Here is an 81,969-nt window from a genome sequence, read left to right on the forward strand (position 1 = left end):
TTTATTCGGTATATACGTCTTTCCGCAAATTGATAGTATAATCCATTTGCAAAAATCCCCATTCCAAACAGAATAAAAATGAGTAATAAAAACGTAAGAGGCACCATATTAATGATTGGCAGTGCTACATTGAAACCCATATAATAAGAAAACGCATCACACGCTACTAATAACAATACAAATAATGCTGCCGGTAAATAGTACTTACGATATCCAAGCCAACCTATATTGAAAATAGTTGCCCAACCATTCCAGCTCCACCTAGCAATCCGCTTATTCTCAAGCTCCCATTTCCTTTTGTAATACGGATATTGTCTCCCTACATATACTTCTAGTTCTTTATCTATTAACGAGCTACTTTCACCTTGTTCATTATCCAACTTTCGCTGACAACTTGCACAATTTAACTGTTCCTCCTCGCAAGGTTGCCCACAATTTATACATTTCAAAACAATCCCTCTTCCCATCCATACGTCATTTCATAATACCTTCGTGTTTTAATAACCACTCTTTCCTCCATAAACCACCAGCATATCCAACAAGCTTTCCACTCTTTCCTATTACACGGTGACATGGAACGATTATTGAAATTGGATTCCGACTATTTGCCCCTCCTATCGCCCGTACAGCTTTCGTATTTCCAACCTTCTCTGCAATATCTAAATATGAAGCACTTACGCCATAAGGGATAGTATAAAGCGCATCCCATACATTTTTTTGAAATACTGTTCCCTCAGCAGATAGCGGGACTGTGAACTCTTTTCTTTTCCCCTTAAAATATTCATCTAGCTCATTTATACATTGATCTATTATTTCATTTTTATGTTCTTCTTGTCTCTCATCAACAAATATAACAGACGTAATTCCTTTATCGTTCGCTGTAATTTCCAGCAAGCCTAATTCACTTTCATAATAAGCCTGGTACATATGTCATCCTCCAATTCAATTCATATTAATTATTGTAACACGAATAGACAAAATTTTTCGTATAAGCGTTTTATTAGGGAAACAAAAACAAGAATGATACAATGTAAGAAAATTCAATCTAGGAGGCTATTGGATGAATTCTGAACTTTTTTCACCTTATACAATTAAGGACGTTACATTAAAAAACCGTATCGTTATGTCACCTATGTGCATGTATTCATCAGAAAACGAGGATGGCCAAGTAACTAATTTCCATCACGTTCATTACGGAACAAGAGCTGCTGGTCAAGTTGGTTTAGTTATGATCGAAGCAACAGCCGTGTTACCTGAAGGAAGAATTTCTAATAAAGACCTAGGTATATGGGATGATAGCCTAATTGAAGGCTTACATAAAACGACAACTTTTATACATGATAACGGCGCAAAAGCCGCCATTCAACTTGCTCACGCCGGAAGAAAAGCTGAATTAGAAACGGATGCTCTCGCTCCATCCGCAATTCCGTTTAATGAAACTATGAAAATCCCAGTAGAAATGAGTATACAGCAAATAAAAAAGACCATATTAGCTTTTCAAGAGGCTGCAATACGATCCAAACAAGCTGGATTTGACGTTATTGAAATACACGGCGCTCACGGTTATCTTATTAATGAATTTCTTTCTCCACTTTCTAATAAACGGACCGATGAATATGGAGGTTCACCTGAAAATCGCTATCGTTTCTTACGTGAAATCATTGACTCAATAAATGAAGTTTGGAACGGACCGTTATTTGTTCGTATTTCAGCAAACGATTATCATCCTGACGGTTTAACGGTTCAAGATTACGTTCCATATACAAACTGGATGAAAGAACAAGGAGTAGATTTAATTGATTGTAGTTCTGGAGCTGTTGTTCCGGCACACATCGATGTATATCCCGGGTATCAAGTGCAATATGCTAAACATATTAAAGAACATGCTAACATTGCAACTGGGGCTGTTGGTTTGATTACGAATGGAGTACAGGCAGAACAAATTTTAAATAATAACGAAGCAGATTTAATTTTTATCGGACGTGAGTTACTTCGCAATCCTTACTTTCCAAGAATAGCCGCCAATGAACTTAGTTTTGAGTTAGAAGAACCGTATCAATACAAACGAGCACCGGGGAAACTCCATACAAATAAATAAAACCGAGAATAATATGTACTACTGAATCTAGAGGAATAAAAAGTATACTATAAGATAACGTATGTTATTTCATAATATCGTTTTAAGGTGGATCAACATTTTGCTTGATACACCTATTTTTTTATGTATTTATCTCCCTTTCTGAATATGTGACAGGGTTAAAAATCGAATTCCACAATCATGATTACGAAAAAAAACAATTCCTCAGATTAAGTGAGAAATTGTTTTTTCATATAGTAGTATTCTACATATTAATTCGTTTGTTTCGTTTATAACTCCAACAATTTTAAGTATCATTTACAAATAAGAACGATGCGCTGGCCATGAACCTTGAAGCTTGCGAAGTTGCACAATTTGCCCGGTATGATAAGCATCGTGCAAAAGGATGTTCATATATTGTTGCCAAATTGGTAGAGAAGGAGTTAATTGATTTAGTTCTGCTTCTTGAAGGGATATTAATGCAGATTGTAAGGCATCATGCACTTGAATTGTTCGCAACACTGTTTGTTGCCAAGCATCCTCATCATTACGTCCACCTTGGACAAACGTTTCATCATTATTTTGTGGCGCCACAAATGTTTCATCTTGATGCAAGCGGGCAAGTAAGCGTTCTTTAAAGATAAGTAAATGGTTTACATTTTCCCAAATCGTATTACTAGCCTCTCCTTCTGGTTGCCAACATGCTTGTGCAGCAGTAAGGTGCTTTAACGCGTCTGATAAAGGTGGATACCATTCTTCTTCGTAAAACACTTGCTTAATTCCATTTTGCAACATTTCTTTTTTACTCATTCTTATATCCTCCTTTTGCAAATCTCCCAAAAATACGGAGTAGTACATATAGGACTTTTATATCTTCGGAACCCAATTCCCTTCAGATTTTACTCAAACAGATTATTTCCAAATAGAAAGTATATTCTATTTGATTTATTGGCATTACAAACAATGGATATATGATAGTAGTATATTTTCAAATGAAGTGAAACATTCTTATAAGACGAAATCATCCGTTAGTATAATACGACTCTAAAAATAGCATTGCAATAAACGAGGTCACTTGTCGTACTAGAGTTGGAGACGTATAAAGTGAAACTTTAATCCGCGGGGGTTTTGCTGTCCACAAATAGCGGGATAAGAATGCGATTTGCATAATAAATTATCGTAAAAAAGGAGTGGGATTCCCACTCCTTTTTTACTTTCTTATAATTGCTAAACTACATGTATTTACTATTCATTCAAGATTCAAACTTGATTTTTAATACATGCCATTTTTCACGTTTTTTATTCTATCGTTGTAATTTCATTTGAGTTATAAATATAAATACCCGTTTCTTCTCTCAATGCAGTTATATACATCCCTTTCGCCACATCTTTCGCTGAAATTGGTTTATACTTTTTGAAAGCCCCTTTAAATATAAAAGGAATGATACGAGATAACTTTTCAGCCATTCGTTCACCGAAACGAAATTCTTGTCGATTTCCTACTAATAAAGATGGCCTAAAAATGTGAATACCACCAATGACTAACTTTTGTAATTCCTCTTCCATTCTCCCTTTAACTTGCGAATAAAAGAAAAACGATTTAGGTTTTGCTCCCATTGAAGACACAACAAGGAAATTTTGTACCCCTTGTTTTTCAGCTAAACAAGCAGCTCGTAACGTATATTCATAATCTACCTTTTTGAAATTTGCCTTTGTTTTTGCTTTTTTGATTGTTGTTCCTAGACAACTAAATACGTCATCTACAGCAAAAAACTCTTTATATTCCTCTAACATCGAAAAATCTATTTGCTTTTGCTGTAATTTTTCATGTTGCCATTGCATTGGTTCCCTTACAAAAATAGTAACCGAATCGTAGTAATCTGATTCAAGTAATAGACGCGTTATCTCTTGTCCAACTAAACCACTTGCACCAAGTACTAACGCTGTTCGCTTATTCATATATGCATATACCTCTTATTTTACTTTTCTCTCCTTCAGTAAAATACAACTTTTAGGAGTTTCCTGCTCTCATTTTACCACAAGTAAAGCACTATGCGTACGCATAGTGCTTTACTCACTCTTTTTTCTCATCTTTCTCTCGCAATTTTGTTACTGTTGATGCACCTCCTAAATTACTTATTAATCTTCTTAAAAAAATTAAGACTAATGCTAATGGTAATACTACCGCTAATATCAATAAAATAGCTTCCATTAAGTAACCCAAACACTCATCCCCCTCTACACCCTCCTTTCAAATATATGAACGTAGCGTTGTCACATATGCATGCATTCCTAAAAATAATACATCCAAATTTGACAACTTTATAACAAAAACAAATCGGAATGATTATTATTTATTGCAACTTTATAAAAGATGTATTATACTAAGTTCGCAAACTAAAACGTAATTATTCCGTTTTGTATTAAAATGATATTTTTCTTCTATAATTGGGGAAAATATATCCGTAAAAAAAGAAAAGAGGAGAACTTCATGCCTAAAAGATTGACTATATTTTCATTCTTACTTATTTTCACTTTAATTTTTACTGGCTGCTCAAATAAAAAAGAAGGTAATGCCAAGAAAGACGGAAAGCTAACTGTTTATACTACTATTTTTCCTCTTGCAGATTTTGCAAAAAAAATTGGTGGCGACTATGTAACTGTTGAAGCGATTTACCCACCTGGTGCAGATTCACATACATTTGAACCAAGTCAAAAACAAACAGTACAAGTTGCAAAAGCCGATTTATTCGTTTATAACGGCGCTGAATTAGAACCATTTGCTGAAAAAATGGAAAAAGCATTACAAAAAGAAAATGTTAAAATTGTAAATGCATCAAAAGGTATTGAACTGCGTACTTCTACTGAAGAAGAGCATCATGATCACGGAGACGGCCATAAAGAGGATGAACATCATCACGATAAAGACCCACACATTTGGTTAGACCCTACTCTAGCAATGAAACAGGCAGAAAAAATTAAAACTGCACTTGTAGAATTACAGCCTGATCATAAACAAGAGTTCGAAAAAAATTTCGCAGCACTGCAAACAAAATTTACTGATTTAGATGATCAATTTAAAGCAGCTGTTGCGAATGCAAAAACGAAAGACATTTTAGTTTCTCATGCGGCTTATGGATACTGGGAACAACGCTATGGCCTGAAACAAATTGCTATCGCTGGTATTTCAGCTTCTAATGAACCATCTCAAAAACAGCTTGCTGACATTACAAAAACAGTAAAAGAACATAATCTACAATATATTTTATTTGAAACATTCTCTACACCAAAGGTAGCGTCCGTAATTCAAAAAGAGACGGGTACAAAAATTTTACGCTTAAATCATCTTGCTACTATTTCTGAAGATGATGCGAAGAGCAATAAAGATTACTTCACTTTAATGGAAGAAAACGTAAATACATTAAAAGAAGCTACTAACTAATCAAATTTTTAAAAGAAGCTGAATATGTCATTCAGCTTCTTTTTTATTTGTTCTTACTTGACTTGACCAAAATAACAAGTAAAATTATCCATATTAGCTTTTAAGCTATATTAATTTAGAAGGTGAGTTGGAATTATGACTCTTCACATTTGTGAAGTTACAGCAAAAAATTGGCGTTCGGTAGCTGCTTTAAACGTCGCAAAAGACCAGCAGCAATTTATTGAAAGCAATGCGTTTTCTCTAGCAGAATCATTATATGAGGGAAACGGAACGTCAGTAGGTTTATATGATGGAGAAACACTTGTAGGATACGCAATGTATGGATGGTATTGGGAAAAACGTAAAAGTGTGTGGTTAGATCGCTTTATGATTGACGAGCAATATCAAGGAAAAGGATACGCAAAACGTTTCCTTCGCATACTCATTCAATTCTTACAAGATAAATTTGAATGTAAAATAATTTATTTAAGTTTACATCCAGACAACAAACTCGCAATGGGATTATACGAGTCATTTGGTTTCCGTTTAAATGGTGATATTGATGACGAAGGTCCAGTTGTAGGTGTTGTAATGGAGTTACTATTAGATGAACATACAAGCCTGTGAAAACAGGCTTTTTATTATCCTTCGTTTTTTGCAATCTAGCATTTTTCTACAAAATACTTAGTTAAGTTAAAAAATAAGCCTGCAATATATGCAGACTTATTTCACACACTCCCCGAAATGTTCTTGGAACCATTCTTTATTAATATCTTTTCCGATAAACACAACTTCACTTACTCGTTCTTCGCCCTCTTGCCACTCTCTATCATATGATGCAGCAAACAGTGTATGCACACCTTGGAAAACGATACGTTTATCTACTCCATCAATCGATAAAATTCCTTTGTAGCGATATAAATACTCCCCTAGCTCTTGAACGACAGCTGACATCCACTCATTTAGTTTTTGTAAATCTAATGGTCGCTCTTCGCGTAGTACAAACGACTTTACCCCTTCTAGATGATTATGCTCTTTATGAGGATAAATTTGTAACGTATCTTTCGTTTTAAACGTTTGAATTTGTAGTAACGATGGAATATCTACATCACAGTTAGTCGCCTCGATTAACTTTGCAGTTGGGTTAATACCTTGCAGTTCCTGCAATAGATTTTCCTTTTCACTTTCATCCACTAAATCTAATTTATTTACTAAAACGACATCAGCAAATGCAATTTGTTCCTTTGCTTCTAGTCCTTTTTCAAAATGTTTATGTATATGATAACTATCTACTACTGTTACAACGCCGTTAATTTGGTATGCAGATTGAATCACAGGATCTAAAAAGAATGTTTGAATAATCGGACCTGGATTTGCAAGACCAGTCGTTTCAATTACTAATCCATCAAATTCCATTTTACCTTCTGCTTTTACGTCCAGTAATTGTTTTAAAGCGACTAGTAAATCTTCACGTACAGTACAACATAAACATCCATTCGTCATCTCCATAATCTCTTCTTCGACATTCATAATCAGCTGATTATCAATACCAATTTGTCCTATTTCATTTACAATCACTGCTAATTTATGACCGTGATTTTCTGATAAAATGCGATTTAATAATGTCGTTTTCCCTGATCCAAGAAAACCAGTTAATATTGTTACTGGAATCATTTCGTACATCTCCTTATAGCTATATGTTTTTACATTATAGCATATAGAGAAAATCGTTTTTGTAGCAAAACATATTTATTGTATGTACGACACTGTAACTATATAATAATATGTAGCAAGAAAGCCTTTTCAAAAAATGATTCATTCATCAAGGAGGTACTTATAATGGAACGAGTTCAAATGGCCGAAACACTAGAATTTTCTCGTATTATTCAAGGTTTTTGGCGTTTAGCAGAATGGAATATGCCAAAGCAAGAGTTACTTTCTTTTATGGAAGCTTGTATGGATATGGGAATTACTACTTTCGATCATGCTGATATTTATGGCGGATATACGTGTGAAGGATTATTTGGAGAAGCGTTACAACTCAAGCCTTCCTTACGCGAAGACATGCAAATTATCACAAAATGTGGAATCGCTCCCCCATCACCAAAATTTCCAGAGAGATATGTTGCGCACTACAATACGAGTGCTGAACATATAATAAAAAGCGCGGAAGACTCACTACAAAACTTACATACAGATTATATTGATGTACTGCTCATTCATCGCCCTGATCCATTTATGGATCCAAATGAAGTAGCAGAAGCGTTCTCACGCTTAAAGCAAGAAGGAAAAGTCCGTCACTTCGGTGTATCTAACTTTTTACCTTCACAGTTTAATATGTTAAGTTCTTATTTAGATTTCCCGCTCATTACAAATCAAATTGAAGTATCTGCGATGCAGCTTGAACATTTCGAAAAAGGGACAATTGATTTATGCCAAGAAAAGCGAATCAATCCTATGATTTGGTCGCCTCTTGCTGGCGGAGAAATCTTTACTGGTCAATCAGAACGTGCTGTACGTTTACGTGAAACTTTACAGAAGGTTGCTACTGAACTAGATGTTACTAGCATCGATACAGTTATGTATGCATGGCTGCTTGCTCATCCAGCTAACATGATGCCAATCGTTGGATCTGGTAAATTAGATCGTGTTAAAACAGCCGCCCTTGCTACAAAAGTTAATTTAGATCGTCAACAATGGTTTACAATTTTCGAAAGCTCTAATGGACATCCTGTACCATAATACACAAAAAGAAGAGCTGTTTCTTTACAGCTCTTCTTTTTCATATGTATTTCTAGTCATGGCAAATACACACATATCCCTTAATCCATTTCCATCTACCGCTACACTCGCACTTTCCAATGTACCTTCTAACTTAAATCCTAATTTCTCAGGTATCGCTCTACTCTTCTTATTTAAAGAATCACATCGAATTTCTACGCGATTTGCTTTCAGCTCAGAAAAAGCATAATCTGTTATACCCTTTGCAGCCTCTACCATATAACCCTTTCCACTAAACCTTGAATCAATCCAATACCCAATTTCAAATTGAGGTATATCCCAATTAATACGATGCAATCCAGCTGATGCAATAAATTCACCTGTTTCTTTCGAAAAAACTAGTAATCTTAAATCCTCACGCTGTAAAAATTGAATATGCGATTTTCTAATGCTCACTTCTACTTCTTCCTCTGTTTGCTCTTTTTGTGCAAAAACCATCCAAGGTTTTAATTCTTTCATAGAAGCTTGAATTGCATCGTATACAGATTTACCGTCACCCGGTTTCGGCATTCGAATAAATAGCCTATCAGTATAAAATTCAGAAGGAAAATCAAATAATAACGGATTCACTTTCAACACTCCTTTTAATTCTTTTATATATAATAATATCCATCTCAAACTATACAGTAAAGAAATTTCTGAATTTTATACATTTTAATTATTTACCTCTACCGCTACACGAACTCCAGATTCAATTGCACCTTGTATCCATCCGTGATATAACGTTGTATGATCACCTGCAAAGTATAATCTCCCCTCTGGTTTTATAATCGCTGGTTGTAGCTCAGATTCTTGACCTGCCTGAAATAGCGCAAATCCTCCAAGTGCATATGGATCCAATGTCCAACTTTTTGATATGCCAGACATGAACTCATCATATACTTGACCGCCTAATATGGTCGCTAAATTTTGTAGTGTGTAATAAATACGATCACCTTTTGATAACCCATCCCATAACAACGCATCATAAGACCATGTATAGCTTCCTAACATCATAGCAGGTCCTTTTTCTCCAATTCCGTGACTTGGATAATAGGCGTAACGAATTGGTAAATCCGTTATAATTCTGCCACCTAATTGTCCTTGTTCTTCCCAAAATCGACTTTTAAATTGAATTCCTATTTTCGTCGCTGGCATATAATGCAATTCACGAATCGCTTTCCATTTTTCATGAGATATAGAATTAAATGGATCTACTTCCACAAAGCGCATTGTCGAAAATGGAATTGTAATAATAACTAAATCCCCTGTAATACTACTATACTCAAAAGTTTCCTCGTTTCGATAGAAAGCTGTCACACCATTATCATGTTGTTGTAGCTTCATTAATTTTTGATTATATATAATATTTTCTTCTAATTGTGGTAAAAAGGACTTCGGTAATCTATCATTCCCGCCTACTATTTCACAAAATCCACTCTCCACTTGCATAATATATAAAAAGCGTAACGTCTCAACAAATGACCTTTCCAAAAAACCTTCTAAATCTAATAAAACACCAATCATCTCGATTGTTACTGGTGAAAAGTAAGTATTATATTGATAAGGGTAATACTTTAAAAATTGTCCTGTAGAGTATCTCCCAAAATCCTTTACTACAATATCCCAATTTTTCTCTGGGCTCTTTTTTATAAAATTTATAATGGGCTGCACCGCTAACATTAATAGCTCCTCAGACGTTTTCCCAACTTCATTCATTTCCACAGGATACTTTAATATACTTGGATCTTTTTCATATTGTTTTAATGTCGTTTTTCGGCCATTTACGTAAACGATATCTGTCTCATTCCTATTAATAAAAGGGCTTACCTGTAGCCCGAATTTTCTTATATATGCCATCGTTAATGTGTGCGAATACGGAATTCTCATTGCCCCAACATCTAAATATAATCCGGTATCTTCCATTCTAACCGTCTCTATGCGGCCACCTACCCGGTTGTTTGCTTCAAAAATCTTCACATCATGTCCTGCAGCTTTTAATAAAGATGCCGAAACCAACCCAGCCATACCGGCCCCTACTACTATAATTCGCTTCGGACGAGTCGTCTTCTTTAACCCTTTATTTATAACTTTTAACGTTTCATCCATCTCAGTGTTATACATTATATCTTTCTGCACAATTCCACCCCTTACTTCATAAAGTGAAACTATAATCAGTGGGGGGTCTTCCCCTACTGATTATTAGTTGAACCAATCGGGCTTTTATGGGCATTAGTGGTTTAGTGCATTTTATTCATAAATTCCTATAAACATAACAACATAGAAAGAGGAATATTCACTAAAAGTACATAAGAGTTAGCTTTCACACCTCTTCACGCTTCGTATAATATAGCAACAGCAAAGAAGGAGTGGTTAAAAATGAAACAAACTTACGACTACCACGCTACAAAGAAGTATTTAGAAGAAAAGAAACAACAACTATGCAACAAACTTAGTTGTAAGCATCTATCTAAAAAAGAGCGTGAACAACTAAAACTTGAGATTGATAACTACGAATATATATTAAATTTAGCCGAAATGAATCATTATGAACGAGGATTTTCTCGTTAAAAGTAAATATAGAATTTATCCACTTTTTATTTTGAGCATTTTATTACGCATTTTTCGTAAGTAAATATATAATAGGATGTACATTAAGATTGAGAGGTATATTCTATGATCAAATTAAGCGTATTAGACCAATCACCTATTTCAGATGGTAGTACAGCAGCCCAAGCTTTTTCACATACAGTTACACTTGCGCAAGAAGTTGAAAAACTCGGATATACACGCTTTTGGGTATCGGAGCATCACAACTCTGTCAGCCTTGCTGGTTCAAGTCCTGAAATACTTATTTCACATATTGCAGCAAAAACAGATCGTATGAGAGTGGGTTCAGGTGGTGTTATGTTGCCGCACTATAGCCCATATAAAGTTGCTGAGAATTTCCGTGTTTTAGAAGCGCTTTATCCAAATCGTATTGATCTTGGTGTCGGCAGAGCACCTGGTGGTATGCCAATTGCAACTCGCGCACTTCAAGAAGGCAAAATGGTCTCACTTGATCAATACCCAGAACAAATTGCAGATGTTGCAATGTACTTACATGATCAAGTACCAGAAAACCATCATTATGCAAATTTAAAGGCTACTCCTGTCATTCCAACATCTCCCGAGATGTGGATGCTTGGTTCTAGCGGAGAGAGTGCAATGATTGCCGCAAAACAAGGTGCTTCTTTTGCATTCGCACAGTTCATTAACGGATACGGTGGCCCTGAAGTAATGAATGCTTATCAAGAACAGTTCCAACCTTCTTATTTAGGAGATAAACCAAAATCAATCGTCTCTATTTTTGTTATTTGCGGAGAAACGAATGAAGAGGCGGAAAAAATTGCTTCTAGTTTAGATTTATCAATCTTATTACTAGAACAAGGAAAGCGTACAACTGGTACTCCTTCTATCGAAACTGCACAAAATTATTCATACAGCGCTTATGATTTATTCCGTATAAAAGAAAATCGTCAACGTATGATCGTCGGTGATCCATCTTCTGTGAAAGAACAAATCGTAAACTTAAGCAAAGCGTACAATACTGATGAATTTATGATTGTCACAATTACTCATCGATTTGAAGATAAATTGAATTCTTATCGCTTACTAGCAAATGCTTTTCATTTATAATGACAAAAGGGAGATACATCAATTATGATGCATCTCCCTTTTTTACTACTTATTATTTTTGTCGTCTATATATTCAATAGCTTCTTTTAATAGTTCATCAAAATCCTTAGGATAATCATGATTTAAATTGGGTATAACTTTAAACTCATGTTCTATATTCTTATCTCTTAATAATTGTACAAATTGCTGCGTACATTCGAAACAATCTTCATCTTGATCCCCACACACTATATATCCCTTTATATTTTTATTCTGTAACACTTCCAACAACTCATTCCATTCTTCAATCTCTGGAAGCCACGGCGCCACAAAAATAAATCCATCTACATCTATATCTTTTTGTAAAATTGTATACAAAGCTACTCTTGCGCCAGCAGAAAAACCACCAATTATTACACTTTCTACTGTATGATTTTCTATAAACATAACGTAATGCTCTTTTAATTCCTCTTTCCCTCTATGTTTATCATCCCAAACAAATCCATCTGAAAACTGAATTTGCGAAGATTGTGGTAAAGCTAACGTATAATCTTGTGTCAAAACAGATTTCCAATATGGTTCTATTATTTCTATATTTTCTTGATCCCCGTGCATTGCAATAAATAGTTTTCCTTCTTTATTGCTGTCTAAATATTTCACGTCTGCTCGTTCTGTTTTCTTTGCTAATTCTTCTCTTTCTTTACATAATTGAACCATTTTATGAAACTCTTCAAATTTATGTAGTGGTGTTAAATCATCGTCCGAAATTAAATACTCATTTCCGTACCAAAATCCATTGTCTATAATAGCTTCCTTCATTATCTGTAACGCTTCTTCTTCAAGCCCCGCTGCACTCGCTAGCGCATATTTAAAATTATATATTTGCGCTTTATTCCCCACTACACCTTTAGCATGCTCCATTATATAAGTGTACGCTTCCAAACTCCCTTTATTTGCGTAACAATGTAACGTTTCATTTAATAATTGAATGTAAGTCATACTATTTTTCATACATCCATTCCCCCGTAATCTTTTATAATGTTTATTTCTCAAACCTTTATACCATTCTGTAATCACTGTATATAACTCACGCTAACAATACTTAATCATTACTTCTCTTCGTCCAATAAGTTTAGTATAAAATTTAATAAACTGAAAAATCAATATTTTACTAAACAAAAAAAGACAACAATATATTTATTGTTGTTTTCAATACATCTACCCACTCTTTTGTTTTTTTCTGTCTGGTTTACTTGAAACTAAATAGTGTTTTTCTGAAATATATAAGTCTCTTTTTAATATACGATTTAAATACGGCCCTAATTTCATCCCGCATATAAGGCGATCTTCACTACCTTCAACAATTGGAAACATTTCTTTTTCTGTTACGTATTGATCTACTGCTTTTTGTACGATATCAATTTCTTTAACTAGGTTTAGATTTTCTTCTGTATGTTCAAATACCTCAAGCGTTTCCTTCGTAATAAGAAAACTATTTGTTGGAAATGCAAGTAAATACGGCTTTAACAAATCATAATTTACTGTATAATCATCATTTACTAATACTGTATAAACAATATTAGCATTCGTTTCTAGAAACTTAGCCATCGCTTGTTCTAATTCATCTTTCGTAATTTCACGCTCTTCTTTTCCAGTTCTGAAAAAGCGAAACATTGCATCGCCTCCTTTTTACTATATTATAGCATAAAAGAAAACTGAAAAATGACAAAAAAAGCCATTGAAAGAATTTTTCAATGACTTTTTTCTTTATATACTTATATTTATTTTAAGAACGCACTTAGCATCCATACATGTTGTTCTAATGTTGTATGAATCGCTAACAACATGTCTGCTGATGTTTCATCGCCAGCTTCGCCAGCAACTTCCATACCTTCTTTTAATTCTTGAATAAGTGCAGAGTAATCATTCACTAATGTTTGCACCATTTCTTCTGCAGATTCCTTGCTTGTCCCTTCACTCACACTAGATGTTGCAAGATATTCTTTCATTGTCGCTAGCGGTTTACCTTCCAACGCTAAAATACGTTCTGCTAATTCATCAATATTTGTTCCAGCTTCATTGTAAAACTCTTCAAATTTCTCATGTAACGTAAAGAAGTGTGGTCCTGTCACATACCAGTGATAATTATGTAGTTTCACATATAACACATTCCAGTTTGCCACCTGCTTGTTTAATACTTCAACAACATTTGTTTTCGTACTCATACAATCCACTCCTCTTATCATTTCATAATGTTTATCTTTTAATAACCTAGTTACATGTTACCATACATTTCCTATCCATTCGAACGATTGGCTCATATGTAACAAAGTTTTAACACCTTTAATACTTCCCTAATATCTTTTAATTCATGTATGTTTTCAAACACTTCATACGTCTAATTGTCCAAGCTCATACATATGCATAATAGTAAATCAAGCTCATCGTAGTAGAAAGAGGGATAACATGGACAATCAACAATGGCAAGTAGCAAAGAAGGTCGCTGCTACTTATATTGGAACAGTCGTTGGAGCTGGATTTGCTACTGGACGAGAAATCGTTGAATTTTTTACAGTGAACGGATTATATGGAACAATTGGCATATGTGTAAGTGGATTTTTTTTTATTTGGCTTGGCACAAAGATGATGTTACTTTCATCACAAATCGGTGCATTTTCAGCGCAAGAATTTAACAAATATTTATTTGGGGATGTAGTTGGCAATGTTGTAAACACACTATTATTAATCGTATTATTTGGTGTAACGAGCGTTATGTTATCAGGAGCTGGGGCGGTATTTGAAGAGCAACTTCGTTTACCAAGACAACTTGGTATTTTCATTATATTGATCGCCTGTCTCATTATAGGTAGTCGCGGATTACAAGGGGTTTTTGAAGTTAATACACTTGTCGTACCTATTATGATGATTTTTATTATCGGACTTGCTATTACAACTTTTTTTCACGGTACAACTCCTATTAGTGACACTATTCCTGCAGAAAGCTGGAATATGAAGTGGATTACTAGTCCTATTACATATGTCGCCTTAAATCTTTCTCTCGCCCAAAGCGTTCTCGTCCCGTTAGCCAGTGAAGTAAAAGATCGAAAGGCCATTTTATGGGGCGGAATTTTAGGCGGTGCAGGACTTTCTTTAATTTTATTATGTAGCCATTTAGCTATTTTATCAGTCGATCAATTTTATCAATATAATATCCCAATGGCTGAAGTCATAAGAAAATTCAATGCAACTTTTCACTTTTTCTTTGTTCTTATCATTTTCGGTGAAGTGTTCACAACTTTAGTTGGTAATGTGTTCGGAATGACAAAACAAATTCAATCCATCACCAGATGGAAAAGTAACAATATTATTTTCTTCATTTTACTAATTAGTTATTGCTTTAGTTACATTGGTTACAGTGAATTACTCCACATTCTATATCCTATAATTGGATGGGTCAGCATCATTTTACTGCCAATTATTGCTTTTAAACAACTTCAAAAAACATAAAAGAAGCATCCATGTTATTGGATGCTTCTTTTATGTTCATTCACAATCATCGCATACTTCCCAGTACGGCCCCATTTCGAGTGCTAAATATGGCTTTAATTGCAACCGAATCATCCGACTAGGCATACGTTCTAAAACGAATTGAATTCCTTCTTCCTCTTCGTCTAATTCAACTTTTGAAATCGCAATTCTTTGCATAGTAGAAATAGGCATTCCATCTTTATATAAAGTGATTTTCACCTCATCATATTCATTAAAATACAATTCAACACTCATTTGATTTTTCAACAGTTCATCAACAATTTCATATTTATCATTTCGTTCCTGGATTATATATTTCCAGCCGCCTCTACCTTCTTCTTTCGGAGCTGCTTGAAATAATGTCATCAAATCCTCGTATAGCATAAGATAACCCCTCTCTTACTAAAAAACGATGAGTATTTTATATACCCTTTATCTCTATCACTATCCATATGTATTGTACCATATATCGTCGTTTTTACCGTATTCATTTGCTTCATAATTGCATGTAAAACACCTGATTCTCTTCATTATTATATGAATTGTCTCTCATTATATTTCTTAATATGCTTCTAACGCTTTCCAATCATATCAAACATAAGTAAATGCACTCTTTGTCCATCCTCCGCTTAGTATTTCCTTACAATCACAAAAAAGAAGAGTGACTTTTATCACTCCCCTTAAAAGAATTTCCCCGTAGCTACTAACGCTAATACTAGTATTAAAATTGTAAATAATAATGATACGATGAAACTAAAAATAGGTAATGCTTTCTTTTCATTCTTCTTAAAGAGTAACTTTAAACTAAGAAAGATGTTTACTGGTACAAGTATAAAATAAAAATATTTAACAATTTGCACCGAACTATTCGAAAGTGTTTTTAAAATAAACACTTCAATTAGAAAGACAATAAAAAATGAAATACTTAACCAAAATGAGACATAACTAAGCCAAGAATGTCTTTTGGTACCCCAATAAACTCCCATAGTAATCTCCTTTATTTGCATTTTATACGATTATAATTATACACAAAGCAAACAAATACCTCTATTTTTCGACAAATATCATACAAAATATACCTTTAAATATTATAAAGATACTCTCAATCTCATTTCATTTTACATAATAAAAACAGACTACTCCAATAGCATACTGCTATTTTGGAGATAGTCTGTCCTCTGTTAAACTTTAAATCTTTCAATTAACCCTTGTAACTCTTCAGCCATTTGAGATAATGTACCAGCCGCCGAACTAATCTCCTCAATGGACGCTAGTTGTTCTTCTGCTGATGCTGCAACGTTTTGAGTACTCGTCGCATTGTTCTGTGCTGTCATTGCAATTTGACCTACTGAAATAGACACTTCATTTGCACCTTTTGACATCCCGTTAGCCGTTTCAACCATCGTTTTAATTTGATCTGCAATTTCATTTGTAGATAGTAAAATCTCAGTAAAGTTTTGCTTCGTTTCATTCGCAATAACAAGTCCAGATTGAACTTCTTCATTTACATGCCCCATTGATTTTACCGTCTTACTCATGTCATCTTGTATTTCACATATTAATTTACTAATTTCACTAGAAGATACACTAGACTTCTCCGCCAATTTACGTACTTCATCTGCAACAATCGCAAATCCTCTTCCGTGCTCTCCTGCTCTTGCAGCTTCAATTGCCGCATTCAAAGCTAGAAGATTCGTTTGATCTGCAATATTTTGAATGACTTCTAGTATGTCACCAATTTGTTTTGATTTATTATTTAGCAACTGTATAACTTCATCTGATTGTGAAACAGATTCTGCAATAGACTGCATTTGATTTACTGTTTTTCCTACTAGTTTCCCGCCATCTTCTGCTTTTTCACGAGTATGAGCAGAAGCCGTACTAATTGATGATGAACTATTTGCTACATGCTGAATTCCTTCTGTTACATCAAATAATAACATTGCACCATTTTCTACGCTCGTTGTTTGCGTTGTTGCCCCGCTCGATATTTCATCCATTGCCATTGTAATTTGCTCAGTTGCTTCACTCGCTTGTCTTACACTTGCCGTTAGCTCTTCTGATGCTGCTGCAACATGTCCAGCCGACGTATTAATTCTTCCAATTAACGTTCGCAATGCATCTGTCATCTCATTGAATCCTTTTGCAAGTTGGCCAATTTCATCATTAGAATGAATCTCGATTGTTTGCGTTAAATCTCCCTCACTTATTTCTTTAGAAGTAGCAACTAATCTTTTTAATGGCTTCGTTATAGAAAGTGTCACAAAATAAATAAGTGCTCCGCCTATAACTAATGAAATGAACATAACAATTAACATATTATAAAATACAGGCTGCGCAGCTTCAATTATTTCATTTGAGTACATCGTTCCACCGATTTTCCAACCTGTTTTTACATTTGTAGCAAATACCATTTGTTTTTCGCTGCCATCATACATATATGAAAAAGCACCATGGTTATCTTCATAAATTTTCTTCGCCCAAGAATCAGCTGCTTTTTCTCCTGATTTTTCTTGAGGATGTGCAATTATTTTTTGTTTTCCATCTAAAATGAAAGCATATCCCTTTTTACCGATATTGATTAACTTTGTTGTTTTTAATAAATTATCTAAACTTAAATCTATTGCTACAACACCGTTTTTATCTTCTGCTTGTTTTGCAATCGTTACGACAATATGTCCATTTCCTTGCGCCTTATATGGCTCAGTAACGACAATACCCCCTTGTTTTGCCACTGCATCTTTATACCAAGAACGTTCTGTTGGATCATAGTCTGCTGCCATTTGTATATTTGGTTCTTGCACAAATTTCTTATCATTCCCAGCAAAGTATACTTGTTCAACATCTTTATTCAAATTAATATATTGAGATAACATTTTTCTTAATTCATCTTGATTATCCCCTTGATACATATTACCTTGAATCACCCGTGCAAAATTATTTACATCATTAAATTTCGCCTCAATCATTTGATTGATTAAATTATCTAATATTTTTATATTGTCGTGAGCACTGCTCGTAATTTGTGATTCAAAGTTCTTTTTAGCTGTTTGATAAGACATGCCTCCAATAATAGAGACAGCCGCAATTAAAATGACAAAAAACGAAATTAGTAGTTTTTTTGCTACTTTCATATCACGAAACCAATTTAATAGTCTACCCATTACAAACCTCCTGCTTTTCAATTTCAATAGTTAAATCTAGCGAGTTGTAAACATTTCCCATCCCTAAATTATTATTTTCATAATCTATTACGATGAATACTTTGTAAAGTTTAAACAATTAAATTCCCTTTGTCTATATATTTGAATAATATTATTATAAAATTTACAAATACAAAAAAAGCCAAAGGGAACCACCCTTTGGCTTTTCATATTTTTTTATGCTGTTTAGAAATCTTTTTCCACTTATCACGCTCTGCTCTCGCAAGAATAGCATCTTGTTTTCTCATAAAATACGCCAGTTCTCTTTGTAATTTTTTATAGCTTTGCAAACGATTTATCGTAATAATTCCGTTATCAATTGCACTATGCACTGCGCACCCTGGCTCATTTTCATGTTTACAATCCCTAAAACGGCACGTTTTTGCTAATTCTTCAATATCAGAAAATGTTGTTTGAATTGCATCGCTTCCTTCCCAAAGCTGTAGCTCCCTCATGCCCGGAGTATCAATAACTAAACCACCACTCGGTAATCGGAACAATTCACGATGAGTTGTCGTATGCCTTCCTTTACTATCTTCCTCACGAATATCTCCCGTTTTTGCTACTTCAAGTCCTATGAGTGCATTTAACAAAGTGGATTTTCCAACCCCCGATGACCCGACTAAAGCAATTGTTTTTCCTGAAGAAACAAATTGCTGCAGCGATTCAATACCAGTATGCTTTAAACTATCAACGACGAAGATCGGAACACCAATTGCCACAGCTTCCGTTTCAACAATTTTCTGTTCCACGTCTTCACATAAGCTACTCTTTGTTAAAACAATAACAGGCATTGCACCACTTTCATACGCTAATAGTAAATAACGTTCTATTCTTCTTACGTTAAAATCATGGTTAAGTGCATTTACTAAAAATAGATAATCTACATTTGCTGCTATTACTTGTTCTTCCGTTCGATTACCAGCCTCTTGTCTAGAAAAAGAGCTTCTTCTTTGAAAAATACGATGAATAATTGCTTTCTTTTCATTCTCTATTTTCTTTATATACACCCAATCACCAACCGCTGGATAATCTCCCTTCGTTACTGCTTCATGCCGAAACTTTCCAGACAGCTCTGCCATATATTCACCATCATTACAAATAATTCGATATATATGTTTATGCTCTAGTAAAATACGCCCTACTTCAAAGTTCTCTACAGCTTGTTCTTCAAAAAAAGAATCCCAGCCGAATGATTCTAAAATATTTTGATTCAAATTGATATCCTCCCTAGTTTAAGCTAAGCGGAAGGATCGTGCGCTCACTTATACAGTCTCGCCCTTTCCATCCACCTTTGTATTTGGTTTATGATTCATATACGTTATTTTCACCATAATACATCACCCCGTTCTCATTTTAATTACTCTCATTATATGGAATATTTATTTAAAAAGCTACCTTATTTAACGCAATTTTCAAATATTTTATTTTTCATCATTCTAATTTGTCCACGATGACTAATCTCATCTTCTAGCACATGAAACCACAGATAGTGCTGGTTATACGCTACACCGTTAGGCCACTTTCTTTCTGACATAAGCCATTCATCATCTTGTTCATTCAAATACTTCAGAGATTCTTCTCGAACACTTTGTAGAATTTGTATATAATACTGTATTTCATTACCACGGATTGTTCTCCCCGCTTTCCCTAAATACAGTGCGTCTTCCCATATTTCTAATTCTTCTTTTGTAAAGTCGCGCTCTTGAAATGAAATAAGTTGATGGGCTTTTTCTATAGCTGCTATATGCTTTAGTAACGCTCCGATGGAATTCCCTCCACTCGTCATAATGAAATCTACTTGCTCAACTGATAGATCGTTTATTTCCTGTAATGTTACAGCCCTCGTATGCTCCAGCATGCTTACTAATTCCACTATATTTTTTGTATAACCATCCATACTTCTTATTCGATAATCTATATTCATCTCACGCACCCCTTTCTACATTCATATTAAGGAATAACCGCTTCATATAATAGACTGAAATATGTCAGATCTTTCTGTTATAATTAAATTGAATACGTAATAAACCCAAACAAACTTTCTCAATATGCTTCTATGAAATATTAAAAGGAATCAATATAAAAGAATCGAATCTTATTCACTAAAAGGAGTGGATTCGATGGAAATGTATCAATGGCTAACCGCTATACTCGTTGGTGGCATTACCGGTTTCGTTTCCCATCTAATCAATAACCAAGGTAAGTTATTGCTTCCACGCCGTTTGAAAACTTTTTTTCACTTTGGGTTTTTGACTGATATTTTCACTGGTAGTCTAGCTGCACTTCTTGGACTCGTTTTATTCGATGTTACCTTAATAAAAGAAATTATTAAAGTATCCATTGTGACTGCTATTTCCGGTCAGACTTTCTTACTGCACCAAGCGCTTGGTGGTGAGCAGGCTAAAAATAAACAAATTGGGAAAGCTGATGAGAAGATTCAAGAAATTGACAAATTATTACGACGTTAGTCTATACTTTCTTTAAAAATTATTGCTATAATAAACAATAAATATTTTCTATTGCGTCGTTTGTCAGAAGAAAGGGTGTTTCGTATGACAAAAAAGAAAATAGAAGATTTCTTAACAAACACTGAAAAAGAGGAACTGCTAGAAAACTATAAATGTTTACGAGAAGCCCGCACAAAAAGCGAAGCTAATTATTTTGGTGAAGCAGTAGACCATCTATTAAATAAAGCAAAACAACGAATTATTAAAGATGCAGGCATACATGATGAAAATGCAGCAACAGTTCAATCAAAGAGAAAAGCACTGTTTTAGTTACATTAGCTAAAACAGTGCTTTTTATTTAGAATTTTTTCACATCTATTTCACAAATATAAGTAGTCCTATATGCTAAACTAAGTATATCCTTTTCCAAGGAACTATATGCCGATATATGAATCCCTATCTCTGTAGGGATTTTTTATTTTTGGATTCCTCATAACTTTATTACGATACCTTTATACTATTTGTCTATTTTCTTTAATCTCTGCACTCAAAGATCCCTTTGTATTATTACTCTTCTAATATTGATTTCATATGTGGTTTCTAACTGCTATTTTCATTGATAGACTAACTGCACTTCTTGCACTCGCTTTATTTGATGTCACCTCAAAAGAGGAGATATAGCTCTTTTTTATTTGTACAGGCTTTATGATACAATTCCTGTTTCACTATCTTCATTAAGCTTTTCACTTTTTCTAAACAAAAATAAAGCTCCTATATATAGTAACGCAGTAAAACTACCTATAAGTATAAAATTGTGAGATGCTGCAAATAGCAGTCCTGCTATTGCCGCTCCAATCATTTGACCAATATACATAGAAGCATTAGCAAGCGCGGCTCCTGTTCCTCTTGCTACACTAGATATGTTTTGTAAGTGCCTCATCATTAATACAAACAAAATTCCTGTCACAAAAAACAAAACAAAGAACAATAACTCCACCAATATAATGTTCTTTACATGAGGAAGTAATACATATAGCACTGCTGTAAATATAATTCCACCATAGAAAGAAAGGTTATAACCAATTTTATTTGTGATTCTAGGGCCAAAAATATTACCAGCTAAATTCCCTAATCCTAATATAAGCATAGTTGTACCTACTTCATGAACTTGTAAGCCAAATTGAATGGACAGCCATACACCAAAAAATGAAAATGCAGCAAAATTACCAGTTTGAAAAACAAAATATGCAAAATAAGAAATCGAAACCTTTGAATCTGTAAGTAATTGTTTATAGCGCTTTAAGATGTTTGTTTTACTTCCACCTATATGAACCGGTTGTATTTCTGGTAATACTATATAGATAAGAATTACAAGTAGTGTTGATAATATACCAATGACGAAGAATGGTGTTGTATAGTGTATCATTGCCAAATACGATCCAACTGGCAACCCTAAAATTTGAGAGATTGCTAACCCTGCTGTTACAATTCCAATTGCCTTTACAATTTGCTCCTTCTCTATAAGGAGCGGAATAGATGCCCACACTTGTGGAGATACAAAGGCTGCACTTACACCTGCTAAAAATCTAAATGCTAGCATCCATAGAAAACTCGGTGCCATTCCACATAAAAACGTACTTAACGCAAAAAAACTCATTCCTATTACCATCACTTTTTTTCTGTTTAAGCCATCTGATATAGGACCAGCAATAAGCGCAAATCCAGCGTATCCTAAAGCATATGAACTCACCATCCACCCTGACAGCTCAGTTGAAACATGATACACCTTCTGTAATGTCGGTAAAAGTGGTGAAATTAAGAAAGTATCTGTACCTATCATAAACATGATCGTAAAGAATACAGCTAGTACTCTTTTCATTTAAACCTTCTCCTTTTATATAAAAAGAGGGAAGTCCCCCTCTTCTCAACTAATCTTCTAAAATAGATTTAATTTCTTCCATAACCTTTTCATTCAATGAAACTTCCACCGCTCTTACACTTTCTCTTATTTGCTCCGCTCGTTTCCCACCAGGAATAACAGTATCAATGCCTTTTTTATTTAATAGCCATGCTAAAGCTAAATGTGATACTTCAAGATTCATTTCTTTAGCTAAACCTTTTAACTTCTCAACTTTTTTAAAGTTACTCTTATATGTATTTTCTTCAAATAGATTTACACTTTGACGCCAATCGCCTTCGTTTAATTTAAAATCTTCTGTATATTTTCCACCTAGTATCCCAAAAGCAAGAGGCCCGTATGGTATAAATGAAATACCTGATTCTATACAATACGGCAAAAGTTCTTCTCCAGCAGTACGATCCAACATATTATACGGTGATTGTACAACATCTATTTGTTCGTGCTGATTCGCTGCTTTTAATTGCTCTACGTTTACGTTAGATATTCCAATTGCACGAATTTTACCTTCTTCTTTTAGACGAGCAAGCTCTCCAATTGAATCTATGTAACTTGTTTCTGGATTTGTAAAATGTAAATAATATAAATCAATATAATCAGTTTGTAATCTTCTTAAGCTATTTTCCACAGCATTTCTTAAATAGCTTCGTTCATTATTAATATAAACTTCTCCATTTAATAACGGCTGTATTCCACCTTTTGTAGCAAGTACAACTTCTTGACGTTTTCCTTTCAATACTTCTCCTACCAATTCCTCTGATCTACCGAGACCGTATGAATCCGCTGTATCAAAAAATGTAACCCCTCTTCTTCTATTAATCGTTTTCCTTCTTCTTCGTTCACATTAGCATATAAATTATGCCCCCCTACAGCATTTGTTCCTAGCCCTAACTTCGAAATATGTAGTCCTGCCTTTTGCAATTTGGTATATTTCATTTTTTCTCCCCCTATATTTCTATTGTTCGAACATATTCGAACAATAGAAATATACCACTTTATATGTTATAGTGCAAACTATATTAACTTATACAAGCAGGTGAAAAAATGCGTACTCTCTATCATCCAAATCGAGAAGAAATTCAATTCTCTTCTGTCTTATACGCACTTAGCGATCAAATTCGTTTACAAATTGTAACGATGCTATTAGAGAAAAATGAACAATCTTGTGGTGCGTTAAACATTCCAATTGCGAAATCAACTTTATCTCACCATTTCAAGGTTTTACGTGAATCCGGTGTTATGTATACACGCATTGAAGGAACACAACGTTTCATTTCAATTCGTGAAGATGACTTACATGCTAGATTCCCTGGTTTATTAGACGTCGTATTACATGCGACAGAACCATACTAAAAAACATCTCATATTCATATGAGATGTTTTTTAGTATGGTTCTATTCTTTTAATAAAATGCAACTTTAATCAGAAGGAACTTTGTTCATCACACACTAGAAATATATACGCTTCATTCTTTTTCACTTTATTTTTGTACTGGATCCTTTGGACACTTTAATTATTTGATTACATTTTATACACATCATTAATATAGGGCCGCCTATCTGTTTCAATTCCTGTAGTTGCTTATGCTCACACTCCTCCATATTATTACCTCCCTTATCATATAATTAGGTCATTTTGTAATCACCATCACTACTAAGTTCATTCCTTATTTAACCTCTGAATAAAACGTTTAAATGCCGATATCCCTTCGTCATCTCGTTTAAAAACGCCAGCATCTTCAAGCGCCTGTATAAATTTCTGTCCTAATTCTGCTCTTACTATCTCCTGTACATTTTGTTCATGTATCCGATGGTAATATTTGATTTTTAATTGTTCAGCCCATCGTATATGAAGCGTTGGAATATCACTTGGAATGTTAAGTAAGAATTTTTCCACTTCCTGAAGTTCTGTTTTTAAACGCGCCGGAAGTACTGCTAACCCCATTACTTCAATTAGACCGATATTTTCCTTTTTAATATGCTGTATTTCCGCATGAGGGTGGAAAATACCTAGCGAATGTTCTTCACTTGTACGATTGTTCCGCAAAACAAGATCCAATTCGTACATACTATTCCGGTAACGAGCAATCGGAGTTATCGTATTATGTGGAATATCATTCGTAAATGCAAATATATTAACAGATGGATCACTATATCCCTTCCACCTCTCTAATATGTACTCCCCTGCATTTACTATTTGTTCTATGTCTTTACTTCTTAAGCGAATAACTGACATAGGCCATTTAATAATAGAACATTGCATTTCTGGAAAGTTAGTTAGTTCAAAAATTAGGTCGTTTGATGCATTTGCCATAGCAAATTCATAGTTTCCACCTTGATAGTGGTCATGTGTTAGAATAGATCCTCCTACAATTGGCAAATCTGCATTGGACCCAAGGAAATAATGTGGGAATTTTTCTACAAATTTTAACAAACGTAAAAATGTTTGACGGTCAATTTTCATATCTCGATGTTCTGAGGACAATACAATGCAGTGTTCATTGAAGTATATATACGGAGAATACTGTAGAAACCAGCTTTCATCTGTAAGATTCATCCGGATCATACGATGATTCGAGCGTGCTGGATGTCCAGTTCTGCCTCTATATCCTTCATTCTCAATACAAAGTAAACATTTTGGATAATTTGTACTTTCCAATACTCTCTCTCTAGCAATTTGTTTCGGGTCTTTTTCCGGTTTTGATAAATTAACTGTTATATCAATGGCACCATATTCCGTATTTACTTTATAATTTATATTTTTGGCAATTTGCTTCATTTGTATATAGTTGCTGTTTTTACTTAATTCATAGAAGTAATTTGTCGCAGCCCTCGGATTTTGTTCGAATTTTTTATAAAATAGAGTATTAATAACAGACGGTTTGGACATAAAAACATCCATAATTGCACTTGCTAAGATTTCTCTCTCGTCCATTACTGACTCAATGACTTTATGCATACAAGCATATTCAATTAACTCTTCCAATAACTCTGAAATTGCTTTCTTTGCAGATGCAGACGCTTCCACTACAAAGTCCTCTAAACGAAGTAAAGAAAGAATTTTATTCCTTGTATATATTTCATCTTCTTGTTCAATTAATTGAATTTCAATAGCTCGATCAATTAACTGCTGAATAGCTTGATATATCATCAGTATATACCTCCTCTAACCTTATAGCGGTTTTCGTTGTTACGATGCAAGTTCTATGTACCTTTTATAATTTTATGAACAGACGTATGGGATAACCACCGTTCTAATATACCTTTTGCTTTCTCCAAAGAAGCTATTAGCATACTTGAATCGCCCGTTTAGTAAGCTATTTTGTTACATTATACGTACGTAAAAACACTTCTACAATCAACATCTTGTCGTATTTTTTAGACATCTTGCTTTTCACTTTTAACATCTCACTAAAAACATAAAAAGGTACATTTTTTGAAGAACGATTTCTGACGATTTAATAAACACAATAATACACAGAATATAAAACTACCTTTATCTTAAACCCTAATCTTTATCTCTGTGCCCCTCCCCTGAAGGTAGCTTTTCAATAATAAACACATCTGCTCCAGTATCGCCGCCGTTTAATTTTTAATGAGCTTCTCAAATAAAATAATCCTAGATTTATAAGCCAGAATTATTTTTTATTTATCTTATTTTCAACATTACAAAAAACAATATTTCTAAAAAACAGAGCAACATCTCTCTTGTGTAAGCTTTTCACAAAAAGTAATCTATACCTGTAAAGAACCATCAATGTCAAAAGTACCAAAATGAAAACGAGGGGGTACACATGAAAAAATCAAAAAAGAAATTCAGGAGGACGATCGCAACACTTGTATCGGGTTGTGTCGTAGGTTCTACTTGTTTTACAAATGCTTCCCTAATCCAAGCTGAGGGAACCACGGATACTATACAAGCTGAAAATCAAATCATTTCTCAAAGTCCAAATGCGGTTATTTCATCTAATCAAATGAACGTTCTTGTTGATGTAAATTTTCCAAGAGTCATTCAATACGATTTAAAATCTGGAAATGATGCAGGAAAGACTTTTTACGGACAGACTGAGGCATTAGATACAATCCTTATTAATGACGTAGCAGTAAAACCAAAAGTCAAAGCAAAAGTTTTATCAGATAAAGTAGTATATGAAATGACGGTAATAGACACTAATAACAATATTTCTGCGGTTATTACTGCTGAGTTCGTTGTTAAAGAGAATATATTAGAATTCAATATTACAAAGATCGTCGACAACAAAATTGTAAAAACTATTGAAATTCCAAATCATCATTTAATTTCTGTAAATAACAGTCAAAAAGATGCAGTGCTAGACGGCGTACAGATGTCAACAAATACACGTATTAATGGTGACAGACAGGTAAAGGTTGATGAAAATTTAAATACGAAAGATGAAGAGCAAAAAGGATATATGTATGCTTTTCTTTCTACTGATGAATTAAGTGCAAGTATATGGTCTAATACGGAGAATAGTTTAGTAAAAAAATTGGCTCCAGATTCTTATGCTGCAAAGACTGATGCTCAAAGAATTACGGCAAATGCTACGACTAATAGTGCAGGAAAAAAAACAATTGGTCTAAGTAGTACCTTCTGGACGTATCAAAAGTCAGAAGAACATCGTAAAGAAGATGGCACTCTAGAGCTAAAGGACGGGACAGTTAATAAGGTAGATGAAATGCCGTCTGTGAAGGTTATCATTACTGCTGACGCTAATGATGATAAAAAAATAAACTGGCAAGACGGAGCAATTGCTTATAGGAAAATTATGAACGAACCTCTAGGAGCAGAAAAAGTTCCAGACTTAGTTGGTTACCGTGTTAACATGAACTTTGGCAGTCAAGCCCAAAACCCTTTCTTAATGGCTTTAGACGGAGTGAAAAAATTTCACCTAAATACTGATGGACTAGGGCAATCTATTCTACTGAAAGGTTATGGTAGTGAAGGACATGATTCTGGTCATTTAAATTATGCTGACATTGGAACCCGAATTGGCGGTGCAAAGGACATGAAAACATTGCTAACGAGGGGTAAAGAATATGGGGCAACTTTTGGTGTTCATGTGAATGCAAGTGAAACGTATCCAGAGTCAAAATATTTCCAAGAAGATCGTTTATTAAAAAATCCAGATGGAACTTATAAGTATGGTTGGAACTGGATCGATCAAGGAATAAACATTAATGCTGATTATGATTTAAGAAATGGCAGAGCACAACGATTCAAAGATTTATATGATGCTCTTGGTGGCAAGAAGAATGAATTAGATTTTATTTATGTAGACGTTTGGGGTAATGGACAGTCAGGTGATAATAGTACATGGCCGAGCCGTCAATTAAGTAAAGAAATAAATAGTTTAGGTTGGCGCTTAGGCAGTGAGTGGGGATATGCGAACGAGTACGATTCCACATTCCAACACTGGGCAGCCGATTTGACTTACGGCGGGTATACCTTAAAAGGTATTAATAGTACCATCACTCGTTTCATTAAAAACCATCAAAAAGATGCATGGATTGGTAACTATCCTAAGTATGGAGGCGACGCAGATGCTCCATTATTAGGTGGATACAGTATGAAAGACTTTGAAGGTTGGCAAGGTAGAAGTGACTACAAAGCGTATATTGATAACTTATTTGCGGTGAATGTTCCAAGCAAATTCATTCAACATTATAAAGTAACACAGTGGGAAAATGGAAAAGCAGTTGAAATGATAGATGATAAACAACAAACTTACAACTGGGTACCAGGTATGAAGACAGTATTAAAGGACGAATCTAGTGAAAATACACTTACAATTGAAAGAAAATCAAATGATTTTGCAAATGATAAAGATGGCTATCGAACGAGAACTATGACATTAAATGGCAAGCAAATATTTGAAGGTAAACCTGGTGACGAAAAGTATTTATTCCCATGGTCTTGGGATCAAAATGGTAAAAAATTATCAGCAGATAATGAAAAATTATATCACTGGAACACAAACGGTGGAAAAACAACGTGGACTGTCCCTACTGGTTGGCAAGGTACCGTTAAAGTGTATGAGTTAACAGAATTAGGTAAAGAGAAAATGAAAAATGTTAAAATTGAAAATGGAAAAATCACATTAGATGCAAAAAAATCTACTGCATATGTAATTTATAAAGGGCCAAAATCCAATAAAGATGTTAAATGGAGTGAAGGAATGCATCTTATAGATACTGGATTTAACAGCAATTCCCTAAAAGATTGGAAAATCAAAGGAGACTCACAAGCAGTTAAGATTACGAAGAGTGAAGGTAATAATAATATGCTAACAATCTCCAATAATAAAAAGAAAGTAAATGTTACTCAAAAATTAACAGACCTAAAACCTAATACAAAGTATGCTGCATATGTTGGTATAGACAACCGAAGTGAAGCACAAGCAAGCATCACAATTACTTCTAACGACAAACAGTATACGAATAGTACTGGTAAATCTATCGCTAAAAACTATGTAAGAGCATACGCACATAATACACTAGGCTCTGAGCAAGCAAAAGCTGATGGTCAAATGACTTCAACTGTGGATGGAACAAGTTACTTCCAAAACATGTATGTATTTTTTGAAACTGGTAAAAAAACATCCGATGTAACAATTGATTTATCTAGAGATGCTGGAAATGGTGCAAGTTACTTTGATGATATTCGCATCGTGGAAAGTAATTCCGAAAACCAAGTAAGCAATAATAAATTCGTACAAGACTTTGAAAATGTTGTACAAGGCATCTATCCGTTTGTAATTGGTAATATTGAAGGCGTAGAAGATAATAGAACACACCTGTCTGAATTACATGCACCATATACACAAAGAGGTTGGAACCAAAAAATAGTAAATGATGTTATCGCAGGTAAATGGTCACTTAAAACAAATGGATTAACGGAAGGTGATGCTCTTGTTTACCAAACTATCCCTCAAAACTTCACATTTAAACCAGGAGTAACGTATAAAATTACTTTTGATTATGAAGCAGGTAGTGATGGAACGTATGCAGTAGTGACAGGTAATGCTCCATTTGAAGAAAAAGGAGTATTGACTAAGGAGGCATTAAAATCAACCGCAAGCAGTGATAAGAATACAAAAGCTGGCACATATTCCTTTACTTTAACAGGAGATGGATCGGGGCAAAGCTGGTTTGGGATTTATTCCACTAATAAAGCAGCTAATACTAACGGTGTGAAAGGCTCACAAGCTAACTTTAACGGTTATAAAGATATTATGCTTGATAATCTAGTTATTGAAGTAGTGTCAAATAAATAGAATCAGTTGTTATAATTTGAAAGAGGTTGTCTCAAAAGGTCATTACAAATGATCTTTTGGAGACACCTTCTTTTTTTATAATCTATAAAGTAAAACTTTAATCAGTGGGGGTTTTGTTCATCCCCCACTGATTATTAGTTGAACCAATCGGGCTTTTACGGGCAGCCTGACCCCCACCTAACTTCTTTGCTTTCGCTGAATTTTGAGGTGGGGGTCTTACTGCCCGTTAAATGCGGGATAAACATAAGAGTATCGTTCCTTTCTTTCCATCATTTAGTTATGATGACATACTTAAATCAAAAAGAGGTTAACCCATATAGCTACTCAGCTACTTTTAGGTCACCCTCTTTTCATTCGCAATATTACTCGAACGATAAAACTACTTTTATCTTAATAGAGATTTTTACCTCTCTGTCCCTCCCCTTGAAGTCACCTTTTCAATACGTAAATTATCTAAAATAAACGTACCTGCTCCGGTATCCCCGTTTAAATTCGTTCCATCACTGAAAATTCCAACATAAGTTTGACCGTTCTCAGAACCTGTCACAGTAAACTGTGCTGTTTTTGTATCAGTAGATGCAGTAAGAGTGTTATTCACACTCAATCCCTTTGCACTCGCAATGTCTCGAACATCAATTTCTTGATCCCCTGAAATAAAGCGGAATGCATTTGCTGTTGTTTGGTAGTCAAATGATACTTTATAAGTTACGCCTGGTTCGAAACGATAATTTTGAGGAATAGTACGGTACAGCAAACCTTTGTTTCCAGTGTTCACTTTAACGGACCAATTCCCACCTAATACATCATCGACTAATTTTTTGCCTGCCCATCCTTTTTGCGTATATGGAGCATGCAATTCAGACAAATGAATTCTGTTGTCTTCTACCCCTTCTGTGTTCCCAATAACAAATGGATAAATTCCTTGTACTACCATTTCAAAATCTTGTTTAAATTCCGTCGGTGAGACATGATTTTTTAAGGACTTTTGAACGATCCGAATATCATCAAATTTTGTGTTTCCTTTTCCAGAATCACGGCTGAGAGTTAATTTAGCTTTATTCGTTACAACTGTAAAGCTTACTTGCATGATTTGCATTTTGCTATTGTATCCATCATTTGAGGCATGTGAATCTGCCTTAACATATTTCTTTTGCAGGCTTCGAAGTGTGTAATTGTTAACGTCTTCTTTCCCACCTGTTACTGTAATTCCGGCCTTTACATCACTATTGTTTTCAACATATACCTCTGCTACATATTCTTTACCTGGTTCCAAACCAGTAAGAACACGGGAAACAGTTGTGTCTTTCGATGGACTATCAATATTCAAGTAGTAATCTCCACTACTTACATTACGGTTGCTTCCAGTTTGATTTGTTCTGACGACGCTTACAGCTTTGTTATCCCCCTCAATAGTTGTATATGCACTTACTTTTCCTGTATTAAATCCCGCGTCATATATATGAGCACCCTTGCTCCAATCATAATCAAGAATTTCCAAACCTTTATCTCTTTTTGGTACAACAACATAAGGTGTTGCCGCACTAGCTGTCAAAGTTACCTTATTATTTACGACCTTGACTTCTTTCATATCTGCTCTACCACGATCTGTCAGTTTGTATACATATACACTAGATGCATCTTTATATTCATCTGGAAGTGTCCAAGTAGTTGTACCACCTTCCAAATTCCAATGATATAGTTTTTCAGAATTAGAAGTTGGATTTTTAAAGTCTTGTTTCACCCAAGGAATTAAATAAGTGTGTCCATCAAGTACAACGTTTCCATTCAGTGTAATCACACGTTCCCTAGAATTGTCTTTTCTAGTTACATCGACAACATCCCCATTACTTGGGTCTTTCAATTTTATTTCCTTTTCTAAGTTTGTCTTGCTTTTATCCCCTTCTACAGCTGTCCAATTCGTTACATAATATTTTTGTAAGAATTTAGTAGGTAGATTCGTATCAAATGTCATGCGAATAAAATTATCAAAATTCTTATCAGATTGCCACCCTTCGAAACCAGCTAATTCAAATCCACCAAGCAATGGATGATCAGCAGTTCCTCCTACTTCAGGCCAATTCAACACCCAAGAATCTCTTTGGTGATTGCTAATAAAGCGTAGTACTTCTGAGTTGATACCTTTGCTTTCCGGTCCACCATAGTTTTTATCGGTAGCCCAGTGTTGCCACGTTGAATAATTGGCCATAGAACCACCAAATTCCGTTGTTAGTCTCCAGCCCCTATCTTTAAATTGATCTGCTATTCTATTTGATTCCCATTGATTTTGATACCATACATCTAAATAAATAAAGTCAAGATCTGAAACAGCAGCTTTCAATTCATCTAGTCTTTTCGCACGCGCTCCAGTATACAAATCTTTTAATTTATTAATTGTATAAGATTGATCTAGCCATCCCCATCCTAAAGAATTTGGACGATCAATAAAATCATTGTTGAAAGCTTTCGCTTCAGGATAAACTTCCTGCGCATTGATATGGACACCAAATTGGGTATTATACTTATGCCCCTCTTTAATAAGCGTATCCAAATCTTTCACGCCACCCATACGCTCACCTACATTACCGTAATCCGGATGACCACTGTCATGCCCTTCGTTTGCATATCCTTTTAATAAAACAGCTTGCCCCAATTCATCTGTAGCAAGAGCAACCTTTTTAATATTATCTGCTGTTTTTAAGAATGGTTGTTGTGCTTGTGATCCGAAATTCATTGCAATACGCATTCCAACATTATTGTTTACATCTTGATATCCTTTAATGTCTTGCATAATATCACGGTATGCAATCGCCGCATCTTGCCAATCTGTCTTATTATCAGTATTCAAATCTTTAGCTATAGCTATTTTAATAGTTGGTTTATTTTTTTGTGGTTCTGACATAAAATCTCTTTGGTAATAGAGTGCACTAGAACCTATCCCCATTGCCTTAGAACCATTTTTATTTACATATCGATTTGCAACTACGTTTTTATAGCCATCCACTTCTGAACTGGACCATACACCCGCACTCAATTCGTCAGTTGACAAAAATGCAGTATAATTTTTAGTAGATGTACCTATTTCTCCCATGGAAGAATCTATGCTTACATCCACATCTCCTGATTTCCTAACATCAGTACTAATATTCGTTAATTTAGCTTTTGCACCTTTTTGCTCCGAATTTACTGAGATAACGTTCATATCAGCAAACTCAACTGTTTCAATTTTTGCACTACCATTATTTTTAATTTCATCGAAACTATAAATAACTTTATTATCATTTACTTTCAAAGATACCTTAAATACAGCATCAAGATTTTTCATTTCATCCACAACTTTTAATGTATATAGCACTTCACTATCGCTTAACTTTTCAAAGCTTACTTTAGGATAGTATAAGGAACCATTTACTTTCAATCCGTACACAGGTGATTCTTGCCCATTCATTACTTTATTGCCAACTTTGTATTTCACAACCCGTGGGAACACTTGATCAATTGTGACATCCATATATTTTGACTTTAATACATCTTCTACTGGTGGAGTATCTGGAGGTTTTGGCGCACTGTATTCTTTGATTTTGATATTAGAAATCGTAATATCAGCAGCACCTCGGCTTTTTTCAAACCCTAGCCCCCCCGCTTGATCTACACCACCAGTTAAAGTCCAAGAGTCTACCTTTTTATCATCAATGTATAACGTCGCAACATCGTCCATAAATACTAAACGTAAATGGTATGTTTGTTTTGCTTTTAACGGCACGTTTGAAGTCATCGACGTCCAATTGTTTATAGGTCCAAATGTTTCACCAAAATACTGATCGTTCGTATCCCCTGTTCCTACATATGTGTATGCAGATGCATTTTGAACACGATAAATGAATCCAAAGCGATTCATCTTATCAGTATTAGTAGTAACATCCGCTTCAAAAACACCATTTTTAATTCCTTTCATTTGGTTGTAGACAATTCGATTTTTTTGGGTAGATGTAACACCAAAAGTTGCTGAACCATCTTCATTATAGGTAACTTTTCCGTCGCCAGAGATAATTTTCAAGTCGCCTTCTTCTAGTTTATTATCCGTAATGTCGACAAGTTTTTCATCTCCTGGATTCGTGCCTCCATCCTCAGGTGCATCTCCTAATTCAATGAGAACTTGACTTTTTTTATCTCCAAAAGCACCAAGTTTAACTGCTTCCTTACCTGTAAGGAGGTTCTTTACATCATTAGGCAACGTAACCGGTCCAAATAAATCTTTTCCATCTAATGTAATATTCATAGTGGTTCCGTTATAATCGATTTTTATGGAATGTGAGGTCCCAGCCTCTGGCAGTGAAACATTTGGTCTCGTTTTTAACCAATCACCTTTTCCTTGATATTTGTATTCATAGAACCATCCAAGTGAGTCGTAGCCTACAAAAACGAAGTTATTATTGTCAATATAATGAGGATAGAAACCAAATCTAGTATCTTCTCCATTGGTTTCTGGAGTAAAGGTATACGCCATCGTTCCTGCTTCTTTAGCGACTTTATTTTGCTCTTGAAAAATTGCAGCTTTAGCCCCGTTATCATTTCCAGCACCTGCTCCAAGCCTTGCATAGGACTTCCCATTTTGTTCTATTAATGCATTAATTTCGTTTCCTCCAGATGAAATTGTGACCCATGGACTAGACACATTTGCTCCTACATGTAATGGTACAATCATGCTCACTAAAAATGTCGGCACAATTAGCACAAGTGCAAGAAGGATATTAAAAACTCTCTTGAAATGCTTACTCTCCAATTCTTCTCCCCCTTTGAAATTTAAATTTCAGTTAAAAACAATACCTGCACATTCATTTTTAAAAATATACCAAAACCTGAAAGGTACCGCTTTCACTTATGTTTAGAATAGTTTTTTTCAAGCGCCCACTCAATAAAGATATTGTTTCTTTTTTTAGTTATATTGTCTTTTTAAAACGCTTACAAAATAAGGATATTATCACCTTTTCAAGGGTGTTTTTATTAAATTTCATACGATAATTAACAATCTTTGGTTTATTCACATGTAAAGGGTGCTCCCCCTTTTTTAGTCATGATCACAACTCACTTAACTGTTCTGCGCTTTCATCCTAGCATTTGTGGCCATACTGGACGCAACTAAAAAATGAGCAGACGAATGTCTACTCATTTTTCTTCATTCCATTTAAACATGGAAGAAAAGATATTGTACTAACTTTGCAGCTCAGCTGTTACTTTCACTTTAGCAAACCATGAATTAGCCGTCTCTTTCAACACGAGATTCAATTCTTCAATATTCCTTTTACCAATATCTTTTAACCAATGACGACCTGCTTGTTCACCGCCTATAGCAAACGGCATGACACCGTCTTTCCAAGTTGCCCGACCACATAATACTCCATTAAAGGTAGAACCGGATTCTTTAGCAAATTTTAATGTTTCTTGAAATAATTTTGCGCTTACTCCTGCACTAAGGAAAATAAATGGAAGCTTCGTTGCTTCACTTTGTTCTTTGAAATAAGAAGCTGCTTTTTCTTTACTGTAAACAAATTCACCTTCTGTATATCCTTCCACATAGTTCATATCTACTGGAACTTCTACTTTTAATACATCTACTTTATATTGCGGCTTTGAGAACTCCTTCATGGACTCAATCACTTTATAAGGTTTTATTTTTGCGTATGCTTTATTTTTCACATTATCACTTTCAGCATCATAAGTAACAATCTCTAAGAAAAATGGTATGTCTTCAGCTGCACATTCAGATCCGATACGTTCCATATAAACATGTTTATAGTTATTAATTTTTTCATCTTCATCGATATCATAGTAGAGTAAGAATTTAATTGCATCGGCACCTGCATCCTTTAATCGTTTCACTGACCATTCTGGTAATAAATCTGGTAGCCGTCCTACTTCTGACGCATCGTATCCAGTTTTTTCATACGCTACGATTAAGCCTGATTCTTTATCTCGGACTTTAGCCGCTGGCAAACCGTATTCCGGGTCCAAAAGAATCGCTGTTGTAAATGGTGTTAATTCCTCAGAAACTACTTCTTTAAAACGGGTAATGCCCTCATCTCCAACTTGACTCACACCGCCAGACGCAATCATTTTTTTCAATGATCCACGCTGGTCAATAGCCAATGCACCAATTATTCCATTTTCTGCAGATAAACGTTTTAGAGCTTCCAATTTATTTTTGGTTAGTTCTAACATCAACATTCTCCTCTATCAATCTATTTGTTCAACTTTAACGAGATCAAAATATTGTTTAAACTTATTCACATTAATATAACCAGTTTCAGCTTCCATCGTATTTAACATTCCTGTAGTCATCGCCGTTTTAAGAACAGTCTCGACCGTTTGATGTTGATATAGTGCCACAGCTAATCCTGCAACTGTTGCATCACCAGCCCCTACAGGATTGACCACTTCTATTTTTGGGACCATAACTCTATAATAGTCCTCGCTATGTTTAACAAATGCACCTTCACTACCCATCGATACGATAATCCACTCAATTCCAGTAAATAATTCATTGTTTAATGCTTGCTTTAGTTCTATGATTCCCGCCTCCATGTCAATGCCCAACAGCTGTGATAATTCCGCTTTATTCGGTTTGATGGCGAATGGTTTTTCTTTATGAAGCATCGCTTGTTTCAAAGATTCCCCTGACGAATCCATAATTACTGGAATTCCATTTTCATGACAGATTTCTAACATTTGATAGTAGTAGTTAGTCGGTAATCCTTTCGGTAAACTGCCCGAAATTGTCACAAGTGAAGCTGTTGTAAGTAGAAATTCAAATTTCTCTAAAAATTCAACCCCTTCTTCTTTAGATAATGTTGGCCCCGATTCTAAAATCTCTGTTTGCATCCCTTCATGAAGAATGGCGATACAATTTCTTGATTCTTTTTTGATTTTCAAAAAGTCATTTGGAATATTGACTTTATTTAATTCTTGAATAATGTATTCCCCAATCGTACCACCAAGCACACCTGTCGCTAGGACAACTTCTTCCATTTGAGTAATTACTCGCGCAACATTCAAGCCTTTTCAACCAGCAGTTTTATGAACGGCTTCCACACGGTTAACAGCATCTAACTTTAATTCATGAATCGGATAGGAAATGTCGACCGATGGATTCATGGTGGCAGATAGTATCATTGGTAATCCCTCTTTCAGAAATTTGTTTAAGCTTGAAAACGGCATACACCGTCAAGATAGGTAGCGGTTACATCCATCTCCGGTGTCATCACAATAAAGTCAGCATCATACCCCTCAGCAATCTTCCCGCATTCGCCATCAAGCTGCATACTTTTAGCTGGTGCCGTGCTCGCCATGTAAATTGCTTCCTCAGGTGTGGCAATTCCCCAATCGACGACATTTTTGACAGCATCTTTTAATTGCAAAATACTCCCTGCTAAACTTCCGTTTTTCAAACGAGCCATCCCATCTTTTACTTTCACAGGAAATTCTCCCAGCTGATACATTCCTTCCGGCATACCTCCAGCCATCATACAATCAGACACCATAACAACCTTTTCTCTACCGCGGATATTCATTAAAATATTTGAGGCAACGGGATGTACATGATGTCCATCACATATGATTTCGGCAAAAACATCTTTTAGATTCATGGCCGCTCCGACCATCCCCGGCTCACGATGATGCAATGGACTCATTCCATTGAAAGTATGAATAAAAATGGAAGCTCCTTTTTCAACCGCTTGCTTTGCTTCTTCATAAGTTGCGTCACTGTGAGCCAACGCCACTGCAATCCCTTCTCCTACAGCATATTCAATACATTCCGCCGCCCCTTTCCTTTCAGGTGCAATCGCAATTTTTTTAATAGCATTATTTGATAATTCCTGCCAAACTTTCAACATTTCAACTGATGGGTCACAAAAATATTTCGTGTTCTGTGCTCCTTTATGCTTTTCAGTAAAAAATGGTCCTTCTAAAAAGATACCTTTAATTTTTGCACCTTGTACTCTCTTGTAATTGGCACCAATCATTTCAACGACGTTATTTAACGATTCTTTTGAGGATGTTAAAGTTGTCGGTAAAAAAGATGTAACGCCGCATGACAGGAGTCCTATCGAAATTTGGTTCAATCCTTCAAAACTATTGTCCATAATGTCGTGATTTCTAAATCCATGAATATGTGTATCTACTAGGCCAGGAGCGATCCAATGTCCTCTATACTCAATAATTTTTGCCGTTTCCTTCGGCCTATTCTCTAAGAAAACACCGAATTTTCCGTCTTTTATTTCTAAAAATCCAGGCCCTATGACCATCTCTTCAAGAAAAAACTTATCTGCAAAAATAAAAATAGTCATGTATATTTCCCCAATCCTAGTTACTCATATTCGTAGATAGTAACACCTTTAACGACTCGGTTCACTGTTCCTGTCGGTGAAGGGGTATCTGGTGTATTGCCTACTTTTACTGAAGCTAACAGAGAGACTGTTTGCCCGATAATGACAAAAGGTAACGCTAAGTAAGCATCTGGTATAGACTGAGCCTCTCTGCCGAATACAAACCTACTGCCAGTATAATTAGTTTCTCCATCAACCTCGATGGCACAAATATAACTGGCAATGTTGTCCTGCTGCATTTCTTTTAACATATCTAAATCATATTGACGTGTATACGGATGGTTAGAAACAAACACAAAAACCAATGATTTTTCGTTTAGAAATGATTTTGGACCGTGTCGGAAGCCAAGCGGTGAATCAAATGCGGTTACAATTTTCCCAGCTGTCAGTTCTAATATTTTTAATTGCGATTCTTTTGCTAAACCTTCTAAACTACCAGAACCTAAGTAAATAATTCGGTCAAAATCAAAATCTACTATCTTTTGGATAATGTCTTCTCTTTGAATAACACTTTCACCCATTTGATGGATTTTTTTCACTATCTTCGATTTTTCTTCTGTCGATATAGAATCAAAAACAAGTAATGCCGTTAACGCCATACAAGTATAACTTCCTGTCATTGCAAAACCTTGATCATTTGATTTTTCAGGCATCAATAGCAATAAATTTTTTTCATTATTCATGGCCCTTTCGGCTAATTTTCCATCTTTCGCACAAGTAATCGTTATTTGATACAAATCGGTTACTATTTGCTCAGCTAATTGTACAGCAGCAACACTTTCCGGACTATTTCCGCTTCTAGCAAATGAAACGAGTAAGGTCGGAAAATCCTTTTTGAAAAATTGATAAGGATTTGAAACTAACGTAGTTGTCGGAATGCTTAGTACTTCCCACTGTTGTTCATCGACTTTTTCTATTAAATAAGGGGTGACTGTATCACCGACATAGGCAGACGTTCCAGCGCCTGTAAAAATAACTCGAACCCGGTTGTGTTTCGTTACAATTTTTTGCAAAAACTCTTCAATTTCCTCGCTTTTCTTCATATACAGAGCAAAGGTTTCAGTCCATAAATCAGGCTGTCGTCTTATTTCCGCCGTTGTTATCGCTGCGCCTAACGAAACTAATTTGTCTTGACTTAATGTAAACATATTTGTCCACTCCTCTACCTATTTGCCATCATTCTCTCCATAAAAGAAGACCAGCACGCCCCATTACATACCTTCAAATACTCTTAATCCTGCACCAGTAACTCCATTATTTTGTGTCAACGTACTGATGCTCATCTGTTCCAAAAGATGTTGTTGCTCTGGAAGCTGATATCTTTTCAGGTTCTCTTTAATCAACTCCAGTAGAAATGGATTTTTCACAATGACACTGCCACCAAAAACCATTTTGTGCGGGTCTAATAAGGAGGAAATCGTATAAAGTCCTTGAGTTAAGTAGTCGGTTACTTCGTTGATGATGAACTGATATTCCGGTACCTCGTTTATATAACCAGCAAAAACATCCTTTGTTGAAATAGTATCTACCTGTAAGTCCCTTTCGGCTCTTCTCTGAATCCCTGGTCCAGAAGCAATTTTTTCTAATCGTTCATTGCCCCCCTTCGTGAGAACAGGAATCAAACCGAGTTCTCCAGCAAATCCTGCCCCCCTAAAAAATGAACCTTTATGAATGATAGAACAAGATATTCCCGTACTTATAGTCACATAGACAAAGGTTTCATTACTTTTTACATGCGCTGCTCTCCATTCGGCATAAGCCGCCATATAGACATCATTGTCAATCGTAATCCGCTGAATACCAAATTGCTCTTGCAAACGAACTGAAATAGGAAACTGTCTCCAAGGTAAATTGTTTTGAAAAACGGCAATTCCCTTCTCGCAATCTACTTTTCCCGGTACCCCAACGCCAATCCCCTCAATATCAGTGATGGAAATCGATGATTTTTTGAGAACTTGTTCCACAGCTTCTACAACTCTACCAAACATTTTTTCTCGGTCTGAAGGATCACTTTTTATTTCCACGCGTTCAAGCAGTTCGCCTGTATCCGAAATGACTCCTGCTGCAACCTTCGTTCCCCCAATATCAATGCCGACTGCCTTTTTCATTTGTCCGCACCCCTAGGTTTATATTTGATGTTTTGAATATTTTTCTATAATTGTTATCGTCGAACATATATGTGCGATTCCTTGATCAATTCACTTGCCCTAGTTAATTTATACGTATTTCCGATTGTAGTCATAAAGTAACCCTAAGAGACCGGCTAACCCAATCAACATCATACCTAGTTCAAATTTACCAGCTGTCTTTTGATAGATGATAATTAAAGACAGGCATATGATAAACACAACAATTTTAATAATGAATAAAATGTTAGCCTTCATTTGAAAAATCCTCCCATCTAATTTCACTAGGTGCCAATGTCACTTCTTTCCTCTTTCCTTGTCCGTCGTAGACAGCCGTTGTTTGTTCGATCATTGAATTGTTAACGATCGCCATTTTTTGAATAGATGGATATGCATGGACTTCACAATAAATGTTGCTCGCATGATACTTTTGAAACTCTTCTTCTTTATTGGCAGCATAGTATAACGCGCGCATGAGCAGGCGTGTATTTTCTTCGCTGTATGGCAGCCCTGCTATATACACAGCTCTGCCTTCTCCAAACGGATGACTAGAAAGATGAACTTCACCGTTTGAATATTCGATTATTTCGGTTTTGTCTGATAACGCATAAATGTTTTTCATCCCTTCACCAAAATCAAATTCGGTGCTGTCAGTAGAAATAAAGTGATTTTCGACAGGATTAATAAAATATTTATCTGTCGATAAGCTAAATCCTAATTCTTTGTCAACACCTAAGACGTTCGCCAATTGAAAATAATGTCCTTCATGCTGATAGGCTGTCGGTTCGCCAATACCTATGAAACCTCCGCCATTATACATCCAGGCCCTGATTGTAGTGACTAACTTTTCATTAATCCAATTAGCACCTCCTGAAAAAGCTGTGCCTACATCGCCGGCATTAATGATAACGTCAATATCCTCATGTATCCCCTCGTTAATGACATCATCAAAACTAATGAACGAAACTTCCACAGCAGCCCCGCTTAAGGATTCCAAAACACCTAAATAAGAATAAATTTGTTTATACCATAGGGCGTGCGCAACCATATGTGTTTGCCAAGTTCTCAACTTGCCCCATGAATTCAAAATTGCAACTTTAAGACCGCTGTATGGTTGAACGCCTTTAATCGTGTCATGAATTTCACGAAATTCCTCAGTAACTTTTTCAATGTAGGAGATAAATTCCGGGAATTGATAAGCTAAACTTAAATAACCACCATAGCCGATACGATCAACAGGGTTCCGCAGTAAAGCTCTTCGCGCCGTTAACCAGTTTTCATTCGCTTCAATCGTCGGATTGTTACCTTCGTAAAACGTGTCCGGGAAGAAATACGGTAAGAAACGCCCTTCTGTGTAACGAACATGTGGTATATCGGCAATCATACGTAATGTAGCTCCGCCGCCCACACTGCCTACAACTGCGTCCAATCCGATATTTTCGAAGTATTTTCCATATGGTTCTGTACCAATCCAGTTATCACCAAGGAACATCATTGCTTCTTTTCCACTTTCATGGACGATATCCACAAGTTTCTTGGCTTCTTCAACAACGAACTTATGAACAAAATCTATATAATCTAAAAAAGCAGGAGTTGGAATTCGAAATGCAGTATTATAATAGCCTTGATCAACAATGTCCTCTGGTCTTAAGCGATATCCCTTTTCTTGTTCAAAAGCATCCAAAGCAGCAACTGAAACGCTTGCACCATATCCGAACCAATCGACAAATTTCTCTTTGCCAAGATTATTAAACACAAGGGTAAAATGATAGAAAAACGTTGTAAACCTGACCACATCTGTATCCGGATTTTCTGTCAGCCATTGTTTTAAATAAGTTTTCATAAATTCATTGGAATGTGGCTGCCTGACATCAAAAGGAATATCATGCGGCTTATCGCCCCAATTATTCGTTATATGATTGTACATTTGGGTTGGATCCCAAATCGCATAGACTAGGAATGAAACTGTATATTCATGCCAGGGAATCGCATTCGTAATCAAGACACGATTTTGCGCTTCATTTACTTCCCAATCATTCACATCAACAACTTCTCCGGTTGTCCGGTCAATAACCTCCCAGTATTTTTTAGGACTGTGAACGTAATCCGGCTTTAATTGTTTCTCAAAATAGCCTTTCATAAACTCAATTTCAAGGGTGTCAGTAAGGGCAGTATTGAACAAGCTCATTAAATAAAGTTGCTGGCATTCATCCATGTACTTCTCTGCGAACTCATTGTGAGCTCGAGCAACAAAATAGGTCGTATAAATTTTTGCATCCAATTGTTTAATATCGTCATCTAGTTTCGTTCCATCACTATCGCGAATCGCATCCGCACCCCATCGTTCCATCAATTCTTTTGTTTCCTTAAGAAAATTTTCTTCACTCGGTAAAGTAACACGGCCTTTTTTCTTTTTCATGTAAATCCTCCTTTAATCCTTTAAACCACCATGGGACATTCCTTGTGTTAATTTTTTTTGAACAATGATGTATAAAATCAAAGTTGGCAGCATGACAAGAACCATTCCTGCATACATTTGACCATAGTTCGCAGCAGATTTCTGAGCTGCCATCAAGTTCATTAACCCGACAGGTAACGTTTTATTCGGTCCTGGGATTAATGTTAAGGCAATAATGTATTCGTTCCAAAAGGCAAGAAAATTAAATAAAATGACGGCAATAATACTTGGACGAGCTATCGGAATCATGACTGAAATCATTGTTTTGAAATATCCTGCACCATCGACCAACGCCGCTTCCTCATATGTAGATGGAAGTGATTGAAAAAAACTAGACAGCAAGTAAATGGTAAATGGTAACGCCGTCGCCGCATATACCACAGCTAAAACAAATAAATTGTCTAGTAAAAATCCATCACCAAGTTGGCCTCGTAAAAAGGTATCTCCGTCCAATAACATCAAGAAAATTGGAACAACAATGTAGTTCACATTGATGAATAATCCAGCTTTAAAAAAAGTATTTATTAACTTGCTTCCTCTAAAGGTATACCTTGCCAACACATAGGCTGCTGGTAAGGCTACAATCAATAAAATGAGCAGAGCCAACGCGGTTACCATGACTGAATTCAACATGTAGGTACCCATGTTTGCTTTTTGGAAAGCATCGATAAAGTTTTGAAAATACAAGCTTTTCGGCATGGCCCAAGGACTTCCATAAAACTCCGAGTTTTTCTTCACTGAGGCTAAGAAAACCCATGCAACAGGAATAATAATAGAAATTGCTAACGTAATCAGTGCTACATATATAAAACAACGATATATCGCTTCTGTAGTCATACCTTTTTGGGGCTTCACTGTTTTTGGGGCTTTATAAGCTGTTTCTACAATCATTTCTTTTTCGGCTTCCATCATTTTTGGATCTCGATAAGCTGTTTCTGTAGTCATTCTTTTTTGTGTTTCCATCGTTTTGGACCTCCTTAATACTCCAACACTTCCCTTTTAGTGACACCGCTTATAATTGCAGATAATGCGAATGAGAATAGGAAAATGACCACCCCAATAGCCATACCGTAACCGTAAGAAGAATTCGTGTAAGCCTGCTTATACATGTAGCTTAAAAACACTTCCGTCGATCCGTCAGGTCCGCCGCCAGTCATCGCTTGAACGAGTAGAAAACTTAAATTAATCGTACTAATAACGAAGAAAGTTAACGTCGTCCGAATGTTATTCCAAATTAACGGTAACGTAATACTGAAAAATTGTCTGACCCGTCCAGCACCTTCCAAAGCAGACGCTTCATAAAAACTTTCCGGAATACTTGCCATTGCCGCCATATACATGACCATATAGTAACCAATCGCTTGCCAAATAAGTGCCCCGCCAATGCTGTAAATAGCAATTTTTTGATTGCCGAGCCACATCTTTTGAAGGTTTTCAAGGTTAAATAGAGCAAGTATATTATTTAACAATCCTGTAGTCGGGTCATAAACTGCAGAAAAAATTCCTGCGATAACTACAACGGATAAAATATTAGGAATATAAAAAATAATTCGAAAGAAACCTTTTCCTTTTATTTTTTCTCTCGTTAACAACGAGGCAAACAAGATCGCCATCACCATCGTGATAAGTGTAACAATAACAATCAATACGATACTGTTTTGGAGAGACCGAAAGAAATTCATATCATTCCATAAAATCTTGAAGTTTTCTAATCCAACAAATACCTTATTATTAGAAAATCCTCCCCACTTATATAAGGACATCCTGAATACCTCGATCGTAGGAACAATCATAAAAGTGGCTAACAGGAGTAGTGCGGGTGCAGTACAAACAAAAATAAAAATTCTTTTTTCTGTTGTCTTATTCATGCCATCACCTCAGTTAATAAGTACAATGGTGAGACTAGCTGCTCACCATTGTACGTAGTGAAAACGAATTTATTTTAATGCAGACCGTAATTGGTCACTCACTTTTTCAACAGAGTTTTGCCAATCTTTCACCTTTTTATCACCAGAAATAACACTGTCAATCGTTCTAAATAATGTATCTGGCATACTTACACCTTCAACGGCTTTCGTTGCAGCAAATCCACCTATTCCCACTTTCACTCCATTATCATAGATACTATAGAATGATTTATTTTCACCTGTCAGTTTATTAGAAAGGCCTTTGATAGGCTGAATCGCACTCGATTCAGCAAAAATTTCAGCTGCCTTATCCGAATAAACAAATGTCATGAAATCTTTAGCAAGTTGTTTATTTTTAGCTGCCGAAGGAATCCACATTTGTTCAAAGAAAGTAAATGCATAACGGTCGCTATTAGCATCAATTGTTGGTAAAGCCATCATGCCCCATTCAAACCCTTTAGATCGTGGAGCTTCTTTCATCTCACCAACTACCCATGTACCATTTGGCATAAACAAAGCTTTGTTATCGAGAACCAATTGTTGATTTTTCTTGTAGTCTTTATCATTTGCATTCGCAACAGTAGTTGGCTCTGTATATTTTCCTAATTTTCCGATAATTTCAAAAGATTTTGTTGCTTCAGAAGTTTCCCAAACACCATCTGTATATTTCATAGCTTTATTAAATAACTCAGGTCCGCCCACTCCTAGTAGTAAAGAGTAGAATAATGTATCAAAGTATCCTGTAGTAGGATAAGTAAATAATGAAATCCCTTCTGCTTTCGCTTTATCTCCCAAAGCCCACATTTCGTCCCAAGTTTTTGGTACTTCCCAACCTTTTTCTTTTAATAAACTAGCATTATAAAATAATCCAGTTGGACTATAGAACATCGGTGCCATGTAAATTTTACCGTCATTATAAGGATTAGTCGCAGGTGTACCAGTAAGCCCTGGTACTAACTTATCTTTCACTTTCACATCTTCACCATAAACATTTTTATCAAAAACATCGGTAATGTCTTCTAATGCTTTATCTTTAATCAAAGTTTCTGTTAGTGCCTGTTTTCTCCCGGTTGCCAACAACACAACATCCGGATACTTTCCTGCTTTCATATTTGAGCCTATGACATCCTCAAGATTTTTGTCCACTGTCAATTTAACATCAACTTTTGGATTAGCAGCTTCATATGCGTCAATCACTTTGCTCCACATCTCTTTACCATAAGCCGATTCAAGTGTTGCCACATGAAGGGTTTGTTTTTCACTGGAGCCTTTACCATCCTTAGAGTTATCAACTTTTGTAGTATTACCTTGGCAAGCTATTAAACTAAAAGATAACAAAGCTGTCATTCCAGACAACAATAACTTTTTTTTCATCTCTATTTACCCCCATCTCCTAATCTTCCTTTCATAATTAAAGAATACAAAATAGATAACGCTTTCACAATAAACATCTTGTTCTGTTTTTTAGATATCTTGCTTTTTACTGAATATCCCACTAAAATCTTTATAAAATAGATAAAAAGTTTACGACGGAGGGATCCATTTGTCCAATGAAGTATATGAGATTCCACAATTTCAACGCAACCATCTTCCAGTAAAACTTCTTTATATAACAAAATCAAAATACGATAAAGATTGGCATAGTACCATTCATGCGCATCACTTTACAGAGCTATTGTATATTACCAAGGGCAAAGGAACTTTTATCTTTTACAAAGAAGAAATCCCTGTCCAAGAGCACAATTTGATTATCATCAATCCAAATATTGAGCACACAGAAAAATCTGATACGAATCACCCACTCGAATACATCGCACTTGGTATTCAAGGTTTGTCCTTTTCATCCATAGAAAATCCTAGTCAAGTCACTATTCACAACTATAAACAGGATCAAAAGAGCTTCCTCTTCTACCTTCAGCAATTAATTGAGGAAGTGGAAAATCAACAAGAAGATTACGATTTAATTATACAAAATATTCTGGAAATTTTACTACTTAAAATGATGAGAAAAAAATCTTTTAATGTAGAAAAAACATCTACTCAAAAAATCAATAAAGATATTGAATTTATTAAAAACTATATTAAGCAGCATTTTCACGAAAATATAAGTCTGGATACATTAGCAAGAATCAGTCATATTAATAAATATTATTTATCTCATTCCTTCAGGAAATTCGTTGGTGTTTCGCCTATTGAATACTTAATTCAAACTCGTATTAGAGAAAGCAAAATATTATTAGAAACTACCAACTATTCAATTTCTAATATTTCAACCATTACCGGTTTTTCTTCCCAATCATTCTTTGCACAATCATTTAAACGAGAAACGAATCTATCTCCTTCACAATACAGAAACACTATCAATTCTAGCAAAAACAAACCAGATTCTAGCGCGAAATTTTAAAGATAATCGCAATGAATCTATACTTCTTTACTATATTGATACTATTATTTTAGAAAGGAGAGTGTTCCTATGATTCAACAATTAAAAACATACTATGGTGAGGATATCAAAATCAATGCAGCTGTGTTATCTGAAGATTATAGCTGGTTTTTAGTTGAAGGAAACAAAGTCGGGATTCGAAAAATCCGATTACATCAAAGGGAGCATCAATTGCTTTCATCCATCTTAACGCCCATTCATACTGATACATTTTATAAAACAGAAAAAGAAATATCATGGTATGAAGCATTATACAAAAATAATAACATTTCTATACTATCAGTTCGTTTTTTACACTTTTTCACAACACAACCCATAATAGAGAGAGAAGAATTTCAAGATGCTTTACAGTCTATGTTTTCTTTTACTACTACAATGATATGGGAAACTTCGCAAGCTGGTGTCCTCATATTAGAAGAAAATGTGCCTGAGTCTATATTGCGAGCAGCCCTTGATACACTAGAAACAGATTTTTTTATATCCCTATCCTTCTTTATTGGCAGACGCTATACGCAAACAACTGAATTTGCTTATCTGTATGAATGGGAGCGAAAATTATTTTCTGTTCTTTCTCCCTATTTATCCCAAAAAATTACACACATTGAACAACTGCTCCCTTATCAATTAATGATCTCATTATCAAAAGAAGAAAGAAAAAAGTACACGAATCAATTATTGGCACACATTTCGAATGACAAAGAACTTATAGATAGCGTTAAAGTATTCTTCCAATGTAACTTAAATGTATCTCTTGCAGCGAAACAATTATATTTACATCGTAATACTTTGCAGTATCGAATTGATAAATTCATTGAAAAAACAGGAATTAATATAAAAACTTTTGAAGGTGCAGTAGCAGTTTATATGGCGTTTCTTTCTTTAGATATCTCGTGAAGCTCCCATGAAAGACGATAAAATATTCATTTTCTCATACCATCATTGTTTTATGACTTGGAAACTCTTTTTACATATTTTTCTACGAAAAAGTAATACTTTCATCCCATATCTATAGATGAAAGTACATCCTACAGGTGCTTTCGCGTTTCTTAAATCTGTAAACTTGTATAAAACCCTCTCATTCTTTTGTGCACAATGCCGATTTACTTACGGTTATAAAAATCTTATAATTCAATCAATTATGAAAAGGAGTGAATATTTATGACCGAACTAGTATTAGATCATATTTTTAAAGTTTATGATAATAAAACCACTGCTGTTTCTGACTTTAATTTACATATTGAAGATAAAGAGTTTATCGTATTTGTCGGTCCTTCTGGATGCGGGAAATCAACAACTCTACGTATGATTGCAGGTCTAGAAGACATTTCTGATGGTTCGTTTTATATTGATGGAGAGCGTATGAATGATGTCGCTCCAAAAGATCGCAACATTGCGATGGTATTTCAAAATTACGCACTATACCCGCATATGACTGTTTATGATAATATCGCGTTTGGCTTAAAACTACGCAAACTTCCAAAAGATGAAATTAATCGCCGAGTAACGGAGGCAGCGAAAGTCTTAGGGCTTGAAGATTACTTACAACGAAAACCGAAGGCATTATCGGGTGGGCAACGCCAACGGGTTGCGCTAGGAAGAGCTATCGTCCGTGACGCAAAAGTATTTTTAATGGACGAGCCTCTATCGAATTTAGACGCAAAATTACGCGTCAGTATGCGTTCAGAAATCTCCAAACTGCATCGTCGTTTAAATACGACCACTATATATGTAACACATGATCAAACAGAAGCCATGACAATGGCATCACGCCTTGTTGTTATGAAAGATGGGCTCATCCAGCAAGTTGGTACTCCAAAAGAAGTATATGATACTCCTGAAAACATATTTGTCGGTGGATTCATTGGTTCTCCAGCTATGAATTTCTTTACCGGGACATTACAAGAGAACTATTTCTATATAGAAAATATTCGCTTCAAAGTACCAGATGGCCAACTAAAAACATTAAAGCAAAAAGGATATAATGAACAAAAAATCATACTCGGCATTCGTCCTGAAGACATTCATGATGAACCAATTGTTCTTCAATCTTCGCCTGAATCAACAGTCGAAATTACAGTAGAAGTTGCTGAATTATTAGGTGCTGAAACGATGATTCATGGAAAACTTTCGAATCAAAACTTTGTTGCGCGAATTAATGCTCGTTCCGAGATTAAAGCTAACGATACACTTCCATTAGCTTTTAGTTTAGCGAAAGCACACTTTTTCGATATCGCTACCGAACAACGTATTCGTAATATTTAATGGATGCATAGCTTCTATTTCAAAAAAATAGATATAGTTGTGTCAACCATTTCATAAAAAAGAATTAAATACTAGATTCCCCTGTATATGCGACAGAACCATACGAAAAAACATCTCATATTCATATGAGATGTTTTTTCGTATTTGCTATTCTTTTAATAAATCTATTAATCCATTCCCTTCAGATGTACGTTCATACCCTAAAGGTACAGTTCTTTTGATAAGTTGTGCATATATTTCTGGCTCTGATAACTTTCTACCATATTCTCTCTCACACTGCTTAATGAGCAATGCCAGCGCTCCAGCGACATGCGGTGTCGCCATAGAAGTTCCACTTAATACCGCATATTTCCCTTCAGGATACGTAGATAATATTTCATCACCTGGCGCCACTAAATCAATTTCTTGATTCGAATTACTAAAACATGCGATTTTCCGTTCTAAATTGACAGCGCCGACTTCAATTACTTCGGAATAAGCACCTGGGAAATCTAGTTCCTCTGTATTATCATTACAATCTCCATTATTCCCAGCAGCACATACGACGAGAACATCTTGCTTTACTGCATTTTGAATCGCTTCATGTAATTCTGGAACGTCCTGCGGGCCACCAAGTGACATTGAAATAACTCTAACTCTTTCTTTATTAGGCCCTCTCCAATTTACAGCATAATGAATCGCCTCAATAATTTGCTCATAACTTCCAGAACCATCTCCCGCTAAAACCTTTAACACTAACATTTTAGCAAGTGGTGCAACTCCTAAAACACCGACACCATTTTCAGTCGCTGCAATTGTCCCCGCTACATGAGTACCGTGTCCGTTATTATCAAGATAAATATTTGGATCGCCTTCGTAATCTTTCGTGAAATTTCTTCCACCGATAATGCGATCCTTTAAATCTATATGATTCACATCACAACCTGTATCTAATACGGCAACAACAATATCATTTCCTTTCGCACTCTTCTCCCATACTTGTGGAGCATGAATGAGTTGTACACCTGGTGGAATTTCATTTACTTGTTCAACCACCTTATCTACTGTAAAAGGAATCAATTGTATACCTTTTTGTTTATTCGCTGTACTACTATTCATCGTAATCCCTCCTGAAAATATATTATTTTCATTTCAGACCACTTTTGAAAAGGTTTAAATGTAACATTCGTTTTATTCGTTTCGTTTTCCTTCCTTAAAAATATTTCTCAATATCGCTTACTAATTTTATACTACTCTTTTTATTTATCTCGTAATTTTTATTCACCAAAAATTCGATTGGTACAACCAATAACCAAAATAAAAGGACCAATTTAATGGTCCTTTCATAGTTTTTAAAGAATGATATGAAATTTTAAAAATAAAATAAATTAAGACTAAGCCTCACTCTTATTTAAAAACTTCTCTATTTCTTTTATTAAATGTTTCGCTCCATCTATACTAACAGTAATGTTTCCATTTGCTAATGATATGTTTTGATTTGAAACATCACCTGTTATTTGACAAGCATTGTAAGGTTGATATTTTTGTAAAATGACTTTATCTTCTTCTACGAAAATTTCAAGTGGTGATTTGATTTGTATTCCTAATACTTCTCGTAACTCTTTAGGAATAACAATTCGTCCTAATTCGTCTACTTTTCGAATAATTCCTGTTGCTTTCATATTACTCCCCCCTTACTTTCTATTAATTTTTCCACCTCGCTCTTTCCATTTTATCACTTTTTGGTAATACTTGCCTCTTTTTAGAAATTTTTGTACTCAAGTTAAAATAACACAATTAACGCATACGTAATCTCTCTTTCAATTGTTTTAAATAACGAGATCTTATCAGTAAGAAATATACAACTTGAATTCCTACGAAAATACTTAATACAATCGCATTTTCTTTAAATAGTGAGTACTCAAACATCTGTCCCAGTGCAGTTAACGCTACTGCCCCATGTAATGTTGCAACACCTATTGGAACGAAGAATAAAAGTGCCAATCGGATTGTAACTACTTTCGATAACTCTCCACTCGTTAAGCCTACTTTTCGAATCATTTCAAACAAACGAGTATCATCCTCCAAATCAGAAAACAAACGGAAGTAAAGGAAACTTCCTGCACATACGAAAAATACTATACCAATAAAGAAACCTACAAATAGAATTGGTCCTGCGATTTGTAAACTTTGGTTTTGTTCATACTCTTCTGCACTAAACGTTGCATGTTCTTCATAAGTCTTCATTTGATGAGTAAGCTCTTTACCAACCTCTATTTCATCTTTCGTTCCTTCTGTTTTGTACACATAATCTTTTTCCTCTTTAAATCCTTCTTGTAATGCATCATATTGATTTTTAGAGATTACATAAACGTTACCTCTTAGTATTTTACTTAATGAAGAAGTATTAACTTTTTTCACTTTTAAAGATTCATTCAAATGTGGTAAAGTAATTTCTTTTCTTTCTTTCATCGGTGGGCCTGGTATATCGACTGATAAAAATAAAGCTTTTTTATTTGCTACAGTTTGAAATGGTTCTCCTGTTAACTTCGCATATTCCTCATAATCTGATTCTTTTATGAAAATAGCACTTCTTAACGACTGCTCCTCCGCCCTTTTCGTTGAAATAGTAGCTTTAGAAGCTGTTATACTATGTTTATTTAATCCTTCATCAATCATCTTCAAATGCTGTGATTCATTACTATTTCCTTGCTTAGAATGATACTGAAACGCAATTGGTCTCTCCATAATCCCTTTCGTCATGGACGTGAAACCTACTAATGTACCTATTGCTGAAAATGCTACAGTTGAAATAATAGTTACAATAAAGAACATTCTGGCGTTGTCTCTCATACGGTAAGCTAAATCTGATAACGTAACAATATTTGTCTGTGTCCAATAGAAACGTTTACTTTTTTTACATAGTCTAATAATAAAGACACTCAACTGCTTGTACAGCAAATACGTACCAATAATGACTACCGTTGTAACAGGAATCATCATGACAAATACCATTGCCCCGTGTGACATAAGTGCTCCTGCATATCCCGCACTAAGCAATATAACCGCTAATATAGAAGAAATAATCGATGCTTTCGGTTCCGGCTTCGCTTCTGCGGATCCTCTAAACAATTTCATAATTTTATTTTTTCGAATCATTCCTGCACTAAACAATGAAATAATCATAAATAATACGAAAAACATAATACTCGTTACAACAATGGCTTTCATTGGAATGTAATAAGCTAAAGTAATATCTAATTTTAATATCATCGGAGCTACAAATAGTAATATTCCGGAAAATAACATTCCAGCAAATATTCCAAAAATAATGGCCCCTATCCCAATCATAATATTTTCAAAGAAGATAAGACGCTTTAATTGATATTTCGTCATACCTAACATCATTAAAATTCCTAATTCACGCTTCCTCGTTTTTAAAAACATTCCCATCGAATATAAAATAAAGAAAAACGTAAATAAGTAAATAATGGACTGTGCAAAAGACATACTTACGAATACGTATCGTCCCAATTCTCCAGCACTTAATGCGGGATGAAACGCAAAAAATGAATAAACAAAAAAGGCCATAATGGCAAATGCACTACTTAAAAAATATGCTGAGTATGTTCGTCTATTTCGCGTTACATTTCGATATGCGAGTTCTCTAATGTTCATATTACTTCTCCGCCCTTCTACTAACTATGTTTTTATATTAGTAAAATACGGAAATACCTTCCATCGATTCAAATGACAAAAACCTTACATTATTGAAAGGTTTCAAAAAAATTGCTTAAACGAAGCAGTTTCATTATAATGACTACATTCATATTCATACACGCATCCTATTGTATATTCGTTAGTTTTGCGAAATAATAAAGGATAGAAGTATGTACCAATATACATATAAACTTAATTACTGCTTTAATATGAATAGGAGGAAACATAATGACATTACAAGAACAGATTATGAAAGCATTACATGTTCAGCCTGTAATTGATCCGAAAGCAGAAATCCGTAAACGTGTTGATTTCTTAAAAGATTATGTAAAAAAAACAGGTGCGAAAGGATTTGTACTTGGAATTAGTGGCGGACAAGACTCTACATTAGCTGGACGTTTAGCACAGCTTGCAGTGGAGGAAATTCGTAATGAAGGTGGTAACGCAACGTTTATCGCCGTGCGTCTTCCTTATAAAGTGCAAAAAGACGAAGATGATGCACAATTAGCATTACAATTTATTCAAGCTGATCAATCTGTTGCATTTGATATCGCTTCAACAGTTGACTCTTTCTCAAACCAATACGAAAACTTATTAGGTGAATCATTAACAGATTTCAATAAAGGTAACGTGAAAGCACGTATCCGTATGGTTACACAATATGCAATTGGTGGACAAAAAGGTCTACTTGTTATCGGAACTGATCACGCGGCAGAAGCTGTTACAGGATTCTTTACAAAATTCGGAGATGGTGGTGCAGACCTATTACCATTAACAGGTTTAACGAAACGTCAAGGACGTGCTCTTTTACAAGAATTAGGTGCGGATGAGCGACTTTACTTAAAAATGCCAACTGCTGATTTATTGGATGAAAAACCAGGTCAAGCTGATGAAACGGAGTTAGGTATTTCGTATGATCAACTAGATGATTATTTAGAAGGTAAAGCAGTTCCAACTGACGTTGCAGAAAAAATTGAAAAACGTTACACAGTGAGCGAACATAAAAGACAAGTTCCAGCATCAATGTTTGATGATTGGTGGAAATAAATAAAACATAAAAAAGAAGCTAATCTCATTAGCTTCTTTTTTATGTTAACGATACACCCCTACTCTTTTCTCTAGTAAGTCCTGTAAACAATCCTCATGTTGTTGATTAAACAATGGTGGCATTTTGTTTAGCGGGAAAAACTTCAATTCCAACGTTTCATCACCGTCTACTTTTTGCTCTCCACCGGCAATTGAGCATGAAAAGAATATTAAAATTGACTGGGCATTATCTCCATTTGGATATGCCTGAAAATATTTTGTATACACCCCGATAAGCTCATTTATTTCCACATCATAACCTGTTTCTTCTTTTATTTCTCGAATCGCGGTTTCTGCGGCAGATTCTCCAATTTCCATTGCACCGCCAGGAAATCCCCAAGCGTTAAAATCACCTCTTTTTTGCAGTAATACTTCTCCATGTTCATTCAACACACAACCACCCGCAAAGTTTATGAGAACACAGTCGTGACCTACTTTTTCACGTAATTCTTTTATATAATTAGCCATCCTCTTCCCCTTTTCATACATCTTCTATCATTATTTCTTATCTTTTTCAAGCAATTCAATCATTCGATCTAGCTTATTATTCATATTAATTACATGTTGTTTTTTTGCAGCGCTGTTTTGCAATAATTTTCTAAGGAACAAAGTAAATGATAGGAAAAACAAAACGATAAGTCCGATTACTAAACAAGTATATATCAATGTGAAAATATTACTTTCGAACAAATTCATTCAAATCCCACATCCTTCCTTTTTATATTTTATCACACAATTCTGTTTTTTGAAGTGATACATAATAAAAAGAGCACCTTTTACAGATGCTCTTTTTAATTAATAAGTAAATGTAATTGTCGCTAATGAATAATCTGCCATCGCACTATATGGTGCTACTTCATAAGATACACGTTTTGCACCTTTTGGCCAATTTATTTCATTTAACACTTTCTTTATATCTTGCATTGTTCCATCCATCGATTGCTTATATCGTACTTCTACCTTTTCTGGCTTAGAAGCGAATTGTTGCTGTAATTTTTTCTTAAATTCACTATAATTATCTGCCCCGTATTGTGCAGACAAATATTTTAAATTTGTTTCTTTTAACATTTGTTCATACGCAGCAGTCTTTGAACTACCCGTTTTTATTTTGTTTGTTAATTCATTAAAGTAACTTGCAGTTGCTGCTGGATATTTACTACGATCCCATTCATGATCTTTACTTAATTGCTCGTCAGACATATTAAAATATGAATATGTTACACGCCCAGCTTTATCTGGTACTGGATCATCGAATGTCGTATCAATGTGGTACCATTTGTTTTCAATGTTTACTAAATTCCATGCATGAGCTTGTCCATTCCCTGTGCCTGTTACAATATGATTTTGAATACCTGCTTCTTTTAACAACTCATACGTTAATAACGTATAGCCTTGGCAAACGGCAGAACGATTCGCTAATGCTTCATATGCTGTATACGCTTTATAAGACGTATCATACGATACATGTTTTACAACATAATCGTGAATAGCTTTTACTTTCTCATGCTCATCCATTCCTTTTTTTACAATTGAACCGATAATTGCTTTTGCCTGGGATTTTACATATTGTGTTTGCTCTTTTGATTCACGGTATTTCACTTGCAATGTAAACGTATAGTTTCCTGGTAACCCTTTAATAGAATATTTAGTAGACGCTACATTATATTTTACATACTCATCTGCATCTACAATTTTATTAAACTCGCCATACAATTGGTCCATAACATTTCTAGCATTTCTATCTTTCGTTTTATATGTGATTGTAATATTTTCTTCTCGATTATCAACCTGTTTTTTTAATTCTTTTCGGAAATCATCTAATAGCTTTGCATCTGATTGTGTTGTCGCTACAGACGGATTCGTAGCTGCATAAGATACCGTTGACGCGTGTAAGCCTCCCATTACTATAGTTGAACAAAGCAGGGTAGCTGTCACATACTTACTTGTCTTTCCCATCTTTTCACTCCTTACATTCTATAACTATACGAAAAAGTATCGTATAGTTTCAGAGTATACAATACTTTTCCGTATAGGTCATATGAGATTATGCATATTTAACATTGTAAAAAGGTTGTTCTTTTTACAAGAACAACCTTTTTCATTAACAAGTTTGTAATACACAACATGTATTTTCAAAACGTCGATTTTTTAAGTCTTCATTTCCAATACAGAAATAAAGCATTCCTAAATCTCCCCACATCATATTACAATTTTTAGTATCTGAATCGATTTGGAATAAAAGCGTCATTTGCTGCGGGTCTATCCCCATATATTCTCCTGTCTCATATAATACTTCCTCTTGTACAGAGAATGGCTCACCAAACATTTGATGGTTATCGTAGTTGTCTGGGATTAGTTCTTCAAGCAATTGTAAGAAACGATCTGAATCAGCCTCATCTTCAATGAAAAGCTCTGGCAATTTATATGTCAGTTCAAAAGTAGTTGCACACTGGTTATAATTTGTTTGCAATTCATCGGCTCTTCGTAATTGCTCTACAGGAACATCATAATAAAGTACACGCCCCGCTTCAGTTGGATTCACATCTTCTTCAAAGTAATTTTCAATGCTAAAGAAATATAACATCCCTGTCTTAGGAAGATTGTGACCCATACCAACATTTTGTAAATTATTTAAATTAAATTGAGCGATAAATTGTAATGGATTTCCCTCGTGCATTGGGTATTCAAATGTAGCTGGCAAGTCAGGAACTCCTCCCATTTTCGAACTACCTACCGCAACTGTTTCCTTCTGCTTTGGCACAACTTTTACACAAGGAAATACAGTGTGAATAAGTTCCTCTTTTAAATGTGTCAGCCCATATTTATCAATTAATACTTCAATTTGTTTATTCATAAATTCTCCTTATATTTACATACTTATTTGTATCATCGCACAAAAATTATACTCCATTCTTTGTAAAAACAACAAGCCTCCAAAAAAACGGGCTCTTCCTCCATACGCGAACAAGTTAAAAAAAGCATAGTATACATTGTTCCTACAAACACGATAGTTCATTATTTCTTCCAGTACATTTTCCCCTCGTTCATTTTTATTTTTAATTTAAGGAGGAATTCCACATGGGTTACGGATATAGTTGCGGCGGTTACGGTTACGGCGGTAGTTGTGGTGGATGTGGTTATGGAGGTTTCGCTTTATTAATCGTTTTATTTATCCTTCTAATCATCATCGGAGCTAGCTGTTGGGGCGGCTTTGTAGGCTGCTAGTAAATTTAAAAACTATTGTAAAAAAGCACGTACAATACGTGCTTTTTTGCCATTTTCAAATCTTTTATTCGAAAGGAAGTATGATTGATGAAGATTGATGGTGTTTTTGAGGGGGGCGGTGTACGCGGGATTGCACATGTAGGGGCAATTTGCGCGTTAGCTGAAAAAGGCTATGAATGGGAGCGTGTAGCTGGAACATCAGCTGGTTCCATTATCGCTGCGCTCCTAGCAGCAGGATATTCTTGTTCAGAGTTAAAAACGATTATAACTGATATCGATTATAATAAATTTACGAAGAGAACCTTTATTGACAGAATCCCCTTTATCGGAAAAGGATTAAGCGCATGGACTACTCTTGGTATTTACTCTAATATATTTATAGAAGAATGGATTGAAGAATTACTTCGCAAAAAAGGAGTTCACTTATTTACAGATTTACCTGATTTAAATAAGCTTAAAATTATCGCTTCTGATATAAGTAATGGTAAAATGGTTATTTTTCCTGATGACTTACCAAACTACGGATTTTTAAATTATCGCTTCTCTATTGCTAAAGCTGTAAGAATGAGTAGTACAATCCCCTTCTTCTTTGAACCGGTAAAATGGAGAACCCCAAAATGGAAGCAACCTTGTTATATGGTTGATGGAGGGATTTTAAGCAATTACCCAATTTGGATTTTCGACTCACCTTCCTCTCCTCGCTGGCCAACATTTGGATTTCATTTCGTAAAAGATGAGATTCAAGCTGATCCTGCCCATTATAACGAGCCTATCTCCATGTTCAAAGGACTTTTTAAAACGATGATGCAAGCCCATGATTTACGTCATTTAGATAAGGAATCAAAAGCAAGAACGATTACAATTCCAACAGGATCCATTACAAGTACCAACTTTGAGTTAACAAAGGAAGAAAAAGAGTGGCTTTACAATTCTGGTTATAACGCCGCAAATAAGTTTTTACAATCTTGGAACTTCAGACAATATATTGATGACTATAGAAACGGAAATCAGAACCGAAAAACAAATCGGTATTTCCGTCAACTTGACTCATAATACTATTATTTTTCATACGAGAACACGTAACGCTTTCAAAAAAAATAAGCCTAGTAATATCATAGATTACGAGGCTTATTTACTTCCTGCTGCTGCATCATTATTATTCGTTGCTTAAGGATACGTTAACCCTTCAGCTTCTTCCGCAGTAATAACTGTGTATCGATTTCCCGTTCGTAATCCTAACAATTCTGCTTTTTCAATTGCATCCTGCTTCGACTCCGCATAAGCAGCTAAATATTTTTCTCCATTGATAATTTGGCAAATTACGTATTGTTTCATTATTTTCTCCTCTTACTTTTTCATTAGTTGTGCAAGTTTTTTGATACCTATTTCAATTTCTTCTAACGTTGCGTATGAATAGGATAGACGCAAAAATTGGTTCGCACTTCTATCATACAAAGTACCTGGATTTAATAAAATCTTTTCTTTCAAAGCTTTATCGAATAAGCTACGGTTCGAAACGGGTACATTCATATGTAACCAAATATAAAAACCACCTGTCGGTTCATACCATGTTGCTATATCATGACAATATTTCTCTAACATTTGCAACATAAAATCTCTACGTTTTTTCAACTTAGTTCTTACAAACTGTAAATGTTCATCATACAATCCATCTGCAAACCATTCCGCTGCAATTTGCTGGGATATAGAACTTGAACCATAATCTGTTTGCATTTTTATGTCTGCCAATCTTTGAATGACTGGCTCAGATCCAACAATCCATCCAATTCTTAATCCTGGACTAATGACTTTAGACATACTCCCAATATGTAGTACAATTCCGTTTTTATCATATGCTTTTAAAGGCTTTGAAACAGGCTCATCAAACCATAAGTCTTGGTACACCGCGTCTTCTATAATAGGCAAACCAATTTCGTTACATATTTCCATCACTTCTATTCGTTTCTTCGCATTCATACTAAAGTTCGTCGGATTATGAAAAGACGGAATTGTATATAAAATAGATGCATTAAATTGCTTCTTATATTTCGTAATATATGATGCATATAAACCGTTCTCATCCATTGGTATACCAATTAAACGCATTCCTGCTGATTGAAAAACATTAAGAGAATATAAATAAGATGGTTTTTCTAATAAGATGGATGCCCCTTTTGGAAGAAGTCCCATAGAAATAAGTTGCAACGCTTGAATTGCTCCTGAAACAATTAATATAGAATCAGGCGTTACATCTATACCATGTCCTTTTAAATAGTCCGCAATTTTCTTCCTTAAATAGAAATTCCCTTTTGGTTCTTCATACCCAAGTATCATGCTCGACTTTAAAAGCTTATTCATAATATCTTTCATCTTTTTTTCAGGTAAAAGACTCGGCGCGAGCTCACCTGTTCCTAAACGAATTACATGCGGATAAAATTCAGCTTGATTAATCTCTTGAATAGCAGGCAGATTCGGATAATGAAGTCCTGTTTCTACATAAGACTGCCAATTAGGCGGGGGCGCGTACGTTGAAGCATTCTCATTATTATTTACAACAATTGTTCCTTTCCTGCCATTCCCTTCAATGTATCCCTTTGCCACTAGTTCATCAAAAGCCATTACAATTGTACTCCGGTTCACACCGAATGTATGTGCCAAATCTCTTTGTGAAGGTAATTTCGTTCCAACAGTCCATTCTCCATTAACGATTCTTTCTTTTATATACGTTTCTATTTGTTTATACAGAGGAGTCGCTAGAGACATATTCGGTTTCCAAACAAATCTTTCCATCATATCACCTTATATTCTTTTTGGTTGGTAACCTCTCCAACCATATGGATGGATACAAATTTTCATTTCTTCTATACAATATACACTATCATACTGAATTAAAATAGGAGGTAATATGATGAGTGAAGCAATTATTCATGGTATCATTCTTGCATTTGGTCTTATCATTCCATTAGGCGTCCAAAATGTTTTCGTCTTTAACCAAGGTGCGAGCCAACCAAACATTTGGAGGGCAGCCCCTGTAGTATTAACTGCCTCTATATGTGATACGTTACTCATATTGATTGCAGTGCAGGGTGTCTCCCTTGTACTCCTTACTTTTTCTTGGCTAACTAACACGTTATATATAATTGGATTTTTCTTTCTCCTATATATGGGCTTTGTTATTTGGAGAAGTAACCCTTCCAACGATATAAAAAAAGAAAACAGTATGCCATTAAAAAAGCAAATCCTTTTCGCTGCATCGGTTTCGTTATTAAATCCACATGCAATTTTAGATACAATCGGTGTAATCGGAACAAATTCTATTCAATACATAGGAAGTGAAAAATGGGCTTTCACACTTGCAACTATTATCGTTTCGTGGATTTGGTTTATAAGCTTAGCTTTAGCGGGGAAATTTCTAAAAAGAATAGACTCAACTGGAAAGACAATCGTATTATTAAATAAATTTTCTGGCCTCATCATATGGGGCGTCGCGCTTTATATGTTAAAACAAGTTATGTATTCTTAATGAATGAAAGAGAATTGCATGTTACTGAAAACATCATGCAATTCTCTTTCAAATTATGAAGTAGGTTCCGGTTTCTGTTTTACGTTCTTTGCATCTTTTGCTGGTTTAATCCAAATCATTGCTATAACAGCACCGATACCAGCGAAAATACTTGTTACATAAAACACTTCATGGTCAGCACCTTTCATGAAAAAAGAGTATAGAGGTGGGCCGGCTGCTACACCGATAAATCGCATGGAACTATAAAAAGATGTAACCGTTCCCCTTTGCTCCTTTTCAATTCCTTGTGTAATTAGGGAGTCTAAACATGGGAGTGCCATACCAATTCCTATCCCCATGATAACGAGACAAAGAAGTAGTAAATAAATCCCTTTTATAAATAAAGGAATGATGACTGATGCAGCTGCCATTAAAAAACCAATATAAATACACTTCTTCATTACATTTTGATTATCTCCAATTTTTTTACCCGCCATATATGAACTAAGTGACAGTACAAGTAACGGGATAGCAAGTACACAACCTTTCCATATACCATGTATGTCATACTTTGATTCCAGTATCGTCGACAAATAAAAGAGAATTCCGAATAAAATAAGCATAATAATTGCACCTAATACAAAAATGGCAATTAACCATCTTCCCTTTTCTCGAAATGTATAGATAATAGATTTTATAAACTCTTTAAGTGGTGGCACTTCTCCTTCTTGTTTCTTTGCCTTTACTAGAACAAGTAATAAAACAATTGATACTATGCATAAAACTGGAATTGCCCAAAATGGTAAGAACCATACAATGGCAGCAAGAGCAGATCCTAAAATAGGGCTCAGCACTTTTCCAAATGTATTGGATGTTTCAATAATTCCTAAACCTGTACTAACTTGTTTTTCATCTTTGTATAAATCACCAACACACGGTATAACAACTGGCATTGCACCAGCAGCACCAATACCTTGAATCGCTCTACCGATTAATATCCAAGTGTAGGGATTATCAACTTTCCATGATACCCAACCAGTTATCGCTCCTCCTATAGCCGCAATCAGCAAACTCGGAACCATTATCATCTTTCGTCCCCATCTATCTGATAAATAACCAGCAATCGGTATAAGTAAAATGGCTACAATAGAGTAAATTGTAATAATCATGGATACTTGAAACGATGAAATATGTAATTTCTTTTCGATAGTCGGTAGAATTGGAATGAGCATTGAATTCCCTAATGTCATAACAAGTGGAACTGATGCAAGCGCAATTAAACAACAGTTTTCTTTTTTTAACATGTTGGCTTCGGAACCCTTTCATCGTATATTTCTGACCATATAATAGCCCTGCTGGAACGTAATTTTTCATTCCACCAGGGCTATTACATCTTTACTACTTCCCATTCACAACAAAAGAAATTGGGGAAAATATAGTATTATTCCTATTCTTTGAATCCAGTTCGCAATATATTCATACCAATTAATTGAAAAAAAAAAGAAAGGAAGAATCCTTCCTTTCTCCTATAACCTTCTACAATTAGCGAGTATATCCGCCACCAAGTTGTTGTTCTGCCATCGCTACTAGACGTTTTGTAATTTCACCGCCTACAGAACCGTTTGCACGTGAAGAAGTATCAGCGCCAAGTTGTACACCAAATTCTTGTGCAATTTCATATTTCATTTGATCTAAAGCTGCTTGTGCTCCATGTGATGCTAATTGATTAGAGTTACGATTTCTAGCCATTACCAATCACCTCCTTATTTATATATAAATTGTGTTAAATTTTAATTTAAATACATGGTAATTTTTGGTTATTTATATTTTTTAAAAAAGAGTCTCTACAATGAGAGACTCTTACATCATTTTATATTAAGAAGTTACTACTTCTAAATTTCTATTTGTTAATACTTTCATTTCTTCTTTTAATATATCTTTCGCATTATGTCCAAACCATTCGAGTGAAGCAAAATGGTCAGTATCTCTCACTTCCTGAATAATCTCATCATAATTTACCACACCTTCAAATAATGGAACCATACCAATTCGACTTCCCGCTGCTGCATATACATTATTTGGTTCAAACACATGCAAATAATCTGCTGACGATATATTCTTAAAATGGTAATGTTGTATCCACGGCTTTAGTCGATGGAAGCTGTCTATTGGATCTGCACCAGACTCCCATATATGAAGAAAATCAAGGTTTATTTTCAAATTCGGATGATCTACTTCTCCTAATAATTCCAAAGTAGAAGACAGCGTATCCGTTAACGTATTTGGATGTGTTTCTAAAAGTACATACATATTATGCTGAGCAAATACTTCACAAATCATGCGAATACGATTCACATACTCTTTTCTCTCCTGTTCCGAGAAATCTTCGCTACCTTTTTGTCCAGCAAACGTACGAATTTTGTTTGTTTTAAACCAATTAGCTAATATTGCAAGTTGTTCACATTTCTCTATCGTTTTTTCAAAATCTGCCGATAATGATATGTCTAAGTAATCACTTATCATCGTAATTTCCAAGTTTTTATCCTTTAAACAATTCAATTCTCGTTCTGTCGTTTCATACTCTTGCATATACAAATTTCGTGCATGAGTCCCCCACAATTCAATTCCTTTAAAACCGTTTTCATATGCAAATTGAACAATATCAGTAAATGAAATTAATTGATGACGAAAGGAAATAGTACATAATGAATATTTCATAGGTTTGAACTCCCTTATCTTAAATTCAGTTAGGTTTTTAAAATGCTAAGACAGACTCGTTTGTTTTCATTTCTTTCCATGATAAAAACTGTCTCTCTAATTCAGCCTTAATTTGCAGTTCAATTGCATTCATTTCATCCAACTTTTCAACAATTGATAATAACATGCCTTTATTATTCGTCATCGCCATTTTAATTGCTCGATACTGTACATTTGTAAATCCTTGTACAATATCCTCTACCCGATCACACCAATAATCAAACTCTTGCTCCGAATATTGTAACGTTTCACGGAAGTATGCAAAGGCATGTTCATAACTATATTTACGAATTGCAAGTACTGGTATTTGCTTCACTGCCGCTACAAGACCAGAAAGCGAATAACCTTCTTCTTCATTTGCCATTTTTATAATTAAATTTTTCAATTCCATAGTCAGTTCATTGTCATTTCTTTTGAAAGTTTCTATGAAATAACTCGCTACCATTTCTTCTGTTGGCTCCTGAATTTCTTCTACATCAATGAAATACCCTCCACCAAATGGGTTATCTTGAACAGAGTGAAGCACTTTTTCTCTTTCCATATTCCCTTCCCAGCGAAAATCAGGATCTAGCATGAACCATTCTTCATCTTTCTCTGTCTTCGATATCATTAAATAATGCGGAAACGGTTTTTGATGAAATTTATTTTCCCTCTCTGGCAATAGAGACATATCAACCATTACAATGACATAGCGATTTTCTGGCTTGTTTTCTACTAATTGTAAAAACGTTTCTACATTGCTATCTTTACCTTTTGCATGATCATACCATTCGTTCACTTTCATACCGTACAATTTTTCATACCATAATAAATAATTATCATGGTTAATATTTTCGGAGTGATACGAGATAATGCCGCCTTCTGTTATATCAAAATCTCCGTCCCATAATCCAAAATAAAATGGACGGAAATCTATATCGCTACGCCTTTTTATAATTTCACAAAAACAACTCACTAAACAGTGAACTTTAATTGAAGTCATATTCTCATCCACTTTCCTAAAGGTTAATTATTCACATTTACTACTTATACCGGCTGTAACTCCTCCATAAAATCAAGCAAAGATCCTACAGTAAGAAATGCTTTTGGGTCTACCTCATCCTCTGGAACGCATAGCTTTACATCCATTTCTATGTAGACTATGAGTTGTAACATCATTACCGAATCTATATATAAATCTTGGTTTAAACGCATCGTTTCTTCTAAATGCGTTACATTTTTTAGCTCCATTTTTTCTGTCATAATTTTCAACACTTCATTTTTTAATGTTTCACGTCTCATGTTGTAACCTCTCCCATCTCTAGTAATTTTCTACTTACTTTTCCAGTTTTATTTTTCGGAATTTCAGTTACACTTTCAATCTCATGCGGAACTTTATAAGATGGTAAATGCTGCATACACCATTCTCTTATTCGCACTGGATCAACATGAGAGATTACTTTCGCTTTAACAACTTCGCCCATCACAGGATGTTTTCCCCGATATACAATTGCCTCTTGAACGCCTTCTAGTCGAAGCATTGTTTCTTCTACCTCTATCGGAAAGACTTTTAATCCTGAAACGTTAATCACATCATCCATGCGCCCCATAAAATGAAGACCATGCTCAGATTTATACCCCAAATCTTTCGTGAAAATTTCCTTATCTTTCATTTTCACTACGATTTCTTCGGGCATATTTTCATCTGAACCTATACTTATACTCGCATGAGGTAGTGGATTACCTAAATCTAAATGGCTTTTCATATCATGACATATACTTATACAACCTGCTTCAGAACAACCGTATTGCTGCATCATATATGTTGTCATTTCTTTTAGTTTATAAAATAATGCTTCTGGTAAAGGTGCTCCGGATGTCATAATTTTATGAAACTGAAACGTTCCTTGCGGGAAACTCCCCATAATATGTAACATAAGCGGTACTGCATAAATGATATGTTTTTCTGTATTGCGAACTATATTTAATGCGAATTTAGGGTTTTTATTCGTAATGATGATAGGTTTGCTTCCTCGCGTAATTGCAGATAACGTACCACATATTAGTCCGTATGAATGTGAAACAGGAGCCATAACGATCGGCACTTCATCTACTTCACAGTTTAAAGCTTCATTATAAGCAGTAATTTCTGTATCCACTTCCGCCCATGCTCTACGAATCAGTTTTGGTTCTCCTGTTGTTCCAGAACTATATTGCAATAAAGAAGGCTCTTCTAGTAAAGCGTTCACTACTTCTAATTTCGTAAAATCGGGATATTCTCCATATAATATCCCGATACAATTTGCACGCTTTGCCATTTCAATAGCCGTTTCTTTTGGCGTATCTTCATGTATAAGCAATACTGATGATTTCTTTTCTTTTAAGAAAAACACAAGCGTAATAATATCGAATGGATCTTTCAGACAAAGCGCGAATCTATTTCCTGCTGCTTTTTGAAATTGTTCCATTTCCTCATAAACTTGTAATCTCAAATCAAAATCACTTTTGCTATACTCTTGTTTATTAACGATTAGCATAATTTCCCCCTGTAACAACTGATTTTTGTTTGATAAGTTGTCTTGCTCTATACAATGGATTTGGAACTTCATGAACAAGCGAGTCCACATCCATATATAATCGTCGCTTCGTTAATTGCTCAGCATAGAATGTAGGAGTGTATAGCTGAATACTTTCAAATCTATCTTTCAAGTGTGGATATTTTCTAAAATGATTTTCAATTTCTTCGACAACTATCATCCAAAAAATTTCTTCTTTCCAATCATATTCGTCTGCAAGTACGAAAGCTAATTCTCCTACATTAAATAAGAACAGTGCATCTAATACCATCTCTTGTAAACATTCAATACGATCCATTTCAAAGAAATCATTCATTTTCCCATTCGCATACGTTTTATGCATTTTAGTAAAGTCTGGACATTTATTCATTCCTTTTAAGAATGGACGATAAAACTCAAGTCCTTCATGGAAATCCTTTAATGCAATACGGACAGGTAGCCCTTCTTTATGAACTAAAATCATATTTTGTCCGTGTGATTCTAATGCGATTCCATACTCTACAACAAGATGTATAACTGGTATGATCGCTTTTTGAATCAGTAATCGTAGCCAATTTTCTATCCCGTATTTGTTTAACCATGCATCAATAACTGGTGTCCCGTCTTTCTCCTTTGCATATAAGCCGTTAAAGGGAACCGCATCCTCTTGCTCATCTAAATATTTATGAACGCTTTCACGCCAAATGCACCCTAATGAACCATATGTGGCTTTCTTATTCGTATCATACGTTACACTCGAAAATTCCTTTAACAAAATAATGCGCGATTCATCCCTTAAATAAGAATCCTGACTTACGACATCACTTAACCAATTCGATATAGCTGGTGCACTCACAACTGAATATGGTTTCAGCGTACGGAGTGTTGAAGTGTTAAGTATGTTCAGCGATAACTTTACATATGGTCTCTTTGGATTCGTAGCATTTCTTAACGTCCTCATCGATTGTTGCGCGCAATAATCATCCGCCGATTGTCCTAAATAAATTATATTTTTATCCTGTATATGGTCAGCGTAATTTGGAATGATGAAATTCTCCCACTGCCAAGGATGAACAGGTATAAACACGTACTGTTTTGGATTACATCCCGCACTGTGAATTCGTTCCATATACGTTTCTAATGTATGCTCGCCTATCTCACCTTTTAAAATATTGTCATAGATCATTCCATTTTCATAACCTACAGTCGCATACTTCTTATGAGCTGCAATCCATATAATTTTTATTGGTCTCATAAATTCATATCCATATTGAAAATTGTCACGATATTGAAACCCAATGCGTGCTTTATAGCTAGGATGATATGGATGACCGTCTATTAAATGGCTTTCAAATTCATCGTACGATTTTTGGGTATATTTCACCTTATTATGTCTTTCATATTGTACAATCGTGTCTTTAAATATCGTTTGTTCTAATTCATGAATAAAAGAATCTAATTTCGTTTGTTCTACGTTAACAATTCGAAAAACTTCTTCCAAAAATTGCGAAACTGATTGTATTTCTTGTTTTTCCTCTTGAACTCTTATTACTAATGAATCTATAGAGATACGTCCAAATGTCATTCGTTCTCTTCCGTAACATTCATACGTGACACTTTTGTTGTCCTCATCAAGTCCTTGAATAAGAAAAAGAATTTGTTCTTCGTTTTCTATGCGAATTGGCGTAATAATCCCCTCATAAATTAACGACTCTACTAATTGACGTAACACTCTTCTTCGTACTGAAATGTAATCTTTTGATTCAAGCGCTTTCAATATTCTCGTATGATACATGTCCACTCTCATAACTCCTCCACCTTATGAAAAATACCATTATTTGTATTACGTGAAATTTTAACGTTATTTATGAACGGACAGCCACTTCTCTAACGAGCGGATTCTGTACCTGTACGTAAATTGCTTGTTCTAAAGGATTACTTAACTCATCGACATCGAAAAATCTCGTTAATAAATTTGCTTTACATGCCAACTTATCCTCTTCTAACAATTCTCTTAAAAAGGTAGAAGGTTCACGGTTATACGAAAGGAACGCTTCAAGTACAGATCTTAATTCAGAGAGAAGAATTTCCTCCTTAATTAATCCTGCTGTGCCAAAACCGTTAATGAGACCAAACATATGATTGAAAATTAAGTAGTAACGAAATCTCTCATCTACAATATAATCGTCATATAGATTTCCAGTACGTTCTCCAATGCCAGCCAACTCATTATTAAGCGTCTCTTTCATTGAATTACAGAAATAAAACCCTTGATTATCACGGAAATAATATTTGACCGGATAACCATCCTTTAGCTGAACAACACTATTTTGCTGATGCGCTTCTACTGCAACACCATAACGTAAGTACATCCATACCATCGGCTTTAAAGAAATATTCATATATCGTCTAAACCAATCTAAACTTACTTCTTCACAGCTTCTACTTTCTACATCTGCTAGTCGATGAATAATATTCGATAAACGAGTACGTTCTCCAGGTATTGCATCTTGAACTAGTCCAGCAATTAAAGTAGCGTCATTTGCATGTTCACCATAAAAAGGGTTCTCTCGTATAATTACTTCAAATCCAGATTCTTTTGCCCCGTAATTTAATGTAATAAATGCTGGATCACAAATAAAATCAAAACCTGGAAACTTATCTAACACTTCACCAATTGCTGTATTTAGCATTTCCTTTCCTTCAAGACCACTCTCTAGTTCCTTCAATTTATTAATACGCATTGAATTTGTTACTTTTACTGGGAATGAAAACTTAAGCATATATTTTGATTGGGGATGATATAACGTCCTAAGTGATGATGTTGCCATATAATACTTACCGACAGGACCGATATATTCAAGTACTCCTTGATCTATCCACTCCTGTACGTATGATTGGTGTAATAGCCATTCTGCCTGAAGCGGATGAATTGGAAGTAATGAATATTCATCTTCATTACAATACTTCGATATAAATTCTTTACAAACCATCTCATCATTACGTAACTCTTCTTTTAGAATTACTGTTGTAGAATCTAACAATAATGATTTTTCATTTACTATATTTTTATGTGCCCTAAAATAATGAAGCTGACATTCTCCTTTTAATTCTGGAGAATACATTGCGCTTTTCCATTCCAAAATACCTTGTCTACTCTTTGGGGTTGGATGCGTTAAATGTCCAAATAATAAAGATTGCTCCGCTTCTATAAAGGATGTATGGAAACCGTATAATGCAGATGTATCTTCTATTCTCTCCTTTGTAAATTCTTCAATATTTTGACAACTACAAATAACTCGAAGCATAAGTTCAGCAGGATTCGTCCCTTCTCCGTAGTTGATAGACATCTCTTTTATTAAGAATGTAATAACAGTAACGTAATCTGCTTTTATAACATTCTTATTTTCTCCCATTTGATAATAAAATTGTTCTCCAAACAAATGGCGATCTGTTGCTGATTTATATATAACTTCTCCATACAAAGTAATGTTTTGTGCCGATAGCCGACAATATAAATATGTGGGGACTATATCTCTATTCAACGTATTACTGAAGATACTTTTCATTTTTTCATCCTCTGTAATCCATTCTCCACTCCCTGTTTCCCTTAAATAACAGTTTAAAAAACTTTGTAATGTTGCATGTTCTGCGATTTGTTTCACATGCTGCATGTTGGTCCTCCTCTTTATATTAAAGCTATCGAAATTTTATATAATAAACAACAATTGAATATCGTTATCAACTATGATTCTAATTGATAATGATATTCAATTCAATAGTATATTTCAGAATTTTTTTATCTAATTTAATTTTTCTTGTTTTCTCTCTTTTCTTTAATCTAATTAATAATAAACAAGAAAAATTCTCTCTTTCAAACTACATACTTATTTATTTCATTAATAATCCCCTTCAAAATAGTTAAACAAAAGAGGTATACCTTAATTGGTATACCTCTTTCAAACATAAAGTTTACATAATAATATTATTTATATCTCTCCAACAATACGCTGTCTCTTCTACCTGTACTCGCTCTAAAAATTTTGTATCAATTTTTTCCGGATTAAATTTTTCATAAAAATTTTTAGAAGGATTATTCGTAACAACCCACACTAAAAGTGATTGCATATCATTGTTTATACATTCCGATAATAAAGCTTGAAATAACTTTTGTCCTATTTTCATTCCTTGATACTCTTGTAAAAGGTAGATTGCATATAATTCCCCATCACAATTATATGTACCACTTCTTTCCACTCCCCCGTCAATGAATCCGATTATTGTTTCATCTGACGTCTCTGCTACAAATCTATATTGGTATGTATCTTCTTGTTGAAAAATATTTTTCCATTGTTTTTCTCGTTGCTCATATGTTATATTTTCTAAAAATTCGTCAGCAAATATCCCTTTATATGTTGTTTTCCAGCTATCAACATGCACCTTGGCTATACCTCGTATATCATCTTTTATCGCTCTTCTAATATGTATTTCCATCATTTCTCCCCCTTGTTATTCATCATTATATCAATTTATTTCCTTAAAAATCCAAATAAAAAAAAGAGTGAATGCACTTCACTCTTTTTATCACAATTATCTACTTTCCACTTCAACTGAAACAACACGATCAATCTCTTTTAGGGAACTGTATAACTCAGTTGTATATAAATCTTCTGGAGCTAAAATAACCATCTCCAATTGCTGGAATGCTCCCTTATCAATATCTTTAATTTTCACTCGTTTCACATGCATACCTAAATTTTTAATTTGCTTAAATATACCATCTAACTCATGATGCTCTTTTACAGTAATTTTTATAGATAAGTCCTTTTGTCTTAATGAATAAGGGCCTGCAATTTTCACAATTTGCGGAAGTACGTTAATCGCTAAAATAATTAAAATCATAGCAACCGTCGCTTGTACATAAAATCCTGCTCCAATCGCAATACCTAAAGCTGAAGCAGCCCACACCATAGAAGCTGTCGTTAATCCAGAAATAACATCATTACTTCTTCGTAAAATAACACCTGCCCCAAGAAAACCAATCCCACTCACAATTTGAGCAGCAAGACGCATTGGATCCATATTTGTATGACCCGGTACAGAATAAACATTCACTGATTCAATTGAAACCATTGTAATTAAACAACTTGCTACAGAAATAACCATACTTGTTTTCACACCAAGCGGTTTATTCTTTAGCTGCCTATCTATCCCGATGAATAATCCTAAAAAGAGTGCTAAACCTAATTTGAATAAAAATTCATATGACATATTTCATTCTCCTTACTTTACAATGTTTCCCTTGGAACAATTCACTATAACTCTTTTATGATATCAATTCCAGTCTTTTCTATTCATTTAACGTAAAAAGCCGAAAAAACATTTGTAACGATGTTTCTCCGGCTTTTTATTATGCTTAAGATTCTTCTTTATTTCTGATCTTTAATCTTAATCTCTGCATCTTTGTAGAATGCTAATTTACTGTCATTATACTCTTTTGTAAAATTGTTAAATTGCTCTTTTGATTTTTGTGCTTCCACAGTTAATTCATTAACAGCCTTAACTTTTTCACCAATCTCTTTTAATTTCGTTTCTTTTACTTTTAATTTTTCATACAGTTCTTTTTCAGTCGCTAACGCCTTCGTATAATTTTCATTCATCTTTTGGAATGCATCATAACGTTTTTTATACGACTCTTCTACTGCTTTCGCTTGTTTTTGTAACTTCTTATCTTCAAGCTTCTCTATATTTCCTTGAACAGATTTTGTTTCTTTCTGAGCTTTTTCTAGCATCTCTTTCTCAGTTTTTAATACTTTTTCACGGTCATCTACATTTGCAGTAGCTTGCTCTATCTTCTTCATAACAGCGTCATTATGATCTTTACCTTCTTGTAAAATTTGAGAATATAGCTCTTGACCTTCCTTCTCTAACTTCTCTAACTTCTTCGCTTCATCAACTAATGATTTTTCTTGTGTTGCCGCTGTTTCAAAAGCTGTATAAAGGTTTTCTTCTGGTTTTTCACCGAAACAACCTGTCAATAATCCTACTGATAGTACTCCAACTACTGCTACTTTTCCATACTTCAACGTTCATTCCTCCATTACATACGGTTATCATGCCAGAAATTCACTGGGAAGTGACTCTCTTCATGATAAGCTTCAAACTCATAACCCTTTTCTTTTAACCCTTTTAAAATTGCTGGCACAGCAGCAACTGATTGTGGGTGAATGTCATGCATTAAAATAACTTCCTGTGGTTTTGTTGCATTTGTTATTACATTTTGAGCAATTTGTGCTGCCGCTGCATCAACTTGCATTTTGTTATATCTCCAATCTAATGAATCAATTGTCCAATCCCATACTTTAAAACCGCCCTCTACTACTTTATTTCGAAGACCTTCATTTAATCCAGGCATCGAACCGTATGGTGGACGTGTTAATTTAGGTGATTTTCCAATAATATTTGCGATTAAGCTTTGATCTTCTTTCATTTCATTTACATACTCGCCATTTTTATATAACTTTGCAAAATTATGTGTCATACTATGCATACCTACATAATGACCCTCTGCATTTTCACGTTTCACTAAATCCGGAAATCCTTTTACATTCGCTCCAATTAAAAAGAACGTCGCCTTCGCATCATGCTGTTTTAACGTATTTAACAATTCAGCCGTATATTTCCCTGGGCCATCATCAAATGTAAGGTAAGCAACTTTTCTTTCTTTTCCATTAAAACGACTTGGTGCCGTTTTATTCATTTCTACTTTCGGTTGTTCACTTGCAAGCTGTACTACGTTTTCTTGTTTTGCAACAGCCTTTGCTGGTGAAGTAATGGATTGAAACATGAAATACCCAATAGCTACTGCTGCAATCGCTATTAAGCCGACTACTACTCGTTTAACTTTAAAAGCTTTTTCCATTCTATCGAATTCCTCTCCCTATTAATCTTATATATAAATCACCCAATATAATTATACATCTATTTATTTTATTACACTATATAAACAGACTTTATATGTATTATAATGGGAGTTTTATCAAAATGGTTGTTCCTTTTCCTTCTTTACTTATAATAACTAAGTGTACCTCCATGAAGCTCCACCATTTTTTAACGATAGTTAAAACACCTGTAGCACGGTTATTAATCTAGTAAAATGACTGTTCTATATATGGTAAATGCTCTGTAGCAATTCCAATCCCTTCGTCTTTCACCTTTATCACTGCTTGTCCTTCTTTTTTAGTCGCTTCAATATATACTTTACCATTTTTATGTGAATATTTAATGGCATTTTGAACAATATTCAAGAAAACTTGCTTTAGCCTATTTCGATCTCCTATCAATTCAATTCGTTCTATAGTTTTGATGAATTGCATTTGCTTCTCTTCAGCATTAGGAGTTAATTGCCAAATCGTCTCCTCTAGTATATCGTATAATTGCACCTTTTGTTTATATAAATTGAAATGATTTAAGTATAAGTTTTCTAAAATAAAAAATCGTTACAGAAAAGTTACAAATCCATCTCAATAAAAAAGATTGGCAAAGGCCAATCTTTTTTTATTATTCATTTCGAACTGGTTTTGGTGTTACACCTAAATGCTCATTTAATTTTTTCGAAATATCTTTTACATTTTTTTCGTTTGGAATGTAATAATAAATACCTCCGATACGTTTATCCGTACCTTCTATTTGCATTTTTTCCATTTCTAAATTAGATCCTGCCATATTTTTTGTAATCGCAAGCATATCATCGAAAGTTAAGTTCGTTTTCATATTTTTATCAACCGCATCAAGTAAAGAGCCCATTTTGCTAATTGATTGCACAGACATCGCTTTTTTTGCAATTGCTTCTATTACAAGTTGTTGTCTTTGTCCACGCATTGCGTCACTATCAATTTTACGCGTTCTTGCAAGTGCAAGTGCTTGTTCTCCATTTAAATGTTGGAAGCCTTTTTCTAAATGAATCATACCCGCTTGGTCTTTACTATCTTGCTCTGTGAAAGTAACAGGTACATCAATATCAATACCACCAAGTGAATCGACAATTTGTACGAATGATTCAAAGTTAAACTTCACATAATAATCAACAGGAACATTTAAAAATCTTTCCACCGTATCTCGTGTACTTTCAACACCACCAAATACGTGTGCGTGTGTAATTTTATCTAATTTCTTTCTAGATGGAATATATACACGTGAATCACGCGGAATACTTACTAATTTAACTGATTTATCATCTTTATTAATTGTTGCTAATAAAAGTGCATCTGTGCGAACAGCTTCACCATATTGACTTTTTCGCATTTCACTACCATCTACACCCATAATTAAAATAGAGATGTTATCCTTTAAAGGCTCAACTTCTTTATCACGTTTTGATGATTTATCAATTTGTGCATACGCATCACTTACAACAGCTTTTGCTTTATTATATATTAATGATCCATATCCTACTCCTCCAAAAATAAGTAGGAAAAATGGAATTAAAATGAACCATTTTATTGACCTTCTTTTAGAACGTTTTTTATTGCTTCTCGTATTTTGTTCTAATTCAGAGCTCATCTTCATTCGCCTCTCTTTCTCTTTCCCTAGTATAATGTATGTCTAGTATTCTTCATATTGAATTTCCTTTCAAACACCTTACATTTTTGTAAGGTTACATGATGAATCCAATATGTATTCCATTTCACATTATACTCTCGTGCTTATTTTTGGCAAGTCACTATTTTCCAACTTCAAATATTTAGCACTTCGCAACATTCGAAATTATAGATTTATAAATTTATTCGTTTCGAATCCTTCAATTTTCACCTAAAAAATTAGTAATGCAACAATACATTTCATATTATCTCTCAAGCGGTGTATACATTGTTTTCTTCCCATGATTATTAATGAAAGCGGATTTTGCTTTTAGTTTCGTCTTTTCTATTTCTATATCTTCATTCGAGAAATTCACAATAATTTTAATATCTTTTCCATAAGAAGCAGATTGAACTAATTTATCTTCTGACAAATATACAAAGTTCGTCATTTCTTCTTTTACTGCCTTTTCATGAACGTCATTCCAAACTTTCAGGTGCTGCGTAATTTCTTGTTTATGCTTATTCCACTCTACTTCATCTAAATGGTACAACGGAGGAACATTATACAATAATTCGTATAGCATACGGTTCCCTACCTCATCTTTTACTTTCAAACTTCCCCATTCCCAGTGGTGCGTTGTAATTACAGAATCATTGTATACTAATTTATATAATGGTACTGAATATACAGGGTTTAAATACACTTGTTTATATTCTTCTTTTAACGGTACTTGTTTTGCATATTTTTCTGGAACATTTTGATTCGGTGACCAATATCCGCCCACATAATACGGACTTGTTTTATTTTTCCTCATATCTTCATCGTCCCATTTAATAACCGGTGTTTCAATACCGTGAGCAAATGCAATCGTGCTACTTGCAAAGTCATTTCCGCCTTCTGAGCCAACTACCATACCTTTTTCTTGCGCAATATAATCCATTCGTTGCAATCTTGCTTTTAAATCTTGTTCTTGTGTCGTTATATGTTTGGCTGAATAGTCATCATAAATTTCACCTGTTGCATCACAATCAATAAACCATGAATTATATTTAGGTCCATTTTGTAAAATATCGTTCATTCGCTCTTTTACACTAGGAAGAGATAAAGTTGGATTTAACTTTCGCCCTCTACCTAAAAATCCTTGCACTTTTTCTCCATTTTTCTTCGTCACAGTTGCCTCTTCATATAACGATGGATCCTGAAAAGAAGCTGTATTCCAATTTTTATCAGCTTTTTCGTGAATAGAATGATAAGAATCATACGGACCAACTAAATATCCCATTTTCTTAGCTTCTGTCACGAAATCAGGCTGCATATACCCTTGTTCCCAGTTCGGTAACCCAATCCACGCTTTGTCTATTCCTGATTCTTTCATTTCCTTTATAATATCCGTTCCATCTGCGTTACCCCATTTACTTACTTCTTCAATCGCATCACCGAGCGCCGACTTTAATACATGCTTATTTAAGTTATATAACTCCATCTTCGATAAGTGATCTACCCCTTTCTTTAATAACTCACTAGCGTTCTGATCAACCTTTTGAAAAATATCATCTTTATACAATTCTTTCATTGATAATACTTCATTTACATAACGCAAAATAACATTTTTTTGGTACTTATCAATGAAATCTTGTTTACTTACTTGCTCAAACACACTCAGTTCTCCAGGCTCCGAACTATTCTTTTGAATAAGCCCTTTTATATGACTAAATACAGGACTATTTATTTGCTCTCTTATTTTAGGCCAATTTACGTTACTGTCAGACAAACCATTTTGATTCCAAAAATAAAAATGAGCAGCACCATAAAGTTTTTCAATCTCTTTATTTTTTCTAGCCTTTTCTTGTAATGTTTTAAATTCACCTTTTTGAGCAATATTATCCTTATACAGTTTAGCAATACTGACTGCATCATTATTTGTCACATATAATTGAAATCCATATGCTTTATTTTTATTTATACTCGGGAATTCATGTATAAAATCAAATCCTATTTTCGGATCCGAATGAAATTTCAATTCATTATTAAACATATTGTTCGCAATAAATACAATTGAATATTTCGAACCATTTAACGCAAAAAACTTCATAGAAAATGATTCAGCAAATGAATATGCATCATCCTTTAAAAACTTCTTCCAATTTTCATCATTACTCGGAATTTGCTTACCTTCCCATAACGGAAGTGTATAATTTTCAGCTTGTACTTTCGGCCACGTAAAGCTTTCTGCACCAGTCGATTCCACTTCAATATTTAAGTGATCTTTTTTCTTTTCTAGATTCACTTTTACTTTTTGATCTGGATATTCCCAAGATGTTCGATCCTTTTCTTTTTTTACATTCGACACCTTCATTTTCGGTAACGGCTGTGACGCCTGTTCCTTTACACCATCATGTTCTACAGTTAACATGAAAGTCTCTGGATTTACATCGTAAGTAAACTCTTTATACGTCGCTTTCTTTACTTTAGAATCTTGTACAGCCTTGTTACCTTTTACATCACACCCGACTAAAGTCGAAAATGACATCGTTGTAAGAAGACATATTGCTATCATTTTTTTCATCTTCTGCACCTCCACCACTGAATATACAGGGGCTTTGTTACAGGAATGTGTCAAAAAAATAGAACTAGCATAACGCTAGCTCTATTTTGAGTATTATAAATAAGTGTGTATGAACAACTATAATCTGCTTAAAGTATATGTAGTACAATAACCGTGTTTTTTCATCCCCACTAAATATAAAAGCAAATAATTCGAAGCCTTAACACTTATTTTTCAACTAAAAAAATAAGTGTATATAATATACCCTAAAACTAGCACTAAAATTACTAGCGCTGCACCTTTCCAATTCATACCACCCGTCATATCAACTGGACTACCTGATTCAGCTCTGTTGAATCCATCATTTAAAGAACCGGTAGGATTATTTTTCAATTCACTTTGCCTTATACGTTCTCTGTTTTCTTCTGGTGACTCTTTTTTCATACGATCACCTCCAAATTAATACACACTTTACTAAATTAAACATTATTACTTTTCTTTTATATGCCAACTGAAAAGATATTTACAACAAAAAAAGCTAGCAATGCTAGCTTTTTTATAGTTCTATATGTTCTTCTTTATTTACAGTAATTCCTCTATGATCGATTTCTAGCACACACACTTTCATAGACGTAAATACTCTCGCTAATTGCTCAGCAATTTCTTGACGCTTATCATATGGCGTTAATATAAAAATGGATGGACCTGCACCACTAAGCGCTGTGCCGTATGCTCCAAACTCTTTTGCACATTTACGAATTGAGGGTAATAGCGGTACGAGTTCTAAACGATACGGCTCGTGAAAATGATCTCTTTCCATCATTTCACCTACAACTTCCCACTTCTTTTGACAAAACGCAGCTACTAATACGTTGCTGATTGCACTAGCCTTAACTGCTTCATGAAACGGAAACACATCTGGTAATACAGATCGGCTTTCCTCTGTATTTAACTCTTCATTTGGAATAAGAGAAATTACACCTAATTCCTTACTTTCAATTCTTACAACCGAAACATTCTTTCCATCAAGTGCTCCGATTACAGTTCCTCCTAATATAGAAGCCGCAACATTATCTGGATGCCCTTCAAAATTTGTTGCAATTTGAACTTTTTGATCAGTCGTTAAGTTTAAATTGCCAAGTTGATTCGCAAGCTCTATCCCTGCTACAATTGCTGATGCACTACTTCCTAGTCCTCTTGTAAGCGGGATATTACTAGTAACTTCTATTATGTGAGGTGATAAAGAAGGACATACTTTACATGCCGTGCTAACGATTAAATTTTTATCATCTGTCGGAATTAATTCTTCAAAGGAATGGATTACTTGCCATCTATCAGCTTTTTCTTTTACCACCACATCTAAATATAATGACAAAGCTATTCCTACTGAATCAAATCCAGGTCCAACATTCGCTGTACTAGCAGGAACACGAATACTTAATGGTATCACGACATAATCACCCCTTTAATATGTTCTTTAATTTGTTCTATATTATTTGAAACACTTGCAATATCTAATGTATTAGAAGAAATTGCGATATCAGGATCTTTCAAACCGTTTCCAGTTAAAATTGCAACAACTGTCTCTCCTTTTTTGATTTTTCCAGATTGAACATGTTTAATTACACCTGCTAATGAAGCATTTGATCCTGGCTCAGCGAAAACCCCTTCCGTTTTTGCTAATAATCTATACGCATGTAAAATTTCTTCATCTGATACCATATCTATTTCACCGTGAGACTGTTCAGCAGCCTCTACTGCATATGACCAACTTGCGGGGTTACCGATACGAATCGCTGTTGCAATTGTTTCAGGTTCTTCAATGACATGTCCTTTTACAATAGCAGCTGCTCCTTCCGCTTCAAATCCGTGAATTCTTGGCTTCTTATAGCCTTTTTCTTTCTCATATTCACAGAAACCTTTCCAGTATGCTGTAATATTTCCGGCATTCCCAACAGGAATCGCTAAAACATCTGGTGCACTTTGCAACTGGTCACAAATTTCAAATGCTGCTGTCTTTTGCCCTTCAATTCGATAAGGATTCACTGAGTTTACTAATGTAATCGGCTCTTCCGCAGCAATATTTCTTACAGCCTTAAGTGCATCATCAAAATTTCCTTCTATTGAAATGATTTCAGCTCCGTAAGCGACTGCTTGCGCTAATTTTCCATGTGCAATCTTTCCTTCCGGGATTACGATTATACATTTCATTCCAAGGCGTGCCGCGTATGCTGCGGCCGATGCCGAAGTATTACCTGTTGATGCACAAATAATTGCCTCCGAACCTTCTTCTTTCGCCTTCGCAACAGCCATTACCATACCACGATCTTTAAAAGAACCTGTCGGATTCGCACCTTCGTACTTACCGTATAACTGAATCCCTAATTGTTTTGATATATTTAATAGCGGAATAAGAGGTGTATTTCCTTCCATTAAGCTAACATCAGGTGTATTTTCATTCACCGGTAAATAAGAAGCATACTGTTTTAATAATCCTTTATACATATTGTTTTTCCTCCTCAATAATGTAATAACTGTTTATTTCACTTGCGACACTTTCTATCGCTCCTAGAACTCGTTCAAATTGATACTTTGAAGTTTGATGTGTCACAACAACGACTTCTGCAAGTTCACGATTTAAAGGTAATTGAATAACTTCTTTTAAACTTACAGAATAATTAACGAAACATTCTGTTATTTTTTGCAACATCCCAGGTTCATCTCGTAATGAAATACGTAAGAAATATTTCGAAACGACTTCTTCATCCCCCTGTAATTCATACGGTTCTGGTTCTTTTAATGCGCTTTTATTTTTCTGAACTTGATTCATATTTTTAACGATTGAAATAATATCACTTACTACAGCAGAACCAGTTGGTAACTTCCCAGCTCCAGGTCCGTAAAACATTACTTCTCCTACTGCTTGACCATGAACATATACTGCATTAAATTCATTATTTACATTCGATAATGGATGATGACTTGGTAAAAGCGTCGGTTCTACACTTAAATGAATGGCTGACCCTTGTTTCTCTGCTTTACCAATTAATTTCATAGTAAATCCTAACTTTTCAGCCATTTGTAAATCTTCTTTTTCGACCTTTCGAATCCCTCTTACTTGCACATCATCTAAAGAAACATTCATCGAAAAACCTAAGTTTGCAAGAATGGCTACCTTTCTCGCCGCATCTAACCCATCTACATCCGCTGTTGGATCCGATTCTGCGAAACCTAATTTTTGTGCTTCCAGTAAAGCCTCTTCATACGACCATCCATTTTGACTCATCTTTGTTAACATGTAATTTGTTGTTCCATTTACAATTCCCATTATTTTTTCAATTTGATCTGAAGCTAATCCGTCTGTTAATCCTCTTAACACCGGAATACCGCCCGCTACACTTGCTTCATAACATAAATCACAATCATTATCGTTCGCCACTTGGAGAAGCTCTGCACCGTATACAGCCATTAAATCTTTATTTGCTGTTACGACATGTTTTTTATTTCGTAAAGCCTTAACAATATGTTGCTTTGCTTTTTCAATTCCGCCCATTACCTCTACTACAATATCAATATTTGGATCATTTAGAACTTCATCGACATGACTTGTTACTACGATTCCATCAATGCAAACATCACGTTCTTTTTCTAAGTCACGTACAACGACTGTCTTTACCTTCACTTCATACCCTGTATCAAGTTTAATTTTTTTATAATGTTCTTTCAAAATATGGACAACACCACTTCCGACCGTACCTAAGCCTAACACCCCAACATTAATAACGTTATTCATTTTCTAATCTCCTCCTACAATTTTATTTTTTATCTCTATCAATCACCTTGCTCTGCTTTTTAATCATGCAGGTGGTGGTTATTTCCGTACGTACAAATCGTTTCATTTTACTGCACCTCCTTTCAAAGTAAAAAAACACACTCATCCCTAGGAAAGGGACGAATGTGTTTTCGTGGTTCCACCCTTGTTCCAATCCAGACTTAACTCCTTCTAGATTGCTCAAGTTCAGATAACGGCTGATTCCGTCAATAATTACTAGATTACTCGTTCACTATTGAAGTTCAAAGGTGGTAAAATCATTTCTCGTGTTAGGAAGCTTTGGCTTCCCTCTCTGATAACCGTAAAAATGATTCCGTGTCC

General features: G+C 34.8%; 73 protein-coding genes and 5 pseudogenes (1 of these 78 cut by a window edge). 18 read left to right on the top strand and 60 right to left on the bottom strand.

The features are described 5' to 3' along the window. Both DT250_RS17310 and DT250_RS17315 read right to left on the bottom strand, forming a co-directional pair. A protein-coding gene (locus DT250_RS17310; protein WP_098649354.1) for a DUF2628 domain-containing protein crosses the window boundary here: on the bottom strand, nt 1-467 show its start. 538 nt of this gene lie to the left of the window's left edge; 467 of the gene's 1,005 nt are visible here — the first part of the coding sequence; its start codon is at nt 465-467; its stop codon lies beyond the left edge, outside the window. Between the two features lie 7 nt (nt 468-474). Next, entirely contained in the window at nt 475-927 is a 453-nt protein-coding gene (locus tag DT250_RS17315; RefSeq protein WP_087982770.1) for a methylated-DNA--[protein]-cysteine S-methyltransferase, read from the bottom strand. 133 nt (nt 928-1,060) lie between these two features. On the opposite strand from DT250_RS17315, the gene namA reads away from it, so the two are divergent. Then, nucleotides 1,061-2,098, top strand: coding sequence for an NADPH dehydrogenase NamA (gene namA / locus DT250_RS17320; protein ID WP_087982772.1), 1,038 nt, complete (start codon nt 1,061-1,063; stop codon nt 2,096-2,098). 297 nt (nt 2,099-2,395) lie between these two features. On the opposite strand, the gene DT250_RS17325 is transcribed toward namA, so the two are convergent. The 3 genes from DT250_RS17325 to DT250_RS31705 form a co-directional block, all read right to left on the bottom strand. Further along, entirely contained in the window at nt 2,396-2,887 is a 492-nt protein-coding gene (locus DT250_RS17325) for a DinB family protein (RefSeq protein ID WP_088063107.1), read from the bottom strand. Nucleotides 2,888-3,376: 489 nt separating this feature from the next. Further along, complete coding sequence (locus tag DT250_RS17330) at nt 3,377-4,036, bottom strand: oxidoreductase (protein WP_048559679.1); 660 nt, start codon at nt 4,034-4,036, stop codon at nt 3,377-3,379. Between the two features lie 115 nt (nt 4,037-4,151). After that, nucleotides 4,152-4,301: a hypothetical protein gene (locus DT250_RS31705; RefSeq protein ID WP_179952850.1), complete on the bottom strand. Its 150-nt coding sequence runs from the start codon at nt 4,299-4,301 to the stop codon at nt 4,152-4,154. A 267-nt stretch (nt 4,302-4,568) separates the two neighbouring features. On the opposite strand from DT250_RS31705, the gene DT250_RS17335 reads away from it, so the two are divergent. Beyond that, on the top strand, nt 4,569-5,519 hold the full coding sequence (locus tag DT250_RS17335; RefSeq protein WP_149213401.1) for a metal ABC transporter substrate-binding protein: 951 nt from the start codon (nt 4,569-4,571) through the stop codon (nt 5,517-5,519). Nucleotides 5,520-5,654: 135 nt separating this feature from the next. Continuing rightward, entirely contained in the window at nt 5,655-6,125 is a 471-nt protein-coding gene (locus DT250_RS17340) for a GNAT family N-acetyltransferase (protein WP_088063105.1), read from the top strand. Nucleotides 6,126-6,221: 96 nt separating this feature from the next. Here the strand turns inward: DT250_RS17340 and DT250_RS17345 are convergent, their stop codons facing one another. Further along, entirely contained in the window at nt 6,222-7,172 is a 951-nt protein-coding gene (locus DT250_RS17345; protein WP_000613417.1) for a CobW family GTP-binding protein, read from the bottom strand. A gap of 165 nt (nt 7,173-7,337) precedes the next feature. On the opposite strand from DT250_RS17345, the gene DT250_RS17350 reads away from it, so the two are divergent. Further along, a complete protein-coding gene (locus tag DT250_RS17350) occupies nt 7,338-8,240 on the top strand; it encodes an aldo/keto reductase (protein WP_088063104.1) in 903 nt (300 codons plus the stop codon). A 24-nt stretch (nt 8,241-8,264) separates the two neighbouring features. Here DT250_RS17350 and DT250_RS17355 read toward each other — a convergent pair whose 3' ends face one another. Together DT250_RS17355 and DT250_RS17360 are read right to left on the bottom strand one after the other, a co-directional pair. Beyond that, nucleotides 8,265-8,849: a GNAT family N-acetyltransferase gene (locus tag DT250_RS17355; protein WP_048543150.1), complete on the bottom strand. Its 585-nt coding sequence runs from the start codon at nt 8,847-8,849 to the stop codon at nt 8,265-8,267. 84 nt (nt 8,850-8,933) lie between these two features. After that, a complete protein-coding gene (locus DT250_RS17360; protein WP_149213402.1) occupies nt 8,934-10,397 on the bottom strand; it encodes a flavin monoamine oxidase family protein in 1,464 nt (487 codons plus the stop codon). Nucleotides 10,398-10,637: 240 nt separating this feature from the next. Between DT250_RS17360 and DT250_RS17365 the strand changes: the two genes are divergently transcribed. Together DT250_RS17365 and DT250_RS17370 are read left to right on the top strand one after the other, a co-directional pair. Next, a complete protein-coding gene (locus tag DT250_RS17365) occupies nt 10,638-10,829 on the top strand; it encodes a DUF3896 family protein (RefSeq protein ID WP_048543153.1) in 192 nt (63 codons plus the stop codon). Nucleotides 10,830-10,934: 105 nt separating this feature from the next. After that, on the top strand, nt 10,935-11,936 hold the full coding sequence (locus tag DT250_RS17370; protein ID WP_048543155.1) for an LLM class flavin-dependent oxidoreductase: 1,002 nt from the start codon (nt 10,935-10,937) through the stop codon (nt 11,934-11,936). 45 nt (nt 11,937-11,981) lie between these two features. Here DT250_RS17370 and DT250_RS17375 read toward each other — a convergent pair whose 3' ends face one another. The 3 genes from DT250_RS17375 to DT250_RS17385 all read right to left on the bottom strand — a co-directional run bounded on the left by DT250_RS17375 (nt 11,982) and on the right by DT250_RS17385 (nt 14,140). Then, nucleotides 11,982-12,926: an alpha/beta hydrolase gene (locus DT250_RS17375; protein WP_097908270.1), complete on the bottom strand. Its 945-nt coding sequence runs from the start codon at nt 12,924-12,926 to the stop codon at nt 11,982-11,984. A gap of 207 nt (nt 12,927-13,133) precedes the next feature. Next, nucleotides 13,134-13,589 (bottom strand): DUF3939 domain-containing protein, encoded by a 456-nt coding sequence (locus tag DT250_RS17380; RefSeq protein ID WP_060490081.1) that lies wholly within the window; start codon nt 13,587-13,589, stop codon nt 13,134-13,136. Between the two features lie 107 nt (nt 13,590-13,696). Next, entirely contained in the window at nt 13,697-14,140 is a 444-nt protein-coding gene (locus DT250_RS17385) for a Dps family protein (RefSeq protein WP_000105195.1), read from the bottom strand. Between the two features lie 241 nt (nt 14,141-14,381). Between DT250_RS17385 and DT250_RS17390 the strand changes: the two genes are divergently transcribed. Continuing rightward, on the top strand, nt 14,382-15,422 hold the full coding sequence (locus DT250_RS17390) for a YkvI family membrane protein (RefSeq protein WP_149213403.1): 1,041 nt from the start codon (nt 14,382-14,384) through the stop codon (nt 15,420-15,422). A 36-nt stretch (nt 15,423-15,458) separates the two neighbouring features. Here DT250_RS17390 and DT250_RS17395 read toward each other — a convergent pair whose 3' ends face one another. The 6 genes and pseudogenes from DT250_RS17395 to DT250_RS17415 form a co-directional block, all read right to left on the bottom strand. After that, complete coding sequence (locus DT250_RS17395) at nt 15,459-15,827, bottom strand: DUF3979 family protein (protein ID WP_000965083.1); 369 nt, start codon at nt 15,825-15,827, stop codon at nt 15,459-15,461. 296 nt (nt 15,828-16,123) lie between these two features. Next, a complete protein-coding gene (locus DT250_RS17400) occupies nt 16,124-16,429 on the bottom strand; it encodes a hypothetical protein (protein WP_000539573.1) in 306 nt (101 codons plus the stop codon). 195 nt (nt 16,430-16,624) lie between these two features. Then, entirely contained in the window at nt 16,625-17,572 is a 948-nt protein-coding gene (locus tag DT250_RS32815; protein WP_432206306.1) for a methyl-accepting chemotaxis protein, read from the bottom strand. Beyond that, nucleotides 17,567-18,607: pseudogene (locus DT250_RS32820) on the bottom strand (cache domain-containing protein); the annotation flags it as partial. The pseudogene DT250_RS32820 and the gene DT250_RS32815, both read right to left, overlap by 6 nt. Nucleotides 18,608-18,813: 206 nt before the next feature. Continuing rightward, complete coding sequence (rsgA, locus tag DT250_RS17410) at nt 18,814-19,863, bottom strand: ribosome small subunit-dependent GTPase A (protein ID WP_088063100.1); 1,050 nt, start codon at nt 19,861-19,863, stop codon at nt 18,814-18,816. A gap of 182 nt (nt 19,864-20,045) precedes the next feature. Further along, complete coding sequence (locus DT250_RS17415; RefSeq protein ID WP_149213404.1) at nt 20,046-20,573, bottom strand: DinB family protein; 528 nt, start codon at nt 20,571-20,573, stop codon at nt 20,046-20,048. Between the two features lie 196 nt (nt 20,574-20,769). Here DT250_RS17415 and DT250_RS17420 point away from each other — a divergent pair, with 196 nt between their 5' ends. Further along, complete coding sequence (locus tag DT250_RS17420) at nt 20,770-21,117, top strand: DUF4257 domain-containing protein (protein ID WP_060490074.1); 348 nt, start codon at nt 20,770-20,772, stop codon at nt 21,115-21,117. Nucleotides 21,118-21,201: 84 nt separating this feature from the next. Further along, nucleotides 21,202-21,426, top strand: a complete 225-nt coding sequence (locus tag DT250_RS17425) for a hypothetical protein (protein WP_000162604.1) — start codon at nt 21,202-21,204, stop codon at nt 21,424-21,426. A gap of 28 nt (nt 21,427-21,454) precedes the next feature. Here DT250_RS17425 and DT250_RS32695 read toward each other — a convergent pair. From DT250_RS32695 to DT250_RS17440, 3 genes and pseudogenes are all read right to left on the bottom strand, one after another. After that, a pseudogene (locus DT250_RS32695) lies at nt 21,455-21,647 on the bottom strand (hypothetical protein). Between the two features lie 152 nt (nt 21,648-21,799). Continuing rightward, nucleotides 21,800-22,975 (bottom strand): MFS transporter, encoded by a 1,176-nt coding sequence (locus tag DT250_RS17435; RefSeq protein WP_088063098.1) that lies wholly within the window; start codon nt 22,973-22,975, stop codon nt 21,800-21,802. A gap of 49 nt (nt 22,976-23,024) precedes the next feature. After that, nucleotides 23,025-23,950 (bottom strand): annotated as a pseudogene (locus DT250_RS17440) (aldo/keto reductase). Between the two features lie 108 nt (nt 23,951-24,058). Between DT250_RS17440 and DT250_RS17445 the strand changes: the two are divergent. Beyond that, nucleotides 24,059-24,367, top strand: coding sequence for an ArsR/SmtB family transcription factor (locus DT250_RS17445; RefSeq protein WP_064474209.1), 309 nt, complete (start codon nt 24,059-24,061; stop codon nt 24,365-24,367). Nucleotides 24,368-24,673: 306 nt separating this feature from the next. Here DT250_RS17445 and galT read toward each other — a convergent pair whose 3' ends face one another. Beyond that, nucleotides 24,674-26,164, bottom strand: a complete 1,491-nt coding sequence (gene galT / locus DT250_RS17450; protein ID WP_149213405.1) for a UDP-glucose--hexose-1-phosphate uridylyltransferase — start codon at nt 26,162-26,164, stop codon at nt 24,674-24,676. A gap of 643 nt (nt 26,165-26,807) precedes the next feature. On the opposite strand from galT, the gene DT250_RS17455 reads away from it, so the two are divergent. Beyond that, on the top strand, nt 26,808-30,308 hold the full coding sequence (locus DT250_RS17455) for an endo-alpha-N-acetylgalactosaminidase family protein (RefSeq protein WP_149213406.1): 3,501 nt from the start codon (nt 26,808-26,810) through the stop codon (nt 30,306-30,308). A gap of 403 nt (nt 30,309-30,711) precedes the next feature. Here DT250_RS17455 and DT250_RS17460 read toward each other — a convergent pair whose 3' ends face one another. The 11 genes and pseudogenes from DT250_RS17460 to DT250_RS17505 all read right to left on the bottom strand — a co-directional run bounded on the left by DT250_RS17460 (nt 30,712) and on the right by DT250_RS17505 (nt 46,554). After that, nucleotides 30,712-35,088, bottom strand: a complete 4,377-nt coding sequence (locus DT250_RS17460) for an endo-alpha-N-acetylgalactosaminidase family protein (RefSeq protein ID WP_149213407.1) — start codon at nt 35,086-35,088, stop codon at nt 30,712-30,714. Nucleotides 35,089-35,516: 428 nt separating this feature from the next. Beyond that, nucleotides 35,517-36,524, bottom strand: a complete 1,008-nt coding sequence (gene lacD / locus DT250_RS17465) for a tagatose-bisphosphate aldolase (RefSeq protein ID WP_098088384.1) — start codon at nt 36,522-36,524, stop codon at nt 35,517-35,519. A gap of 15 nt (nt 36,525-36,539) precedes the next feature. After that, nucleotides 36,540-37,475, bottom strand: a pseudogene (gene lacC / locus DT250_RS17470) (tagatose-6-phosphate kinase). A gap of 26 nt (nt 37,476-37,501) precedes the next feature. Then, entirely contained in the window at nt 37,502-38,650 is a 1,149-nt protein-coding gene (gene nagA, locus DT250_RS17475) for an N-acetylglucosamine-6-phosphate deacetylase (RefSeq protein ID WP_149213408.1), read from the bottom strand. A gap of 20 nt (nt 38,651-38,670) precedes the next feature. Continuing rightward, nucleotides 38,671-39,837 (bottom strand): SIS domain-containing protein, encoded by a 1,167-nt coding sequence (locus tag DT250_RS17480; RefSeq protein WP_149213409.1) that lies wholly within the window; start codon nt 39,835-39,837, stop codon nt 38,671-38,673. A 63-nt stretch (nt 39,838-39,900) separates the two neighbouring features. Beyond that, nucleotides 39,901-40,797 carry an ROK family protein gene (locus DT250_RS17485; RefSeq protein WP_149213410.1) on the bottom strand — a complete coding sequence of 299 codons (897 nt, stop codon included), beginning with the start codon at nt 40,795-40,797 and terminating at the stop codon, nt 39,901-39,903. Nucleotides 40,798-40,905: 108 nt separating this feature from the next. Continuing rightward, nucleotides 40,906-41,073 carry a DUF6903 family protein gene (locus DT250_RS31710; protein WP_179952851.1) on the bottom strand — a complete coding sequence of 56 codons (168 nt, stop codon included), beginning with the start codon at nt 41,071-41,073 and terminating at the stop codon, nt 40,906-40,908. Beyond that, the gene (gene gnpA, locus DT250_RS17490; RefSeq protein ID WP_149213411.1) at nt 41,063-43,234 is read right to left on the bottom strand and encodes a 1,3-beta-galactosyl-N-acetylhexosamine phosphorylase; all 2,172 of its coding nucleotides are present in this window, start codon (nt 43,232-43,234) and stop codon (nt 41,063-41,065) included. The genes DT250_RS31710 and gnpA overlap by 11 nt, the downstream gene beginning before the upstream one ends. 12 nt (nt 43,235-43,246) lie before the next feature. Beyond that, nucleotides 43,247-44,236 carry a carbohydrate ABC transporter permease gene (locus tag DT250_RS17495; protein WP_149213412.1) on the bottom strand — a complete coding sequence of 330 codons (990 nt, stop codon included), beginning with the start codon at nt 44,234-44,236 and terminating at the stop codon, nt 43,247-43,249. A 14-nt stretch (nt 44,237-44,250) separates the two neighbouring features. Next, nucleotides 44,251-45,141, bottom strand: a complete 891-nt coding sequence (locus tag DT250_RS17500; RefSeq protein WP_149213413.1) for a carbohydrate ABC transporter permease — start codon at nt 45,139-45,141, stop codon at nt 44,251-44,253. Nucleotides 45,142-45,210: 69 nt separating this feature from the next. Further along, nucleotides 45,211-46,554 carry a carbohydrate ABC transporter substrate-binding protein gene (locus DT250_RS17505; protein ID WP_149213414.1) on the bottom strand — a complete coding sequence of 448 codons (1,344 nt, stop codon included), beginning with the start codon at nt 46,552-46,554 and terminating at the stop codon, nt 45,211-45,213. Nucleotides 46,555-46,723: 169 nt separating this feature from the next. On the opposite strand from DT250_RS17505, the gene DT250_RS17510 reads away from it, so the two are divergent. The 3 genes from DT250_RS17510 (at nt 46,724) to DT250_RS17520 (ending at nt 49,885) form a co-directional block, all read left to right on the top strand. Continuing rightward, on the top strand, nt 46,724-47,584 hold the full coding sequence (locus tag DT250_RS17510; RefSeq protein ID WP_149213415.1) for an AraC family transcriptional regulator: 861 nt from the start codon (nt 46,724-46,726) through the stop codon (nt 47,582-47,584). 69 nt (nt 47,585-47,653) lie between these two features. Continuing rightward, nucleotides 47,654-48,517 (top strand): PucR family transcriptional regulator, encoded by an 864-nt coding sequence (locus tag DT250_RS17515; RefSeq protein WP_149213416.1) that lies wholly within the window; start codon nt 47,654-47,656, stop codon nt 48,515-48,517. Between the two features lie 264 nt (nt 48,518-48,781). Beyond that, nucleotides 48,782-49,885 (top strand): ABC transporter ATP-binding protein, encoded by a 1,104-nt coding sequence (locus DT250_RS17520; RefSeq protein ID WP_149213417.1) that lies wholly within the window; start codon nt 48,782-48,784, stop codon nt 49,883-49,885. Between the two features lie 147 nt (nt 49,886-50,032). On the opposite strand, the gene DT250_RS17525 is transcribed toward DT250_RS17520, so the two are convergent. From DT250_RS17525 to DT250_RS17535, 3 genes are all read right to left on the bottom strand, one after another. After that, on the bottom strand, nt 50,033-50,983 hold the full coding sequence (locus tag DT250_RS17525; protein WP_088063095.1) for a serine protease: 951 nt from the start codon (nt 50,981-50,983) through the stop codon (nt 50,033-50,035). Nucleotides 50,984-51,258: 275 nt separating this feature from the next. Beyond that, on the bottom strand, nt 51,259-51,546 hold the full coding sequence (locus DT250_RS17530) for an AbrB/MazE/SpoVT family DNA-binding domain-containing protein (RefSeq protein ID WP_048543174.1): 288 nt from the start codon (nt 51,544-51,546) through the stop codon (nt 51,259-51,261). A gap of 115 nt (nt 51,547-51,661) precedes the next feature. Next, entirely contained in the window at nt 51,662-53,542 is a 1,881-nt protein-coding gene (locus DT250_RS17535; protein WP_149213418.1) for an ABC transporter permease, read from the bottom strand. A 270-nt stretch (nt 53,543-53,812) separates the two neighbouring features. Between DT250_RS17535 and nadE the strand changes: the two genes are divergently transcribed. Then, complete coding sequence (nadE, locus tag DT250_RS17540) at nt 53,813-54,631, top strand: ammonia-dependent NAD(+) synthetase (protein WP_087982839.1); 819 nt, start codon at nt 53,813-53,815, stop codon at nt 54,629-54,631. A gap of 45 nt (nt 54,632-54,676) precedes the next feature. Here nadE and DT250_RS17545 read toward each other — a convergent pair whose 3' ends face one another. From DT250_RS17545 to DT250_RS17560, 4 genes are all read right to left on the bottom strand, one after another. Next, complete coding sequence (locus DT250_RS17545) at nt 54,677-55,138, bottom strand: NUDIX hydrolase (RefSeq protein WP_046954986.1); 462 nt, start codon at nt 55,136-55,138, stop codon at nt 54,677-54,679. A gap of 30 nt (nt 55,139-55,168) precedes the next feature. Continuing rightward, complete coding sequence (locus tag DT250_RS17550) at nt 55,169-55,366, bottom strand: DUF4083 domain-containing protein (RefSeq protein ID WP_087982841.1); 198 nt, start codon at nt 55,364-55,366, stop codon at nt 55,169-55,171. A 99-nt stretch (nt 55,367-55,465) separates the two neighbouring features. Beyond that, the gene (locus DT250_RS17555; protein ID WP_149213419.1) at nt 55,466-56,626 is read right to left on the bottom strand and encodes a transglutaminase domain-containing protein; all 1,161 of its coding nucleotides are present in this window, start codon (nt 56,624-56,626) and stop codon (nt 55,466-55,468) included. A gap of 145 nt (nt 56,627-56,771) precedes the next feature. Beyond that, nucleotides 56,772-57,524 (bottom strand): YwqG family protein, encoded by a 753-nt coding sequence (locus DT250_RS17560; protein ID WP_149213420.1) that lies wholly within the window; start codon nt 57,522-57,524, stop codon nt 56,772-56,774. 224 nt (nt 57,525-57,748) lie between these two features. Here DT250_RS17560 and DT250_RS17565 point away from each other — a divergent pair, with 224 nt between their 5' ends. Both DT250_RS17565 and DT250_RS17570 read left to right on the top strand, forming a co-directional pair. Further along, nucleotides 57,749-57,895 carry a YjcZ family sporulation protein gene (locus DT250_RS17565; RefSeq protein WP_000540425.1) on the top strand — a complete coding sequence of 49 codons (147 nt, stop codon included), beginning with the start codon at nt 57,749-57,751 and terminating at the stop codon, nt 57,893-57,895. An 87-nt stretch (nt 57,896-57,982) separates the two neighbouring features. Beyond that, nucleotides 57,983-58,948, top strand: coding sequence for a patatin-like phospholipase family protein (locus tag DT250_RS17570; protein ID WP_149213421.1), 966 nt, complete (start codon nt 57,983-57,985; stop codon nt 58,946-58,948). A gap of 114 nt (nt 58,949-59,062) precedes the next feature. Here the strand turns inward: DT250_RS17570 and DT250_RS17575 are convergent, their stop codons facing one another. Beyond that, nucleotides 59,063-59,230 carry a DUF3933 family protein gene (locus tag DT250_RS17575; RefSeq protein ID WP_000816376.1) on the bottom strand — a complete coding sequence of 56 codons (168 nt, stop codon included), beginning with the start codon at nt 59,228-59,230 and terminating at the stop codon, nt 59,063-59,065. A 12-nt stretch (nt 59,231-59,242) separates the two neighbouring features. After that, nucleotides 59,243-60,685, bottom strand: a complete 1,443-nt coding sequence (locus DT250_RS17580) for an aminotransferase-like domain-containing protein (RefSeq protein WP_149213422.1) — start codon at nt 60,683-60,685, stop codon at nt 59,243-59,245. 118 nt (nt 60,686-60,803) lie between these two features. On the opposite strand from DT250_RS17580, the gene DT250_RS17585 reads away from it, so the two are divergent. Continuing rightward, the gene (locus DT250_RS17585) at nt 60,804-61,418 is read left to right on the top strand and encodes a LysE/ArgO family amino acid transporter (protein WP_048543181.1); all 615 of its coding nucleotides are present in this window, start codon (nt 60,804-60,806) and stop codon (nt 61,416-61,418) included. Between the two features lie 53 nt (nt 61,419-61,471). Here DT250_RS17585 and DT250_RS17590 read toward each other — a convergent pair whose 3' ends face one another. The 19 genes and pseudogenes from DT250_RS17590 to DT250_RS17680 form a co-directional block, all read right to left on the bottom strand. Next, nucleotides 61,472-62,701: a bacillibactin exporter BcbE gene (locus tag DT250_RS17590; protein ID WP_149213423.1), complete on the bottom strand. Its 1,230-nt coding sequence runs from the start codon at nt 62,699-62,701 to the stop codon at nt 61,472-61,474. Between the two features lie 238 nt (nt 62,702-62,939). After that, nucleotides 62,940-63,146, bottom strand: a complete 207-nt coding sequence (locus DT250_RS17595; RefSeq protein ID WP_000113545.1) for an alpha/beta-type small acid-soluble spore protein — start codon at nt 63,144-63,146, stop codon at nt 62,940-62,942. Nucleotides 63,147-63,272: 126 nt separating this feature from the next. Then, nucleotides 63,273-64,115 carry a petrobactin biosynthesis 3-dehydroshikimate dehydratase AsbF gene (asbF, locus tag DT250_RS17600; protein ID WP_149213424.1) on the bottom strand — a complete coding sequence of 281 codons (843 nt, stop codon included), beginning with the start codon at nt 64,113-64,115 and terminating at the stop codon, nt 63,273-63,275. A 37-nt stretch (nt 64,116-64,152) separates the two neighbouring features. Next, nucleotides 64,153-65,136 (bottom strand): petrobactin biosynthesis protein AsbE, encoded by a 984-nt coding sequence (gene asbE / locus DT250_RS17605; protein WP_142291717.1) that lies wholly within the window; start codon nt 65,134-65,136, stop codon nt 64,153-64,155. 44 nt (nt 65,137-65,180) lie between these two features. Further along, nucleotides 65,181-65,435, bottom strand: a complete 255-nt coding sequence (asbD, locus tag DT250_RS17610; RefSeq protein WP_001250756.1) for a petrobactin biosynthesis protein AsbD — start codon at nt 65,433-65,435, stop codon at nt 65,181-65,183. Continuing rightward, a complete protein-coding gene (asbC, locus tag DT250_RS17615) occupies nt 65,432-66,670 on the bottom strand; it encodes a 3,4-dihydroxybenzoic acid-AMP ligase AsbC (protein WP_098088416.1) in 1,239 nt (412 codons plus the stop codon). The genes asbD and asbC overlap by 4 nt, the downstream gene beginning before the upstream one ends. Next, the gene (locus tag DT250_RS17620; protein WP_149213425.1) at nt 66,657-68,495 is read right to left on the bottom strand and encodes an IucA/IucC family protein; all 1,839 of its coding nucleotides are present in this window, start codon (nt 68,493-68,495) and stop codon (nt 66,657-66,659) included. Before DT250_RS17620 ends, asbC begins: the two co-directional genes overlap by 14 nt. A gap of 58 nt (nt 68,496-68,553) precedes the next feature. Then, nucleotides 68,554-70,362, bottom strand: coding sequence for an IucA/IucC family protein (locus DT250_RS17625; RefSeq protein WP_149213426.1), 1,809 nt, complete (start codon nt 70,360-70,362; stop codon nt 68,554-68,556). 298 nt (nt 70,363-70,660) lie between these two features. Then, nucleotides 70,661-71,182, bottom strand: a complete 522-nt coding sequence (locus DT250_RS17630) for a GNAT family N-acetyltransferase (RefSeq protein ID WP_098856712.1) — start codon at nt 71,180-71,182, stop codon at nt 70,661-70,663. 96 nt (nt 71,183-71,278) lie between these two features. Beyond that, a complete protein-coding gene (locus DT250_RS17635; protein ID WP_149213427.1) occupies nt 71,279-71,959 on the bottom strand; it encodes an MgtC/SapB family protein in 681 nt (226 codons plus the stop codon). 158 nt (nt 71,960-72,117) lie between these two features. Next, the gene (locus tag DT250_RS17640) at nt 72,118-72,774 is read right to left on the bottom strand and encodes a YkyA family protein (RefSeq protein ID WP_149213428.1); all 657 of its coding nucleotides are present in this window, start codon (nt 72,772-72,774) and stop codon (nt 72,118-72,120) included. Nucleotides 72,775-72,788: 14 nt separating this feature from the next. Next, nucleotides 72,789-73,610: a peptidoglycan-N-acetylglucosamine deacetylase gene (locus DT250_RS17645; RefSeq protein WP_088608996.1), complete on the bottom strand. Its 822-nt coding sequence runs from the start codon at nt 73,608-73,610 to the stop codon at nt 72,789-72,791. A gap of 100 nt (nt 73,611-73,710) precedes the next feature. After that, nucleotides 73,711-74,166, bottom strand: a pseudogene (locus tag DT250_RS17650) (sensor histidine kinase); the annotation flags it as partial. A gap of 82 nt (nt 74,167-74,248) precedes the next feature. Then, entirely contained in the window at nt 74,249-75,250 is a 1,002-nt protein-coding gene (locus DT250_RS17655; RefSeq protein WP_000093639.1) for an LCP family protein, read from the bottom strand. A gap of 283 nt (nt 75,251-75,533) precedes the next feature. After that, nucleotides 75,534-77,837 carry a glycoside hydrolase gene (locus tag DT250_RS17660; protein WP_149213429.1) on the bottom strand — a complete coding sequence of 768 codons (2,304 nt, stop codon included), beginning with the start codon at nt 77,835-77,837 and terminating at the stop codon, nt 75,534-75,536. Nucleotides 77,838-78,050: 213 nt separating this feature from the next. Beyond that, entirely contained in the window at nt 78,051-78,260 is a 210-nt protein-coding gene (locus DT250_RS17665; protein ID WP_149213430.1) for a DUF6366 family protein, read from the bottom strand. A gap of 112 nt (nt 78,261-78,372) precedes the next feature. After that, nucleotides 78,373-79,266, bottom strand: a complete 894-nt coding sequence (gene thrB / locus DT250_RS17670; protein WP_088063077.1) for a homoserine kinase — start codon at nt 79,264-79,266, stop codon at nt 78,373-78,375. Then, nucleotides 79,263-80,321 carry a threonine synthase gene (gene thrC / locus DT250_RS17675; protein ID WP_098096288.1) on the bottom strand — a complete coding sequence of 353 codons (1,059 nt, stop codon included), beginning with the start codon at nt 80,319-80,321 and terminating at the stop codon, nt 79,263-79,265. Before thrC ends, thrB begins: the two co-directional genes overlap by 4 nt. After that, the gene (locus DT250_RS17680) at nt 80,314-81,609 is read right to left on the bottom strand and encodes a homoserine dehydrogenase (RefSeq protein ID WP_149213431.1); all 1,296 of its coding nucleotides are present in this window, start codon (nt 81,607-81,609) and stop codon (nt 80,314-80,316) included. The genes thrC and DT250_RS17680 overlap by 8 nt, the downstream gene beginning before the upstream one ends. Nucleotides 81,610-81,969: the final 360 nt, after the last annotated feature.

The organism is Bacillus sp. AR2-1 (assembly GCF_008368755.1).
Taxonomy (GTDB): Bacteria; Bacillota; Bacilli; order Bacillales; family Bacillaceae_G; genus Bacillus_A; species Bacillus_A wiedmannii.

Coding starts and splice junctions, on each gene's coding strand:
- DT250_RS17315 (WP_087982770.1), bottom strand. CDS start 927: ATGTACCAGGCTTATTATGAAAGTGAATTAGGCTTGCTGGAAATTACA.
- namA (WP_087982772.1), top strand. CDS start 1,061: ATGAATTCTGAACTTTTTTCACCTTATACAATTAAGGACGTTACATTA.
- DT250_RS17325 (WP_088063107.1), bottom strand. CDS start 2,887: ATGAGTAAAAAAGAAATGTTGCAAAATGGAATTAAGCAAGTGTTTTAC.
- DT250_RS17330 (WP_048559679.1), bottom strand. CDS start 4,036: ATGAATAAGCGAACAGCGTTAGTACTTGGTGCAAGTGGTTTAGTTGGA.
- DT250_RS17335 (WP_149213401.1), top strand. CDS start 4,569: ATGCCTAAAAGATTGACTATATTTTCATTCTTACTTATTTTCACTTTA.
- DT250_RS17340 (WP_088063105.1), top strand. CDS start 5,655: ATGACTCTTCACATTTGTGAAGTTACAGCAAAAAATTGGCGTTCGGTA.
- DT250_RS17345 (WP_000613417.1), bottom strand. CDS start 7,172: ATGATTCCAGTAACAATATTAACTGGTTTTCTTGGATCAGGGAAAACG.
- DT250_RS17350 (WP_088063104.1), top strand. CDS start 7,338: ATGGAACGAGTTCAAATGGCCGAAACACTAGAATTTTCTCGTATTATT.
- DT250_RS17365 (WP_048543153.1), top strand. CDS start 10,638: ATGAAACAAACTTACGACTACCACGCTACAAAGAAGTATTTAGAAGAA.
- DT250_RS17370 (WP_048543155.1), top strand. CDS start 10,935: ATGATCAAATTAAGCGTATTAGACCAATCACCTATTTCAGATGGTAGT.
- DT250_RS17375 (WP_097908270.1), bottom strand. CDS start 12,926: ATGAAAAATAGTATGACTTACATTCAATTATTAAATGAAACGTTACAT.
- DT250_RS17380 (WP_060490081.1), bottom strand. CDS start 13,589: ATGTTTCGCTTTTTCAGAACTGGAAAAGAAGAGCGTGAAATTACGAAA.
- DT250_RS17385 (WP_000105195.1), bottom strand. CDS start 14,140: ATGAGTACGAAAACAAATGTTGTTGAAGTATTAAACAAGCAGGTGGCA.
- DT250_RS17390 (WP_149213403.1), top strand. CDS start 14,382: ATGGACAATCAACAATGGCAAGTAGCAAAGAAGGTCGCTGCTACTTAT.
- DT250_RS17395 (WP_000965083.1), bottom strand. CDS start 15,827: ATGCTATACGAGGATTTGATGACATTATTTCAAGCAGCTCCGAAAGAA.
- DT250_RS17400 (WP_000539573.1), bottom strand. CDS start 16,429: ATGGGAGTTTATTGGGGTACCAAAAGACATTCTTGGCTTAGTTATGTC.
- DT250_RS32815 (WP_432206306.1), bottom strand. CDS start 17,572: ATGACAGATGCATTGCGAACGTTAATTGGAAGAATTAATACGTCGGCT.
- DT250_RS17415 (WP_149213404.1), bottom strand. CDS start 20,573: ATGAATATAGATTATCGAATAAGAAGTATGGATGGTTATACAAAAAAT.
- DT250_RS17420 (WP_060490074.1), top strand. CDS start 20,770: ATGGAAATGTATCAATGGCTAACCGCTATACTCGTTGGTGGCATTACC.
- DT250_RS17425 (WP_000162604.1), top strand. CDS start 21,202: ATGACAAAAAAGAAAATAGAAGATTTCTTAACAAACACTGAAAAAGAG.
- DT250_RS17435 (WP_088063098.1), bottom strand. CDS start 22,975: ATGAAAAGAGTACTAGCTGTATTCTTTACGATCATGTTTATGATAGGT.
- DT250_RS17445 (WP_064474209.1), top strand. CDS start 24,059: ATGCGTACTCTCTATCATCCAAATCGAGAAGAAATTCAATTCTCTTCT.
- galT (WP_149213405.1), bottom strand. CDS start 26,164: ATGATATATCAAGCTATTCAGCAGTTAATTGATCGAGCTATTGAAATT.
- DT250_RS17455 (WP_149213406.1), top strand. CDS start 26,808: ATGAAAAAATCAAAAAAGAAATTCAGGAGGACGATCGCAACACTTGTA.
- lacD (WP_098088384.1), bottom strand. CDS start 36,524: ATGTTAGAACTAACCAAAAATAAATTGGAAGCTCTAAAACGTTTATCT.
- nagA (WP_149213408.1), bottom strand. CDS start 38,650: ATGACTATTTTTATTTTTGCAGATAAGTTTTTTCTTGAAGAGATGGTC.
- DT250_RS17480 (WP_149213409.1), bottom strand. CDS start 39,837: ATGTTTACATTAAGTCAAGACAAATTAGTTTCGTTAGGCGCAGCGATA.
- DT250_RS17485 (WP_149213410.1), bottom strand. CDS start 40,797: ATGAAAAAGGCAGTCGGCATTGATATTGGGGGAACGAAGGTTGCAGCA.
- DT250_RS31710 (WP_179952851.1), bottom strand. CDS start 41,073: ATGAAGGCTAACATTTTATTCATTATTAAAATTGTTGTGTTTATCATA.
- gnpA (WP_149213411.1), bottom strand. CDS start 43,234: ATGAAAAAGAAAAAAGGCCGTGTTACTTTACCGAGTGAAGAAAATTTT.
- DT250_RS17495 (WP_149213412.1), bottom strand. CDS start 44,236: ATGGAAACACAAAAAAGAATGACTACAGAAACAGCTTATCGAGATCCA.
- DT250_RS17500 (WP_149213413.1), bottom strand. CDS start 45,141: ATGAATAAGACAACAGAAAAAAGAATTTTTATTTTTGTTTGTACTGCA.
- DT250_RS17505 (WP_149213414.1), bottom strand. CDS start 46,554: ATGAAAAAAAAGTTATTGTTGTCTGGAATGACAGCTTTGTTATCTTTT.
- DT250_RS17515 (WP_149213416.1), top strand. CDS start 47,654: ATGATTCAACAATTAAAAACATACTATGGTGAGGATATCAAAATCAAT.
- DT250_RS17520 (WP_149213417.1), top strand. CDS start 48,782: ATGACCGAACTAGTATTAGATCATATTTTTAAAGTTTATGATAATAAA.
- DT250_RS17525 (WP_088063095.1), bottom strand. CDS start 50,983: ATGAATAGTAGTACAGCGAATAAACAAAAAGGTATACAATTGATTCCT.
- DT250_RS17530 (WP_048543174.1), bottom strand. CDS start 51,546: ATGAAAGCAACAGGAATTATTCGAAAAGTAGACGAATTAGGACGAATT.
- DT250_RS17535 (WP_149213418.1), bottom strand. CDS start 53,542: ATGAACATTAGAGAACTCGCATATCGAAATGTAACGCGAAATAGACGA.
- nadE (WP_087982839.1), top strand. CDS start 53,813: ATGACATTACAAGAACAGATTATGAAAGCATTACATGTTCAGCCTGTA.
- DT250_RS17545 (WP_046954986.1), bottom strand. CDS start 55,138: ATGGCTAATTATATAAAAGAATTACGTGAAAAAGTAGGTCACGACTGT.
- DT250_RS17550 (WP_087982841.1), bottom strand. CDS start 55,366: ATGAATTTGTTCGAAAGTAATATTTTCACATTGATATATACTTGTTTA.
- DT250_RS17555 (WP_149213419.1), bottom strand. CDS start 56,626: ATGGGAAAGACAAGTAAGTATGTGACAGCTACCCTGCTTTGTTCAACT.
- DT250_RS17560 (WP_149213420.1), bottom strand. CDS start 57,524: ATGAATAAACAAATTGAAGTATTAATTGATAAATATGGGCTGACACAT.
- DT250_RS17565 (WP_000540425.1), top strand. CDS start 57,749: ATGGGTTACGGATATAGTTGCGGCGGTTACGGTTACGGCGGTAGTTGT.
- DT250_RS17570 (WP_149213421.1), top strand. CDS start 57,983: ATGAAGATTGATGGTGTTTTTGAGGGGGGCGGTGTACGCGGGATTGCA.
- DT250_RS17575 (WP_000816376.1), bottom strand. CDS start 59,230: ATGAAACAATACGTAATTTGCCAAATTATCAATGGAGAAAAATATTTA.
- DT250_RS17580 (WP_149213422.1), bottom strand. CDS start 60,685: ATGGAAAGATTTGTTTGGAAACCGAATATGTCTCTAGCGACTCCTCTG.
- DT250_RS17585 (WP_048543181.1), top strand. CDS start 60,804: ATGAGTGAAGCAATTATTCATGGTATCATTCTTGCATTTGGTCTTATC.
- DT250_RS17590 (WP_149213423.1), bottom strand. CDS start 62,701: ATGTTAAAAAAAGAAAACTGTTGTTTAATTGCGCTTGCATCAGTTCCA.
- DT250_RS17595 (WP_000113545.1), bottom strand. CDS start 63,146: ATGGCTAGAAATCGTAACTCTAATCAATTAGCATCACATGGAGCACAA.
- asbF (WP_149213424.1), bottom strand. CDS start 64,115: ATGAAATATTCATTATGTACTATTTCCTTTCGTCATCAATTAATTTCA.
- asbE (WP_142291717.1), bottom strand. CDS start 65,136: ATGACTTCAATTAAAGTTCACTGTTTAGTGAGTTGTTTTTGTGAAATT.
- asbD (WP_001250756.1), bottom strand. CDS start 65,435: ATGAGACGTGAAACATTAAAAAATGAAGTGTTGAAAATTATGACAGAA.
- asbC (WP_098088416.1), bottom strand. CDS start 66,670: ATGCTAATCGTTAATAAACAAGAGTATAGCAAAAGTGATTTTGATTTG.
- DT250_RS17620 (WP_149213425.1), bottom strand. CDS start 68,495: ATGAGAGTGGACATGTATCATACGAGAATATTGAAAGCGCTTGAATCA.
- DT250_RS17625 (WP_149213426.1), bottom strand. CDS start 70,362: ATGCAGCATGTGAAACAAATCGCAGAACATGCAACATTACAAAGTTTT.
- DT250_RS17630 (WP_098856712.1), bottom strand. CDS start 71,182: ATGGAAATACATATTAGAAGAGCGATAAAAGATGATATACGAGGTATA.
- DT250_RS17635 (WP_149213427.1), bottom strand. CDS start 71,959: ATGTCATATGAATTTTTATTCAAATTAGGTTTAGCACTCTTTTTAGGA.
- DT250_RS17645 (WP_088608996.1), bottom strand. CDS start 73,610: ATGGAAAAAGCTTTTAAAGTTAAACGAGTAGTAGTCGGCTTAATAGCG.
- DT250_RS17655 (WP_000093639.1), bottom strand. CDS start 75,250: ATGAGCTCTGAATTAGAACAAAATACGAGAAGCAATAAAAAACGTTCT.
- DT250_RS17660 (WP_149213429.1), bottom strand. CDS start 77,837: ATGAAAAAAATGATAGCAATATGTCTTCTTACAACGATGTCATTTTCG.
- DT250_RS17665 (WP_149213430.1), bottom strand. CDS start 78,260: ATGAAAAAAGAGTCACCAGAAGAAAACAGAGAACGTATAAGGCAAAGT.
- thrC (WP_098096288.1), bottom strand. CDS start 80,321: ATGTATAAAGGATTATTAAAACAGTATGCTTCTTATTTACCGGTGAAT.
- DT250_RS17680 (WP_149213431.1), bottom strand. CDS start 81,609: ATGAATAACGTTATTAATGTTGGGGTGTTAGGCTTAGGTACGGTCGGA.